This window comes from Streptomyces sp. (assembly GCF_019510245.1).
Lineage (GTDB): Bacteria > Actinomycetota > Actinomycetes > Streptomycetales > Streptomycetaceae > Streptomyces.
In genome coordinates this window covers 113443-201122 of the sequence record NZ_JAEKKT010000147.1, presented here as the reverse complement: position 1 = coordinate 201122, position 87680 = coordinate 113443, and the positions used below count along the sequence as shown (strand labels likewise).

The window sequence follows — 87680 nt, the reverse complement described above, 5'->3', positions numbered from 1 at the left end:
GCCGCGAACCGCCCCGGGGGCGGCGCCGTCTTCACCGTACGGCTCCCCCTGCCGGCCGACGAGCCGCTCCGGGAGGACCGGTGGTGACCCTCCGGCGCCTGGTCCGCCCCGCCCTCCTGGTCCCGGCGGCCATGTGCGTCCTGGCCTCGTGCGGCATCCCCACGACCGGTGTCGTGCAGGCGGGCGGTCCGGCCGTGGGCGTCGTGCCGGAAACGCGGCTGTACTTCGTGCGGGACGGCGCCCTGTTCGCCGTCCGTCGCCCGACGGACGCGCCGGGCGACGTCGAGTCGGCGGTGCTGGATCTGCTCCGGGGACCGACCGACGCGGAGCTGCGCAAGGGAGTGACCACACGGCTGCCCCTGCCCACGGGCCTGCCGACGGCGGTCCCGGCCGTCCCGGCGGACGGCGGTGCCACCGTCGTCCCCGAGGCACCGTCCCGGGCCGGCCTCGTGGAGGTGACGGCGGGCGACCACCGGATCTCCGTCCGGCTGTCGTCCGCGGCCGGCGATGCGGGCGATCCCGGCCTCGCGGCCGCACAGATCGCCTGCACGGCGGCCGCCGCCCAGCGCGTTGCCGACCCCGGCGCCGAACCCGCGCCGGTGACGGTCACGCTCCCGGGCGGCCGGCGCTTCGAGGGGGCCACGACGCGATGCCCCGGTGTCTGACACCCGGTCCGCGTCCGGCACCCGTCTCACTGCCCGGCCGGCGGCACGTCTCTCAACGGCCCCTGCGGTATCCGCCGGCCGGCTCCTGCGCGGTCCCGCCCGGCATCACGCACCGTGCGGAACCCGTGCCGCCGTCCGCAGCTCCGGGCCCTTGATGGACAGCCGGCCGCCGAACTGGGTGATCTGCGAGGCGGTCGCCGCGGCGAGCGTGATGGTCCGGGTGCGGGTGGCCGGGTGCGAGAGCCAGCGGGGTACGGCGTCGGGGGTGACGGAGACGGTACGGTCCGCCGGGAGCGGGCCGCCGCCGAGGCCCGTGACCCTGCCGGTCAGTCTGCGGACGTAGAGGGTCGCCACTCCGCCGGCGCCCGGCCCCCTGAGCGTGGAAATGGACGCCGGCCTCGCCCGCAGACGCATCGCCGCGCGGCCCCGGCCCGCGGTCAGGACGAGGCTGACGGCGTCGAGCGACCGTACGGTGAACTTCAGGGCCCGGGCCCGCCCGTTCCCGGTGCGCACCGACACCACCCCGCGGAACCTCGCGCCGCGGAGTACGAGCCGGTCGGCGCGGAGTACACAGGGGCCCTTCGCGGGGCGGACCGGGGCCGACGAACCGACCCGTGCGCCGGAAACGCCGCCGGGCAGGTGTGGCACGCCGAGGCGCAGGAGCCCGGCCACGGCGACCACGGCCAGCGCACCCGCGAGGGGCCGGGCCACACGACCGATCACGGCACCGGCCGTACGAGCGAGCGGGTCAGGCGCCACCGCACCCCTCCCCCGTCGCTGCCGTCGCGGACGGCTGGTCGTCCGGCGCCGTCGACGGCTCGTCGGCCGGGGGCGGCAGCCAGGCGCAGGCCAGGGAGCCGCCGACCAGGCCGAGGGCCACCCCGAGGAAGAGGCCGCCGAAGTTCGAGACGGGCAAGGAGACGATGGCGAGCAGGAGGGTGGCGATCCCGGCGAACACCCGGAGGTGGGGGCGGCAGCACAGTGCGATGCCCAGGGCCGGGAGCAGGATTCCGATCACCAGAGACCCGGCGCCGGAGGTGGTCGACAGGGCGAGCGGAATCCCGGCCAGGCTCAGGTGCGCGTAGGGCCAGTAGAGGATGGGCAGACCGGCGGCGAAGGTGAACAGCCCGGCCCAGAAGGGACGTTCACCGCGCCAGGTGCGGAACCTGCGACGGAACTCCGGCGCCCTGGCGAGCAGTTCGCGTCCTCCGGCGAAAGGGTTGGTGATCACGCGTCCTGTCCTGAGGGATGGGGTGCCGGCGCCGGGCGGAGGAGCCGGGTCCCGGGCGTACGGCCGCCGCGCATGGCGCTCGCCGGGGTCAGAAGCATGCGTGGTCGCCCTGTCGGAGCCGCACCCGCAGGCCCGGAATGCTGAACGTGCCGGCGGAGACCGCCACCGCGGTCACCCGCACGTCGTTCAGGGTGGTCGACGTCGCCTGCTGGCCGACGCCGTCGGGATCGAAGAACTGCGAGTTCCGGTCTCCGGACCTGACCGGGCCCTTGGTGAGGGCTCCCTGGGCGACGCCGATGTCGAGGCCGGTGAAGTTCGCCTCGGCGACCGACTCGGCCGTCGCGTCGATGAAGAAGTTCGAGGTCTCGACCGGACGGCCGGAACCGCCGGTGAGCCGCAGGGTGTGCGTGCCCAGCACCGGGACGTCGACGACGACGGACTGGCACAGCGTGCTGATCGTGGCATGCCGGAAACCGGAGACCACGACGGGGACGAGTTCGTGCTTCCTCGTCACGTCGACCATGCCGTAGAGGCTGAACCCACGGGCGGTCAGCGTCTCGGCGGAGAGCTGGAACGTCTGGCCGGAGATGAAGAACGAGGCGGCGAGCACTCCCTGTGCCATGGCGACGCCGACGGTCGCGCAGGCGGCGACACCGGGTACCAGGACGACCGCGAAGCATCTCCAGCGGGTTCTTCCGGCGCGGTGCGACATCCCGTCTCCTTCGGTCGTGAGGTGGACCCGACCATGCCGACAAGTCGGCAGATGCCACGTTTGCCCGGTGATGGATCCTAGGCTCCCGGCTGCGCCGACCGACTGCACGCCAGGCCCGCCGGACGAGTGACGCAACTTCTGCTGCTCCCTTCGGGCGACCGGGCCGGCACGGCCCTCAGGAGGCGAACGGCACCTGCGCCGACGGCGCTTCGTTCCTCCCGGCCGGGTGCCGCCACACGCCCTGCGCGGCCAGCCGGGGCAGTACGCCTTCCCCGAACCAGTACGCCTCCTCCAGGTGGGGGTACCCGGACAGCACGAACTCCTCGACGCCCAGCGCCGCGTACTCCCCGATCCGCTCGGCGACCTCGTCGTGGGAGCCCACCAGGGCGGTCCCGGCGCCGCCCCGCACCAGCCCGATGCCCGCCCACAGGTTGGGGTGGATCTCCAGCGCGTCCCGCCGGCCGCCGTGCAGCGCCAGCATGCGCTGCTGCCCCTCGGACTCGCTGCGGGCGAGCCCCGACTGCACCGACCGCACGGTCTCCGGGTCGAACCCGTCCAGCAACCGGCCGGCCTCGGCCCACGCCTGCCCGGACGTGTCCCGCGTGATGACGTGCAGCCGGATCCCGAACCGCAGGGTGCGCCCCTGTTCCGCCGCGAGCCCCCGGATCCAGGCGATCTTCTCGGCGACCTGGGCCGGCGGCTCTCCCCAGGTCAGGTACACGTCGACGTAGCGGGCCGCGACCTCGCCCGCGACCGGCGAGGACCCCCCGAAGTACACCTCGGGGACCGGCTCCGGCAGCCGGGCCAGCCTGGCGTCCTCGACCCGGAGGTGCTCCCCGTCCAGATCGACCGTCCCGCCCTCCCACAGCCCCCGGACGACCTCCAGGAACTCACCGGTACGGCGGTACCGCGCGTCCTTGTCGAGAAAGTCCCCGTAGGCCCGCTGCTCGTGGCTCTCGCCCCCGGTCACCACGTTGAGCAGCAGCCGTCCGCCGGTCTGCCGCTGGAAGGTGGACGCCATCTGCGCGGCGAGCGTGGGCGAGACGAACCCCGGCCGGAAGGCGACCAGGAACTTCAGCCGCTCGGTGTGCTGGCTGACCATCGCCGTGGTCAGCCACGCGTCCTCGCACCAGGCGCCGGTCGGGGTGAGCGCCCCCGCGAAACCGAGGTCCTCCGCGGCCCTGGCGATCTGGCTGAGATAGGCGACCGTCGGCGGCCGGTCACGTCCGGAGGCCGTCGCCGGGGTGCCGTGACCGCCGCCGACGACATGCCGGCTGTCCCCGTTGGTGGGCAGGAACCAGTGGATGGTGAGGGACACGGGGGTCTCCGATCGAAGGGGGCGGGAGGTCACAGCAGACCGTGGCGGGGCGGCCGGGTGCCGTTGAGGACGTACCGGCCGATGTGCTGGATCTTCCAGCGGGTCGGATCGTGCAGGGTGTGGGTCCGGGCGTCCCGCCAGTGCCGGTGCAGATTGAGGGAGTTGAGGGCGGAGCGGGTCCCGGACACCTCGAAGAGCGCCCCGGCGACGGTCACGGCCGCCTCGGCCGCCTGCACCTTCGCGGCGGCCACGGCGACGGACGCCTCGGCGGCCGACGCGTCGGTGAGGTCGGCGCCGGCCGCGTCGACCGCGCGGGCGGCCTCCCGCAGCAGGGCCTCGGACGCCCTTACCGTCACGGCGAGTTCACCGAACCGCTGGATCAGCAGCGGGTCCTCGGCGGCGGACTCCACCCCGCTCTCGAACCAGGGGCGGCTCCTGGTCCGTACGAACTCCGCGGCCTCGGCCAGCGCTCCTGCGGCGATCCCCACGTCGATGGCGGCGTGCAGCAACTGGGCGACCGCACCGTGGAGCTGCGGCCCCCGGAAGGTGAGGTGGTGGGGCAGCACACGGTCGGCGGGCACGGCCACGCCGTCCAGCCGGACGGTCCCGCCGGCGGTCGTGCGCTGCCCCATGCCGTCCCAGTCGTCGACGACGGTGAGGCCGGGCGCGTCCCGGGGGACGTAGGCCACGTGCAGGTTGTCGTCCTCGGCGCGGGCCAGGACCGGGATCCAGTCGGCGAAGAGGGCGCCGGTGGAGTAGTGCTTGACCCCCGTCAGCAGGAAGGTGGCGTCGCCCTGGCGTTCCAGGCGGGTGCGGATGTCCTGGACGTGTCTCGTCCCCGCCTCGGACTGGGCATTGCCGAAGCGGCTGCCGGCGAGCAGCTCGGCGAAGAAGAACTTCCGCTGGTCCTCGGTTCCCTGGCGACGGATCACGTTGACGTACACGAAGTGGCTCTGCGGGATCTGGGCGAGGCTGCCGTCGGCCGAGCCGAGGAGCCGGAAGATCTCGGCGAGGGTCAGGGCGTCGACGTCGGCGCCGCCGTACTCGGCGGGCACCGTGACACCCAGCAGGCCGGAGGCCGACAGGCGGTCCAGCTCGGCCCGGGGCAGCCTGCGTGCGGCGTCCCGTTCGGCGGCCCCGGCCCGGAAGGCGTCGGCCAGAACCCTCGCCACGGCGAGGGCCTCGGTGGCGTCGGCGATGACGTGGGCGGTCATCGGGTCAGCTCGCCGCGGCGAGGACGGGCGCACGGCCGAGCAGTGCGGCCGAGAACCGGTCGACGACCGGGACGAGCGCATCCGCGGCGGCCGGTGCGAGGGTGAGGGTGCCGTCCTCCCCCACGGTGATGTCCTTGTCGAGGGTGAACCAGCCCTGGACTATGTGCGCGGCACCCATGGAGTTGAGGACCGGTCGCAGCGCGTAGTCGATGGCGAGGACGTGCGCGACGGAGCCGCCGGTGGCCAGCGGCAGCACGGTCTTGCCGCCGAGCGCGTACTGCGGGAGCAGGTCGAGGAGCGCCTTGAGGACCCCCGAGTACGAGGCCTTGTAGACCGGGGTGCCGACCACCACCCCGTCGGCGCGGGCGAACAGTCCGGTCGCCTCGACGATCGCCGGGTGCCGGAAGTCGGCGCCGAGCAGGGCCTCGGCGGGGATGGTGCGGACGTCGAGCGGGACCACCTCGTGGCCCTGGGCGGCCAGCCGCTGGTCCAGGTGGCGCAGCAGACGGCCGGTGCGGGAGGAGGCGGAGGGGCTGCCGGAGACGGACAGGACGAGGGCCATGGAGCTGCCTCTTTCGTGGCTTCGCGGTGGAGGGAGGGTCAGGCGTGGGCCCGGGCGGCCTGGGGCTTGCCGTCGGGGAGCCGGGCCTCCGGTTCACGGACCAGGGGCAGCACGCGCCTGCCTCCGCTGACGTCGGGAACCCAGTAGGCGACTTTCACGGGCGCGGCGGGCATGCGGAACTCCTGTTGCGAGTTTTCGGGCACGCCAGAATTCACCGGGCCCGGCACGGTGCGGGCACGGCACGGTGAATTCAGGCGGGAAAAGGAGAGGAAAGGGGCGCGGCGGATCTCGGCGGGGTGATCAGGCCGCGGCGCAACAGGAGGCGCTGGAGACGCGTGCGAGGTCGACGTGGCGTCGCCGCGTGAGGTCCAGTCGCATCTTCATGCCGTCGATGGTCGCAGTCGGCGTCGACGGGCGTCAAGGAAAACCCGACCGTTCTCGCATCGCGGACCATTGAATTTCACGAACGTGTGACAGGGAAACCCTTGAACACGCTTTGAACGTCGGCGCATTCTGCCGGGGTGCGGACCGAACAGCTGGAATACATAGCGGCCGTGACCCGGCTCGGCTCGCTGCGCCGGGCGGCCGACGAACTGCGCCTTTCGCAGCCCGCGTTGAGCGAGACCGTGCGGAACCTGGAGCGCGAACTGGGCATCGATCTGCTGGAGCGCAAGCGCACCGGCGCGACGATGAGCGCGGCGGGGCGGGAGCTGCTGCCGCACATCGTCGAGGTGCTGGAGGCGGTGGACCGGCTGCGGTTCGCGGCGGGCGAGCAGCACCGGATCAGCCGGATGGTGCGGGTCGGCACGGTCAACACGGCGACCGTGCCGCTGCTCATCCCGGTACTGCGGGACTTCCGGGCCACGCATCCGGTCACCCAGGTCGAGGTGGTGGGGGCACAGCAGACGGAGATCCACCGGGGGCTCGCCGAGGGCGGCTTCGACCTGGGTCTGGTGAACCACCTCGTCGGCGACGACGTGCCCGCCGGTTTCGAGGCCACCGAACTGCTGCGCGGGCGGCCGGTGGTGTGCGTACGGGCGGACAGTCCGCTGGCCGGCCGGGCCGAGGTGTCGGCCGGCGACCTGCTCACCGTGCCGCTGATCGTCATGCGCACCGGGTATGTGATGCACCGTTATGTGCACCGGCTGCTGGCGGACCTCACCCCGGTCTTCTCGTACTCGACGGACGGGGCCGAGATGGGCAAGCTGATGGTCGCGGAGGGGCTGGGCGCGACGGTGCTCCCGGACTTCAGCGTGGTCGGGGACCCGCTGGAGCGGGGCGGGACGATCGTGTGCCGGCCGCTGTCCGGGGATGCCACCGAGGTGGTGCTGATGCTGCAGCGCCGGCGGGCCGAGTCGGTGCCGCAGGCCGCGCGGGACCTGCACGAGACGTTCGTGCGACGGGCGGCCGAACTGGGCGCGGACGCCCGCTGAGCGCTCCGCTGCCCGTGCCGCGACATGCCGTCGGCCGGCTGCGGCGCTGTCGTGGCGGGCCCGTTCGCCGAGGGGGCGCTGCCTGAACGCACGTGCGGCGAGAGCGGCCGGCACCCGTGGGCACCTCGTCCCGATCGCGCGGTGTGCGCATGTTTCATCCGCTTCGCCCCCGGCGTTTCGGTACGGTGGGACCCGCTGCGCGGACGGGGGCCCGGCCCGGTTCCCCGAACGCTGACAGGGCATCACGGACCGGGCAAGGAGACTGCATGCTCTCGGACTCGATCGTCTTCGGCGCCGGGGGCTTCATCGGCCGCTCCCTGGTGGCGGAACTCCTGCGCCGCGGCCACCGGGTGGCGGCCGCCGTGCGCGGTTCCGGTGACGGGCTGACGGCGTGGCTCGACGGGCAGGGCGTGGACCGCACCTCCCTGACGGTGGTCCGGGCCGACATCACCGCGCCCGGTCTGGGGCTGCCCGAGGACGGGCTGTCCGGGATCCGTGACGTCTACAACACCGCCGCGCGCTTCGCGTTCGGCATCACGGCGGCACAGGCGCGGGCGGTCAACGTGACGGGGGCCGTCCATGTGGTCGCCTGGGCGGCGGGCCTGCCGAAGCTGCGCCGGGTGGTGCACATCAGCGGCTACCGCATGGCCGCCGCGGACGGACGGGCCCCGGACTACCGCCGGCTGGGCGCGTACGAGGCGTCGAAGCAGGAGGGCGACGCCGCGGTGCGGGCCCGCGCCGGCGAGCTGGGGGTTCCGCTGAGCATCGCCAATCCCAGTACGGTGATCGGGCCGGGCCAGTACCTCGGCCTGGCCGAGGTGGTCTCCACGCTGTGGCAGGGCCGGCTGCGGGCCCTGCCCGGCGGTCCCGGCGTCTTCCTCCCGGTCGTGCCCCTGGACCACTTCGTCCGGTTCCTGGCCGTTCTTCCGCAGGACCCCGACAGCGTCGGCCGCACCTACTGGGTGCTGGACGACTCCACCCCCGAACTGCCCGCCCTGGTCGGCCTGCTGGCGGAGCACATGGGGGTGCGCTCCCCCGGCCGCTCGATCCCGGTGGGGCTGCTGCGCCGGCTGCCCCGTGCGATCACCCGGGCGGATCCCGAGACCCTGTCGTTCCTGTCGACCGACCGCTACGACACGGCCTCCGCCCGCGCCCTGTCCGCGGCGCACGGGCTGTCCATGGCGCCCGTGCGGGCGGCGCTGCGCGAGTGGGCCGACGACCTGGTCGCCACGCGCTTCGGCCGCTCCGGCCCGTCCCGCCGCCCCTACGGCTTCCAGCATGTGGCCGGCACCCGCACGTGGGTGACCGGGGAGCGGCGGCGCCCCGGATACGTGCTGCTGCACGGACTCCTGCTGAGCGCCGACGCCTGGGCGGGGACCGCGGACCGCCTGGACGCGCCCGCCCTCGCTCCCGACCTGCCCGGCTTCGGCAGGTCCGGAGCGGGCGCGGGAACTCTCGACGACTGGCTCGCCGGCCTGCTGCGCCCGGTGGAGACCCGGCCGGTGCTGGTGGCACACTCGCTCGCGTGCGGCCCCGCACTGCGCTATGCCGCGGCCCGGCCCGACCGGCTCGCGGCACTCGTGCTGGTCGCGCCGGCCTTCCTCCAGCGCCCGTCCGCCGCGGTGCTGCGCTCGCCCCTGGCCGTGCCGCTGCTGCGCACGGCTTCCACCCCCCGCCTGGTCCGTTCGCTCGGCCTCACCGAGGGCCCGGGGCTCGACGCGCTCGCGCTGGACCTGCGGCGCGCCGGGGCAGCGGGCCGGGCGGTCGCCGCGCTGCGCGACGCCCATCGCCGGCGCGCCGAACTCCGCCGTGTGCTGCGGGAGTTGCGGCTGCCCGTGGACATCGTCGTCGGGTCGGCGGATCCGCTCACCGAGCCCGTGGACACGCCGGTCACGGTGGTCGAGGCGGCGGGGCACTGCCCCCAGCTCACCCGCCCGGCGGCCGTCGCGGACCTGCTGATGTCCTGCCGGGACCGGGCCGCCGCCGCGGGGACTACCTCGTGAAGGCGAGGACCACGTTGTGTCCCCCGAACCCGAAGGACGTGGACAGGGCCGCCCGGACGGGTGCCCATCGGGGCCCGCCGGACACCAGGTCCAGCTCGATCCCGTCCGACGCCTTGTCCAGGTTGCGGACCGGCGGGACCAGGCCGTGCACGAGCGTGAGGACGGTGAAGACGGCCTCGACCGCGCCGGAGGCACCCAGCAGGTGGCCGGTGGCCGACTTGCAGGCGGTGACCGCCGGATACGCGCCCACGGCCTCCTGTACGGCCCTGGCCTCGGTGACGTCGCCCAGCGGCGTACCGGTGGCATGCGCGTTCACGTGGTCGATGTCGGTCCCGGTGAGACCGGCGTCCCGCAGCGCCGCCCCGATGGCCCGCACCTGGCCCTCCACGGCGGGGAGCGTCACGTCGTAGGCGTCCGAGGTGACCCCCGCACCCGACAGGGCGGCGTGCACCTGCGCGCCGCGCGCCCGCGCGAAGTCGGCACGCTCCAGTACGACCATGCCGGCACCCTCGGACATGACGAACCCGTCGCGTTCCCGGTCGAAGGGCCGGGACGCCAGGTCCGGGGTGTCGTTGCGCAGGGACAGGGCGCGCATCCGGGCGAACGCGCCGAGCGCCAGCGGGTGCAGGCAGGCGTCCGTGCCGCCCGCGACGACCACGTCCGCCCGGCCGGCCCGGATCAGCAGCGTGCCGACCGCCAGCGCCTCCGCGCCGGACGCACAGGCGCTGGTCGGGGCATGCGTGCCGGCCCGGGCCCCGAGCAGCAGGCCCACCGCCGCGGCGCTGCCGTTGGGCATCAGCATGGGCACCGTGTGCGGCGAGATGGCGCGTGGGCCCCGTTGCTCCAGGCGGTCGTCCTGTTCGAGGAGGGTGAGGCCGCCGCCGATGCCGGTCCCCACGACCACCGCGAGCCGCTCGGCCTCGACCTCCGGCGCGCCGGCGTCCGTCCACGCCTCGCCGGCCGCCACCACCGCGGCCGCCTGACTGCGGTCGAGCCGCCGCCGCCGGATCCGGTCCAGCCGGAAGGCGGGGTCCTCGTACATGCCCCCGGCGATGCGGACCGGCAACTGCTCGGCCCAGGGGGTGTCCAGCCGGGTCACACCGGACCGGCCGGACAGCAGCGCAGCCCAGCTGGACGGCACGTCACCGCCGAGCGGGGTGGTCGCTCCGAGTCCCGTCACCAGCACATCGGCACTCGGGGACGGACGCCGGCCGGCGCGGGGCCGGTTCGTCTCAGTGGTCGCGGGCAGCATGAGGGGTTCCTTCCGCGCGGTGTTCCGGTCTCTTTCCTCGCGTCGCCGGCGGGAGGTTCCCCGGCGTCTCCCGGGACGCCGGGGGGAGCCCGGCCGTCACCAGCGCCATGATGGCGATCAGCAATTCCCCGGAGGTGAGAATTTCCTCGGCCCTTTCCATGCCTTTCCCGGAGCCCTCCCATATCGGCCTTTTTCTTCGGCGCACCTGTCCGGAGAAATCTACTCGCCCGGAACGACCCGGCGCTTCACTCCTTTTCACGAGATCGGGGCAGGCCGGGGGACCACACAAAGGACCATTAGAACTATTAACAGCCCGCAACCTGTCCTATTTTATGCAGATAACCCGGCAGTGGCCCCTCTAATGCACTTGTTGCCGCGACGCTTGAACACCCTGCATAGTGAGGTAGTAAGGCCGCAGGGGGAACGGAACCAGCAGGACCTTGCATTATTCCACCCACCCGAAAGGAGAAGTCAATTCGTGCCTCAATACAGTGAGGGGCAGTTATTCTCGGCCACCCAGGACGTACGCGTCCTGCGCTGGCCGGTCGAGGTGCAGGAACTGGAACAGTTGCGGCGCCGCGGAATCCTCCGGCTCCTCGTGGTGGAGAACGGCGCGACGCCGCCGGTGCCGAGCGACTCGCGGGAGGACTGGATCCGGGCGCCGGTCAGCAGGGCCGACTTCGCCGCCCGGGTCGCGGCGCTCCGGGCCAGGGCCGGCACGCACCGGATCCCCGTCCTGGATCAGGACGGGCTGCTCCGGTACGGCACCCGGATGGTGCCCGTGTCACCGACCCAGATGAACCTTCTGCAACCACTGGTCGAGCGGTACGGCACCCTCGTGGCCCGGCACGAACTGATCGCCCTGCTCCGCGACCGGCGCGGCACGGCCAGCCAGAACGCCCTGGACCTCCACATCATGAGAATCCGGCGCAAGGTGGTCTGCCTCGGGCTGCGCGTCCGGACCGCCAACGGACGTGGATATCTCCTCGAATCAAGCGACTGATCTTCACAACGGCCAACAGAACGAGCCCTGTTGAGCGCCGTGCGCTCAACAGGGCTCACGCGGAGCACCGCGGGCTCACTGGAGCGTCCGCGGAGCGCGGGAGCCGGTCCACGGGGGGACGGGCTCCGGGCAGGGCGGCGCCATCAGGCCCGTCCGATAGGCGTGGATGACCGCGTGCACGCGGTTGCGCAGGTTCAGCTTTTCCAGCAGCCGTTGCACATGGGATTTCACGGTGTTCTCGCTCAGCACCAGCACCGCGGAGATCTCCGTATTGCTCAGTCCGTGGGCGAGCAGCCGGAACACCTCCCGCTCCCGCCGGGTCAGCGACTGGAATCCCGCCGGCCCCGCCGCCGGAAGACCGGGGAATTCCGCGGCCCCGGGAAACCGGACTCCGCCGTCCCCCGACGGACCCGGCTCCCCGAAGAAGATCCGGTAGCCGGCCGCCACGACGTGGATCGCGGAGAGCAACTGCTCCGGAGTGACGCGGTGGAGCACGACTCCGTGCGCTCCGGCCCGGAGGGCGAGCCGCGCGTCCGGACCGCTCTCGTGGGCCATCAGCAGAACACCGGGCCCCTCGTCGCCGCACCACGCGGACAGTTCGCCGACCAGTTCCGCGGGGCCGGCGGAGCCCGAAAGGACGCCGGCGAGCAGCAGCTGAGGCCGGAGTTCACGGGCCTTGCCCACCGCACTCGCGAGGTCGGACACCTCGCCGACCACCTCGATGCCGCCGTCCCCGTCGAGCACCGACCGGATCCCGGTGCGGGCTATGGACCGGTCGTCCGCCAGCAGGACCCTGATCGGTGAGCTCATCGCCGTCCTCTCCCCTCGCCTGCCGTCCCCTCCCGTCGCCACGCGTCCCCTCGCATCCCCTCCGGTCGGACATGCCGGAGGCGGGCATGCCGTCACACCGGGTCGCCCACACACCCCGGCACCGCCGGTCCGGGATCGGCGTGGCGGCCGTCGCGGGAGCGCCGCGGTACCAGCAGGACCGCCAGCGCTCCGCACGCGATCAGGGCGACGCCGGTCCACACCGCCGGAACCATGCCGTCCGTGAACCGGTCGGCGGTGCTGAGGTCCCCGTGCGCGGAGAACACCGAGGCGAGGACCGCGATGCCGAGCACGCCGCCGAGTTCGCGCAGCGCGCTGATCGACCCGGAGGCCATGCCGCGCTCTCCGGCGTCGACCGCGCTCATCACCATGTTCGCGGTGGGCGTGAAGTAGCAGGTCATGCCGAGGCCGCACAGGACCAGGGCGGGAATGAGCGACGGGTAGGGGACCCCGGGCGAGACCCGGGCGGCGATCCATCCCAGTCCGAGGGCCTGGAGGGCGAGGCCCAGCGCGACGATGGTCCGGCCGCCGACGCGGTCGGAGACCAGGCCCACCAGGGGCGCCACGAAAACGGGCACCGCGGTCCACGGCAGGATCCGCACGCCGGCCTCCAGGGGTGAGTAGCCGCGCGGTCCCTGGAGGAACTGGGTGAGCAGGAAGACCGAGCCGAACATGCCGGCGAACATCAGCAGCCCGGCGGCGTTCATGGCGCCGAAGGTCCGGTGGCGGAACAGCTTCATCGGGAACATGGGGTGTTCCGCCCACAGTTCCCAGCGGACGAAGGCGATCAGAACGGCCGCCCCGCCGCCCAGCGAGAGCAGGACGCGCGCGCTGGTCCAGTGGTCCGCGTGGCCGTTGATGACGCCGAAGACGATCCCGAAGAGCCCGGCACTGGCCAGGACCGTGCCCACCAGGTCCAGGCGTGGGCTGGGTCCGTGGCTCTCGGTGAGCTTCCACCGGGCGACGGGCAGCACCAGCGCGCCGATCGGCACGTTGATCCAGAAGATCCACTGCCAGCTCAGGTGCTCCACCACCGCGCCGCCGAGGAGCGGGCCCATGGCGATCGCGAGGCCCTCGACGGCACTCATCGCGCCCAGCAGGGCACCGCGCCGCCGCTCGGGCGCCGCCTCCGTGAGGATCGTCAGGTTCAGCGGCATCAACAGCGCGGCGCCCAGCCCCTGTACGGCGCGGGCGGCGATCAGGGCACCGATACCGGGGGCCAGCGCGGCCCCGGCCGACGCGACGACGAAGACGCCCAGCCCGATGCCGAACATCCGCCGCCGGCCGAACCGGTCCCCGAGGGCCGCGCCGGTCAGCATGAGCACCGAGTAGGTGAGGGTGTAGGCGTTGACGGTCCACTCCAGTTGCTGGATGCTCCCGCCGAGGTCCTCGCGGATCGACGGCAGGGCCGTGATGACGACGAGGTTGTCGAGCGACACCATGGCCACGCCCAGGCCACAGCAGAAGAACGTCCACAGCACGTTCCGTTGCCGAACAGTCATGTCCACCTCCGTGGTCGCGATGGCTGCGCGGGCGCCGGCGGCACGGCCTCGCCCGGCCCGTGTCATGAGGCCGCGCGTTCGGGTCCGGTTCGTCACCGGTTGAACGCGCGGCCCGGGTGCGGTGCTTCGGGAGGTCAGGAAACGTCGCGGTCCACCGTGGCCCGGGGTGCCCGGCCCGTGCCGGAACCCCGGGCCAGCCGCAGCAACTCCGGCAGCAGCGCCCCCAGTTCCACCGGCCACCGGGCCCGGCTGCGCCACCGCTCCCCGAGCGGCCTGGTCTTCTGGTGCACGTCGAGGCGTACCTCGGGCCGCACCCGCCGGCCGGCCAGCAGCCGCACCACCATGTGGGAGCTGATCACACCGAACGCCATGGCCGTGTAGGCGACCTGCGGGAAGCTGTACTCGGTCCGGGCATGGTTGGCCCGGATCTCGGCCAGCATGTCCGTCGGCACGTGCCGCAGCGGAACGGCCCGGCGCAGCAGGTCCCACATGTCGTAGCGGTCCGCGTCATGCGGGCCGACGGCCCCCGCGAACGGCTCGCGGACCTGCCGGTAGTCGTAGCAGCGGACGTACTGGGTGCCTGCCATGTCCCAGCCGGTGATCAGGGGCAGCCTCCGCTGTACGGCGTGACGGTGCAGCAGGATCTTAGCCCGCCAGCCCTCGGGGGTCGTGACGTCCACCCCGTCGATGATCACCTGGCAGGAGGCCGTCAGTCTCCCGACCGTCTGCCGGGTGACCCCTTCGGTGCAGACCTCGACCGAGGCGTGCGGGTTGATCGCCCGTACCCGGTCCCCGGCGAGCGAGGCCTTGTTCCGGTCGAGGTCGGCGACGGTGGCCGACTGCCGGTTGAGGTTGCTGAGTTCGTACGTCCCCGGGTCGGCGAGGACGAAGTTCTGCAGGCCGAGCCGGGCCAGTGGTTCGACGGCGGCACCGCCGATCGATCCGCAGCCGGCCACCAGGACGGTCGCCGCGCGCAGCGCCCACTGATCGGCCTCGGGCACCACGCCGGCGTTCCGGGCGGTCAGCTCGGTGTAGAACCGGGCCTGCGCCGTGGGCCCTCCGGCCGTCTCGGGCATTCCTTCCCCGTCGCCGTTCGTCACCGGCCGGCCCCTTCTCGTGCGAGATCGGGACGCTGTCCCGTACCCGCCCTGCGTGCGGCCAGGGTGGTGATCACGGCCTGCCACGAGGCCAGGTGGCTCGTCCCGTCGAGGTAGGAGCGGACCACGTCGCGGTACCAGGCGATGTCGGCGGGCACGGGGGCGGCGAACGGTTTGGCCACGACCGTCTGGCGGTAGATCGGCGCCATCGGATCCGAGGCGCACAGGTAGGGCGAGGTGTCCTCGACGACGTGCAGGTCGAAGCCGACCAGCCGCAGATGGCGCAGGGCGACGTGCTCCTTGGCGTCGCCCAGCACGACGCGCACGCCGTCGCCCAGCGCGAGCAGTGCCTCGCCGATGCCGAGCATGAGGTGCCAGGGGACGCGGCTGTGCTGCTCGTCCCGTGGCATCGTCTGGTCACGCAGGAACCGTTTGAACTCGAAGGCCTGGTGGCTGCCCAGGCCGGGCCGTGCGTACCTGCCGAGCAGGTCGACACGGTGCGCCGCCTCCGTCGGGAACGGCATACGGCACGGGGAGTCCAGGGGCAGGCTCTCGGGGTCCGCCGAGCAGGCCAGTCCCACGTAGCCGCGGATCTTCCCGGAGCGCGCGCACAGCGTGACCGTGTGGATGTTCTCCACGGGAGAGTGCGGCAGTGGTTCGTGGAAGGCCGCGGCACGGTGGACGGCGTCGGCGGAGATCCAGTTCAGCCGGAGGTACTGGGCGAGGCGGAACCCCAGCATCCCTTTGAGGTAGCGGGAGGGGAACTGGCTGTCGCGGCCCGTCACGGTGACCAGTGCGCCGTCGGGGTCCTCGACGAGGGAGAGCGGGTCGCCCCTCAGCTCCAGGGGCAGCAGGCGGTAGCTGAGCCGGTCGTGGAGCCGGATGATGTCCCGGGCGTAGCGCCGGGCGCGGGGGTCGCGGGTGGCGGCGGGCTCCGGGGCCCCGGCGCCGCGCAGGACGGGGCCGGCGGCGCGGCCGGGGGCGTTCACCACTCGTCCTTCTCGGCGTAGAGGCTCTCGGTGACGGCGAGTGCCAGGACCTCGGGGGTGCCCTCGTAGATCCGGGTGCCCAGCGCGTCCCGCATCGTCTTCTCCAGGCCGTAGGAGCGCAGGTAGCCGCGTGCGCCGAGCAGGGAGAGGGCGGCCTCCGCCACGTCGATCGCGGTCCGGTCCGCGAACAGCTTGGCCGCGGCCGGTTCGTAGACCGGCGGCGGCAGTTCGTTGTCGACCTTGTCCGCCGCCCGCAGGTACAGCATGCGGGCGGCGTCGACCCTGGCCGCCATGCCGGCCAGCTTCGCCGCCGTGAACTGCTGGTCCTTGAGCAGGCGCCCGCCCTGGATCCGCTCGCCGCACCACGCGATCGCCTGTTCCAGGGCGCTGCGGGCCACGCCCGTGGAGATGCCGGCCACCGCGGCGCGCGCCATGTTGCTCTGCGCCATGTTGATGGCCATGCCCTCGCCCTCCGCGCCGATCATGTACTCGGCGGGCACCCGGACGTCGTGGAACTCCAGCTCACTGCCGAGGCAGGCGCGGTATCCCATCTTGTCGGCCACGGGTCCGCGGACCACTCCGGGCAGGTCGAGGGGGACGATGAAGGAGGTGAGGCCGGTCGCCCCCCGGCTGCCCTCCATGGTGGCGAACACGGAGGCGAACGCGGCGACATCGGCGTTGGTGATGAACCGCTTGCGGCCGGTCAGCACGTAGTGGTCCCCGTCCCGGCGGGCGGTCGTCACGTTGCGCGCGTGTTCGGCCTGGGAGGGGATGATGAGGTCGCAGCCGGCGTCCTCCTCGGTGACCGCGTTGCAGGCGAGGACCGGTTCGTCGCCCGAGAACAGCGGCAGGAAGCGGGCCTGCAGCCGGGGATCGCCGGACAGCAGGATCGGTGCCTGGCCGAGCAGGGTGGCGCCGAAGATCAGTGCCGTGCCCGGGCAGACCGCGGCCACCTCCTCCAGGGCGGTGGCGACGCCCAGCATCCCCACCCCCAGTCCGCCGTACTCCTTCGGGACCGCCGCGCGGGTGAGGCCGATCCGGTGGCCGTCGCCGACGAGGTCCCAGTCGAAATACGCGGCGGGTTTCTGGTCCATTTCCTGGACGCGGGGTCCGACGACGTTCCGGGCGAATTCCTTTGCGGCCTCCCGGAACTGCTCGACGTCGTCCGGCAGCACGTCGAAATTCAGCGCGGCCGCGGACACGGATTCGGAGAGAGCGGTGTTCACGTGCGGTGTCACTCCTTGTGCGTCGGTTCGGTGTTCGGGACAGGTCGCTTCGCGACAGATCACGCGCCCAGGCCGGCGGCGGCAGCGATGCCGGGGTACCGGTCGAACGCGGGCCGCAGCATGGGCACCAGCTCCAGTACCTTGGCGACCCGGCCGCGGATCCGGAGCCGGCCCGTGGCGATGGCGACGGGCACCAGCAGCCGCCCCATCCACAGCGCGTGCGCCGTGTCGCAGGACATCCGGAGGGTGATCGCCGCCGGCCCCGCGTGCTCCGCGCCGACGCGGACGCCGTCCTGCGGTGACACGAAGAGCTCGCAGTCGGGTTTCGTGTGGACGAGCCGGACGGACAGCCCCTCCTGCCGGGCCCGCGCCAAGAAATCGTCGTCCTCCAGCAATACGGTGAACAGACTGCTGAAGACCTTCACGGCCATTTCACTGGACGGAAAGACGGACATGTTCCCCCTTCGCTCTGCGCTCGCTTCTCCTGCACGAAAGCGCCCGTGAAAGAACGTTAGGGGCGGTCCCGACCGGCCACCACCGTGTCAACATAAGGCCGAAGGGAAGCAGAAAGGACACGGAAAGAAGGCACGGAACCCGGGTGCCGGAAAAACAGACACCGGAAAGGAGAACGCTCAGGACCCGGGCTGTCTGATCCAGCCCAGTGACCGTTCGACGGCGCGCTGCCAGTTGTCGTACTCCGACGCCCGGCGGCCGGGGTCCATTCCCGGCAGCCACCGGGCGGCCGGGTGCCAGTTGCGGCGCAGGACCTCGAGGTCGGGCCAGTAGCCCGCGGCCAGCCCGGCGGCGTAGCCCGCCCCGAGGGAGACCGTCTCGGAGACCATGGGCCGTACGACGGGCACGTCGAGCACGTCGGCGACGAACTGCATGAGCAGGTTGTCCGCGGTCATGCCCCCGTCCACCTTCAGCTCCTTCAGGGCCACCGCGGAGTCGGCGTTCATGGCGTCGACGACCTCACGTGTCTGCCAGCCGGTGGCCTCCAGGACGGCCCGGGCCAGGTGCCCGCTGGTGATGTAGGAGGTGAGGCCGACGATGACGCCGCGCGCGTCGCTGCGCCAGCGGGGCGCGAAGAGGCCGGAGAAGGCGGGGACGATGTAGCAGCCGCCGTTGTCCTCGACGGTCCGCGCGAGTGTTTCGATCTCCGGCGCGCTGTTGATCAGTCCCAGCCGGTCACGGCACCACTGGACCAGCGCGCCGGTGACGGCTATCGACCCTTCCAGGGCGTAGACCGGCTGCCGGTCCCCGATCTTGTAGGCGACCGTCGTGAGCAGACCGTGCCGGGACCGTACGACGTCGGTACCGGTGTTGAGCAGCAGAAAGCTGCCCGTTCCGTACGTGCACTTGGCCTCGCCCGGGGAGAAGCAGGTCTGGCCGAAGAGCGCCGCCTGCTGGTCGCCGAGCGCGGCCGCGATGGGAACGCCGGGAAGCTGCGAGCGGGCCTCGCCGTAGGTCTCCGCGGAGGACCGGATCTCGGGCAGCATCGGACGGGGCACGCCGAAGAACGCCAGGAGCTCCTCGTCCCAGGTGAGCGTGCGGATGTTCATCAGCATGGTGCGGCTGGCGTTGGTGGGGTCGGTGATGTGCAGACCGCCGTCGGCACCGCCGGTCAGGTTCCAGATCAGCCAGCTTTCCATCGTGCCGAACAGCACCTCGCCGTCCTTCGCCCGCTGCTCCAGGCCTTTGACGTGGTCGAACAGCCACCGGATGCGCAACGCCGAGAAGTAGGTGGAGGGCGGCAGGCCGCACCGGTCGAGGAAGAACTCCTCTCCGGGCCGGACCCTGAGTTCCTCGACCAGCGGCGCCGTGCGCGTGTCCTGCCAGACCAGCGCCCGGCCCAGCGGGGTGCCGGTACGCCGGTCCCAGAGCACCGTCGTCTCCCGCTGGTTGGCCAGGCCGATGGCGGCGACCTGGCTCGCGTCGACGGCCGTACCACCGCCCGTGAGGACCTCGGACATCAGCCGCCGCAGGTTCTGCCAGATCTCGACGGCGTCGTGCTCGACCCAGCCGGGCCGGGGAAAGTGCTGCTGGTGCTCCCGCTGCGCGACCGACACCAGCCGCCCGCCCTGGTCGAACAGGATGCATCGCGTGGAATTGGTGCCCTGATCGATGGACATCACATAGCGTTCCACCATGATCGGGTCCGCCTTCCGATGGGTCGCGGAGTGGGCGAGGGGGCGAGGGGCGCTTACCAGCGGGCGGCTCCCAGGTCCCGGGAGATCGCTCTCGCGGCCTCCCGGATCAGGGTGATCAGGTTGGGCCGGGGGCGGCCCTGGCTGTCACAGATCCTCTCGACCGGACCGGACAGCCCGATGGCGCCCACGACGAGGCCGCCGTGCCCCCGGATCGGCACGGCGAGACCTGCCTCGCCCATGCTCATCTCCTGTACCTCGACGGCATAGCCCGCTTCCCGGACCTCGGCGAGCGCCCGGGTGAGCTGCTCCTCGGTGACCAGGGTGTGCCGGGTGTACGCGTCCAGCCCCGACTCCACGGCGGAGTCGAGGGTCGCGGTCCCGTAGGCCAGCAGCACCTTGCCCAGGGAGGAGGCGTGCAGGGGCAGCAGCGCGCCCACGTCCAGGGTCTGGAGGGTGTCGTCCGGCCGGAACACGTGGTGGACGACCAGGACCATGCCCTCCAGCGGGGTGCCGAGGCGCACCGCCTCACCACTGCGGGCGGCCAGGGCGTCGGCCCAGTTGATGGACCGGGACCGCAGCTCGTTGACGTCGAGATAACTCGTGCCGAGGTGCAGCAGGGCGGCTCCGAGCTGGTACTTGCCGGTAGTCGCGTCCTGCTCCACGAAGTCCACGTGCTGGAGCGTGCGCAGAATCCCGTGGGCGGTTCCCTTGGCCAGCCCGAGGGAGGCCGCCACCTCGCCGAGCCCGAGTCGGCGAGGCCCACCGGCGAGCAGGCGCAGGATCGCGGCCGCCCGTTCGATCGACTGGACCGGACCGGTCATGATGCGAGCTTATTACCGTCTCGGAAGGTCTGCCGTGCGTGCGGAGGGCCGCCGCGCCACCGGAGCGAGGGGGGCCGTTCGGTAATGCCGACCCACGTTCATTGACCCGACCCGCTATGTCTCTTTAGCGTGCTCTGAGGCCTGGCAACGTGCCGAGGTGCGTGACGCAGGGCCTGTGGCACTGACTCCTGGAGACACGAGATGGCGGTACAGCTCAACACGCGGGCGCGGGAAGCAAGCGAGTACGTCTTCCCGATGCCGCCCGTCGCCTGGTGCCGTTTCGGACGTACGTCGACGGGCCGGCGCGGTCCTGGCTGCCTGGAGGGTGTCCCCGGACGTCGTCGAGGACGCACTGCTGGTGGTGTCGGAACTGCTGACCAACGCGATCGTCCACGCACTGCCCCCGGCGGTGCTGCGGCTGGTCTGGACGCGCAACGCCGGGCTCGGCACCCTGCGCGTCGAGGTCACCGACGCGGGCCCCGCCGGCCAGCCGCCCGCGGGCATAGACCCGGACGAGCACGGCCGGGGCGAGGAGATCGTCCACGCGCTGGCGAGCCGGTACGGCATCGAGACCCGTCCGGGCGCGGTCATCCGGTGGGCCGATCTCGTCACGGTCTGAGTCGCTGCGCCCCCGCGGGGGCCCCTCCCGTCAGCGGCCGGGTCCCGCCGAGAACGCGGCGGCCGACCCGCTCAGCCGCTCCGCGTCGACAGCGGCGGACCATGTGCGCTGGACCGCAGGGACGGACTCGTGGCCGCCACGCCCTTCGGGTTCCGGAACGGACTCGTGGCCGCCACGCCCTTCGGGTTCCGGAACGGACTCGTGGCCGCCACGCCCTTCGGGTTCCGGAACGGCCGTTCCCCGCGTCTCCGGCAGGGCCGGGGCCGGTTCCGCCAGATTCTGCATGCGGAGCAGGAGCAGCGCCGCGTCGTCGTGGAGCCGGCCGCCCACATGCGCCAGCAGTTCGTCGTGGACCGCGGAGAGGATGTGCTCCGGCTCGCCGGACACGTGGCGGGCCACCCTCTCGGCCAGCGGGTAGAACTCACGGGCACGGTCGCGGGCCTCGATGACCCCGTCGGTGTAGAGCAGCAGTTGGTCGCCCTCGGCGAAGGGCAGGACCTCCAGGCAGGGGGGCTCGTCGACGAGGACGCGCAGGCCGAGCGGCGGAGCCGGGCGGGCGGCCTCGACCGCGGTCACGGCCCCCGACGCCGGTATCAGCAGCGGAGGCGCGTGCCCGCAGTTGACCACCTCGAGCTGCCCGGCACGCGCGTGTCCGACGACGACGGCGGTGACGAAGTCGTCGTGGCCGAGGTTGCGCGCCAGGCTCCGCTCGATCCTGCCGACGACGGCGAGGAGATCGGGCTCGTCGTAGGCGGCCTCGCGGAAGACGCCCAGGACGAGTGCCGCTATCTCCACGGCCGGCAGCCCCTTGCCGCGTACGTCGCCGACGATCAGCCTGACCCCGTGCGGGGTCGGCACCAGGGCGTAGAGGTCACCGCCGATCCGGGCCTCGGCCGCCGCCGCGCTGTAGCGGACCGCCACCCGGAACGGGCCGACGGTCTCCGGGATGGGCTTGAGAACGGCGTGCTGGGCGGCCTCGGCGACCGAGCGGACGGCGGCGAGCACACGTTCCCGGCGACCGCGCAGGGCGCTGGCCAGGGCGCTCGCCAGGGTGACGGCCAGGAGTGCCGAGAGCACGGCCACCAGCTCGTGCCCCGGACCCGTCTCCCGGGCCCCCAGGGCGGTGCCCAGCACCGCGGCGAGGAACCCGACGCACAGCACGCCCCGGGGGCCGTTGGTACTGGCGGCCAGCGCCGGCCCGGCCGCCAGCAGCGGCAGCAGGTACATCCCCGCCCCGCCGACGACGTCGACGAGCGCGATGCCGCAGACGATCAGAACCGGCACCACGGGCATTCCGGCGGCCAGCTGTGCGGCGGCCCGCCTGGGGACCGGTGCCCGGGCACCGGTCATCGGTTTCCTGAGCGGCCGCAACGGCCAGTGGTTGCCACCATGGTCTCGCGCCTGCCTCATGTCTGTGTCCGCAATCCTCACCCAGGCGGGCCTTAAGCCCGACTTATCCGTTTCATCCAGGAAAGAGGTTCGGTCTGCGAGCCACAAGGAGTGGGATTTCAGATAGTGAGCGAGAGGCCTCGGGTCACGCGGTCCGCGGTCGGGAGCAGCCGGGCACGGACCTCCGGGAGACGGGAGAGCCGTTCCGCCGGGAGGGAGACGCCGAGCGAGCCGAGGACGTCACCGCGGTAGATGGGCACGGCGACGCACACCGTGCCCAGTGCGTACTCCTCGAGGTCCGTGACGGCCGGTGCCAGCGGCGAGGCGTCGATGTTGCGGAGCAGCTCCGGGAGGGTGGTGATGGTCCGTGGCGTCAGGTCGGCGAGATCGTGCCGGGAGAGATAGTCACGGCGGGCGTCCTCGTCCAGTTCGCGCAGGACGGACTTGCCCAGCGCGGTGGCGTGCCCGGCGTCCTCGAACCCCACCCACAGGTCGACCCTGGGCGTGCGGGGGCCGTCGACGATCTCGGCGACACTGATCTCGCCGCCCTCGTAGAACGTGAGGTAGGTGGCGGTGCCGAGCTCGTCCCGGAGTGCGGCGAGCGCCGGCCTGACCCTGCTGAGCAGTGCCTGGCTCTGCCCCGTCGCGTGCAGCGTTCCCAGCTTGTCACCGAGGACGAAGCCGCCGTCGCCCAGCTTCCGCAGGTACCCGTCGTGGACCATCGTCCGCAGCAGGTGGTAGGCGGTGGCCAGCGGCAGACCCGTCTCCCGTGCCAGCTGCTTCGCGGGCGCGCCGTTCTCGTGCGCGCTCACCGCCTCCAGCAGACGGAAGGCGCGCTGCACGGACATGATGAGCGTGGGCTCATGAACGCTCATGCCTCCAGCGTGCCCCCGACCTGCGGCAGGGGCAAGACGCGAGATACGCGAGACCCCCGCGGTGCGCAGGCCGACGTCGGCGTGACGCGACGTGAGCCGATGCGTGCACGAGCCGGCCCCCTCCGCCGGCGGGGCCCGTTTCCGCGCCGCTGCGCCGATCACGGGCGTGGGCGCGCTGCCGGGGACCGCGCCACCGGGCCCGAGGTCTGCCCGCTCCGCCGGCGTCGGCGCTGGTCAGACAGTGTTGCCCGGCTGTTGATCGCTTCGACGCCGGGAGCGAGCCGCAGTAGGCTGATACTGCAGTCGAAGCGAGTGTGTGTGGCAGGCTCTGCGTGCCGTTGCCGCCGTGGCGTCAACGGGGGTCACGCAAGGAGGCCGCCCGCACCTGAGTCCTTCGCGGTTGCCGTTCCCAGAGCACCCGAAGCGGTCCCGAGTGGCCGCGCGCAAGTGGCTCGGCAGACCAGACAAGGGGGGTTCGCCCCGCGCGCCGGGGAGCACTCCGTGGGGCCCGGCCGAGGAGGCCAGCCATGGCACATCCCGAACTCCAGCCCGGTGGCGTCGAATCCGAGAGCCATCCGTGGCACATCCGCCTCGTCGAACATCCCAAGCGGTTCGAATCGGCGCACTTCCGTGCCGCCAAGGAAACGGCGCACAAGATCCTCCGCCAGATGAAGGACACCGATCTTCCCTACGGCCCGCGGCCCGTCGTTCCCGGATCCGGGCCGAAGAGCTCCGAGCGCTGGGAGATGCACCACGGCGGCAGCCTCTGGGTCAAGGGTGCCGACCGCTGGCTGATGTTCCGTGCCCGGGTCGGCATCGAGTGGAGCATGCAGTTCTGCGCCGACCCCGCGAAGGTCGACCGGCTCCGCCAGGAGGCCGCCGAGCTGATCGCCGCCTTCCCCGGCACCCTGCCCGCCCTGGCACAACTCGGCTACGAACAGGCCGAAGACCTGCTGCGCACGCCGATCGAGGACGCCGACGGGGTCGAGGCGTGGACCGACTCCCTGTTCAACTCCTGCGTGCCTCTCAGCCACGGGAACCACCAGGGCATCCTGCCCACGGTGCCCGGCGAACACCACTACCCCTGGCCGGTGAAGGGCGCGGACTTCGTCCGGTACGACGACTTCCAACTGTGGGTGACCCTGCCCGACGGCACCCACGGGGCCGTCGCCCCGGTGGACCGTCGCGGCTCGGGCGACGGGGCGGTCCGGCTGACCTTCGTACCCGAGGGCAGTGCGGCCGCTCCAGCGATCGCCGAAGCCCAGGAACACAGCCTGATGGCGGTACTGCCGGCCGACAGTGACGTGGCCATGCAGGCTTTCGCCCGGCAGATACCTCCCGGCCGGCACACCGCCGCAGGCCCACTCGCAACCGGTGCGGCACGGCGCGGCAACCGCGTCCCGGGCTAGGACGGAGCAGTGGCATGCCCCGCGCGATCGTCGTCTGCCTCGACGGCACGGGCTGCCAGGTGGGCGCGGACAACCCGACCAATGTGGTGCGCCTGATGGAGATGCTGGAAGCGGACGATCCGGCCCGGCAACTCGTCTACTACGACCCCGGCGTGGGGACCCTGTCGTCTCCCGCCGCCCGCGGCCCCGTCGGCCGTCGGCTCTCCCGCCTCTGGGGGCTCGCCTTCGGCAGCGGACTGCGGACCAACCTCACCGAGGCCTACACGTACCTCATGCGGCAGTGGCATCCCGGCGACCTGGTGTACGTCTTCGGCTTCAGCCGCGGCGCCTACACCGCCCGTGCGCTCGTCGGCATGCTGAACAAACCCGGCCTCATGCGTCCGGGCTCGGAGAACCTCGTGCCGTACGCAGTGGCGAAGTACGCCTTCAACCAGGACGTCGACAGGAGCGAACAGGAGGTCGCCAGGTTCTCGCACGCGTTCTGCCGGCGCACCGACGGCGAACCGCTGTGGGAGGAGGTCAAGGGGAACAACCGACGGCAGGTCTCACACCACGCCCTGCCCGTGGCCTACCTCGGCGTGTGGGACACCGTGAAGGCGGCCGGGCTCCTGCGCCTGGGCACTCTGCAGTGGCCGTACACCCACCAGTTGCCGAACGCGGCCCGCATCCGGCACGCCGTGTCGCTCGACGAGACCCGCCGCCCCTTCCGCGAGTTCCTGGTGACACGCCGCCCGGAGCGCCCGGACACCGCGGAGGAGGTGTGGTTCGCCGGAGTGCACGCCGATGTCGGCGGCACCTTCGACCACGCCGAGGGGGCGCCTCTGCTCTCCACGATCCCGCTGAAGTGGATCATCGACGGTGTCACCGGGAACCTGGTGTTCCGGGACAAGGCGTACGACACGACGTGCGCGGTCACCGAGGAGTTCGCGGGTGCTCCGGTGCACCACAACGGCACGCTGTGGATGCTCGTGGGCCGGCGCCCCCGCCCTCTGCCGGACGACGCCGTGCTGCACAGCAGCGTGCGACTCCGGCGCGAACGGGACCCCGGGTACCGCCCGGACCTGCCGGATCCGCAGCAGCCGGAACGGTGGGCCGACCCCGACTGGACCAAGCCCGTCCCGCCCCCGGCGCTTCCTGGCTGAAACGTGCGCCGCCGGGGCAACCTGCAAAGCCTTCCGCACCACTACACGGTATGCCGCCCGACAGCGCCCAGCGGATTCCCCAGGTCGTGCAGTGCCACGGCAAGATCGAGTGCATAGGCCGCGGGATCCTTCGTCGCCGGTCGGCGGCACAGGGAAGTGGACTCTTCAGGTGACGCGCGTGCCTCTTTGGGGAGTCCCGCGTTGTCCGAGCGGGCGACGAGCCTGCGCGAGGACACAAGTCGCTCGGCGACGCTGTCGGCTCGGCGCTGGGTCTGCTCTGCAGCAGCGAGCGCTGTGCGCGAGCGGATACCAGCGCGGTCCGGGATCGTCTCGTCAAGTGCCGGCGCTTCCTCGAAGGACAGCGGCGTTTCACTGACCACGGCTGCGAGTGCAGTGTCGACGGGACCTGCACCACGACGAGTCGCCGCAAGCGCAAGAGGCAGAGGTCGCCGCACTGGGCGTGGCGGCCGCCTTGATTCCCGAGTTCTCCTTCACCGACTACGCCGCCGTCCGCGCCGCCGAGCGGGTGGCTCTGAGTCAGGCACCGCCCCTCCGGGCGTCCGTCCCGCTGGATGTCCGCGATCTCACCGTTCCGGAGCGCCCGGTGCACCGGACGTCCAAGTGCGGGTGTACGCACCGTCCGATCGCGACGGCCTCCTGCCAGGGCTGCTGTACTTCCACGGCGGAGGGTTCGTCGAGAGCGCGCCGGCACCGGAATCGCGCAGGCCCGGCGGGGCCGGTCCTGCGCCGTGCCCAACCCGCGCGGGCTCAGGACGGGAACGCCGGCCTGCGCCGGACCTGAGCGTCCTGAGCCCGGTACCCAAGCCGAGCCAGTCGGGGTATGTCCGGCGCTGCCGGACTCCCGGTGCGGATCTCAACCCGTGGCGGGTGCGGGCTGCTCCGCGCCCTCCTTCGCTTCCGACGCGTCCTCCTCCGCCGTGCGTCCCCGCAGCGCGGTCATCACCAGCACCGCCGAGAGCAGGGCGGCCGAACCGCACACGACGAATCCGATCCCGTAGCCGTGTCCCAGGGCGTCGAGGGCGTAGGTTCGGGCCGCGCCCGGCGGGGAGGTGGCGGGGACGGAGTTGAGGGCGAGGGGGCCGCCCTCCTTCAGCACCTCGTGCGCCGCCGCCTTCGACCCGGCGTCCAACGACGACGAGGTGGCCAGCGAGGCGGTCACCCGGGACGCCGCCTGGCTCAGCGCAACCGCGCCGATGACCGCCGGTCCGAGGGTGAAGCCGAAGTCACGCAGCAGGTTGGTGGCCGCACTGGCCATGCCCGCGAGCGGGACCGGAACGGTGTTCACGGCGGTCGCGGTGATGGACGACACGGTGAAGCCGAAACCGATGCCCACCAGGCCGAGCGGCAGGATCAGCGAGGTGAGCGCCCGGTCGTTCACGTCGAGTCCCGCGGCCAGGAAGTCACCGGCGGCGATCAGCGCCAGGCCGACGGTGAGCAGCCACCGCGAGGACAGGCGGTGCAGCAGCCGCGAGGTCAGCGGCGTCAACAGCGGTGTGATGCCGTTGAGCAGAAGGAACGCGAACGCGGTGCGCATCGGACTCTGGTGCTGGATCGGGCCGAGTCGGATGCTCGACGCGTACGCGGTGCCCAGGAAGCTGAACATGCCCACGACCGCGACGACCGCAGCGACGGCGAAGGACCGGTTGCGGAACAGGTCCAGCCGCAGCAGGGGTGAGCGGGCGCGGCTCTCGGCGTAGACGAACAGGGCCACGAACACCACCGCGATCACGAATGCCGCGACCACGGGTGCCGAACCCCAGCCGTCCGTCGGTCCCTGGATGACGGCGTACAACAGGGCGAACAGACCGACACCGATGGTGACCTGGCCACCGAAGTCCAGCGAACGGCCTTCCGGTGCACGCGAGTTGGCCGCGAGCCACAGGCTCACCAGAGCACTGACCGCGGCGAGCACGGCGACCACCACGAACGCCGAGCGCCACGAGCCGTAGGTGCCGGTGAAGCCACCGAGCAACGGTGCCAGGAAGCCGCCCGCGGACAGGCTGGAGGCCCAGACGGCAATGGCCCGGGCGCGCTGCACACCGGTGTGCGTACCGGCCGCGATCATTGCGAGCGAGGTCGGGAAGAGGGCGGCGGCGCCAAGGCCGGCCAGTGCCATGCCCACCCACAGCTGGTGGACACCGGAGGCGCTGGCCGCGACGATCTCGCCCACGCACAGCACACCGGCGCCTCCGACGAGGAGCTGTTTGCGCCCGAAGAGGTCGCCCAGCACACCGAAGGAGAGTTCGAGGACGGCGACAGGCAGCAGGAACGCGTCGGATATCCAGGTCAGTTGGGAGCCGACGGGGTGAAGGTGTTCCTGGAACAGGCCGTTGAGGGTCGCCGGTATCGCGAGGCCGATCTGGGCGAGGCAGACGGCGAGACAGCCGGCGACGAGCGTGCCGATCGGGAGGGACGAGCGCGCGGAAGCGGACACGGAGGAGGACGGGGGTGCGTCGGACATGAGAGGTCCCAACATCAGGGGTGGGTGGGGTACGCAGGGCGGTCGCGGCCGACCGTCAGCTGGGCCGGGCGGTAGGTGACGTAGGCTGCCCCGTCGAGCCCGAGAGCGGTGGCGGAGCGCTGGAGCGCGTCCGGGGTCGCGGCGTCGCCCCAGTGTCCGGTGCTCACGCGGTGTTCGAGCGCATGCAGGGCGGCCACCGTCTCGGCGGTCGTGAACGTGCAGTGCCCCTGCCGTTCGACGAACGCCTGCCGCAGCAGCGCACCGTCGCCGGACGCCTTCACCCGGCCGGCAAAGCGGTTCTCCTGCTGTACGGGCACGAGGTTGTCGCCGGTGGTGTGGATGTCGAGCAGGGGCACCTCAAGTCCCTGACCGGCGGAGGATGTCCGCAGCGCGGTACGGACGGCGGCGGGATCGGCGGTGACGGTGGCCCCCGCGGTCAGCGTGCGCAGGTCGGCCCGCAGGTCGAGGCCCGCCGCCTTGTAGAGGGCACGGATCTGGGGTGCGTGTTCGGAGTCGGCGAGCAGGCCGGCGTAGTCCACCCCCCGGTTCCAGGAGTTGTTGCCGCCGACCGACTGCTCCATGGCGTACCGGCCGCCCTCGACGAACGACAGGATTCCCTGCGCGAACCAGTCGTACTGCTGCTCCTCCTGTCCTGCCCAGTCGGTCGCGGCGGGCCGGTCCTTTCCGGGCGACCAGGCGGGCAGGTTGAGGAAGGCCGCCGCCAGCGCGATCCGGGCCCGGCCCCGCGGGGTGGCCTGAGCGGCTGTGACGGCGTCGGTGAGCCGTCCGGCGACGGCGGCCGCGTCCGCGGAGGAACTGAAGTGGACGAGCTTCACCTCCTGCGCCGGCAGCAGCAACCGGGCGATGGTGTACTCGGCGTCGAGCTGGTAGTTGTCCAGATCGGTACCACCCGCGACCAGGCCGCACTGGCCAAGCGCACCGTCGATACGCCCACCGCCGTCCCGGGCGAGCTGCGCATTGACGAGCCCGCCCATGGACTGGCCGACGGCCAGCGTGCGCCGCGGTTTGCCGATCTTCGCGACGACGGCGTCGAGTGTGGCGAACTGGTCGCGTTCAGCGCTGTTCAGGGCCCACATCGAGCCATTGGGGTCGTAAGACGACCCTGCCATCGCATAGCCCTCGGCGAGCAACTCGGTGCGTACGGCGTCGGTGGGGGCGTCCCTGGCGACGGTCGGCCCGAAACCGTGGCTGAAGACCAACAGGGTGCCGTTCCAGTTCCCGGGAACGTCCGCGACCCAGGTAGCGCCGTCGGACAGGGTGCCGGTGAGGTGGTCGGCGGTCGCCGTGTCCGCCTGGGCGGTCGAGAACGAGAGCGCGGTCAGAGCCGCGGAGGTCAGCGTGGCCAGAGCAGCCAGGGCGATGCGCAGACGGGTGCGACGCGTGCGGGGACGGGTGCTGACAGGCATGGGGGAGCTCCCTGGGGAGGCGGCTGCGGAGCGGGGCACGGGCGGATACTCAGTGCACTGAACCAAGATGCCGAGGAATGTAGGGCTCATTTCTTGCGACAGTCAAGAGAGTGCACAACATGACTGAAGCCGACACGACGGCATGGACAGCGTGCTGCGGCTACGCCGGAACCGTCTCGATCAGTCGGCGCGCCGCCTCCCGGGCCGGCGCCTCCAGCCGGGCGTGAACCACACGGAACGTCTCCTCCGCCGTCCCCGCGGGCCAGGTCGCCGGCAGGTGAAGTACGGGCAGCCTGGGGTCGGTGCGGATGACCTGCAGCCACTCCGCGGTCAACCGGAGACGCAGCGCGAGGGCCTTCTCCGCGGCCAGGTCCGCACCGCCCGAGACGTACGGCTTCCAGGCCTCCTCGAAGGCCCGGTAGCGGTTGGCCAGTTCCTGCAGATCCCAGGCATCGTCGATCATCTCGGCGATGTCCATGCCGGCGTCTGCGCGGGCCCGGAACACCTTCACGTGCGCGGCCAGACCCAGTTCGGCGACGATCCCGGAGACGTCGACATCGCCCGGCGCGATCCACAGCCCGCCGAACAACGCGCCGAACCCCGCCCAGGTCAGCTGCGAACGCAGGTCGTGCCGCTGGCGTTGCCAGGACTCCGGAAGCGAGAAGCCCAGGAGCGTCCAGGTGCCGTCCCAGTCCCGGTTGACCGCGCCCGCCTTCCAGATGCGCCGCTCTCCGTCACGCAGGATCGCCTCCGAGCGGTCGGTGAGACCGACGTAGACCCGTCGCCCCTCGCGTCGGCGACGCAGCAGCCCCCGGTCGACCATGCGGGTGAGGGTGGACCGGGTGGCCTGTTCTCCGACCCCGGCATGCCGGAACACCTCGATGATGCTGCCCGTGTACACGCACTCACCGCGGCCCAACACCTCGTCACCGAGGAAGCTCAGCAGAAGGGCCTGAGGGCGGGGGGCGGGATCGGTCACGCGCATACATTACGACGCCGCGATCCATCGGGCCTACGGCGAAATGTCCCCCAGGACACCGCCGACGGGGTGACCACTCTCAGCCCGGTCACCTACCACGCGACGACTCTGAGCCGATCAACCCCAGATGTCCGAGTTGAACGGAGCGCAGTCAGCACCAAGTCAGCACGGGAGTCAGCACCGCACCGTCAAATCACCCCGAACCACGCGTCCCGGACGGCACTCGTTTCGACCACCTTCGAGTCCCTGAACCACCCTGTCGTGAGCCGGCATGGTGGCCGCACACGTAGCCGATCCCCGAACTATGTTACTCCGTCACATGTGAGTCTGACCTGCGTGTTTCTACCGTGTGCCGACACGTACCCGCCCCCACCGCACACGAGGAAGTGGCGCACATGGCCTCCGCAGCATCAGCTCCACCGACCACCGCCAAGCTCCCCAGGATCGTCGCCGCCGGCCTCATCGGCACCACCATCGAGTGGTACGACTTCTTCCTCTACGGTTCCGCGGCCGCCCTCGTCTTCAACAAGCTGTTCTTCCCGGACTCCGACCCGCTCGTCGGCACGTTGCTGTCGTTCCTGACGTACGCCGTCGGGTTCGCGGCACGGCCGCTCGGTGCCCTGGTGTTCGGGCACTACGGCGACCGGCTCGGGCGCAAGCGGCTGCTCGTGCTGAGTCTGCTGCTCATGGGAGGCGCGACGTTCGCGATCGGGCTGCTGCCCACCCATGCGACGGTCGGCGGTGCGGCGCCCGTACTGCTGACCCTGCTGCGGCTCGTCCAGGGGTTCGCGCTGGGCGGTGAGTGGGGCGGCGCCGTCCTGCTCGTCTCCGAGCACGGCGACGCACGCCGGCGCGGCTTCTGGGCCTCGTGGCCGCAGACCGGGGCCCCGGCAGGCCAGCTGCTGGCGACCGGTGTGCTGTCGCTGCTCACCGCCGTCCTGTCCGACGGCGCGTTCGCGAGCTGGGGCTGGCGGATCCCGTTCCTGCTCTCCGGTGTGCTGGTCGTCGTCGGTCTGTGGATCCGGCTCTCCGTCGACGAATCACCCGTGTTCCGCGCGGCGTTGGCACGCTCCGAGGCCCGGCGGAACGCCGGGAGGGCCGAACAGCCGCCGCTCGTCGCCGTGTTGCGGCACCACTGGCGTGACGTGCTCGTCGCGATGGGCGCGCGGATGGCGGAGAACATCAGCTACTACGTCATCACCGCCTTCGTCCTCGTCTACGCCACCACCTCCGCCGGTGTCTCCGAGCAGACCGCGCTGAACGCCGTACTCATCGGCTCCGCCGTGCACTTCGCCGTGATCCCGGCGTGGGGCGCGCTGTCAGACCGGGTCGGCCGGCGGCCCGTGTACCTGCTGGGCGCGGCCGGGATCGGGCTGTGGATGTTCCCGTTCTTCGCCCTCGCCGACACCGGGCGGTTCGGGTACCTGGTCCTGGCGGTGACCGTCGGCCTGGTGCTGCACGGCGCCATGTACGCGCCCCAGGCCGCGTTCTTCGCCGAGATGTTCGCGACCCGGATGCGCTACTCCGGGGCCTCCGTCGGCGCCCAGTTCGCCTCCGTCGCCGCGGGTGCGCCCGCCCCGCTCGTCGCCACCGCCCTGCTGGCCGACTACGACAGCCCGACGCCGATCGCCCTGTACGTGATCGCGGCGTCGGTGCTCACCCTGGTAGCGGTGGGCGTGGCCAAGGAGACCCGGCGGCGTGACCTGGCCGACGACGGCACCACGGCCGTCCCGGCACGCGGCGAGGACGTGGCCGCCCGCTGAGCCCGCGCCGCCGGTCCCCCGCCTCCGGGGATCAGCGGCGCTCCGGCGGCGCCCCCAGCCGGTGCAGGCGCAGCGCCAGTTGGATCTCCAGGGCGCGAGCGGGACTCTGCCAGTCGTCGCCGAGGAGGCGGGCCACCCGCTCCAGCCGCTGGGCCACCGTGTTCACGTGGACGTGGAGTTCGTCCTTCGTGCGGGCCGGACTCGCCCCGCAGGCGAAGTACGCGTCGAGGGTGCGCAGCAGTTCCGTGCCGCGCCGCCGGTCGTAGGCGGCCACCGGGCCGATGGTGCGGGTGACGAATGCGGCGACGTCCCGTTCCCCGGCGAGGAGCAGGCCGAGGAAGCCGAAGTCCTCGGCGGCGGCCCCGTCACCGCCCCGGCCGAGGACGTTCAGCGCGTCCAGGCAGCGGCGGCCCTCGGCGTAGCCGGCGGCCACGGCCTCGGGGCGGGTGGCGAGGCCGGCGACGGGTGCGGAGGCGCCGACGGTCACCGGCTGGTGGACGGCGGTACCGAGGTGCCGGGCGGTGCGCCGAGCCACGTCGGCGGCGGTGTCGCCGGGGTCGAGGGGCAGCAGCAGGACGGTGCCGCCGTCGCGGGCGGCGGCCAGGCCGTGCCGGGTGGTGGCGAGGTGGGAGGCGGCCGACCACAGCCGGCGGCGCGCTGCCGCCGCCTCCTCGGCGTCCGCCACCGGGCTCTCCAGCCGGGCGGCGAGCACGACGTGGGTGGCGTCGAGGTCGGCCTGCAACCGGGCGGCGCGCTCGCGCAGTTGGCGCGGTTCGCGGTCACGGGCGTCGAGGAGGTCGTCGAGCAGTTCGCCGCGCACCCGCTGTTCGGCCTCGGCGGCGGAGCGGCGGGCCAGCAGGAGCAGCGAGGTGACCATCGCGGCGCGTTCCAGGGTGCGCTGGTCGACGGGGTCGAGACCGGGGCGGCCGCGCAGCACCAGCGCGCCGAGGAGTTCGCCGCCGGCGGCGACCGCGGCGATCCAGTCGCCGCCGTGCCGCACCGCGTGCCCCTCCGTGCGCGACGTCTCCAGCGACCGCGGGTCGGCGGTGTCGGTGAACTCGACCGTGCCGCCGAGGACCTGGGAGACGGCGGCGGCCACGTCGTGGACCTGGCCGCCGCGCAGCACGAGCTCGGCGAGCCGGTCGTGGATGTCCGAGGCGCGTTCGATGACCGCGCTGTGCTCCTTGATGATCTCGTTGGCCCGCTCCAGTCCGGCCATGGCCGAACGGGTCTCGGTGAGCAGGTTCGCCGTGTCGATGGCGGCCGCGGCGAGCGCGGCGAAGGATCCGAGCAGGGCGATCTGCTCCCGTTCGAAGACGCGAGCCCGCCGGTCCGCCGCGAACAGCACCCCGATGACGTGCGGCCCGAGCATGAGCGGGACGCCGAGGATGGCGACCAGCCCCTCGTCGCGCACTCCGGCGTCGATGGTGAGCGTGTGCCGGAAGCGGTCGTCCTTGAAGTAGTCGTCGGTGACGTACGGCCGCGCGGTCTGCGCGACGAGTCCGCCGAGCCCCTCCCCCATGCCGAGCCGCAGCTGCTGGAAGCGGGCCGCGACCGAGCCCTCGGTCACCCGCATGTAGGTGTCGCCGCGCGCCGGGTCGTTGAGGCTCAGGTAGGCGACGTCGGTGCCGAGCAGGGAGCGGGCGCGCTGGACGATCGCCTGGAGCACGGCGTCCACGTCCCGCAGCCCTGCCAGGTCGTGCGCGGTCTCGAACAGGGCGGACAGCTCGGCCTCGCGTCGGCGTCTGCCCTCCAGCTCGGTGCGCACCCGCAGTGCGAGGAGCTTGGCCCGCTCCAGGGCGGCGATCCGCTCCGGCGGCCGGTTCTCGGCGCGGGCGAGCAGCACCGGTTGCTCGTACGCCTCCGCCGAGGCGCCCCTGGCCAGCAGTTCGAGGTACGCCTGCTCGGCGCCCCCGGGCGCTTCGGCGCCCAGCTCGAGGGCGCCGGCCGCCGGGGCCGGGGCCGGCCGCCTGGCGGACTGCACGTGATTGCGAGACATGGTCACAGGATTCCGCATCGCCGCTCCGGCCCGTCGGGCCTGTGGAAAACTCGCGGACCGGCGGGTGCCCGGTCCGTCAGTGGGCCGTCCAGCCGCCGTCGAGCACCAGCGAGGTGCCCGTGACGAAGGATGCCTGGGGGCCGCAGAGATAGGCCACGGCCTCGGCGACCTCGTCCGGTTCGACGAGCCGCTTGACGGCGCTGTCGGTCAGGAGGACCTCGGACAGCACCCGCTCCTCGGGGATGCCGTGCGCCCGTGCCTGGTCGGCGAGCTGCTTCTCGACGAGCGGGGTGCGGACGTAGCCCGGGTTCACGCAGTTGGAGGTCACCCCGTGGGGCGCGCCCTCCAGAGCGGCCGTCTTCGACAGTCCCTCCAGACCGTGTTTGGCGGCCACATAGGCGGACTTGTAGGCGGAGGCGCGCAGCCCGTGGACGGAGGAGATGTTCACGATCCGTCCCCAGCCCTGCCCGTACATGTGCGGCAGCGCACCCCTGATGAGCCGGAACGGCGCCTCCAGCATCACGGTCAGCACGGTGTGGAAGACGTCCGGCGGGAACTCCTCGATGGGGCGCACCAGCTGGAGGCCCGCGTTGTTGACGAGGACGTCGGTGCCGGCGGCGGCGTGTTCGGCCGCGTCCAGGTCGGTGAGGTCGAGGACGTACGGTTCGACGGCCCCGCCGCCCGCCGGGCCGAGCGTCCGCCCGGCCGCGTCCACGAGTTCGGCCAGTCCTGGCCCGTCCCGGTCGACGGCTCTGACCCTGGCGCCGGCGGCCGCGAGACGCAGGGCGCAGGCGCGGCCGATGCCTCCGGCGGCGCCGGTGACGAGGGCGGTGCGGCCGTTCAGGTCGAGGGCGGGGGCGGTGCGGGCGCTGGGCGGGCTCATGGATCGACCCTAGGTGGCGGCCCTCCGCTCCCACATAGCGTCAGCACACATACTTCAGCCGAAAGCCGTAGGGTCGAACCATGTGGGTGCATCCGACATGGCCTGCTTGATCCGGAACACCCCGAACTCGTTCAGGTCCGGCAGGGCGTCCACGTCGAACCAGGCCACCTCCAGCGACTCGTCGTCGTTCACCCGGGCCTCGCCGCCGACGGCCCGGCAGCGGAACGTGATGTCCATGTACTGGCAGACGTCCGCGTTCGGGTAGGTGACGGGCTCCAGCGCCTGGACGAGGACCACCCGCTCGGCGACACAGCGCACCGCGGTCTCCTCGAAGACCTCCCGCACGGCGCAGGCCGCAGGCTGCTCCCCCGGCTCCGGAATGCCGCCGATCACCGACCACTTGCGGGTGTCGGTGCGGCGGCCCAGCAGCACTCTGCCCTCGTCGTCGAAGACGATGGCGGTGATCCCGGGCAGCCAGAGGAGCTGGTGGCCCGCGGCGGCCCGGATCGTGCGGATGAAGTCAGGAGTAGCCATGAGGCGACCCTAACCGCCCGCTTCCCCGCACCCGGCCGAAGCCACGGGGCGTACAGCGGGTGTACGGCTACACGTCACCGGCGCGCCGGCCGCGCACTCCGGCCCCGATCGCCCAGCCGACCCCGCCCGCCGCGACCAGCAGCAATGCGATCTCCGGGAGGATGCCCAGCTTGGTCGCGGGCGTCTCGGAGGTGCGCAGCGGCACCTTCTGCACCAGGTAGGCGGGCACGAACATGCCGGTCTTCTGGGTGATCTTCCCGTCCGGCATGATGATCGCGCTGACGCCGCTGGTCACCGGCACGGTGACGGTACGGCTGTGCTCGACCGCGCGGATCCGGGACATGGCGAGCTGCTGATAGGTCATCTCGCTGCGGTCGAAGGTGGCGTTGTTGCTCGGCACGGAGATCATCTCGGCGCCGTGCGTGACGGTGTCCCGCACGTCCCAGTCGAAGGCGGCCTCGTAGCAGGTGGCGAGGCCGACCTTGGTGCCGTCGATGTCGAACACGCCGGGCTCGGTGCCCCGGCTGAAGTCCTGGCGGACCATGCTGGTCCAGTTCTTGTTGATCGCGCCGACCAGGCCGCGCAACGGGAGGTACTCGCCGAAGGGCTGGATCTGCCGCTTGTCGTACGTCGCGGTCGGGCCCTTGACCGGGTCCCACAGGATCTGCTCGTTGAGGAGCTTGCCGCCCCGCTCGACGACACCGCCGACCGAGATGGGCACGCCCACCGCCTTCGAGGCCTGGTCGATCACGGCGGCCGCGTCGGCGTCGGCGAACGGGTCGACGTCGGAGGAGTTCTCCGGCCACAGCACGAAGTCGGGCTTGGCGGCCTTGCCCGCCTTGACGTCGGCGGCCAGCTTGAGGGTCTCCTTCACGTGGTGGTCGAGCACGGCCTGGCGCTGCGACGCGAAGTCCAGGCCCGCCCGCGGCACGTTGCCCTGGATGACCGCGACGGTGACCGAACCGTCCTCGGCCTTGTCGCTCACCAGCCCCCGCGCCGCGACCGCACCCACCACGGGCACGGCCACGCTCAGCAGGGCCGCGGCCGCCGCCCCACGCCGGATCTCACGGGTACGCCGCCCCGCGACGGCCAGCCGGCCCACCTCGTACAGACCGAACCCGCACAGGACGACGGCGAAACCCAGCACCGGGGTACCGCCCACCGCGGCCAGCGGCAGGAAGACACCGTCCGCCTGGCCGAAGGCGATCTTGCCCCAGGGAAAGCCGCGGAAGGGCACACGCGCGCGTGCCGCCTCGCCCGCGATCCACAGGGCGGCCGCCCACACCGGCCAGGCCGGCAGCCGGGAGACGGCGGCCACGCCCACACCCACCAGCGCGATGAAGATCGCCTCTATGGCCACCAGCGCCAGCCACGGCCCGGGGCCGACCTCGACACCGGTCCACACCAGCAGGGGCAGCAGGAAACCGAGCCCGAAGACATAGCCGAGACCGAGGGCCGCCTTCCAGGAACGGCCGCGCAGCACCCACCCGAATCCGGCGAAGGCGGGCAGGGCCAGCCACCACAGGGTGCGCGGCGGGAAGCTGACGTACAGCAGCACTCCGCTGAGCGCGGAGGCGGCGGCCGGGACCAGGCGGCGGAGCAGCCGGAGGGCGCGGGCGCGGGGCGCGGGACGCGGCGTGAGCTGGTCCGACTGGTCCACGGAAGTTGCGGTGACGGTCACCCGGGGAGTGTACGGCGGTTGACCTTGCGGCCGACAGCGCGGTCTCGGCTCGCAGGAATCACACCGTTCCCGTCCAAGTCGTCCACAAAGCGGGCATCACCGGTTACGGTGTGCCGAGGCGGGCGGCGGGGCCCGCCGCAGGTCGGGGGACCGGGGCACGGGGGGCGACGGTGGGGTCGACCGGGATGGTGTCCGCTGCCGACAGGGGCGCGGACAACGACAGACGAAACGTTTCTGATGTGGTGGGCGTCGTGGTGCTCGGGGCGTGCGCCGCGTGGCCGCTCATCTCGGCGGCCGGCCACGACGGGCGGCCCGAGGGGGTGCTGCTGGCGGTGCTCGCGGTGGCCGCGGGCTATGCCGCCGGCCGGATGTCCGGGGCGCTCCTGCCGGTGGCCGCGCCGTGTGCGGGCGCGCTGGCCGGTCTGGCGTTCGCGGTGGCGATGCCCCGGCTGGCGCCGGGCCCCCAGTTCGGGACGCCGCTCGGCCATGCGGGGGCCGTCGCGGCGCTGCTGGTACTCGCGACGGGCGGCGCGTGCTGCGCCGCCTGGGCGACGCCGGTTCCGGCGCTGCGGTCCGGACTGCGGACGCTGGCCGCCGGCATCGCGGTGACCGGGGCGGCCGTGGGCTCGGTGGCCGGCTGCGCGGCCAGTGCCGTCGTCCTGCTGTGTTCCGTGGCCGCCGGCCGGATGCGGCGGCGGGGTCCGGCCGTCGCCGGACTGGCGCTGGCGGTCGCGCTGGTGACGGGGACGGTCTGGGCGGCCGCCGCGGACGTCCTGCCCGCCGGCCTCGCCGCCGCGCTGGAGGGTCCCCTCACCGAGCACCGCGTCCGGCTCTGGCGGGACGCGGTACGTCTCGCGCACCGGAACACCGCCGTGGGCGTCGGCCCCGGCCGCTTCGGCGAGCTGAGCGGCACCGCGTCCGGGACCCTCCCGCCCGACGGCAGGCCGCACTCCGCACCGCTCCAGCTGGCCGCCGAGCAGGGCCTGGTCGGCGTCCTGCTGCTGGCCACCGCGTTCTGCTGGGTCCTCTACGCCCTGTGGCGGTCCCCCCGCTCCACACCGGTCGCCCTCACCGCCGGTGCGGCGCTGGCCGCTCTGGCCGTGATCGCCGCGGTCGGCGACGCGCTGAGCTTCACGGCGGTGTCGGCGGGCGCGGGCCTGCTGGCGGGCCTGGCGACGGCCCGTCCCTGGGTGGCGGGGGCGCCGGGCGGTTGAGCCGTACGACTGGATGGACATGTGGTCCAGCCACACCCGTCCCCGCCACATGTGGTCCAGCCCCGTGTGGTCCAGCCCCTTGTGCGGCTCGCGTCAGTGGGCCGTGCCCGGGGTGATGGTCCGCAGGCGCTCCCGGATGACCCGCACCGCGGACTCGGCGTTGTCCACGGTGATCGTGAAGGTGTGGCCGTCCCACAGGCTCAGGACGATGCCCTCGCCCCGGCGGACGACGACGGCCGTGCCCTTCTCGGGGCGCCAGCGATAGCCCCAGCCGCCCCAGTGGCGTGGGGTGATCTGCGGGGAGAAGTCGGCGTCGACCACATGGGAGAGCGGAATACGACGGCGCGGTACTCCTATATGACCGCAGCGGACCTCGAGACACTCCCGGTCGAGTCTGAGGTCGACGTGGACGAAGGCGAGGGTGCCGAAGAGGACCAGCAGCCCGGCGGCGATACAGCCCACGACGGCCATCACCAGCGCGGTGACGCCCGAGGTCCAGGCGGAGTCCACGGCCAGTTCGATACCGAGCGCCATGCAGGCCGCGCCGACCAGCGCCAGCAGCCACTGGACCCGGTTCGTGGCGCGCCCGGTCCAGACATCCGGGTGCGAGGCGTCCTCGTCCGGGGTGTGGTCGCGGGGGTGCTCCCTCATGTCTACGAGATTACTCAGGTTTCACTGCGCGGCTACCGCGTTGCGGAGGGTGACTGCTCACATCGGGGGTATCCCCGGCCCCCGGACGGTTCACTGGGACGCGGCGGGGCTGGCTGTGCGGAGCAGGAGCAGCCGGGCCTCGGCGTAACCGAGCGCGGCCTCGGGCAGTTCGCCCTCCCGGCCGTTGAGCAGCACTGTCACCGTGCCGGTGGCCGGTGCGTCGGGGGCGGGCCGCGCGCCGATCCGGCGCAGCGCCTGGGCGGCCACGGCGCCGGCGGAGCCGTGCAGGGCGAGGGGGGCGGCGCCGGGGCGCTGGACGGCGGTGCGGATTCGTTCCGCCAGGAGTTCGTAATGGGTGCAGCCCAGGACGACGGTCGTCACATCGTCCGGCGTGAGCTCGGCCGCCGCGGTCACGGCGGCGTCGATGGCGGCCTGGTCGGCGTGCTCGACGGCCTCGGCCAGCCCCCAGCAGGGCACCTCGGTGACCGGTACGCCGTCGGCGAAGTCCTCGATGAGGCCCCGCTGGTACGCGCTGCCCGTGGTGGCGGGGGTCGCCCAGATGGCGACGTGACCGCCGCCGGCGGCGGCCGGCTTGATCGCCGGGACCGTGCCGATGACCGGGATGCCGGGCTCCAGGCGGGCCCGCAGCGCGGGCAGGGAGTGCACGGTGGCCGTGTTGCAGCCGATGATCAGCGCGTCGGGCCGGCGGGCGGCGGCGGCCTCGGCTACGGCGAGGGCGCGCTCGGTGACACCCTCGGGAGTGCGCGGGCCCCAGGGCATGCCCTCGGGGTCGAAGGAGAGGACGAGATCGGCGTCGGGGCGCAGCCGCCGTACCGCTGCGGTGGCCGCCAGCAGGCCGATTCCGGAGTCGATGAGCGCGATCTTCACCCGGCCACGATAGACGATGGGCCGTTCGGGGCGGCTCGGATGGGGCAGACTGCGCGCGTGAGCGCCATCGCGTGGACCGCCGCCGTATCCCTCGCCGCCTGGCTGTGGCTGCTGCTCTGCCAGGGCTTCTTCTGGCGCACCGACGTCCGGCTGCCGCCCCGGCGCGAGCCCGCCGGGTGGCCGCACGTGTGCGTGGTCGTTCCGGCCCGGGACGAGGCCGCCGTACTGCCCCTGAGTCTGCCGTCGTTGCTGGCGCAGGACTATCCGGGGCGGGCGGAGGTCTTCCTGGTCGACGACGGCAGTACGGACGGCACCGGGGAGCTGGCCCGGGAGCTGGCCGCGCGCCCGGGCGGGCTGCCGCTGACCGTGGCCTCGCCCGGCGAGCCGCCGGCGGGCTGGACGGGCAAGCTGTGGGCGGTACGGCACGGCATCGTCCTGGCACGCGCGCGCGGCCCCGAGTACCTGCTGCTCACGGACGCCGACATCGCACATGAACCGGACAGCCTGCGGCTGCTGGTGGCGGCCGCCCGCACCGGCGGCTTCGACGTGGTCTCGCAGATGGCCCGGCTGCGGGTGGCGAGTCTGTGGGAGCGTCTCGTGGTGCCCGCCTTCGTCTACTTCTTCGCCCAGCTCTACCCGTTCCGCCGGATCGGCCGGAAGGGCTCGCGCACGGCGGCAGCGGCGGGCGGCTGTGTCCTGCTGCGCGCGGACGCGGCGGAGCGGGCGCGCATCCCGGACGCCATCCGGCACGCCGTGATCGACGACGTGGCGCTCGCCCGCGCGGTCAAGGGCGCCGGAGGGCACATCTGGCTGGGGCTCGCCGACCGGGTGGACAGCGTGCGCCCCTATCCGCGCCTGCACGACCTGTGGCGGATGGTCTCCCGCAGCGCGTACGCACAGCTGCGGCACAACCCGCTGCTGCTCCTCGGTACGGTCGCCGGTCTCGCGCTGGTCTACCTGGTGCCGCCGGCGGCGGTACTGGCGGGCGCGGTCACCGGCAGCACGCCGGCGGTGCTCCTCGGCGCCGCCGCCTGGCTGGTGATGACCGCGACGTACCTGCCGATGCTCCGCTACTACCGGCAGCCGCTGTGGCTCGCTCCCCTGCTGCCGTTCACCGCGTTCCTCTACCTCCTCATGACGGTCGACTCGGCGGTGCAGCACTACCGGGGGCGCGGGGCGGCCTGGAAGGGCCGTACGTACGCGCGTCCCGGCGCCGTCACCGACGAGGGCTGACCACCCGCGTCGGTCACTTGCGGCCGGGCGTCCAGTTCATGCCCCAGCCGTAGGCGCGGTCGACGGTCCTCTGCGGGCTCACCCCGCGCTCCGGGACCAGGTAGCGGGCCTCGCGCTGGACGACGAGGTCGCCGCCGGTGCTGGTGAGGAGCGCGAGCGCGCACACGGTCGAGGGGACCGTGCACTCGTCCAGGGAGAAGTCGACCGGGGCGCCGTGCTGGGGCTGGAGGGTGACGGTGGCGTGCAGGTCGGCGAAGGACGTGGCGCCCTGATAGATCGTCACGAAGACCAGGATGCGCCGGAAGTCCTGCCGGTGATCGAGGTTGACGGTGAGGTTCTCGCCGCTCGACACGGCACCGGTGCGGTCGTCACCGTCGAGGTGGATGTACGGGGGCCGGTTCAGGGAGCCGAAGGCGTTGCCCAGCGCCTGGACGACGCCCTTGCGGCCGTCGGCGAGCTCGTACAGGGCGCACAGGTCGAGGTCGAGGTCGGCCGCCCCGCCGTGCCGGCCGCCCCAGCCCGGGAGCTGTTTGCGGACCTGCCAGTTGAGGTTGACCCGCAGCGCCCCCGAGGTGCCGCCCTGTTTGGCCAGCGACACGGAAGGGGCCGCCTTGGTGAGCGTCACCTTGGACAGCCGTACCGGTGCGGCCGGCGGGGGCGGCGGGGGCGGCGGGACGGGCAGGGCGCCCGAGGCCGGCGCCGGGTACTGCGGGGAGGGCGGGCCGGCGGGCCGCGGCGGGGCGCCCGGCCCGGGGACCGGCGGGGCGGCCGGAGCCGGGGCGGGGGGCGGGGTCGGCGGGGCTCCCTGCGGCATGGGCGGCCGCGCCGGGTGCTGCGGCTCGTCCACCGTGATCCCGAAGTCGGTGGCTAGTCCTTCGAGCCCGCTGCTGTACCCCTGCCCCACCGCACGGAACTTCCAGCCGCCCTGGCGGCGGTACAACTCACCGAGCACGAAAGCGGTTTCCACCGTGGCGCCCGCACTGTCGAACCGGGCGACCACCTGCCCGCCGGCCGCGTCGCGGACCTCGACGTAGAGGCCCGGGACCTGCCCAAACGTTCCGCCATCGACCGAGGCCGCCAGGACGATCCGCTCGATCGGGGTCTCCACGCGCGCGAGGTCGACGAAAAGGGTGTCGGTGACCAGGTCGCCGGAGCGCCGCTTGCCCTCGTGCCGGACCGCGCCCGAGGCGTGCACCGGCTGGTTGTAGAAGACGAAGTCCCTGTCGGAGCGCACTTTCCCGGCGACCAGCAGCAGCGCCGAGGCGTCCGCGTCGGGGGCGCCCGGGCCGGAGCGCCAACCCAATTCGACACGCAGTGCCGTGGTCGGCACCGGTGTATTCGATCCTTTCGGCATTGACATGTCCGCCCCCATCATGTGTCGGCACGCCGAGCGCGCCCTGGCCGCCCCGGGACATCCCTGCCCTCACAACCTATTCCCGGGGCCAGGGGTCTCCCATGAGCGGCACAGGAAGATCCCTGGCCAACTGCCGGTAACCGCCTCGGAACTCTGCCTTTACACGATCCAAACGCTGTTTGCCGTCCTTTTTTGACGAGTTCGCTCGGATTGGGGATCCACCGTCACTGCCGACACGGAAAACAACCCTCTTATCGGTCTCCCCAACCAGCACATCGTGGGCTTACCTTATGTGCCATGACCTCCCCCCGCTCCACCTATGGCGGCGGCTACTACTCCGCCTCCTTCCCGGACACTCCGATCTACGACTCGCTCGTGGCCGAACGGGGCACCCCTCAGATCGCCCCGATCCGGGTTCCTCCCGCCTACGACGCGCCGAGCAGCTTCAGCAACCTGCCCGCGCTGCCGTCGGCACTGCCCGCCCTCCCGGCGGGCCCCTCCCAGCCGGCCCCGGGCTACGGCTACCCGCAGCAGATGCAGCAGCCCGCGCCGCTGCAGCAGGCGCCCACGGCCTACATCCCGCAGCAGGCGACGGGACCGCGCGGCTACCCCGCCCAGCAGCCGCAGCCGCCGCGTCCGATGACGGGCGGCACGGGTTACGAGGCGATGCGCCCGGCGGCTCCCCGCCCCGCGCCGACGGCTCCCTACCAGGACCCGTACAACAACCAGCAACAGCAGCAGTACCGCGGCTACTGACCGGCGCTCCCCGATGTCCGTGCCGCCTGGCACGATGGCGTCATGGGGATGCCCGAACTGCAGTCGATCCACGTTCACCCGGTCAAGGCGCTCCGGGGCTTCTCGCCCCGCGAGGCCGTCGTGGAGCCCTGGGGGCTGGCCGGTGACCGACGCTGGGTGCTGATCGACGACGGGGGAAAGGTCGTCACCCAGCGGGTACAGCCGCGCCTCGCGCTCGCCGCTGCCGAGTTGCTGCCCGGCGGCGGCGTACGCCCGTCCGCGCCCGGGCGCACACCCCTGACGGTGCCGATCCCGGGGCCGGGCGTCACGGTGCCGGTGGACATCTTCGGCACGAAGGTGGAGGCGGTCCTCGCGGCGGAGCCGGCCCATGAGTGGTGTGCCGCGTATCTGGAGGCCGACGTCCGCCTCGCCCACATGGACGACCCCGCGCGCCGCCGCCCGATCGACCCGGACCACGCCCTGCCGGGCGAGACGGTGAGCTTCGCCGACGGCTATCCCCTGCTGGTCACCACCCAGTCCTCGCTGGACGCCCTCAACGTGCTGATCGCGCGGGGCGAGCACGCCGACGAGGGCCCCCTGCCCATGAACCGCTTCCGGCCGAACGTGGTCGTGCGGGGCACCCCGCCCTGGGCGGAGGACGACTGGAGACGGATCGCCATCGGCGAGGTCGAGTTCCGGGTCGCGAAGATGTGCGGGCGGTGCGTCGTGACCACCACCGACCAGGTCACCGCCGAGCGCGGCCGGGAGCCGCTGCGGACACTGGCGCGGCACCGCAGGTTCGGCAACCAGCTGGTCTTCGGCCAGAACCTGGTACCGCACTCCCCCGGCACCATCCGGGTGGGGGACCCGGTCCGGGTCCTCGGCTGAGCTTGCGGGGGCCGGGCGGTGCCGGTCACCACACGCCGGGCGATCACCGCCGCGCTCCGGGAACCCGAGCCCGCGGCCCGGTCGTTGGGGGTCGTGGGAAGTTCATGGAAGTCCCTGCCGGGGGTGATTTCGCTCTCTCTTCGGCCAGGGGCTCAGGTGAACGCGCCGGGCGGGGGTTATCACGGAGCGGGAAGGGGGTGGTGGTCGGTGCGAGCGATCCGCGGCCTGTGGCGCTGGCGGCGCAATCCGCTGCGCCGTGCGACCGACCTGGCCGAGGCCTGGGTGGCCCTGGCGGCACTGGTGCTGATCGTGGTGGCCGCGCCGTTGATCGGCTCGCTGGTCGGCGCAGCCGCCCAGGACAGCCTCCAGCGGTCGGTACGGCAGCAGCAGCACGACCGGCATCTGGTCCTCGCCACGGTGGTGCGCAGGCTGGGCGGCGCCCCGGTGGAGCCCGACCCCGACGCGACCAGCGTCCACGACACCCGCAGCCGTGTCCTCGCCGACTGGACGGCACCGGACGGCACCCGGCAGGAGGGCCCGGTCCTGACGACCCTCAAATCCCCGCACAAGGGCGACCACTTCGACGTCTGGACGGACCGGCAGGGGGTCGTCACGGCCCGCCCGCTGGACGCCGCGACGGCGACGACGCACGCCGTGCTGGCCGGGTTCGGCGCGGCCCTGCTGGCCGCGGGGGTGGTCGAGAGCGGCAGACGGACGATCGTCTGGCGTATGGTCCGTCGCAGGTACGCACGGTGGGACCAGGCCTGGGACCGGGCGGGCCCGGACTGGGGCAAGGCCGGGACGGGCAGCTGACGGCCTTTCCGTCTCTGGTCAACCCACCACCTCGGCGCACGCTACGGTGGAGCGGCCGAAGCGCATTCGGCATCGACCCGCGCGCGAGCGAACCACAGGGGCCGGGCACCGTCCGCGGTGCCGCCCGCGAGGCGAGCGAGCGATCTGTACGACGAGGTGGGGGCACGGCAACGCCATGGCACAGGGCACGGTCCAGGTGACGCACACCGGCACATCGAGGTGGCGGCGCCGCACGGGTGAGTACGCGTCGCTCGCCGCCGCCCTGGAGGCCGCCGCCGACGGCGACGTCCTCACGGTCGCGCCCGGCACCTACCGGGAGAACCTCGTCGTCCAGCGCGCGGTGACGCTGCGCGGGCCCGAGGGCTCGCCCGGCTCGGTGCGCATCGCCCCCGCGGACGGCGTCCCGCTGACCGTACGCGCCTCGGCGGTCGTACAGGACCTGCATGTCGAGGGTCAGGACGCGGCCGCGCCCGCGCTGCTGGTCGAGGAGGGCACCCCGGAGCTGCTGGACGTGCGGATCGTCACCCGGTCCGCCGCCGGCATCGAGGTGCGCGGCGGAGCCCGGCCGACGGTGCGGCGGTGCACCGTGGACAACCCGGCGGGCATCGGGATCGCCGTACTCGACGGCGGCGGCGGGGTGTTCGAGGAGTGCGAGGTCGTGGCGGCCGGCCAGGCCGGCGTGGCGGTGCGCGGCGGCGGCCGTCCGCGGTTCGATCGCTGCCGGGTGCACCACGCCTCGGGCACGGGCATGACGGCGACCGGGGAGAACTCCGCGCTGGAAGCGGTGGGTTGCGAGATCTACGAGGTGCGCGGCTCCGGTGTGCAGGTCACCGCGCAGGCCACGGCACACCTCACCGACTGCGATGTGCACCGCACCACCGCCGACGGGGTCACCCTCGACACCGACGCGGTGCTCACCCTCGCCGACTGCCGTATCCACGACATCCCGGAGAACGCGGTCGACCTGCGCTCGCGGTCGGTGCTGACGCTGACCCGGACGACCGTGCGTCAGTTCGGCCGCAACGGCCTGTCGGTGTGGGACCCGGGCACCCGGGTGGACGCGAACCAGTGCGAGATCTTCGACAGCACGGGCGACTATCCCGCGGTGTGGGTCAGCGACGGCGCCACCGTGGTCCTGGACTCCTGCCGGGTGCACGACGTACCGGACGCCCTGTTCGTGCTGGATCGCGGCTCCCGCGCGGACGTCGTCGACAGCGATCTCTCCCAGGTGCGCAACACCGCGGTCTCGGTGAGCGACGGCGCCACCGCGCAGCTCGACGACTGCCGCATCCGGGACGCGGCCACCGGCGCCTGGTTCCGCGACCACGGCAGCGGCGGCACCCTCAACAACTGCACGGTGGACGCCACCCAGACCGGAGTGATCGTCACCAAGGGCGCCGACCCCACCATCGAGCGCTGCACGGTCGACTCCCCGGCCGAGGCGGGTTTCTACGTGTCGGCGGGCGGCCGTGGCACCTTCCAGAACTGCCGGGTCACCGGCAGCGGCGGCTACGGCTTCCACGTGATCGACGGCTGCCGCACGACGCTGCGCAAGTGCCGCACGGAGCGGTGCGCGCGCGGGGGTTACGAGTTCGCGGACGGCGGTCCGGACGCGGGCTCCGGCACCGGCCCGGTGGTGGAGGACTGCACCAGCGACGAGAGCGGCAGCCTCCGGCCGCCCGCGGCGCGGGAGACGGTCGTACAGACCTCGCACCAGTCACCCGGCCTGCTGGGCGCGATCCCCGGCCAGCGCAGCACCGAGCAGGAACCGCTCCTGCCCCCGGCCGCGCCCCAGGAGCCGGCCCGGACCTCGAAGGCCGTGCTCGGTGAACTCGACGCGCTGGTGGGCCTGGACAGCGTCAAGCGCGAGGTCCGTGCGCTGACCGACATGATCGAGGTCGGCCGGCGCCGCCAGCAGGCCGGGCTGAAGGCCGCCTCGGTCAAGCGGCACCTGGTGTTCACGGGCTCCCCCGGCACCGGCAAGACGACGGTCGCCCGGCTCTACGGCGAGATCCTCGCCTCCCTCGGGGTGCTGGAGAAGGGCCATCTGGTCGAGGTGTCCCGGGTCGACCTGGTCGGCGAGCACATCGGCTCCACGGCGATCCGCACCCAGGAGGCCTTCCAGCGGGCGCACGGCGGTGTGCTGTTCATCGACGAGGCGTACGCGCTGTCGCCGGAGGACGCCGGGCGGGACTTCGGCAAGGAGGCCATCGACACGCTGGTGAAGCTGATGGAGGACCACCGGGACGCCGTGGTGGTGATCGTCGCGGGCTACACGGAGGAGATGGAGCGCTTCCTTTCGGTCAATCCCGGTGTGGCGTCGCGTTTCTCCCGGACCATCACCTTCAGCGACTACGGCCCTGACGAGCTGCTGCGGATCGTGGAGCAGCAGGCCGACGAGCACGAGTACCGGCTGGCGCCGGGCGCCTCCGACGCGCTGCTGAAGTACTTCACGGTGCTCCCGAAGGGCCCCGCGTTCGGCAACGGCCGTACCGCGCGGCAGACCTTCGAGGCGATGGTCGAGCGGCACGCGAGCCGGGTCGCCCAGCTGGCCGACCCGACCACCGACGACCTGACCCTCCTGTACCCGGAGGACCTCCCCGAACTCGCCTGATCAGCCGCCTCTTTGCGGCCGCTGCCCGGGCAGCTCCGGGCGCAGCCGGGCCAGCAGCCGCCGCCGTTCCTCGGCGAAGGCCGGGTCCGCCTGGTAGTCGGAGTGGCCCAGGATCGGCGCCGGGAGCGGGTGCCCGGGCGTGCGGCCGTAGGCGAGGGGGTCCTTCAGCGGCGCGTGGTCGACCTCGGGACCGTCGCCGTCGGGGATCCGCACGGGGCCGCCGATGGGGTCGGTGAGGCGGTAGAGGTTGCGCCAGCAGGCGACCTCGCGGTGCAGGGAGCCGAGTTCCGCGGGGCCGAAGTGGGCCGGGAACCACCGGCCGTACAGCCGCTCCAGCGGGGAGCCGTACGTCAGCAGGGCGACCCTGCTGCGCACCGACGGGGTCAGCTGCCAGACGGCCGCGGCGGCGAGGACGCTGCCCTGGGAGTGGCCGGAGATGACCAGCCGGCCGCCGGTGCGGCGGGTCCAGGTGGCCATCCGCCAGGTCAGGTCGGGGACCGCGCGCTCGGCGTAGCAGGGCGGGGCGAAGGGGTGGGCGGCGCGCGGCCAGAAGGTGCCGACGTCCCAGAGGATGCCGATGGTGCGCCGCGCGGCGGCGTCCTTGTAGGCGCGCCGGCCCCAGGTGACGAAGAGCAGGAAGCCCAGCCCGACCAGCCAGGAGCCGAGCGCCTGCGAGGTCTCGGCGGCGCCGTGCACCAGGACGTACGTCCGGTCGGCCGCCGCGTCCGGGGTCCGGCCGGTGGCCAGCGCGCCCACCAGTGCCCCGGCACCCAGCACCAGCGTGGCGGCGCACAGCACGGTGACGACGAACGGCGTCCGGTCGGTGAGGACCGCCATGGCCCGGACCCGGGCGATACGGCGGCTGCGGGCCGCGTCCTCCGGCTCCCCGGGGTGGCCGAGGCCGGCGGCGGCGCGTTCCACGCGGCCGAGCCGCGAGGTGCGCCAGGACAGCCAGGCGACCGCGCAGAGCAGCACCACGAGCACCGGCGGGATCGCCGACGCCTGCCAGGTCAGCAGGACCGGAGGGCCGGCGATGGAGGTGCCGGTGCCGTCCAGCCAGTCGGAGACCCGCTGGGCGAGCCCGCCCGAGATCACTCCGCCGAGCGCGCACGCGAGCAGCGCGACCGCGGGCCCGCCGAGGCCGCGCATCGCGGCACGCGCGTCGGGCAGCCGGCGGTGCAGGTCGTGGGCGGCGACCGCGAGGACGATCACCAGCACCCCCTGGGCCAGGACCAGACCGCCGAAGGCGGTGTCCCCGGTGAGCCGCCCGACGGAGTGCCATCCCGGGCGGGACCAGCCTGCGTACAGCACCACGAGCGCCAGCAGGGCGAGCGCGCCGAGCGGCAGGCGTCGTAAGAGGTGCCGGTCGAGTTCCTGGTCGAGGAGGTGCTCGCTGCGGCCCCGGCGGCAGACCACCCACACCACGGCGAGGGCCCCGGCGGTCAGGGCGCCGGTCAGCAGCCGTCCGGTCGTGTCCAGTACGGCGGGTCCGCCCGGCCGCCGGTCGAAGGCGGCCGCCGGCGCGAGGACCGCGGCGGCGACGGTGAGCAGGCCCGCCGCGGTGTGGGCGGCCCGCAGCCGGGCGACCAGCCGGCGCCCGTACCAGAAGCCGGGGCTGCCGAGGGAGGTGTGGCCGGGCTCGGGGTCGTTGGCCAGGGGGCGGGTGGACTCGTAGGCGCTCCAGGTGCGGTGCGAGAGATACCAGAGCAGGCCGGTCAGGGCGGTGGGGACCAGGGCGGCCAGAGCGAGGCGGCGTCCGGGCGCACTCCACCAGCCGCCGTGGGAGCCGGCGGGCGAGAGGAAACCGAGCCAGGTGTGGCGGCGGGCGCAGGCGGTGACGCCCGCGCACTGCCAGGCGGCGAGGTCCAGGGCGACCTCGCAGGCGGCGGCGACCAGCAGCACGGTCAGGGTGAGCCCGGCCAGCCGGACCAGCAGGCCGTAGAAGCGCACGGTACGGGGCCGGTCCTCGGCGGCGGGGCGCATCCAGTGGGCGAGGTTGACCACCATGAACGGCAGGAGCAGCAGCCACAGCGCGCGGGAGGCGTTGCCCGAGGTGAGGTTGCACCAGACGTACGCCTCGGGCACCGTCCGGTCGCGGTACTCGCCGGGCCGGGACTCGGCGTCGACGTCCTCGGCACGCCGGAAGACCGCGGCGGTGTCGTCGCCGGTGATCCGCACCGTGCGCGGGTCGTCGAGCATCTTCTCCGGCGTGCTGCCGCCGACCCCGTGGACCAGGAGCTCCAGGTCGATCTCCGGTGCGGCGGGCGGGTCCGCGGACGCGGTCTCCGACTCCGGATGCGTCTCCGCCAGCCCGTCGGCGGGGCCGGCGCCGGCGGTGCGTTCCCGTGCGCGTTCCACTCGTCCGCACTTCCCCCGTGCCGCGCCGATGGTCTGTGTCCGTGCGGCTACCAGGATCGCCGATTCCGGTGTGACGCACACCACTCGTCACGGAATCTCCCCGTTGTGTGTGACGCCCAGCGCAACACATGGTGACCAAATGGCATGTGCGCACCGCCACAGGGAGTAGCGCAACCTGTGTGGTCCCGTGAAAGGATGGGGCGCCCGCACGCCGGAGCCGGACGGAATGTCCTGGTCGGAGCCGGTACGCAGGGCGTGTCGGACGGCTGAGGCGAGAGGACCGGAGCGTACGTGAGCGAGAACCAGAACCTCCTCGCGGAGCAGCGCCGCGCCCTGATCCTGGACGAGGTCCGGCGCCGGGGCGGCGTGCGGGTCAACGAGCTGACCCGCAAGCTCGGTGTGTCGGACATGACCGTACGCCGGGACCTGGACGCGCTGGCCCGGCAGGGCGTGCTGGAGAAGGTGCACGGCGGTGCGGTGCCGGTGGTCGAGGCGAGCACCCACGAGCCGGGGTTCGAGGCCAAGTCGGGGCTGGAGCTGACCGCCAAGGAGGACATCGCGCGGGCCGCCGCCGAACTGGTCGTGCCGGGTACGGCGATCGCCCTGTCCGGGGGTACGACGACGTACGCGCTGGCCCATCATCTCCTGGAGGTCCCCGACCTGACCGTGGTGACGAACTCGGTGCGGGTCGCGGACGTCTTCCACGCGGCCCAGCGGGTCGCCGGGCAGCGGCAGGGGGCGGCGACGGTGGTCCTGACCGGCGGGGTGCGCACCCCGTCCGACTCCCTGGTGGGCCCGGTTGCCGACCAGGCGATCGCGGCGCTCCACTTCGACCTGCTCTTCCTCGGCGTGCACGGCATATCGACCGAGGCCGGCCTCTCCACACCCAACCTCGCCGAGGCGGAGACCAACCGCCGCCTGGTGCAGTCGGCCCGGCGGGTCGTGGTGGTCGCCGACCACACCAAGTGGGGCACGGTGGGCCTCAGTTCGTTCGCCAAGCTGGAGCAGGTCGACACGCTGGTCACGGACGCCGGGCTGCCCTCCGACGCGCGCGCGGAGATCGCGGAGCATCTGCGCCGGCTGGTGGTGGCGGGCGAGGCCGAGGCCTGATCGCGTAGGCGGTACAGACATCTGACGGGCCGCCAGTTATCGTGGCGGAGCCGGTCAACCGCCGTGCCGGCCAGGGGGGTTCTTGCCGATGGCACGCCGACTGCGCCCCGTGGGGCTCGACTTCGTCGAGACCGCGCCCGTACGCCTGGTCTTCGCGCAGCAGATGGCCGCACCGCCCGAGCGGGTCTTCCACGCGCTCAACGACGACGTACCCGGCTGGGCGCAGTGGTTCGCCGCGGTGACGCACGCCGAGTCGGTCGACGACGGTGCCGGCCGCGACATCCGGCTGAAGGGCGGCGGGCGTTTCCGGGAGACGGTCATCGCGGCCAAGGAGGCGGAGGTGTACGCCTACCGGGTGGACCTGACCAACGCGCCCGGTGCCCACGCCCTCGCGGAGGAGTGGCGGCTCGTCCCGTCCGGCGGCGGCACTCGCGTGCAGTGGACCTTCGCCGTGGACGGCAACGCACCGTTCCGTCTCGCGGTCAGGGCGGCACGCGCCGGGCTGGGCCGGGCCTTCAGGGGCGCGGTCACCGAACTGGACCGGCGCCTGGCGCGGTAGCGGCTCAGCCGGGCCAGATTCCCGTCTCCAGCCGGTAGCGGCTCAGCCGGGCCAGATTCCCGTCTCCAGCAGGGTCTCGATCGCCGCCGCACAGGGCGCGATGTCCAGGCCCTGTGCGGCGAGCCAGGTGTCCGAGTAGTACTTGTCGAGGTACCGGTCGCCCGGATCGCAGAGCAGGGTCACCACACTCCCCTGCCGTCCCTCGGCCACCATCTCGGCGACGATCTTCAGCGCACTCCACAGCCCGGTCCCGGTCGACCCCCCGGCCTTCCGCCCGATCCTCCGCTCCAGTGCCCGCACCGCGGCCACGCTCGCCGCGTCCGGCACCTTCATCATCCGGTCGACGGCACCCGGCACGAAGCTGGGCTCCATCCGCGGCCTGCCGATGCCCTCGATGCGGGACCCGCAGTCGCAGGTGACGTCCGGATCGCCGGTGGTCCAGCCCTCGAAGAAACAGGAGTTCTCGGGGTCGGCGACGCAGATCCGCGTATCGCGCTGGGTGTAGTGGACATAGCGCGCGAGCGTCGCGGACGTACCGCCCGTGCCGGCCGTGGCGACGATCCAGGCGGGCTCCGGGAACCGCTCCAACTCCAGCTGGCGGAAGATGGATTCGGCGATGTTGTTGTTGCCGCGCCAGTCCGTGGCCCGTTCGGCGTAGGTGAACTGGTCCATGTAGTGGCCGCCGGTCTCCACCGCGAGGCGCGCGGACTCCTCGTACATTTTCCGCGAGTCGTCCACGAAGTGGCACTGCCCGCCGTGGAATTCGATGAGCCGGCACTTCTCGGCGCTGGTGGTGCGCGGCATGACGGCGATGAACGGCACGCCGATGAGCTTGGCGAAGTACGCCTCGGAGACGGCCGTCGAGCCACTGGACGCCTCGATCACCGGTCGGCCCGGCCGGATCCAGCCGTTGCACAGGCCGTAGAGGAAGAGCGAGCGGGCCAGCCGGTGCTTGAGGCTCCCGGTCGGATGTGTCGACTCGTCCTTGAGGTAGAGGTCGATGCCCCAGGCCTCGGGCAGCGGGAAGCGGAGCAGGTGCGTGTCCGCCGAGCGGTTCGCGTCCGCCTGGACCTTGCGGACGGCCTCTTTGAGCCAGTCGCGGTAGGCGGTGTCACTGCGGTCGACGTCGAGGGTGGCGCCGGTCCGGATCTGCGGGGTGGTGCTCACGGCGGAACTCCTTACGCTGCGCGCCGACGGCGTCCGAACGCGGCCGACGCATCGATCATAAACACCTTCCGCACGCTTCTCACCTGCATAAACGCATCTTTGAGCGCCTCAAAGGCAGCCCTGGGGAACAGCGGCGACCCGTGGCGCGATCCCTTCGGGGGCGCACGGCGGCGAGTGCTCCGAGCGCCCCCCACCCGGCGGCCCGTGCGTACTGGTGCTCCGCGCCGAGGGCGGGCAGACTGCCACCGGACGGGACGAACGTCTCGAACGGGGGCGCACACTGGATCACGACACGAGCCGGAGCACGCCGGCCGGGGCCACAAGCTTCCCGACCGGCGACCGAGGTAGTCGAAAAGGGGCGGGGCAGGATGGCGGAGCCGGAGTTCACGGCGACGGGCGTGCGGATCGACAAGCGGCTGCGTTCGCTCACCCGGGCCGGCCAGGTCCGGATAGGGGACGGCAGGCTGCAGTTGCTCACGAGCTACGGCAGCGAGATCGACAGCGCGCCCGTGCAGGCGGTACGGGCCTCGAAGCCTTGGTTCGCATCGGAGGACCGGGCTCTGGCCGACCTCAACGGCCAGCGCTACTCACTCACGCTGGGTGACCATGATCCGGCGCCCGGCGAGCCCGGTCCGCCCGCGGCGCGCCGCTTCATCGAGGCGGTGCGGCGGGCCGCGGGGCGTGACCGCTGAACCGCACGGACCTGCGGGCGTGACCTCCTCGCCACGGCGAGTTGCGGGACCGTGCGCACTGGGTCACGCTTGTCTCACGTCACTCTGGGTTTACCGGCGATAACGCTGCGAACCAGCCCGCCGGCCACGACAGCAGGCGGCCCCATGGACGGCGGCGCCCTGCTGGATCCGTTCTCCGTGTTCTTCCGGACCTCACGTCGGGGAGTCGCAGCCGTGATCGAACACCCAAGCAGACACTGCTCGGTGGAGCTCCAAGCACTGCCCTCGCGGATCGGCCAGGTCCGCAGAATCGTATCTGCGCAATTGCGCTACTGGCATCTCGACCCGTTGATCGACCGGGCAGCGCTCGGTGTGACGGAGTTGCTCACCAACGTCCACCGGCACGCCCGGACCGACAAGAACTGCACGGTGGAGATCGAGCTCCAGCTCGACCGCCTCACGGTGTCGGTCCGTGACCACGATCCGCGCCTTCCGGTGGTCGAGGACGGCACGGAGATCGCGCCGATGGCCACCTGCGGGCGGGGGCTCGCGATGGTGGCCGCGGTCAGCGAGAGCTGGGGGGTCCGGCCGCACGACGACGGCAAGGTCGTGTGGTTCACCCTGCCGGCGCCGACGGCCACGCCGATGGCGGCCGCCCGTCCGCAGCGCCGGGCCGCCGAACCGGCGACCCGCCGGATCGTCCAGCCGGAACCCACGACCGCCGGTGCAGCCGCCGCCGCACCCGCGACCGCAGCCGCACCCGTCGGAGCCCCGGCCCCCGCACACGCGACCGCCGCCGTTCCCGGTGCCGCACACGCTCCCGCCCGCTCGGCTGTCGCCAGTTGAGCGGGCGGTGAGTCTCCTCGCCGAGTCTCTCCCCGGTATCACCGTCTCTTCTTCATACCGCGCCGCCCTTGCCGATGCGGCCGAACTGCTCCTCCAGGACGGACAGCCTGCGCCAGTACTCGTCCTCGTCGATCTCGCCCGCGGCGAAGCGGCGGCCGAGGACCGCGAGCGGCGAGTCGCCGGACGGACGGCCGGCGTCCATCGGGCGCCAGGGTCCGCCGCGGCCGCGCCACACGGTGCGGCGCAGGAACGTGCCGACGCCGATCACGACGGCCGCCCAGATCAGCGGGAAGAACAGGATCCACGGGCCGGGCCCGCCGTTCCAGTCCGCCAGGGTCTGCATATCGGTCAACTCCCCGAAGTCTCGGTGTGATGTACCGAGACTGACCGTCAGGAGGGGTCCGGGTCGTCGTGCGGACGACGGCACCCGCCGTACCTCCCGTGGAGTACGCGGCGGCCGGGGCCCTGCTCCCGGCAGAACTGGCGTTCTGTAACTACTGGTACTGGGCGAGCGTGACGTGCTGCGCGGCTGCCCGGTCGGCGGGCTGACCATGGACCCGGACATCATCGCGAGCGACGAACTGCGCGCCGGTCGACGAGAGGCTCGACCGGATCCGCGAGCTGATCGCCGGGATCGTCGAAGAGGGCAAGGAACAGGGCCGGTTCGGGCCCCTGGTCGACGGCGAGGAGATCGCCGCGACCGTGCTCGCGACCGTACAGGGCGGCTACGTGCTCGCCCGGGCGTCCGGTTCCCCCGCGGCGTTCGACGCCGGAGTACGCGGACTGCTGTCCCTGCTGAGGAGTTGACGTAGGTGCACATCCCCCGGGCACACCCGGACACCCGGCGGGGCTACCCGGCCTGAGGAGCGACCACCGCCATGCAGTACGAGTTCACCCTAGCTGCGTGTACACCCCGCAATAGAGCACCTGAGGCTCCTGACCTGCGGGCATGAAAAAGCCCCACCCTCCCTGGCTCGCACTCCAGGATGAGCGGGGCTCTCGTACTCGGGCGTACTCCTCCGGCAGGCTCTGGAAGAGGAGCGTCGGCACACCCGGGTACAGCGTCCGCCAGGCCAACAGCGGGGCCCCAGCCCCTGGGAGCGGACGCAGATTTGAGAACCCCGATCACCCGGACAGGTCAGAGTACGGGTGAGCGGGGCCCTTACCGCCCCGGGCAGTCCGCTGGGGGCGGACTCCTCACAACGGGCGGCGCCTCGTCCTCCTGGGGAGTCTGGGCGACAAAGGAGGACGAGAAGCTTCGGGTGCCTCCCCGCTCCCATCGGCGGGGACGGAGCGCGGAGGCCTTTCCGGACGTGACACGGCTGGAGGGAGATATGAGGAACCAGCCATGCCCCTCGTCCTCGACCGGTGGCACTTCAGCACGTCGAGGACGGGGCTCAGGGACGCTAGCGGGGGTCAGGCGGCTGCCAGCCTCACCCGGCACCCAACCCCCGCCGCGCCCTCCGCAGTCGACGCGCAGGCGCCGGCTGCGGGCTCAGGGGATGGGCCGGATGTCCGTCGGCCGGTGCGGGAGGATCTGGAAGTTCTTCGAGTGGATCAGGCGGAACCGGACGTGCGTCGGGTGCTGCCTCTGGTGCTCCTTGGCCCAAGCCACGTAGTCCGTGTCCCCGTCCCCCATGCCGATCGGCTCCTGTCGGAGCTCGACACAGCTCATGCACTCACCCCAGACGCGGGGCGGGAGATTCGTAAGTTCGTTCTGCGACCCGACGACCGGGAACGCGCTGGTGTTTATCAGCACGTCGTCCCCCTCCCCTTCTTATGCCGCGCCAGGGCAATACGAAGATCGATCGCCTTCGACGGGTCGTAAGTGTCTGCGTGCGGGTCACTGGCGGCGTCGATCTGACACTGAAGGGATTTGCACGTTTCGCACCCCGGCTCGGGGGCTGGGGGGCGATACTCCGTCGGATCTGCTAGCTGAATCGGGGTGCTTCTCAACACCGTTTCCATCGCCACGTCTGCACCTCCGTCACCGGACTTCGTTGGTTCGACGGTAGGCGGGGAAGGGGGCGCGATTCCATAGAGTTCTACAGAGTTCTATGCAACTTCAGTCGAGCGAGTCAATTGCGGCCGAGATGAGCCCGCGGGCGTCGGCCCCGTAGACCGCAAGCGCCGTCATCTCCTCGAAGGCGCGTACGTACATCGCGAATTCTCCGGGGGCTGTGACGGTGATTCCAGCCGTCAGGAGTTCGACCGACACGCGCTCTTCGTCGAAGAGCGTGAACGTCTCCAGCGTCCACATGGGCCGCTCGCGTCCCGCGGGAATGATGCCGATGGAGACGGCCGGCAACGCCATGACGGAGAGGAGATAACCCAACTGCCCCGCCATGACAACGGGGTCGCCGACGACGTGGCGGAGTACGGACTCCTCCAGCAAGAGCGCGAACCGCTTGCGTTCGTCGCGGATGATGTGGGACCGGTCGACCCGTGCGGCGGCAGCCTCGTCGACGTCCTCCGGCGTCCCGTGGACGCGCGCAATGTTCCCGAGGAGTGCGGCGGCGTACTCGTACGTCTGGACGAAGCCAGGGATGACGCTGGAGCTGTAGACGCGGAACGTGCGCGTCTGCTCGTACAGCGGGATCCGGGACTCCTGGAGCCTACGCAGGCCGCTTCGCTGCACGCGCCTCCACTCGACGTACATCGAGTCGGCCGTGCGGTTGGCCGCAAGGAGATCCGGGATCCTGTCTTCGGCTCCGCACGCAATGCACCAGGCGCGAATGTCGGCGTCCGACGGGGGCGTTGTGGCGCTCTGGAGGCGCGACACCTTCGAGGGCAGCCACCCTGTGCGGGCGGCGACCTCCCTACCCGTCAGGCCGGCGTCACGCCGGATCTCACGGAGCTTCTCCGCGATGGCACGGCGCGCCTCGTCGAGGGCAGCAGACGGGTAGGGAGATTGCATGGTCGGGCGGCGCTCAGATCCTGAAGTCCGCGTGAGGGATGGCACGCTCCCACACTGCTTCGAACGCTTCGGCATGGCGCTTGACGACGTCGGGCGCGTCCTCCAGGACGTGACCAACGAACGCGCCATCGCCGGCGAACAGGCCGTACCTGATTAGCCGTCCGTCGAAGATCCAGAGGTCGGCTCCGGGGAGGAGCAAGTCGCACGCCAGGCGTCGAGGGAGCCACCTGACGTCTTCGCCCGCCGCCAGGTTCTGCGGCGTGCATGAGTGCTCGTACCGGATGTACTCACTCACCGGCTCCGAGACGACACGCGCACGGCGCACGACAACCCCGCGCCCCACAGCGTCCGACACGACGTCATGGAAGGAGTTCCACCACGTCGACCGGTCGTCGAGGTCGTACCGGTGCCCCGCACGCCACGCCGCGAAATCCTCGTCCTCCTCGACGACCCCGTAGACGTCGCGAGTCTCCAGGTGGACGGCGGAGGCGCGGCACCCTGCGAGGAGCTCAGCGAACGGGGGAACGTTCTGCGGCATCGAGCGCCTCCCTGATCTGCTGCGCCATACGGAGAGGCAGCCTGACGACCGCCTCCGTCTCGGGAATCGGTCCCGTGGACAGGCATTCTGCCTGAAGTGCCTCGTCCGCCTTCCAGCCCTGAACGACGAGCTCTTGCTTGCCCTCGTCGAGCCACACCGTGGGGCAGTTGTCGCCGTTGGTCTCAGGGTCCTTACCGAAGAACCGTAGCGTCATGATGACCTCCGTTGTCACGCGGATTGCGCAATGTTCTACGACCATCACGCCCACGGGGAGGCAGCGTCAAGAGTGCCTCACACAGGGAACCCCAGAGCCCGCATACGCTGACGCCACTGAGCTCCAGCCGTCGGGGTGCAGTAGACGCGTGGACGGCCAGCACCGGGCGACTGTGGGACGTCGGATCCGCAGTGCGGGCACTGGACGGCCTGACGCTTGGCTGGCTCACCGAACATGGTTGCTCCTCATGAAGTCGTGAGCCCGGGAGCCGGCCCGGTGTGCGTGTGGTGTGCGTCAGAGGATCTTGCGGCCGTTGTTGAACATGGTGGCCAAGTGACCGTCGTGAACCTCGATCCGCTGATCAACGATTCCGCGGATCTCCTGGCCGTCGATGTACACCTTCGTCGGGGCGTTGACGGTGACGTTGGGGGTGCCGGACTTCGCCCGTCGGATGTCCTCCCACTGCGATCCGGTGAAGATTGGTTCTGGGGAACCGGTGCCGTTCGCAACAAGGGAGAGGCCCGTCGGGAGGTAGCCTCCGTCGTCGTACCACCTGGGCGACCGACTCAGCCACGTCGAGTACGCATGGGCTGGAGATCCGTACCGGTCGTGGACGTAGTCCATACCCCATCGGATCTGCGTTGCTGGGTTGGTACGCCAGTCAGGACCGGCCGACGCCATCTTCGACGCCGGCAAGCTCTGTGGGATCCCGTACGCGCCGGAGGAGGGGTTGAGCGCGTTCCACCTCCAGCCACTTTCCCCGTTCCACAGGGAGATGAGCGGCGGCATCTGCGTTGCCGGATCCCACCCAAACGCCGGGAGCATGGCGCGCGCGATCTTCTGCGCTTGCTTGGCGGAGGCGCCGTGCGCTCCGAGGTCGCCGAGTCCGCTGACGTCGGCCGAACCCCCACCGCTCACAGCGTCGAGGATTTTCTGTTCTAGGCCGTCGACCATGCGCACCGGGAGCTTCGCCAGAGCCTTGCCCATGGGGGCACTCCCGACGCCCTTGGCTACGGAGTCGAGGATCGGCCGGACCAGCTTCGCCCACACCTTGCTGGGGTGGGCGAGGAGGTCGGCCGCTGTGGACGCCCAGTTGACGCCCTTCGACACGGCGCCCTTGACCACGTCGAACGCGGAGCCGAGGATCCCGCCGTCCTCCAAGAGTTGAGTTCCTGCGGCAGCATGCAGCGCCAGTGCCCGGCTCCTGTACTTCGGATCCGTCGGGATGACGTATTCCGGGTACCGCGGGTTGCCTTCACCGACGATTGCTGTGGGCCTGTTCGTGACCATGGGACGTACCGCCCCCCACCCGTCACCAATGGTTCCGCCAGCCGCGAGGAGCTTAGGAGCCTTGGGGAGCGGGTCGAGGCCGACGAATTTTGCGATTCCGTCCCAGACGGCTTTGATGCCCCTCGTATACACCCACTTGATGATGAAGTTCACAGGCGTCTTCGAGTGGTCGACGACGGAATCCCATGCCACCTTGATTGACTTGCTCATGGACCGGAAGGAATCGGCCATGGCGTCCGTCAGGTCGCCGATTCGGCTTGCCACCGGCTTTAGCCCGTTGCTGTACAGCCACGACGCACCGTCGGCTATGTCGTGAACGACCGGTGCTACACCCTTGTCGTACAGCCACCCGAACTTGCTCCCGAGCCACCCAAGCGAGTTCCAGATGTTCTGAAGTGGTGGCTTCACGCCGTGGTCGTAAAGCCACTTGGCCGCTACGCCGATCGCACGGAACACCGGGGCGACGATGTGGTCATTCAGCCATACGACCTTTCCGCCGACCCACGCGAGGATGTGCCAGAGCTGCACGAACGACGGCTTCAGGTAGCCATTCCAGGCCCACAGCGTCACGGCCTTGATTCCGGCCCAAGCCTCCTCAACACCTGCCCGGAACCAACCCCACTTGTCCCAAGCGTAGATGATCACGCCGACGAGAGCGACGATGGCAAGGCCGATCAGCACGAGCGGATTCGCAGCCACCGCGAAGTTGAACGCGATCACCGCGAGCGTCCACAGCTTCCACCCGACGATAGCGGCGTAGACGAACTGGAGCAGCCACGGCGCGTTTCCGGCGATGACGCCTAGCGCGTCCGCCACGCCTCCCAGCGTCTTCAGAAGCGGGCCGGATATCGGGGTGAGGCTCTCGCCGACGTTGAGGAAGGCTGTTGCCACCTTGCCGAATACGTCGGCCAGGACTGCGCCCCGGTCACTGGAGAACTTCAGAAACTTCTCAAAGGAGGGGTTCGCATTGAGGCTGGTCCCCCACTCAGAAAAGCGCTCCGTCGTCTTGATGAGCCGATCAGAGATCGTCTGAGTGTGAGGCAAGAACCCGTCGAGGACGCCGGCAACTCCGCGGAACACATTCCCGAAGGCCGTGCCGAATCCGATGATGGCTGGCTTTACGGCACCGTCGAGATCGTGCTTGAAGGTGCCCCAGAAGGGCGTTCGCAGCTCTCGACTGGTCTTGCTCCACAGAACGCCCACGGCATCCGCAGCGCCGCGCACAAGCGGCGTCAGGCCGGGCAGTGCGCTCTTCGCGGCGTTCACGCCTCGGGTGAAGAGTGGCAATACCTGGGGCTGTAGCGACGTCGCCCAGTCGGTGAATGCGGCCTTCAACCCGTGAGACCCGGCAATCGAGTCGTATAGGTCGCGCTGTGCCGGCGTGAGCTTGGCAAGCGCGGCACGGTACGTATCCGCGGCCGTCGCAGTCTTCGCCGTCGTGTCGACCGACGAGAGCTGTGCGGCCTGGAGGGCACGCTCCGCGGAGGCGACTTGCTCCGCGCCCTGGATTTCGGCGTCGCGCACCTTCGCGCGAGCGTCGGCAAGGGCGCGCTCCTGGTCGGCGACTTTGGCGTTGGCCTCCGCCACACGCTCCTTCGCCTGCTTCACGACGTCACTACCTTCGACGCCGGCTTTGTTGGCGGCCACGACCTGCTTCTGAAGATCCGCGTTCGACTGCTTCGTCTTCTGCGCGTTGCGCTGTGCCTCGTCGTAGGCCAACTGCGCTTGCTGGCGTTGCAGATCCGTCGCGGTCGGGTCGCTGAGAACCTTGTTCAGGTCCTCTTGGGCCTGCTTGACGTCGAGGACGGCCTGACGTTCGGACAGCTTGCCGTCCAGCAACTGGTCATTGAGGCTGCGCAGCTGCTCGGCAGCGTCCTTGCGGGCCGTGGCGAGGTCTTCCTCAGCCTGCCGCACGGACTTCTTAGCCTCCGTCAGAGCGCGCTCGGAGTTCGCTACCTGTTCGTTGGCCTGCGCGATGGCCTGCGCTGCCTGACGGTGTGCGGACGTCAGGGAGGCTTGGGCTCCCGCTAGCTGCAATGCGTTCTGTGCGGCTCGCACGTTCGACGCTGCGCTGTTGTCCGTCGCCCGCGCGGCCTGCTGCGTTGCGGCCGTCTGTAGCTGCATCACGTTCGTCACGGACTTGATGGCGGGAACTGCGACGAGGGCGAGCGCGCCCACTCCCGCGCCGGCTGCTACTGCTGCGGCAGCAATGGAGCCGATCCCGGCAACTGCTACGGGAACTACGGGGAGCGCCGCAACGGCCGCAAGAGCGATGCTGAGAAACTTCAGTTCACTCATTGCGCCTGACGTATCGGCGCGCACCTTGATATTGACGTCGTCCCGGTCAACGTCGTTTATCTGGCGTTGCACCTCCGCCAACGCTGCGCGCGCGGCTGCGGTATCCGTTCTCACCTGAATGCTCGGGTGTTGCGCACCAAACGCTCCAGTCGCGCATTGATGTCGGTGATTTCCGCAAGCGCTGCGCCGGCGTCGATATCGAGCCCGATAGTCCGGCCGCTCAACGTCTGGATCCGGGCGCGCAAACGGTCGATGTCGGCGTTTATGCCGGTGTCGCCGAGTCTGACGTCAGCCCGCGGGAGGCTTCGGAATGCTTGTTCGAGCTTTGCTTTCACTGAGCGGCCGAATTCGCCGCCCACTCTGCCGCCCTCGCGAACCGCCACGGCCCGCGCTCGGGTCCCTCCGCTGGCCACAGCGTCGGGGATGGCGATTACGATACTCCTCGATATCGCCTCCCCCATACGTCGGCCGACGTCCTCCCCGACCCTATCCGCGGCAGGAAGTACCGCAGTCTTCAGCCTCGTATGGAAGTTCGGCACCACCGGGACGACGTCGACCCCAGCGGAGCCGACAATGTCAAGGTCGCTCATCGAACGCCCCCGTTTCCGGCGTTGGCGACGTCACAACGGGCGTTGTCGCGACGGAGAACGTGACATCGTCGGCGTTTTCGCGAAGGTCTAGCAGCCGCCCTACGTGATAGAGCCTTTCGGCTTGCCGCTCCACGTCGGGGGTTATCTCACAACGGGCGATTGCGGCCGACATCACGGCCCATTCGCGGCACGCATCGCTGCACCACGAGTCGATTTCGAGGCTGCCGGATAGCGTCAGTTTCAGTTTCGGTGCCATCCGGCAGCCGGGCCGGAAGCACCCGGCCGTTTCAGTGGTCATAGGAATTCCAGGTATGGCAAAGGCCGCTACGGACGCGTAGCGGCCTGAGGATCGGTTGATGGGGGCGGATCAGCGGGGAGCTACCACGCCAGGAACGAATTCCGTCGGAGACATCCGCGCGTCCAGTAGCCGGCTGAGACGGAGTAGTTCGGCTGCACCGTCGGTGTCTCCGTACTTCATGGCTCCTGCCGCCCGACGGCACCAGACATAACAGAGCACTCCGCAATGCCTCTTCAGTCGTTTCTTACCGGCAGCGTCCTTCATGTAGGAGCGCTCGAAGTAGCAACCGGGGCGCCTACAGCGCATCTGTTCGTCATAGGTCCACACGGGCCCCTCCTCCGGAAATAGGAAGAGCCCCGGGGAGCGGATCCTCCGGGGCTTTGTAACGCTTAACTGCGGATCTTGAATGTGCCGCTTGATCGCTCGTCGACCACGATCCGCCCCGTCGGCCGCGCGAACGGGGGCTCAAAACGGCGCTCAGAGGCGCCTCGGGGCCGCTCTGGGGGCTACTCGTAGACCATCTGCTCGTCAATCAGAGGGCGCGTCCCAGCACCTAACCGGTGCTCGTGGTGGCCCGGAGGGGGTTATGAGGTGGTGTCTTCCCAGGTCAGAGCGTTGCGCGACGTCGCACGTGCCACGGCTCGCCCACCTCGTCGCGCCACACCGGGCGACCGACGGGGCCGCAGAGTCGAGCGACGCGAGCACGGAGCCCGTGATCGTCGCCCGTCTGCTCACGGGCGTAGTCGTCGCGTGCGTCAACCCAGCGTCGGCGAGCACGGAGCATCGCCTCCGCCTCCGTCAGGGTGGCTAGCTCCTCCGGGGTGAGCCACTCCTCGATACCGGCCGGCGCGAGGAGGTGAGGCGGACACGGGTAGTCGGGCAGCTCACCCGTGCGCGTGTCCACGCCTCGCGCCTCGTCACGCTGTCGCTGTGCGCGCTGCTGACGTCGGTTCATCAGTCCGGCCGTACTGCGTTCGGGGGCTCACCGATGACCCACCTCAGCCGGTCCATGGCCGCAGGCGTCAGGCCTAGGTCGTTCATCAACGCCCTTTGTTCACCGATGAGTTGAGCGCTGACACGTCCCGATCCGAGGATCGTCGACGTCGCCACGACGAGGGCAGCGACGGCAGGGAACACACCGTCGTCCCACGCGTGCGCAGCAGGCGTGGACCACAGCTCCCGCCAGTGCGCCTCCTCTGCCTCCGACCACCCCCGTCCCGGGGGCATGGGGGGCGGTTCGTCTTCACAGCCGTCCGGGGGGAGGTACGTCACGGGCCGCTCGTCGGCACGGTGGCGCGAGAACCGCGCGCTGGGGTTGGGCTTGGGCCCTGGTCTTCCACGGGGCATGGGACCTCCTAACCCTGGCCGATACTCGACACGTGGTCCATGCGCACCGTGTGCACCTTCGTGGACACGGTGATCTGAAGGAAGTCGGGATACACGATGCCGTTCGCGTACGGCGTCGTGGCGTAGGCCAGCGTCCCCGTCAGGGTCTGGCCACCGATCAGGTTGACGGCGGCTGTCTGGCCGTTCAGCGTCACGGCGTGGGTGCGGATGGTGTTCTCGGTGTCGGGGGTCATCACTTCTCCATCTGGTAGTTCGTCGCCTGGAACGGCGTACGCGTCCCGTTGATCGGCTGGCCGTTGTCGTCGAGACCGTGCTTCCGGCGGTACGCCGCAGCACCGGCTTCGATGCTGCCGACGCTCCCGTTGACGTCGCTGCCGGATCCGGACGGCTGACGAGCGGTGGACGTTCCGAACGCCACGGCCAGAGTGCGGGCGTCTGCCTGGAGTTCGTCCGACGTCGAGCCGCGGAGGAACTTGCTCTGCTCTGCCGTCAGGCCGGCTGCGAGTCCGGCGCGCAGTCGGGCGAGTTCCTGGAGCGCGTTGTCGCGTTCTTGCTCCGGAGTGAGTTCCATAGGTGGCTCCTAGTTGAAGTAGTCAATGGTGGTCGGCTCGCCATCAGGGTGGGGAGCCGTGGGCTTGGGCGGGAGCGGCGCCGGCTGCGAGGCGTCCGGGTGCGGGGCGCGCGAGTGGGGGTACACGTCACCGGGCCGCCCCTTCAGCGCGGGGTACTCGCGCGGAGAGATGTCCTCCCAGTCCTCCATCCCCGCGGGGACGGTCAGGACGGCGACGTCGCCCTCCAACTCGTCGAGACTGGCGGGCACGTAGGCGTCGTCACAGGTGGCGAGCCAACGCACATACGCGAGGCTCACGCGGCCGGACATGTCCCGCAGTGCGGGGCGGACGTCGGCCGGGACGTCGTCGGGGTGCGTGTGCTGCACGTGCCCGAAGCCCTGGCGTCGCCACTTGGCCCCCGGCATTTCACCGCTCAGGGCCTCACCCGGTGCCCGTGGGCCGCGGATCGCCTCCCACTGAGCCGCACGGAGTTCCCCGACGCTCTGCACGATGCCGCGGAGCCGTGTCCAGGCCGCTACAGCGTCCTCTCCCGCGTCGATGGCAGCCTCCGCGGAGTTGGCGCCACGAAGGGCTGTGAACGCGCTACGAGCGTCGCTGAGGAGCTCCGAGAGCCGGTCGCCCAGACGGGCGAGTACGTCCTCCTTGTGGGCGTCCAGAGCCTCGTACTGAGCCCACTCCGCACGGCTCACGGCACGTCGACGCGCCTGGAGTTCCAGGCCGGCCGCCTCCGCCTCGTCGAAGGCCTTCGCGGCTCGCTTGCTGACGTCCTTGGGCCACGGCTTGTCGGCCATGAACGCGTCGGCAGCCTCGTCGAGGACGGCGTCACGCGCGGCATGCGGATCCTCCGCAGGTGGGGCGTCGGCGAGGAGCTGCTTTGCGGCCTGGAGTCGTTCCTCCGCGGCCTTGATCTCCGGGACGGCAGCACGGGCCGCCGTCAACTCTGGGTTGGTGGTCATGCGTTCACCTCTCTGGGGTGGTTCGTGGCGTTGGACGTCGCGCGTCCTATCGCCGACCGTGGCTCCGTCTGGGGCCACAGCAGTGCGCTCTTCATGAGCTCCGTTCGCGCGGCACGTCGGAGCCGCTCGCGCTCTCTGACGGGCTCTGGGTTGGCCCGGTACCGGGCACGTCGCTGCGCGTTGATGCAGTCGCGACACACGCTGCGCAGGAAGTCAGCGCAGGAGGGGTCGACGTGGAAGTTGGCTCGCGTCCGGGCGAGCATCCGCCCGCACTCGGGGCACGATCGTGAGCCGGCGGGCTGCACGTCGATGTGGGCCATGGGGTTGTCTCCGTGTTGTTGGTGTCGGTGGCGTCCTTGTCCCTGAGGCGGGCAAAAAGAGAAGCGCCGCCCGCAGGCAGCGCAAAACGTGTGATTGAGGTCCGGGCGACGGAGCGTCAAGGCGTGGAGCACGCGGAGGAGAGAAGGACGCGACTCAACACGGCGGGCTCGACGTCGCCCGGACCATGCGCCGCCGGAGGTGAGGAGCGGCGCAGTAAGCGGAGGGAACCGCAGCCAACAGCTCGCAAAGTGCCCTCGATACTGTTATGGGGGAGTTGTGACAGTGCAGTTCAAGGCCGACCTGGGCAAACGACCTGGAACGCCGATAGGTTGTTACCTAAAAGATATCGAATGACCACATAGTGAGACGCATGCGCGCGAAACTCGCGAACTAGCTCACACCGGGCGTACTTGGACGTCGACCGGCACGCCCGAACGCCACAGATTGACGCCTGGCGGCCTAACTCGGCTTGCGGTGACTCGTCGTGCCTGCTGGGGCGTTTGAGGGTGGCACAGGGGCACACAGGGCCTCCCGCACCCCGCCACGGCCCTCGTCCGCCCCACGCCTCCCCGTCGCCTTCCGTCACCCCTCCGTCGACGCAGCTTCCGACGGGCCCCGGGTCAAACTCGGGGTCAAAGTGTTGAACTAACCCCCTACTTTCATTTCTCTATAACGCGTAGGGAAGTAAAGCTAGAAGGGCAGTCAGTTCGACACTTTGGCCACCAGAATGACCCACCTGTCGACAGAGGGTGACGACATAAAGGGAATTCGTCACGCTTCGTATCCGACGGGTCGGTTGTACCCTGCACGCATCGCCGCCAGGAGGGGGCGGAGGCTGCCGACGAGTCGCCCGGAGCATGCGGAGAGCCCGCTCCAGCCGAAGCCGGGCGGGCTCTTCCGTCACTGATCGTTACTTGCTTGAGGTCTCCTCACGCAGCAGCGAGCAGGACGCCGGGGAAGCGGAGGCTCTCGTGAGCCTGCACGCACCCGGGGCACACCGACGTCGTCCACACCCCGCCGCGGAACACCGGGGCCGCCTCGGGATCGTTCTCGCCACAGTGGCCGCACACGGTGTTGATGGGGTGCTCGTAGACGTGGTGGGCCCACATGGTGCACATGTCGGTGGTCAGCGCCTCGCAGCCGAGAGCCGCGGACGGAAGCGCCTCCGACCATCCGTCGACCAGAACGACGCCTTCGTACTGCGACAGGTCGCAGTCCCGGCCCGTCGCGACGACGGCGGGGAAGCGGAGACGGTCGGCGACGTCGGAGGCGAAGGCCGTGACGTCGGCCAGGTTGTCAGCGGTGGTGAAGTTGCCGACGACGAGGATGGGGCGTGCCATGATGGAACCTCCAGTTATGGAGACAAGGGGCCCGCTGCGTCCGCCAAGATTCCGCGGGCCCTTCGTCTTGCTTGCGTCGGGGTGTGGCTACACCGTAGAGGGTGTGGCCACACCTCCGCAACCCTCTTGGTGTGGCTACACCTCTGCTACCGTTCTGCCATGCCCAATCAGCCAAAGACACCCGTGAGCCGATTCCGAATCGACGCAGAGCTATGGGGGGCGTTCGGGGACGCAGTGCCCGACGACACAGACCGCTCAGACATCCTCCGGCGCTTCGTCGCCTACTACTGTCGCCGGCCAGGCGCCGAGCTCCCGGAGCGGCCTCCTGCCGGTCCATGGAGCGAAGCCCCGAAGGCATGACGAAGCCCCGCCGGGTTGTCCTGGCGGGGCTCTGTTGTGTCTGCGCTACTCCTCGTCGGGAGTGGCCCACTTGATGGTGCAGCGTGCATTGCCGTCGAAGGGGGCTCCTCGACGTGCACCGCGCGTCACGCTGACTTCGTCGATGGCGAGACGAATCAAGTCTCGCCGCATGGTGTCGTCTGCTGCCTCCCACGCGGCAGTCAACATGTCCATGTCGTCAAAGATCGTCAGGTCCACCGATCCGCCGAACTCAGCAGCGCGATTCGTAGCGGCGGCTAGGTCGGCCTCCGCCTCCTCGACTAGTCGAGGGTAGAAGCGCGTACATGCAAGGGTGTCCCGACTGCCCTGCCCGCGGACTACGACATGGACATCATCCGTGCCCGCGTCGCGCGCGTCGGGCACCTGCTGGACGACTGGGACGGCCTCGGCGTCAAGACCCACCTCATGCGCGAGCGGGGACACCGCGGCTCGCCGGTGAACGTGTACGGGCCGTTCTACCTCTGGAACACCGTGCGGGGCGTGAACGGCTTCCTCTGGGGAGGTGCCTTCCAGGGGCCTGTCGACGACTTCGGGCGGCCGCGGGTACGGCAGTGGTCGGGCCTCGCCTTCGAGGAGGGCACGGCCGCCCGCTCCCCCGCCGCGCTCGCCGTGCGGCTGCGGCGACCGGTCCCGGACGGTGTGAAGTTGGCTGCCTTCATGGCAGGAGCGGCGGCGGAGACGGAGCGGCTTGCGGCCGAGGACGGCGCCGTGCCGGCGGCGTCCGCCGTGGACACGGACGCCTGGGAGCTGGTCCGTTTCTCACTCTGGGAGCACGACGCGCCCCAGGCCGAGGGTGACGTCTTCCGGGTACTGCATCTGTCCGAGCCGGGGCGCGGCATGCTGCCGCGCGGGCGGCAGTGGTGAGCGCTGTCCCGTACCGTCCGCGGGAACACCCGGCCCGCGGAGCTGGACCGTCACAGAAGTGCCCCGAGCGGGTCGTCCAGTACCGGCTGCCAGGCCAACTCGGCGGCGCCCACCAGGCTGTTGTGGCTCAGCGTGCACGGCAGGATCGGCACGCTGCCGCTCTGGCCCCACAGGCTGCGGTCGGCGACGACGGCACGCAACCGCTCCGGGTCGGCGTCCAGGAGGGTGCGGTGCAGGCCGCCGAGGATGATGCGGTCGGGGTTGAGGATGTTGACCAGTCCCGCCAGGCCCAGGCCGAGGCGGTCGATGAGGGCCTCGGTGGCCCTGCGGACGGTCGGGTCGCCGTAGTGGTCGCGGATCAGGTCCTCGGCCTGCCGGAGCAGCGACACCTCGGGGCCGGGATCACGGTCCGCCTCGATCAGCAGCGCCAGCGGATCGGCCTCCACGTCCAGGCAGCCCCGGCTGCCGCAGTGGCAGGGGCGGCCCTCGGGGTTCACGGCCAGGTGGCCGACCTCCAGGGCGAGGCCCGAACTCCCCGTGTGCAGGCGGCCGTCGAGGACCAGCGCGCCGCCGACGCCCCGGTGCCCGGTGGCGACGCACAGCAGGTCCCGGGCGCCCCGTCCCGCGCCGTGCCGGTGCTCGGCGAGCGCGGCCAGGTTCACGTCGTTGCCCGCGAACGCCGGGCCGGTGATCCCGGCCGCGCGCACGCACTCCGCGAAGATCCGGCGCACCGGCGCCCCCACCGGCCAGGCCAGGTGGAGGGGGTTGAGGGCCAGGCCCTCCGGTTCGGCGACGGCGGACGGCACGGCGAGACCGGCGCCGACACAGCGGCGGCCGGTGCTGCGCAGGAGGTCGGCGCCCGCCTCGACCACCGAGCCGAGCACCTTCGCCGGGTCGGCGTCGACGGCCTCGCAGCCGGGCGCGGTCGCGACGATCCGGCCGCCCAGACCGACCAGCGCCGCGCGGAAACCGTCGGCGTGGACCTGGGCGGCGAGGACGACGGGGCCGTTCTCGGCGACCTCGAGTCGGTGGGAGGGGCGGCCCTGCGAACCGGCGGCGGCACCGGGGTGGGCGTCGACCATGATCAGGCCGAGCGCCTCCAGTTCGGCGGCGACGGCGCCGGCCGTGGCCCGGGTGACGCCGAGCTCCGCGGTGAGCACCGCGCGGGTGGGGGCGCGGCCGGTGTGCACGAGTTCCAGGGCGGGGCCGAGTGCGCCGCGTCCTCGGTCGAGCCGGGGTTTCGAGGTTCCGTTCCCCGTCGGGCCGGGGGCCGCCTTTCCGCTCATGGGAGGGAGTCTGCCATGATCCGCAGAAACGGCCGCAGCGAAGGTGCGGCGCCGTTGGGGCTGGTCGCGCCCACGTGGCGGAGCCGCATGTCCATACCGCCCCGCGCCCCTTCGGGGCGCGCTTCAGCAGGGGCTTGTCACAAGCCGCTCACTCTCAACGTGACGTTGAGCCGGCCGGTCAGGCCCAGCTCCGCCGGTCCCGTGCCCGGGTGCACCCGCGGCACCCCGTGGTGGGCGAGCCGCGACTCTCCCCCGAACACGAAGAGGTCGCCCGACCGCAGTTCCACGTCCGTGTACGGCCTGCCCCTGCTCTCCGGGTTGCCGAAGCGGAACACGCACGTGTCCCCGAGGCTCAGCGACACCACCGGTGCGTCCGACTTCTCGTCGGCGTCGCGGTGCATGCCCATGCGGGCGTCGGCGTCGTAGAAGTTGATCAGCGCGATGTCGTACGACAATCCGCCGACCGTCTCCGGTCCCAGGGCGTCGGTCACCGCGCGGCGGCCCAGTTCGCCGAGCCAGGCGGGGAACGGCTTCACGGGGCTGCCGTCACCGTCGACGACCGTGCGGGCGTAGGCGTACGGGTGCCAGTGCCAGCCCAGGCAGACCTGGCGGGCGGTCATCGTGCCGCCGCCGGGCGTGCGGACCGTACGCAGGCCCGCCGGGGGCCGGGCCCAGTCGCGGCAGGCGGCGAGCAGCGCGCGCTGCCGGTCCGGGTCCAGCCAGTCGGGGACGTGCACGGCGCCCGGTGCGATGCGGGCGCGCGCCCTCGGGAACAGTTCATCCTCCATGCCCCCATCCTGCCCGACCGGGCCTGAGCTGCGGTTCCGCTAGCCTGGACGCACGATGAGCGACCGTATGACGACTGCGTGGGGCGCGTTCGAGCTGTCCCGCTTCCCGGAGGATCCGCGCGACCGGCTGCGTGCCTGGGACGCCTCCGACGCGTACCTGCTGCGGTATCTCGACCGGGAGCGGACCGGGCTGTCCGGCACGGTCGTGGTGCTCGGCGACCGCTGGGGCGCGCTGGTCACCGCGCTGGCGGAGCACCGGCCGGTGCAGATCACCGACTCGTACCTGAGTCAGGAGGCGACCCGCGCGAACCTGGCGCGCGCGGGTGTCGAGCCGGGCGCGGTGCGGTTGCTGACCACCCAGGATCCGCCGCCGGAGCGGGTGGACGTGCTGCTGGTGCGGGTGCCGAAGAGCCTGGCGCTGCTCGAGGACCAGTTGCTGCGGCTGGCGCCCGCCGTGCACGCGGGGACGGTCGTGATCGGCACCGGCATGGTCAAGGAGATCCACACGTCGACGCTGCGGTTGTTCGAGCGGATCCTCGGGCCGACCCGCACCTCGCTGGCCGAGCAGAAGGCCCGGCTGATCCACTGCACGCCGGATCCGTCGCGGGAGCGCCCGCAGAACCCGTGGCCGTACAGCTACGCGCTCCCCGCGGGCATCGGCGCGGTCTCCGGGCGTACGGTCGTCAACCACGCGGGCGTCTTCTGCGCCGACCGGCTCGACATCGGTACGCGGTTCTTCCTCGGGCATCTGCCTCGGGGGGGCCGCCGGATCGTGGACCTGGGCTGCGGGAACGGGGTCGTGGGTACGGCGATGGCGCTGGCCGACCCCACGGCCGAGGTGCTGTTCGTGGACGAGTCGTTCCAGGCGGTCGCCTCGGCGGAGGCCACCTACAAGGCCAACGGGGTGCCGGGGCACGCCGAGTTCCGGGTCGGGGACGGGCTGGCCGGGGTCGCGGCCGGCAGCGTGGACGTGGTGCTGAACAACCCGCCGTTCCACTCCCACCAGGCGACCACCGACGCGACGGCGTGGCGGATGTTCAGCGGGGCGAAGCGGGCGCTGCGGCCGGGCGGCGAGCTGTGGGTGGTCGGCAACCGGCACCTGGGCTACCACGTGACCCTGCGCCGCCTGTTCGGCAACAGCCAACTGGTCGCGAGCGACCCGAAGTTCGTGGTCCTGAAGGCGGTCAGACGCGGGTAGTGCCGCCGGCCAGCACCCCGATGATCCTGGCCACCTCCCGGGCCATCGCCGCACGTCCGGCACCGAGGTAGGTGCGGGAGTCGACGGCCTCGGGGTGGTCCGCGAGGAAACGGCGGACGGACGCGGTCATCGCCATGGTGAGTGCCGTGCCGACGTTGACCTCGGCGATGCCGCCGCCGACCGCGGCGACCAGTCCCTCGTCCGGGACGCCGGAGGAGCCGTGCAGGACGACGGTCCAGCCGCGTCCCAGGAAGGTGAACTGGGTGCACTCGGTCAGCCCCGGCGGCAGCGGGGTCGACAGTGCGGTGCGGGCGTCGGCGGCCGCGGCGTCGGTGTGCAGGCCGAGGTGGGCGCGGAGCAGGGTGAGCGCGCTGGTGGCGAACCGGGTCTGGACGACGGAGCGTTCGTCGGCGAAGTCCAGGACGACGAGGTCGTCGGCGGCGCCCGTCACGGGGGTCCCGGGGTCCGCGGTGATCGCGACGGTGCGTATCCGCCCCGTCAACTCGCCGAGCAGGTCCAGGACTTCGGTGGTGGTACCGGACCGGGTGAGGGCCAGTACCCGGTCGTACGACCGGCCGTGCGGGAACTCCGAGGCGGCGAAGGCGTCCGTCTCGCCGTGCCCCGCGGACTCCCGCAGGACGGCTGCGGCCTGGGCCATGAAGTACGAGGTGCCGCAGCCGACGATCGCGACCCGCTCGCCCGGTGCCGGGAGGGCGTGGGCCTGGCGGGCGGCTTCGGCGGCGGCTCGTGTCCAGCAGTCGGGCTGGCTGTTCAGCTCCTCGGTGATGTGTGACATACCACTGTCCCCCCTGGACGCGCATCGTGATTGTTCCTGCGTGATACAGCCATCTTTCAATCACAATCAAGCATCCCGTCGTAAACCAGGTGCGCTAAGGTCACCGGGAGATCGAGGAACGGAGGCGGCGGATGTCGCGCGACGCCCGCTGGAAGGCGCTGCTCGAGTTGCTGGTCGAGCGCGGCCGCCTCGAGGTCGAGGAGGCGGCCGCGGAGCTGGCGGTCTCGGCGGCCACCATCCGCCGCGACCTCGACCAGCTCGCCGAGCAGCAGATGCTGGTGCGCACCCGGGGCGGTGCGGTGGTCCACGGGGTGTCCTACGAGCTGCCGTTGCGCTACAAGACGGCCCGGCAGGCCTCGGAGAAGCAGCGGATCGCCAAGGCGGTGGCGGACCTGGTCGTGCCGGGCGAGGCGGTCGGGCTGACGGGCGGTACGACCACCACCGAGGTGGCCCGCGCCCTGGCCGTGCGCGGAGACCTCACCACCGGTACGCCGGCACTGACGGTCGTCACGAACGCGCTCAACATCGCGAACGAGCTCGCGGTGCGGCCCCAGTTCAAGATCGTGGTGACGGGCGGGGTGGCACGCCCGCAGTCGTACGAGCTCATCGGGCCGCTCGCGGACGGGGTGCTGGGGCAGATCACCCTCGATGTGGCGGTGCTCGGGGTGGTCGGCTTCGACGTCGTCCACGGAGCTGCGGCCCATGACGAGGCGGAGGCCGCGGTCAACCGGCTGCTGTGCGAGCGTGCGGCCCGCGTGGTCGTCGCCGCCGACTCCAGCAAGCTGGGCGGGCGGGCGTTCGCCCGGATCTGCGCGGCGGAACTGGTGGACACGCTGGTGACGGACACGGCGGCGACGCCGGAGACGGTACGCCGGTTCGAGGAGGCGGGGATCCGGGTCCTGGCCGTGTGAGTCCGGCGCGGTACGGCCCTGGGACTCGGCTCCCTGTCACATTCCGCTGGTGTCGGCGCTGACGAATCCCGCGCCCCGCTGGTCGTTGCAGCCGAACACCGGCCGGTCGGCCGGGTCGGGCCAGCTCTGCCGGGCCTGGAGGGCGACGCTCACCAGGGTCAGCAGCAGGTCGACGTCGCTCGCGGCGTCCAGTCGTATGGTCACCCACTGCGAGCCGGGGACGATCCGGATCGCCCCCGTGCTCTTGAGGTCCTTGGCGAAGTGCCGGATGGCGTGGGTGGTGAGACGCAGGTCCACATCGCGGTCGGAGTGGAAGTGCGCGATCTCGCCCTGCACCGAACTCACGGCCTGGCCCAGACCGCAGCTCGGTACGGCCTGGGTCAGGTCGGGCCAGGTCGCCAGTTGCGCCAGAGCGCGCGAGGCCAACGTCATGGGGCCATCATGGCCCGCTCACTCTCCGGTAACCAACTAGCGAGCAGTTATTAACCGAGCTGTTGCCGGGCCGGTGCGAACACAGGCGCCCGGGACGAGTGAATATCCGCAGGAATTCAGTGGTTCGAGGGACGGAAGGTATCTCCCGGGCGTCCGGGACGGCCGTGGCCGACGTCACGTTCTGTGCAGGTCTGACTCCTGCCTCACCCGCGCCTGACGCCCGTCGCCGCGAACGCGTCGGCGGCCGCGAGGTCGAAGTCCCCGTGATCGCTGCCGAGACCCTGGGCGACCAGGGCCGCCACGGCGTTGCCGAGGACGGCGGCGTCGTGCGGGGTGCGGCCCAGGCCGATCCCGTAGACGAATCCGGCCGAGAAGGCGTCGCCGCAGCCGGTGGTGTCCACGACGTCGATCTCGAAGGCGGGCACGGACTCGGCGCCGTCGGCGGTGACCAGCAGCGCGCCGTCGCCGCCCCGGGTGACCGCGACCAGCCCGGCGCCGGCACCGACCAGCTTCTTCGCGCCCGCCAGCAGGTCGTCCTCACCGGAGAAGCCCAGGACCTGGTCGTCGTTGGGGAGGAGGTGGTCGACGTACGGCAGCGCGGCCGCGAGCTGCTCGAAGCCGCCGAGCGCGCCGGGGGCGAGCAGGTCCACGGAGGTCGTCACGCCGTGTTCCTTGGCGAAGTGCAGGATGCGCGCGGCGGCGTCGACGCCGATCAACTCCGGTCCGCCGAGGTGAAGATGGTCGGCTTCGGCGAGGGCGTCCCAGGGCACGTCGTCGACGCCGTAGGTGATGTTGGCGCCGAGCAGGTGCAGGGAGGGCCGGTCGCCGTTGGGACGGATGGGCAGCACGCTCGCCGAGGTGGCGGTGTCGGTACGGCGGACGAGGAAGCCGGTGTCGATCCCGGCCCTGCCGAGCAGCTGGACCAGCATGTCGCCGGTCGCGTCGGCGCCGACGGCCCCGGCGCTCCACACGATGGCACCGAGCTTGGCGAGGCTCAGTGCGGTGCCGCCGGCGGTCCCGGCCGCGGTCATCCTGATGTCCTCGACCAGGGCGGCGCCCTGGCCCTCGGGTATCGCGTCCACCGGCCGGACCAGCACGTCCAGCACGTGCACGCCCATGGTGACGACTCTCATGGCTTGCCCTCCTGCAGGGATCGGGTGGTGCCGTAGTTCCGGGCGATCGCGGCCTCGATGACCGCGAGTTGCTGCCGCTCGTCCAGGACGCGGGGCGGTCCGAGGGCCGCCGCGTGCTGGTAGACACCGCAGGCCCATTCGAGCAGCAGGGCGTTCTCGACGGCCTTGTCGAGGGTCGGGCCGACGGTGACCGAGCCGTGGTTGGCCATCAGCGCGGCACTGCGGCCGTCGAGGGCGGTGAGGACCGACTCGGCGAGTTCCGGGGTGCCGAAGGTGGCGTACGGCGCCACCCGCACGGTGCCGCCGAGGGCCAGCAACTGGTAGTGGATACAGGGAAGTTCGTCGAGGACACAGGAGAGGGCGGTGGCCATCGGGGCGTGCGTGTGGACGACCGCGCCGGCGCCGTAACGCCGGTAGACCCCGAGGTGCAGGTCGAGTTCGGAGGTCGGCTGCAGGGTCCCGGCGACGGCCTTCCCGTCCAGGTCGACCACCGTCACCTGACCCGCGGTGAGTTGGGCGAGCACCGCGCCGGTCGCGGTGACCGCGACCCGGTCCCCCACCCGCACGCTGACGTTGCCCGCCGTACCGATCAGCAGGCCCGCCGCCCCCAGACGGCGGCAGACGTCCGCCACCGCGGCCCGCTCCTGCACCAGCGCGGAGCTTGAGTCCGTCATGGCCGCGACGGTAACGTAAACCTGAAACAAAGTCACGTTCAGATTCAGGGGTGGTCACGTGACCGGGCCGACCGCCGGGAAGACCGGGGCCGTACTGCGGCGTACTCCTCAACAGGCCCGCAGCAAGGCCCGGTTGGCGCGTGTACTCAAGGCGGCTGAGCGCGTTCTGATCGCCGAGGGCGTGCCGGCCCTGACCACCACCCGGGTCGCGGCGGAGGCCGGGGTCTCGGTCGGCTCGCTGTACCAGTACCTGCCCGACCGGGACGCGATCATCGACGCGCTGGCCGCGACGTACTTCGCCCAGCTCGAGGCGGTGATGGAGGAGTTCGTGCGCAGCGCGGCGACCGAGCGCTGGTCCGACCCGGTCGGCTTGCTGATCGACACCTACGCCGCGCTCTACCGCACCGAACAGGGCTTCAGGGCCCTGTGGTTCGGCAGCGGCCTGACCGACCGGACCCGCGCGGCGGACCGGGAGCACAAACGCCGGATGGCCGACGGGGTGCACCGGGTCCTGCTCGCGCTCGGCATCGCCGGCGACACGGAAGGGCTCGGCCACGCCTGCCACGCCGCCGTCCTCGCCGCCGACGCGCTCGCCCAGGAGGCCTTCCGCCGCGACGCCGAGGGCGACACCGCCCTCCTCGACGAGGCGAAGGTCATGCTGCGCGCCTACCTCACGGCCCTGGCCGGGCGGCAGGGCCGCCGATCCTGGGCTCCGCAGCCATGACCCTGCTGATCGCGGTGTGGGGAGCATCTCCCGGAGTGGGCAAGTCAACGCTGTGTACCGGTCTGTCCCGATGGCTTGCCGGCACGGGACTGCGGGTGGACCACTTCCGCGAAGAAGAGATCCTGGTCCGTCCCCAGTTCGCGGCGGTGGCCGAGGAGTTCAGGGCAACCGGCACGGTCGCGCCGGGGACACTGATCGCGGCGACCTCGAAGTTCGTCGACGCAGGTGTGGCGAGCGGCGATGACGTGGTGATCGCGGACGCGCTGATGCCGTTCGTGCCGACGTTGCTGGCCATGGGGCACGGCGAAGAGAGCATCGACGCCTTCATGGCCGACCTCACATCAGTTCTCGCGCGGGTCCGGCCGGTCATGGTCTTCCTCGACGGCAATGCCGAGACCGCACTGTCCCGGGCCGCGACGAGGGAAGGCGAGCAGTGGCTGGACCGGTACGTCGGGAAACTCGCCGACTGTCAGGTGAGTCCTCCGGTGGCCGACGTGGCTTCGGCGGTGCGGTACCTGCTGCGTGAGCGTGCAGTGACACTCGGCGCAGTCCGCCGCAGGGACTGGGGGCTCGTCGTGATCGAGCGAGCCGACGAGTTGTCCTCGGACGAAGTGCTGCGGGTCGCGCAACGGAGCCTGAGGCCGTGGCTCGAGACGGTCGGGCACCGGCGCGGACAGACCGGCCGGGCAACGGGACCCGGCCGACCGACCTCACCTCGGTGACGATCGTCCGGTCTCGCCGGACAGGGGCCGAGGGACCTCGTGCAACGCGGTGCGGCTCCGGCCGCTGCCGTGCTCGTTAAAAGAGATCACCGATTCTTGTCTCGCCGGTAGATGCCTGATACGACTGGGGCGCGTGGTCACCGTCACATGTTCGATTCTGCGGGGGTTCATGTGGTCGCCACGGCCTTCACGTCTTCGCCGCGGGCCCGGCAGCGGCTTCCCGTCGTCGCCAGGCGGGCCACGCAGCACGGGCTGGTGCTGACCGCCGTCACGGTGACCGTGCTGCTGTGTGCGACCGCACTGGCCGCGCTCGCGGCGCTGGCGGGGAGCTCGGTGCAGGACGGGGCCGTACGACGGCTGGCCGTCGATCCCGACGCGCAGGTGACGGTCAGCGCGTCCTTCCGGGCCGGCGGAATGGCCGCAGCCGACGGTGATGTGCGGGCCGCTGCCGAGCGGGCGTTCGCCGGGGTGCCGCAGCGGACCTATGTGGGGCTGCTGGGCATGTCGCCGGTGTCGGTGACCGGGGTCGACGGAGTGGCGGGGCCGCCGCGCGTTCCCGGGGTCAGCGGGCTGCATCCGGTCGCGGTGCAGAACGCGGGCATGTTCGGGCAGTTGGTCGCCGGGCGGTGGCCCGCCGGTACCGCCGACGCCCCGGCCGGCGCGTTCACCTCGCTCCCCGAGGTCCGGGTCGCCACCGGGTCCACCGCGCCGGTCGACGCGGCGGTGCCCGATGCGCTGGCCAGGCGCCTGGCCGTCCGGCCCGGTGCCGGGCTCCAGGTGCAGGACGCCTTCGGGCGGCCCCTGGACGTGCGGGTCACCGGCGTCTTCCGGGCGAGAGGTGCCGTCGGCTTCTGGCCCGCCATGGCCGGTGACCTGACCCAGGGGGAGACCGCCGACCAGGACCTGCTGGTGGTGTCGGCGTCGGCGCTCAACGGCAGCGCCGCCCTGAACGGGCAGCTGACGGCCCGCTGGAGCGTGCAGCCCGACTTCTCCCGTGTCGACGCGGGCAGCCTCGCCGGGTTGCACGACCGGCTGCGCGCTTTCTCCGGCAGCCAGAGCCGTGTGTCGGTGTTCCGCGGGCGGCAGCCGTCGCTGGACGACCTGACCGTGGTCTCCGGTCTGCCGGGCGCGATCGAGGACCTGACGGTGCCGATGGTGGCGGCCCGGTCCTCGCTGTACCTGCCGGGCGTGATGCTGGCGGCCCTCGCCCTGGCCGCCCTGGTGCTGGCCGCTCGTCAGTTGACGGTGCGTCGGCAGGAGGAGTTGGCCCTCCAACGGGCCAGAGGGGCCGGAACCTCGCGGTTGCTGCGCGGCGCGGCCGCCGAGTGGGCGCTCACCGGCGTCCCGGCCGCCGTCGCCGCGCCCTTCCTGGCCGGGCTGCTGCACCCCGGCGGCCGGGGCACCGCCGCGTGGGCGGCGGTGGGTCTCGCGCTGCTGGTGCACGCCGCGGCGGTGCTGCTGCCCGTGCTGCCGGCGGCGCGGTGGCGGCCGGCCCGCGGCGCACGGGCCGCGGCCGCGCAGCGGCTGGGCGCCGACCTGGCGCTGCTGGTCGTCGCGCTCCTGGGGTATCTGGAGCTGCGCCGGCACCATTCGCTGCTCGCCGGCCTGGGCACCGGCGGCGCGTCCGCGGACTGGGTGCTGGTCCTGGTGCCGACCCTGGTGGCGGGCGCCGCCGCGCTCCTGCTGTTACGGCTGCTGCCGCTGACCTCCCTCCTGCTGGACGCGTTCGGCCGGCGCAGCCGCGGCCTCGTCCTCCCGCTGGCCGGCTGGCAGGTGAGCCGCCGGGCCGCGCGCAACGCGGGGCCGGTGGTGCTGATGTGCCTGGCCGTGTCGGTGAGTGCCTTCGCCACCACCGCGCTGGCCTGCCTGGGCGGCCTGGCGTCCGAGGAGGCCGCGTTCACCGTCGGCGCGGATGTGCGGATCTCCCCGTCCGCGGCCGACAGCTACCCCTCCCCCGTACTCGACGCCGCCTATCGCGCGCTGCCGGCGGTGACCGCCGTGACACCGGTGACGCAGTCGACGGTGACCCTGCCCGGCGGCGCCACCGAGGAACTGTCCGGCACGATCGGCGGGCCCGCTCCGCACACCCCCTCGCCGGTCGTCTTCGGGATACGGCTGCCCGGACGTCCGGGCGCGCTGCTGTTGGACGAGCGGCTGAGCAGCGACGGCGGCCGGGCGGCGCCGAGCCTGGCGCTGACCTTGCAGGACGCGTCCGGCCTCGTCAGCACGGTGACGACCCGCCTGCCCGCCGCCGACGGAGCCAGGCACGCCGTCGAGGTCCCTCTCGACGTGGCGCTGAGCGGCGGCCACCCGCGGGAGTATCCGCTGACGGTGACCGCCGTCAGCGTCCTGCCGCAGCCGAACGTGCCTCCCGCGCGGCTGGAACTGGACCTGTTCCGGGTGGGCGCGCGCGGTACCGCCGACACCTGGGTCACCCGGCTGCCCGGCGGGCAGGCCTGGGCCGACGGAACGGACCACGCCGCCGACTCCACCGCGGGGGCGTGCGACGGACGTCTGGTCAACACGTACGAGCCCGGCACCCCCGGGGTGTGCTCGGTCGGTTCCGGCGGCTCGGAGGTGCTGCGGACCACCGTCAGCACCGGCATCCCGGCCTCCCAGGCCACCGACGACGCCATCGGCGGCCTGGGCCCCGGTGACTACGACACCCGGCCCGGCAAGAAGGTGCGGCTCGTGGCGGGCCCGGCCGGACGGCCGGTGCCGCTGCCGGTGCGCGCCGACGCCTCGGCACTGCACGACGCGCGCCTCGTCGTGGGCAGCACCACCACGCTGGACCTGGACGGCGCCCGGGTCACCGCCAGGATCGTGGGCCGGGTCGACTCGTTGCCCGGACTGGGCCGCGGGCAGGGGCACCTGATCGCCGACCAGCGCCAACTCGCCACCGCCATGACGCTGGCCGGTGCCGACCAGCAGGCTCCAGCGTTCTGGTGGCTCAGCAGTACCGACAGCGCGCGCACGGCCGCCGCCGCCGAGGCACAGCCCGCGCTGGGCGGCGTCACCACCACGCCGCGCACCGCCGCGGCCCTGCGGGCCGACCCGTTCCGCAGCGGGCTGCGCCGGGTGCTGGAACTCGTCAGGTATCTGGCCCCCGGTTTCGCGGTCATCGCCTTCACCGTGCACGCGGTGGTCTCCACCCGGCAGCGCCGCAAGGAGTTCGCCCTGCTGCGGGCGATCGGCATCCGCGCCGGAAGCCTGTCCGCGCTGCTGGGCGCCGAGCAACTGGGAGTGGCGCTGTTCGCGGTGGTCCCGGGCGCGTTGCTGGGCATGGGCCTGGCATCGGCGGTGCTGCCCCTGGTCACCGTCGACGACAGTGGACAGACCCCCTATCCGCCGCTGCCGCAGGTCCTCCCCTGGGCCACCGTGGCACTCACCACGGTGGCGACCGCCGTGGCCGTCAGCGCGGTGGTGCTGGCCCTGGCCCGGCTGCTGGCCCGGGTGGACCTGGTACGTGTGCTGCGAGCGGGGGAGGACCGTTGAGCCGGGCGGGCGGAGGCGACCGGGAAGGCCGGAAAGGGTGCACGGTGACACGACCGGTGGGCACGGGCGCGGCGGTGACGCGGCGCCTGATACGCAAGGAGACCCGCGGCGACCTGCCGCTGCTGGCCTGCCTGGCGGTGATGGTCCTGGTGCTGACGGCGCTCTGCGCCTGGGCCCCCGCCTTCGCGGGCGGCCAGGAGGACCGGGCACTGCGGCAGCGTGTCGACGCCGCGCAGGCCCAGGCGCCCCTGATCAGCGTGAGCACCACACCCGAGGTCTTCGACACCGTGCCGCCCGCCCTGCACACGGCCGCCCTGCTCGACGGCGGCCGCACGCTCACCGAGCAGCTCAGCGGCCCCGCCGCGCGGCATGTGACCATCACCGGCGGCAGTTACGACTACGACCAGGCGGCCCTGATCACGCCGCGGCCGCCGGGGCCGGCCGGCCTCAGCGCCGAGCTGACGGTCAGCTACCTGCCGTCCGCGCGGGCCCACCTGCACTACGTCAGCGGCCACGCGCCGGCCGACCGCACACCGCTGGGCACCGCGCCCCAGATCGGGTTGTCGCAGGCCACCGCCCAGGCGCTCGGCGTCCGGGCCGGCAGCCGGCTGACCCTCGAGTTCGCCAAGACGCTCGGGGTGCAGACCGCCCCGCCCCGCGCGGGGCTGCTGGTGAGCGGTGTCTACCGCGCCAGTGCCGCGGACGACGACTTCTGGACCGGACGGGAGACGCTGGACCAGCCGTCGCGCTACCCGGCCGAGCATTCCGCCGGCACGGTGCTCGCCGTCCGCGGCCTCGTCGGCCTCGACGCCGCCGACCTGCTGGCCGGCGCCGGGGTGGGCGGCCCACGGGTGACCTGGCAGCTGCGCGCCGACCTGTCCGGGGCGGCGCTCGACCGGGCCCGCGCGCTGCGCGGACCGCTGTCCCACTACAGCGCGGACCTCAGCGCCGCCCTGTGCCCGGGGGCCGACCCGATCACCGGCGACACCAGCTGCAACGTCGGCGGTCAGACCACCGGGTCCCTGCTGGTGACCGACTCCCTGACTCCGCTGCTCGCCGCCTTCACCGCTCAGGACCGGCAGGCCAGGGACCTTGCGACGTTCGCCGTCGACGCACCGGCCGCGGTCGCGCTGGCCACCGTCACCGTCGCGGTAAGGCTGCTGCTGCGGCGGAGACGGGCGCACCTGCGGTTGCAGCGCGCGCGGGGCGCGTCCACCGCGCGGCTGGTGCTGCTGCGCTGCGCCGTGGCCTGGCCGGTGGTACTGGTCGCCGCACTGCTCGGCTGGACGGCCGGAGGCGCCCTCGCTCCCGCCGGCACATCTCGATCGCCGCAGCCGATGACCGCCGCCCTCGCCGCCGCGGTGGTGGCGCTGACAGTGCCGCTGTTGACCTGGCTCGCGGTCCGCGAGCCGCGCAGACCCGGCCGGCTGCGGCGCTCACGCCGGAACATCACCGTCGGCCGACGCGTGGTCCTGGAGCTGACGGTGCTGGTCACGACGGCGGCGGGGGTGCTGGCGCTGCGCTCCCAGGGCCCCGACGGGATTCTGGGCGCGGTGCCGGTACTGGTGGCGCTCACCGTCGTGCTCGTCCTGCTGCGGGTCTACCCGCCGGCGCTGCGCCCGGTGCTGCGGCAGGCCCGGCGCGGACGGGGTGCGGTGGCCTTCGTCGGGGCGGCCCGGGCCGGGCACGACGCCCCGGCGACCGGGCTGGCCCTGTTCGTCCTGGTCCTGACCCTGGGGACGGCCGTGTTCGGCGGCCTCGTGCACCGTACGATCGACGACGGCCTGGCCACGGGTGCGGCCTGGACCGCCGGCGCCGACGCGAGCGCGACCGTGGACGGGACCGTGGACCTGACACCGGGGGCCGGCACCACCGGCACCCGGACCGCCCTCCAGCATCTGTACCTCCTCGACCTGACAGGGCAGGCCGACGGCGCGGTGATCTCACCGGTCGCCGTGATCACCGTGGATCCGCGGCAACTGGCCGCCGTCGCCCCGAAGTCCCCACTGGCCGAGGCCCTGCTGTCCGGGCCGGCGGGGACCCGGGCCGGCGCGCACGCCCCGCTGCCCTCCCTCCTCTCTCCCGTCCTGCGGGCGCGCGAGCGCACCGGCGGTTTCACCTCCACGGTCGTACCGGACGGACAGCCCCCCGTGGACCTGACCTTCGAACCGGTCGGCACCCTCACCGCCGCGGAGCTGCGCGACCCTCTCCTCGGGCCGGTCACGGCGCAGATCCCCGCCGGGACGCCGATGCTGATCACCATCGCCGGAGCCGAGCGGCTGATGCCCCACCAGTCCGCGGGAAGCACCGTCCTGCTCCTCAAGGGCGACGGTGCCGCCGCAGCCGCACCCGCGGCACTGCGGTCGGCGGCCGCCCGGGCGCTCGGGCCGACGGCCCGGATCCACGTCCGCTCCCAGACGCTGAGCGCCCTGCGCACGGACGGGCTGACGCGCGGACTCGGCACGATCTACACCACCAGTTCCGTCCTGGCCGCCCTGTCGGGCCTGCTCGCGCTCGTCCTGGAACTGACCCTCACCTCCCACGAGCGCAGCCGCACCACCTCGTTCCTGCGCACCCTCGGACTCGGCGCCGGGCAGGCCGGGGCGCTGCACTTCCTGCAACTGCTGCCGCTGGCGGTCGCCTCAGCGGTGGGTGGCACGCTGCTCGGGCTGCTCGAACCGCGGCTCATGGTGCGGGCACTGGACCTGCGGCAGTTCACCGGTGGCCCCGCCCAACCGGCCCTGCACACCGACTACTCGCTGACCGTCGCCCTCGTCGCCGGCGTGACCGCGCTGGTGCTGGCCGCCGCGGTCACCGAGACCGTCCTGGCCCGCCGGCGCGGACTGGGAGCCGTACTGCGCCTCGCGTGACGGCTCGGTACGCGCGGACCGCCGGGGCAGCCACCGGGCGCCCCGCACGGCTCGCTCCCGGCGCTCTCAGCGTCCGGGGCCGCCGCTCGCCGCGTCCGGCGCGTCGGACCCCGCCCGGCGCGCGGCCTTGTCGGGCCACACGCCGACGTGGTCGCTCTCCAGGACCAGCCGCACCCGCTTGCGCAGGTGCAGGCGCTCGGTGAACTCGCCCGGCAGCTGCAGCCGGCCGCTGCCGTCCAGTACCGCGTACTCCTCGGCGGTGAGCACCTCCACACCGTCCTCACCGGTGGCGACCCGGCGCAGCACCTCGGTCGAGGTACGGCCGTTGCGGATCCGTACGGTGCGCTGCACCTGTTCGGAGACCAGCGCGTCGTGGGTGACCACGATCACGGTGACACCCAGGTCCTCGTTGGCCCGGCGCAGCGCCGCGAAGACCTCGTCGCTGGTGGCGGTGTCGAGTTCGCCGGTGGGTTCGTCGGCGAACAGCACCCGCGGCTCGTTGGCGTTGGCGACGGCGATGGCGACGCGCTGCTGCTCGCCGCCGGAGAGCGTGTCGGGGGTGCGGTCCCGGCAGTGGCCGACGGACAGCAGGTCGAGCAGTTCCTCCGCCCGGGCCCGGCGCCGGGAGCGCTTGATCCCGGTGTACGTCATCGGAAGCATCACGTTCTCGGCCGCCGAGAGGTAAGGCAGCAGGTTGCGGGAGGTCTGCTGCCAGACGAAGCCCACGGTGCGGCGGCGGTAGCCGAGCCGCTCGCGGCGCTTCATCGCCAGCAGGTCGTGTCCGGCGACCTCGGCGGCACCCGCGGTGGGCACGTCCTGGCCGGAGAGTATGCCCAGCAGGGTGGACTTGCCGGAGCCGGAGGCCCCGACCACCGCGATCATCTCGCCCTCGGCCACGGTCAGGTCGAGGCCCTGGAGGGCCTGCACTTCGACGCCCTCCGTCTGGTAGATCCGCACCAGGTTCTCGCAGACGACCATCCCCGCCTCACGTTGCGGGACGCCGGCCACGGCCCGTCGGCGCAGCTCGTCCAAGTCCGGTGCACCGATCGGCTGTTCGTGAACTGCCACACGCTCCCCCGCGGTGGTGAGGTCTGCGGACAACGCTGTCAGACAGCCGCCAGGATAGTCCGGAAGTCTGTACGAGGGGCGCGATCCGCCGGCTCGGCGGCGGCACGCCGATCAGCGTGGCTCGCCGCAAAGGGCCGCCCGGCCCCTGCTCCCGCCGTCGGTCCGCGGGCGGTGCCGTCAGACGTCCTCGACGATGCGGCCGTCGCGGAGTTCGAGCACGCGGTCGGCCAGCGCGAGGAGTTGTGTGTCGTGGGTGGCGACGAGGGCGGTGACGGATTCGCTGCGGACGACGGCACGCAGCAGGTTCATCACGGTGAGACCGGTGTCGGCGTCGAGCTGGCCGGTGGGTTCGTCGGCGATGATCAGCGCCGGTTCGTTGGCGAGCGCCCGGGCGATCGCGACCCGCTGCTGCTGGCCGCCGGACAGCTCGCCGGGACGCTGGTCGGCGTGGTCGGAGAGGCCGACGAGGGAGAGCAGAAGGCCGACGCGGGCTTCGCGGTCGCGGGCCGGGACCTTCCGCAGGCGCAACGGAACCCCGATGTTCTCCGCAGCGGTCAGGACGGGGATGAGGCCGAAGGACTGGAAGACGAAGCCGACACGGTCACGGCGCAGCGCCAGCAGTTCGTCGGCGCCGAGGCCGGCCAGGTCGGTGCCGTCCAGGGTGATCCGGCCGCCGTCCGGAGTGTCGAGGCCGCCGACCAGGTTGAGCACGGTCGTCTTGCCGGAGCCGGAACGGCCTCTGAGGGCTACGAGTTCGCCGCGCGACACCTGGAAGGAGACACCGCGCAGGGCGTGGACCGCGGTGTCGCCGCGGCCGTAGGTGCGGCGCAGGTCCTCGACCACCACCATCGCGCCCGTCGGCGTCCCGACGCCCGCCACGGCGCCGTGACCGCTGGGCTGCTCGCGCATGTCCCCTCCCCCGCCCGGCCCCGGCTCGGCCGGGGTGGTCCTGCATCCGCACCGTACGGTACGCCTGCCCCCCGCCGGAAGATCTCGGCGGGCCACCCCGAGGCCAGCGGCATCCCGGCCCCCGCGCAACCACTGCACCCTTCGTCGAGCCGTGGCGGACGGGCGGCTCCCACTGCGAAGACCCAGCGACTTCCGCCCTTGCCCCGCTCAGCGGCCCTCACCTAGCCTGAGTTTGTGCCGCTAATAAACAAAGCCCGTCCGCACAACGCCGTGCCGGGCAGCCGGTCCGACCTCACCCGCCTGCGCATCGCCCTCACCGTCTTCTTCGCCCTCGACGGCTTCGTCTTCGCCGGATGGGTCGTCCGCATCCCCGCGATCAAAGAGCAGACGCACGCCTCCACCGGCGCCCTGGGCCTCGCCCTCCTCGGCATCTCCGCCGGCGCGGTCATCACCATGACGGTCACGGGACGCCTGTGCCGGCGCTACGGCAGCCACCCGGTGACCGTCGTCTGCGCCGTCCTGCTCTCCCTCAGCGTCGCGCTGCCCCCGCTCACCCACTCCGCACTCGCCCTCGGCGCCGTGCTCTTCGTGTTCGGCATGGCGTACGGCGGCATCAACGTCGCGTTCAACAGCGCCGCGGTCGACCTGGTGCGAGCCCTCCGGCGCCCGATCATGCCCAGCTTCCACGCCGCTTTCAGCCTGGGCGGCATGCTCGGCTCCGGTCTGGGCTCACTGATCGCCGGCCTGCTCACCCCCACGCAGCACCTGCTCTGCCTCACCGCCGTCGGCCTTGTGGTCACCCTTCTCGCAGGCCGCACGCTGCTGCGCACTCCCCCGCCGGCCACCCCCGAGGACGACGCGCCCCGGACGACGGCCGCACCGCACCGCCCGGCACGCCGCACCCGGCTGCTCGTCGTCACGTTCGGGCTGATCGCGCTCTGCACGGCCTACGGCGAGGGGGCCATGGCCGACTGGAGCGCCCTGCACCTGCAGCAGGACCTGGACGCCGCACCCGGCACGGCCGCCATCGGCTTCTCCTGCTTCGCGCTCGCCATGACCGTCGGCCGGCTCAGCGGGACCAGACTGCTGGAGGCCCTGGGCCAGACGCGCACCCTGGTGTTCGGCGGCGCGACCGCCGCGGCCGGCATGCTGCTCGGCGCACTCGCCCCGGCCCTGTGGGCGGCCCTCCTCGGATTCGCGGTGACCGGGCTCGGCCTCGCCAACCTCTTCCCCGTCGCCGTCGAGCGCGCCGGCAGTCTGGCCGGCCCCGACGGCGTCGCCGTCGCCTCCACCTTCGGCTACGGCGGCATGCTCCTCGGACCGCCCGCCATCGGCTTCATGGCGGACTGGCTCTCCCTGCCCACCGCCCTCACCACCGTCGCGGCCCTCGCCGCCACCGCCGCGGCCATCGCGCTGCTGACCCGGCGCACGGCAGGGCACACGCGCTCGTCGGCAGGGTTCCGTACCGGTGGCCGAAGCCGTCCGGCACGCTGTCGGCGCCGGCCAGGTCGCAGGCCACCTGCCAGAACGTCAGCAGCGGATACCACTGCATCGCGGGCGAGACGTCCCGGGCACGTGGCCGGTCGAGCCAGTCCGGCCGGTGGAAGGCGAGGGCGGGCGACCACCAGACGACCGGGTCGGAGCCGTTCTGGAGGTAGACCGCGCGGGGCTCACCCCAGGGCGCGGCCGGGATGCCGTAGTCCGCCGGTACCTGCGCGAAGCGCACGTGTGCGCCGTCGTCGACCACCGGCCGCCACTCGGGGCTGCCCGGCCGCCGCTGCGCGGTGACCGACTTCCACAGCGGGTTGTCGTAGGTCGGCCCGACGAACAGCGCGCCGCCGGTCTCCGCGACGAGCGTGGGCAGGGAGCCGTTCAGGGCGGACTCCACGGAGAAGGAGCCGAGGCTCTCGCCGTAGACGAGCAGCCGGGGGCGGGAACCTGCGGGGAGGGTCCGCCACTTGGCGTAGACGGCGTCGAAGAGGGCCCGTCCGGTGCCGGCGGCCTCGTCCTCGGTGAGCGCGGAGACCCAGCTGGGGAGGTAGGAGTACTGCATGGCGACCATGGCGGTGTCGCCGCCCCACATGTACTCCAGGGGTTTGCTGCCCTGGTCGTTGATCCAGCCGGTGCCGGTGGTGCCCATGACGGCGAGGATCCTGCGGGAGAAACCTCCGGTGCGTTCGAGTTCGCGTACGGCGAGGGCGGCGCGTTCGCCGAGGGTGTCGGCGGAGCGCAGGCCGACGTAGACCCGTACCGGATCCTCGGCCGGGCGGCCGGTGAAGGCGGCGATGTCGGCGCGGGTCGTGGCGGTACCGACGAAGTTACGGCCCTGGGCGCCCAGCGTGTCCCAGTGGGCGGCGGACTCCGGGCTGCCGGAGAGGGTGCGCGGGCCGGGCTGGTGGACGCCCTCGGCGGTGCCCTGGTCGGCGAGGGAGGCGGTGCTC

Annotated in this window: 78 protein-coding genes and 3 pseudogenes (1 of these 81 running past the window's edge); 27 read left to right on the top strand and 54 right to left on the bottom strand. The window is 72.1% G+C overall.

Annotated features, from left to right (window positions below; all coding sequences use genetic code 11):
* Positions 1-83 precede the first annotated feature (83 nt).
* Positions 84-665, top strand: coding sequence for a hypothetical protein (locus tag JF597_RS26370; RefSeq protein WP_293999553.1), 582 nt, complete (start codon positions 84-86; stop codon positions 663-665).
* A 105-nt stretch (positions 666-770) separates the two neighbouring features.
* On the opposite strand, the gene JF597_RS26365 is transcribed toward JF597_RS26370, so the two are convergent.
* The 8 genes from JF597_RS26365 to JF597_RS55675 all read right to left on the bottom strand — a co-directional run bounded on the left by JF597_RS26365 (position 771) and on the right by JF597_RS55675 (position 6080).
* Positions 771-1388, bottom strand: a complete 618-nt coding sequence (locus tag JF597_RS26365) for a hypothetical protein (RefSeq protein WP_293999550.1) — start codon at positions 1386-1388, stop codon at positions 771-773.
* 25 nt (positions 1389-1413) lie between these two features.
* The gene (locus tag JF597_RS26360) at positions 1414-1896 is read right to left on the bottom strand and encodes a DUF6114 domain-containing protein (protein ID WP_293999547.1); all 483 of its coding nucleotides are present in this window, start codon (positions 1894-1896) and stop codon (positions 1414-1416) included.
* An 88-nt stretch (positions 1897-1984) separates the two neighbouring features.
* Positions 1985-2608: a DUF6230 family protein gene (locus JF597_RS26355; protein WP_293999545.1), complete on the bottom strand. Its 624-nt coding sequence runs from the start codon at positions 2606-2608 to the stop codon at positions 1985-1987.
* 175 nt (positions 2609-2783) lie between these two features.
* Entirely contained in the window at positions 2784-3926 is a 1143-nt protein-coding gene (locus tag JF597_RS26350) for an LLM class flavin-dependent oxidoreductase (RefSeq protein WP_293999543.1), read from the bottom strand.
* A 29-nt stretch (positions 3927-3955) separates the two neighbouring features.
* Positions 3956-5140, bottom strand: coding sequence for an SfnB family sulfur acquisition oxidoreductase (locus JF597_RS26345; RefSeq protein ID WP_293999540.1), 1185 nt, complete (start codon positions 5138-5140; stop codon positions 3956-3958).
* Positions 5141-5144: 4 nt separating this feature from the next.
* Positions 5145-5702, bottom strand: a complete 558-nt coding sequence (ssuE, locus tag JF597_RS26340) for an NADPH-dependent FMN reductase (protein WP_293999538.1) — start codon at positions 5700-5702, stop codon at positions 5145-5147.
* A 38-nt stretch (positions 5703-5740) separates the two neighbouring features.
* Positions 5741-5875 (bottom strand): hypothetical protein, encoded by a 135-nt coding sequence (locus JF597_RS26335; protein WP_293999535.1) that lies wholly within the window; start codon positions 5873-5875, stop codon positions 5741-5743.
* 127 nt (positions 5876-6002) lie between these two features.
* Entirely contained in the window at positions 6003-6080 is a 78-nt protein-coding gene (locus JF597_RS55675) for a putative leader peptide (RefSeq protein WP_350786652.1), read from the bottom strand.
* A gap of 143 nt (positions 6081-6223) precedes the next feature.
* On the opposite strand from JF597_RS55675, the gene JF597_RS26330 reads away from it, so the two are divergent.
* Together JF597_RS26330 and JF597_RS26325 are read left to right on the top strand one after the other, a co-directional pair.
* Complete coding sequence (locus tag JF597_RS26330) at positions 6224-7135, top strand: LysR family transcriptional regulator (RefSeq protein WP_293999532.1); 912 nt, start codon at positions 6224-6226, stop codon at positions 7133-7135.
* 266 nt (positions 7136-7401) lie between these two features.
* Complete coding sequence (locus JF597_RS26325) at positions 7402-9138, top strand: alpha/beta fold hydrolase (protein WP_293999529.1); 1737 nt, start codon at positions 7402-7404, stop codon at positions 9136-9138.
* Here JF597_RS26325 and JF597_RS26320 read toward each other — a convergent pair.
* A complete protein-coding gene (locus JF597_RS26320) occupies positions 9128-10318 on the bottom strand; it encodes a beta-ketoacyl-[acyl-carrier-protein] synthase family protein (RefSeq protein ID WP_293999527.1) in 1191 nt (396 codons plus the stop codon). The genes JF597_RS26325 and JF597_RS26320 overlap by 11 nt on opposite strands.
* 550 nt (positions 10319-10868) lie before the next feature.
* Between JF597_RS26320 and JF597_RS26315 the strand changes: the two genes are divergently transcribed.
* Positions 10869-11393 (top strand): helix-turn-helix domain-containing protein, encoded by a 525-nt coding sequence (locus tag JF597_RS26315; protein ID WP_293999524.1) that lies wholly within the window; start codon positions 10869-10871, stop codon positions 11391-11393.
* Positions 11394-11468: 75 nt separating this feature from the next.
* Here the strand turns inward: JF597_RS26315 and JF597_RS26310 are convergent, their stop codons facing one another.
* The 8 genes from JF597_RS26310 to JF597_RS26275 form a co-directional block, all read right to left on the bottom strand.
* Complete coding sequence (locus JF597_RS26310; protein WP_293999521.1) at positions 11469-12203, bottom strand: response regulator transcription factor; 735 nt, start codon at positions 12201-12203, stop codon at positions 11469-11471.
* Positions 12204-12295: 92 nt separating this feature from the next.
* Positions 12296-13723 (bottom strand): MFS transporter, encoded by a 1428-nt coding sequence (locus tag JF597_RS26305; RefSeq protein ID WP_293999518.1) that lies wholly within the window; start codon positions 13721-13723, stop codon positions 12296-12298.
* A 134-nt stretch (positions 13724-13857) separates the two neighbouring features.
* On the bottom strand, positions 13858-14823 hold the full coding sequence (locus tag JF597_RS26300; protein ID WP_293999515.1) for a ThiF family adenylyltransferase: 966 nt from the start codon (positions 14821-14823) through the stop codon (positions 13858-13860).
* Complete coding sequence (locus JF597_RS26295; RefSeq protein WP_293999512.1) at positions 14820-15809, bottom strand: hypothetical protein; 990 nt, start codon at positions 15807-15809, stop codon at positions 14820-14822. Before JF597_RS26295 ends, JF597_RS26300 begins: the two co-directional genes overlap by 4 nt.
* Positions 15806-17035, bottom strand: a complete 1230-nt coding sequence (locus tag JF597_RS26290; RefSeq protein ID WP_293999509.1) for an acyl-CoA dehydrogenase family protein — start codon at positions 17033-17035, stop codon at positions 15806-15808. The genes JF597_RS26295 and JF597_RS26290 overlap by 4 nt, the downstream gene beginning before the upstream one ends.
* A 59-nt stretch (positions 17036-17094) precedes the next feature.
* Positions 17095-17490: an SCP2 sterol-binding domain-containing protein gene (locus JF597_RS26285; protein WP_293999506.1), complete on the bottom strand. Its 396-nt coding sequence runs from the start codon at positions 17488-17490 to the stop codon at positions 17095-17097.
* Positions 17491-17667: 177 nt separating this feature from the next.
* A complete protein-coding gene (gene glpK / locus JF597_RS26280) occupies positions 17668-19185 on the bottom strand; it encodes a glycerol kinase GlpK (protein WP_293999503.1) in 1518 nt (505 codons plus the stop codon).
* 53 nt (positions 19186-19238) lie between these two features.
* Positions 19239-20006, bottom strand: a complete 768-nt coding sequence (locus JF597_RS26275) for an IclR family transcriptional regulator (RefSeq protein ID WP_293999500.1) — start codon at positions 20004-20006, stop codon at positions 19239-19241.
* Between the two features lie 157 nt (positions 20007-20163).
* On the opposite strand from JF597_RS26275, the gene JF597_RS26270 reads away from it, so the two are divergent.
* Positions 20164-20625 (top strand): ATP-binding protein, encoded by a 462-nt coding sequence (locus tag JF597_RS26270; protein ID WP_366916447.1) that lies wholly within the window; start codon positions 20164-20166, stop codon positions 20623-20625.
* A 30-nt stretch (positions 20626-20655) separates the two neighbouring features.
* Here the strand turns inward: JF597_RS26270 and JF597_RS26265 are convergent, their stop codons facing one another.
* Both JF597_RS26265 and JF597_RS26260 read right to left on the bottom strand, forming a co-directional pair.
* On the bottom strand, positions 20656-21975 hold the full coding sequence (locus JF597_RS26265) for a SpoIIE family protein phosphatase (RefSeq protein WP_293999497.1): 1320 nt from the start codon (positions 21973-21975) through the stop codon (positions 20656-20658).
* Between the two features lie 158 nt (positions 21976-22133).
* On the bottom strand, positions 22134-22889 hold the full coding sequence (locus JF597_RS26260; RefSeq protein ID WP_293999495.1) for an IclR family transcriptional regulator: 756 nt from the start codon (positions 22887-22889) through the stop codon (positions 22134-22136).
* A gap of 512 nt (positions 22890-23401) precedes the next feature.
* Here JF597_RS26260 and JF597_RS26255 point away from each other — a divergent pair.
* Both JF597_RS26255 and JF597_RS26250 read left to right on the top strand, forming a co-directional pair.
* Positions 23402-24298 (top strand): annotated as a pseudogene (locus tag JF597_RS26255) (DUF6424 family protein); the annotation flags it as partial.
* Positions 24299-24312: 14 nt separating this feature from the next.
* Positions 24313-25440 carry a DUF2235 domain-containing protein gene (locus JF597_RS26250; protein WP_293999490.1) on the top strand — a complete coding sequence of 376 codons (1128 nt, stop codon included), beginning with the start codon at positions 24313-24315 and terminating at the stop codon, positions 25438-25440.
* A gap of 41 nt (positions 25441-25481) precedes the next feature.
* Here JF597_RS26250 and JF597_RS26245 read toward each other — a convergent pair whose 3' ends face one another.
* The 4 genes from JF597_RS26245 to JF597_RS26230 form a co-directional block, all read right to left on the bottom strand.
* Positions 25482-25820, bottom strand: a complete 339-nt coding sequence (locus JF597_RS26245) for a hypothetical protein (RefSeq protein WP_293999487.1) — start codon at positions 25818-25820, stop codon at positions 25482-25484.
* A 494-nt stretch (positions 25821-26314) separates the two neighbouring features.
* The gene (locus JF597_RS26240; protein ID WP_293999485.1) at positions 26315-27922 is read right to left on the bottom strand and encodes an MFS transporter; all 1608 of its coding nucleotides are present in this window, start codon (positions 27920-27922) and stop codon (positions 26315-26317) included.
* A 14-nt stretch (positions 27923-27936) separates the two neighbouring features.
* Positions 27937-29349, bottom strand: a complete 1413-nt coding sequence (locus tag JF597_RS26235; RefSeq protein WP_293999483.1) for an alpha/beta hydrolase — start codon at positions 29347-29349, stop codon at positions 27937-27939.
* Positions 29350-29509: 160 nt separating this feature from the next.
* A complete protein-coding gene (locus JF597_RS26230) occupies positions 29510-30334 on the bottom strand; it encodes a PaaX family transcriptional regulator C-terminal domain-containing protein (RefSeq protein WP_293999481.1) in 825 nt (274 codons plus the stop codon).
* A gap of 389 nt (positions 30335-30723) precedes the next feature.
* Here JF597_RS26230 and JF597_RS26225 point away from each other — a divergent pair, with 389 nt between their 5' ends.
* A complete protein-coding gene (locus JF597_RS26225; protein ID WP_293999479.1) occupies positions 30724-32091 on the top strand; it encodes an MFS transporter in 1368 nt (455 codons plus the stop codon).
* Positions 32092-32122: 31 nt separating this feature from the next.
* Here JF597_RS26225 and JF597_RS26220 read toward each other — a convergent pair whose 3' ends face one another.
* The 4 genes from JF597_RS26220 to lnt all read right to left on the bottom strand — a co-directional run bounded on the left by JF597_RS26220 (position 32123) and on the right by lnt (position 37188).
* Positions 32123-34090 (bottom strand): GAF domain-containing protein, encoded by a 1968-nt coding sequence (locus JF597_RS26220; protein ID WP_293999476.1) that lies wholly within the window; start codon positions 34088-34090, stop codon positions 32123-32125.
* A 76-nt stretch (positions 34091-34166) separates the two neighbouring features.
* On the bottom strand, positions 34167-34973 hold the full coding sequence (locus JF597_RS26215) for a 3-hydroxybutyrate dehydrogenase (protein ID WP_293999474.1): 807 nt from the start codon (positions 34971-34973) through the stop codon (positions 34167-34169).
* Positions 34974-35027: 54 nt separating this feature from the next.
* Positions 35028-35507, bottom strand: a complete 480-nt coding sequence (locus JF597_RS26210; protein WP_293999473.1) for an NUDIX domain-containing protein — start codon at positions 35505-35507, stop codon at positions 35028-35030.
* Positions 35508-35574: 67 nt separating this feature from the next.
* The gene (gene lnt, locus JF597_RS26205; RefSeq protein ID WP_293999471.1) at positions 35575-37188 is read right to left on the bottom strand and encodes an apolipoprotein N-acyltransferase; all 1614 of its coding nucleotides are present in this window, start codon (positions 37186-37188) and stop codon (positions 35575-35577) included.
* Positions 37189-37373: 185 nt separating this feature from the next.
* On the opposite strand from lnt, the gene JF597_RS26200 reads away from it, so the two are divergent.
* Positions 37374-38402, top strand: a complete 1029-nt coding sequence (locus tag JF597_RS26200; protein ID WP_293999470.1) for an O-antigen ligase family protein — start codon at positions 37374-37376, stop codon at positions 38400-38402.
* 93 nt (positions 38403-38495) lie between these two features.
* Here JF597_RS26200 and JF597_RS26195 read toward each other — a convergent pair whose 3' ends face one another.
* A complete protein-coding gene (locus JF597_RS26195; RefSeq protein WP_293999467.1) occupies positions 38496-39053 on the bottom strand; it encodes a hypothetical protein in 558 nt (185 codons plus the stop codon).
* Between the two features lie 90 nt (positions 39054-39143).
* On the bottom strand, positions 39144-39941 hold the full coding sequence (locus tag JF597_RS26190) for an aspartate/glutamate racemase family protein (protein ID WP_293999464.1): 798 nt from the start codon (positions 39939-39941) through the stop codon (positions 39144-39146).
* 39 nt (positions 39942-39980) lie between these two features.
* Between JF597_RS26190 and JF597_RS26185 the strand changes: the two genes are divergently transcribed.
* Complete coding sequence (locus JF597_RS26185) at positions 39981-41174, top strand: glycosyltransferase (protein WP_293999462.1); 1194 nt, start codon at positions 39981-39983, stop codon at positions 41172-41174.
* A 13-nt stretch (positions 41175-41187) separates the two neighbouring features.
* Here JF597_RS26185 and JF597_RS26180 read toward each other — a convergent pair whose 3' ends face one another.
* Entirely contained in the window at positions 41188-42546 is a 1359-nt protein-coding gene (locus JF597_RS26180; RefSeq protein ID WP_293999578.1) for a TerD family protein, read from the bottom strand.
* A 279-nt stretch (positions 42547-42825) separates the two neighbouring features.
* Between JF597_RS26180 and JF597_RS26175 the strand changes: the two genes are divergently transcribed.
* From JF597_RS26175 to JF597_RS26160, 4 genes are all read left to right on the top strand, one after another.
* Positions 42826-43284: a DUF6643 family protein gene (locus tag JF597_RS26175; RefSeq protein ID WP_293999460.1), complete on the top strand. Its 459-nt coding sequence runs from the start codon at positions 42826-42828 to the stop codon at positions 43282-43284.
* Positions 43285-43326: 42 nt separating this feature from the next.
* Positions 43327-44151, top strand: coding sequence for an MOSC N-terminal beta barrel domain-containing protein (locus tag JF597_RS26170; RefSeq protein ID WP_293999458.1), 825 nt, complete (start codon positions 43327-43329; stop codon positions 44149-44151).
* 207 nt (positions 44152-44358) lie between these two features.
* Positions 44359-44964, top strand: a complete 606-nt coding sequence (locus JF597_RS26165; protein ID WP_293999455.1) for a hypothetical protein — start codon at positions 44359-44361, stop codon at positions 44962-44964.
* 175 nt (positions 44965-45139) lie between these two features.
* Complete coding sequence (locus tag JF597_RS26160) at positions 45140-47578, top strand: right-handed parallel beta-helix repeat-containing protein (RefSeq protein ID WP_293999453.1); 2439 nt, start codon at positions 45140-45142, stop codon at positions 47576-47578.
* Here the strand turns inward: JF597_RS26160 and JF597_RS26155 are convergent, their stop codons facing one another.
* Entirely contained in the window at positions 47579-49828 is a 2250-nt protein-coding gene (locus JF597_RS26155; RefSeq protein ID WP_293999575.1) for a hypothetical protein, read from the bottom strand.
* 399 nt (positions 49829-50227) lie between these two features.
* Between JF597_RS26155 and JF597_RS26150 the strand changes: the two genes are divergently transcribed.
* Complete coding sequence (locus JF597_RS26150) at positions 50228-51046, top strand: DeoR/GlpR family DNA-binding transcription regulator (protein ID WP_293999450.1); 819 nt, start codon at positions 50228-50230, stop codon at positions 51044-51046.
* A gap of 88 nt (positions 51047-51134) precedes the next feature.
* Positions 51135-51605: an SRPBCC family protein gene (locus JF597_RS26145; RefSeq protein WP_293999447.1), complete on the top strand. Its 471-nt coding sequence runs from the start codon at positions 51135-51137 to the stop codon at positions 51603-51605.
* A gap of 42 nt (positions 51606-51647) precedes the next feature.
* Here JF597_RS26145 and JF597_RS26140 read toward each other — a convergent pair whose 3' ends face one another.
* Positions 51648-52772 (bottom strand): PLP-dependent cysteine synthase family protein, encoded by a 1125-nt coding sequence (locus tag JF597_RS26140; protein WP_293999444.1) that lies wholly within the window; start codon positions 52770-52772, stop codon positions 51648-51650.
* A 368-nt stretch (positions 52773-53140) separates the two neighbouring features.
* Here JF597_RS26140 and JF597_RS26135 point away from each other — a divergent pair, with 368 nt between their 5' ends.
* Positions 53141-53464 carry a hypothetical protein gene (locus JF597_RS26135; RefSeq protein WP_293999440.1) on the top strand — a complete coding sequence of 108 codons (324 nt, stop codon included), beginning with the start codon at positions 53141-53143 and terminating at the stop codon, positions 53462-53464.
* A gap of 213 nt (positions 53465-53677) precedes the next feature.
* Positions 53678-54289 (top strand): ATP-binding protein, encoded by a 612-nt coding sequence (locus JF597_RS26130; RefSeq protein WP_293999438.1) that lies wholly within the window; start codon positions 53678-53680, stop codon positions 54287-54289.
* Positions 54290-54341: 52 nt separating this feature from the next.
* Here JF597_RS26130 and JF597_RS26125 read toward each other — a convergent pair whose 3' ends face one another.
* Positions 54342-54632: an SHOCT domain-containing protein gene (locus JF597_RS26125; protein ID WP_293999435.1), complete on the bottom strand. Its 291-nt coding sequence runs from the start codon at positions 54630-54632 to the stop codon at positions 54342-54344.
* 166 nt (positions 54633-54798) lie between these two features.
* Between JF597_RS26125 and JF597_RS26120 the strand changes: the two are divergent.
* A pseudogene (locus JF597_RS26120) lies at positions 54799-55096 on the top strand (TetR/AcrR family transcriptional regulator); the annotation flags it as partial.
* Between the two features lie 688 nt (positions 55097-55784).
* Here the strand turns inward: JF597_RS26120 and JF597_RS26115 are convergent.
* The 12 genes from JF597_RS26115 to JF597_RS26060 form a co-directional block, all read right to left on the bottom strand.
* Complete coding sequence (locus JF597_RS26115; protein ID WP_293999432.1) at positions 55785-55928, bottom strand: hypothetical protein; 144 nt, start codon at positions 55926-55928, stop codon at positions 55785-55787.
* A 426-nt stretch (positions 55929-56354) separates the two neighbouring features.
* Entirely contained in the window at positions 56355-57206 is an 852-nt protein-coding gene (locus JF597_RS26110) for a helix-turn-helix transcriptional regulator (protein WP_293999429.1), read from the bottom strand.
* Positions 57207-57219: 13 nt separating this feature from the next.
* Positions 57220-57744: a DUF6879 family protein gene (locus JF597_RS26105; protein ID WP_293999426.1), complete on the bottom strand. Its 525-nt coding sequence runs from the start codon at positions 57742-57744 to the stop codon at positions 57220-57222.
* Complete coding sequence (locus JF597_RS26100; RefSeq protein ID WP_293999573.1) at positions 57716-57958, bottom strand: hypothetical protein; 243 nt, start codon at positions 57956-57958, stop codon at positions 57716-57718. The genes JF597_RS26105 and JF597_RS26100 overlap by 29 nt, the downstream gene beginning before the upstream one ends.
* Positions 57959-58252: 294 nt before the next feature.
* The gene (locus tag JF597_RS26095; protein ID WP_293999423.1) at positions 58253-61618 is read right to left on the bottom strand and encodes a hypothetical protein; all 3366 of its coding nucleotides are present in this window, start codon (positions 61616-61618) and stop codon (positions 58253-58255) included.
* Between the two features lie 38 nt (positions 61619-61656).
* Complete coding sequence (locus tag JF597_RS26090) at positions 61657-62136, bottom strand: hypothetical protein (protein ID WP_293999420.1); 480 nt, start codon at positions 62134-62136, stop codon at positions 61657-61659.
* Positions 62123-62434 carry a hypothetical protein gene (locus JF597_RS26085; protein WP_293999417.1) on the bottom strand — a complete coding sequence of 104 codons (312 nt, stop codon included), beginning with the start codon at positions 62432-62434 and terminating at the stop codon, positions 62123-62125. Before JF597_RS26085 ends, JF597_RS26090 begins: the two co-directional genes overlap by 14 nt.
* A gap of 1355 nt (positions 62435-63789) precedes the next feature.
* A complete protein-coding gene (locus JF597_RS26080; protein WP_293999414.1) occupies positions 63790-64014 on the bottom strand; it encodes a hypothetical protein in 225 nt (74 codons plus the stop codon).
* Positions 64014-64352 carry a hypothetical protein gene (locus JF597_RS26075; protein WP_293999413.1) on the bottom strand — a complete coding sequence of 113 codons (339 nt, stop codon included), beginning with the start codon at positions 64350-64352 and terminating at the stop codon, positions 64014-64016. The genes JF597_RS26080 and JF597_RS26075 overlap by 1 nt, the downstream gene beginning before the upstream one ends.
* Positions 64353-64361: 9 nt before the next feature.
* A complete protein-coding gene (locus JF597_RS26070) occupies positions 64362-65309 on the bottom strand; it encodes a hypothetical protein (protein WP_293999411.1) in 948 nt (315 codons plus the stop codon).
* 1250 nt (positions 65310-66559) lie between these two features.
* Positions 66560-66970: a hypothetical protein gene (locus JF597_RS26065; protein WP_293999409.1), complete on the bottom strand. Its 411-nt coding sequence runs from the start codon at positions 66968-66970 to the stop codon at positions 66560-66562.
* Between the two features lie 405 nt (positions 66971-67375).
* Entirely contained in the window at positions 67376-67567 is a 192-nt protein-coding gene (locus JF597_RS26060; RefSeq protein ID WP_293999406.1) for a hypothetical protein, read from the bottom strand.
* 108 nt (positions 67568-67675) lie between these two features.
* On the opposite strand from JF597_RS26060, the gene JF597_RS26055 reads away from it, so the two are divergent.
* Positions 67676-68233 (top strand): DUF4865 family protein, encoded by a 558-nt coding sequence (locus JF597_RS26055; protein WP_293999570.1) that lies wholly within the window; start codon positions 67676-67678, stop codon positions 68231-68233.
* Positions 68234-68283: 50 nt separating this feature from the next.
* Here the strand turns inward: JF597_RS26055 and JF597_RS26050 are convergent, their stop codons facing one another.
* Entirely contained in the window at positions 68284-69519 is a 1236-nt protein-coding gene (locus JF597_RS26050) for an ROK family protein (protein WP_293999403.1), read from the bottom strand.
* 137 nt (positions 69520-69656) lie between these two features.
* On the bottom strand, positions 69657-70307 hold the full coding sequence (locus JF597_RS26045) for an alpha-ketoglutarate-dependent dioxygenase AlkB (protein WP_293999400.1): 651 nt from the start codon (positions 70305-70307) through the stop codon (positions 69657-69659).
* 67 nt (positions 70308-70374) lie between these two features.
* Here JF597_RS26045 and JF597_RS26040 point away from each other — a divergent pair, with 67 nt between their 5' ends.
* Entirely contained in the window at positions 70375-71505 is a 1131-nt protein-coding gene (locus tag JF597_RS26040; protein WP_293999396.1) for a methyltransferase, read from the top strand.
* Here JF597_RS26040 and JF597_RS26035 read toward each other — a convergent pair.
* Entirely contained in the window at positions 71492-72301 is an 810-nt protein-coding gene (locus JF597_RS26035; protein WP_293999393.1) for a class II fructose-bisphosphate aldolase, read from the bottom strand. The two genes, JF597_RS26040 and JF597_RS26035, sit on opposite strands and share 14 nt — an antisense overlap.
* A gap of 131 nt (positions 72302-72432) precedes the next feature.
* Here JF597_RS26035 and JF597_RS26030 point away from each other — a divergent pair, with 131 nt between their 5' ends.
* Positions 72433-73212 carry a DeoR/GlpR family DNA-binding transcription regulator gene (locus JF597_RS26030; protein WP_293999390.1) on the top strand — a complete coding sequence of 260 codons (780 nt, stop codon included), beginning with the start codon at positions 72433-72435 and terminating at the stop codon, positions 73210-73212.
* Positions 73213-73248: 36 nt separating this feature from the next.
* On the opposite strand, the gene JF597_RS26025 is transcribed toward JF597_RS26030, so the two are convergent.
* The 3 genes from JF597_RS26025 to JF597_RS26015 form a co-directional block, all read right to left on the bottom strand.
* Complete coding sequence (locus tag JF597_RS26025) at positions 73249-73644, bottom strand: luciferase family protein (protein ID WP_293999387.1); 396 nt, start codon at positions 73642-73644, stop codon at positions 73249-73251.
* 203 nt (positions 73645-73847) lie between these two features.
* Positions 73848-74777: a carbohydrate kinase family protein gene (locus tag JF597_RS26020; protein ID WP_293999384.1), complete on the bottom strand. Its 930-nt coding sequence runs from the start codon at positions 74775-74777 to the stop codon at positions 73848-73850.
* Positions 74774-75451, bottom strand: coding sequence for a class II aldolase/adducin family protein (locus JF597_RS26015; protein WP_293999381.1), 678 nt, complete (start codon positions 75449-75451; stop codon positions 74774-74776). Before JF597_RS26015 ends, JF597_RS26020 begins: the two co-directional genes overlap by 4 nt.
* Positions 75452-75509: 58 nt before the next feature.
* Between JF597_RS26015 and JF597_RS26010 the strand changes: the two genes are divergently transcribed.
* From JF597_RS26010 to JF597_RS25995, 4 genes are all read left to right on the top strand, one after another.
* Positions 75510-76175 carry a TetR/AcrR family transcriptional regulator gene (locus tag JF597_RS26010; RefSeq protein ID WP_293999378.1) on the top strand — a complete coding sequence of 222 codons (666 nt, stop codon included), beginning with the start codon at positions 75510-75512 and terminating at the stop codon, positions 76173-76175.
* Between the two features lie 146 nt (positions 76176-76321).
* A complete protein-coding gene (locus JF597_RS26005) occupies positions 76322-76897 on the top strand; it encodes a hypothetical protein (RefSeq protein WP_293999376.1) in 576 nt (191 codons plus the stop codon).
* A 147-nt stretch (positions 76898-77044) separates the two neighbouring features.
* Positions 77045-80392 carry an ABC transporter permease gene (locus JF597_RS26000; RefSeq protein ID WP_293999373.1) on the top strand — a complete coding sequence of 1116 codons (3348 nt, stop codon included), beginning with the start codon at positions 77045-77047 and terminating at the stop codon, positions 80390-80392.
* A 44-nt stretch (positions 80393-80436) separates the two neighbouring features.
* The gene (locus JF597_RS25995) at positions 80437-83262 is read left to right on the top strand and encodes a hypothetical protein (RefSeq protein WP_293999370.1); all 2826 of its coding nucleotides are present in this window, start codon (positions 80437-80439) and stop codon (positions 83260-83262) included.
* A 66-nt stretch (positions 83263-83328) separates the two neighbouring features.
* Here JF597_RS25995 and JF597_RS25990 read toward each other — a convergent pair whose 3' ends face one another.
* Together JF597_RS25990 and JF597_RS25985 are read right to left on the bottom strand one after the other, a co-directional pair.
* Positions 83329-84240, bottom strand: a complete 912-nt coding sequence (locus JF597_RS25990) for an ABC transporter ATP-binding protein (RefSeq protein WP_293999567.1) — start codon at positions 84238-84240, stop codon at positions 83329-83331.
* Positions 84241-84507: 267 nt separating this feature from the next.
* The gene (locus tag JF597_RS25985) at positions 84508-85239 is read right to left on the bottom strand and encodes an ABC transporter ATP-binding protein (protein ID WP_293999367.1); all 732 of its coding nucleotides are present in this window, start codon (positions 85237-85239) and stop codon (positions 84508-84510) included.
* A 270-nt stretch (positions 85240-85509) separates the two neighbouring features.
* Here JF597_RS25985 and JF597_RS25980 point away from each other — a divergent pair.
* Positions 85510-86673: pseudogene (locus tag JF597_RS25980) on the top strand (MFS transporter); the annotation flags it as partial.
* Here the strand turns inward: JF597_RS25980 and JF597_RS25975 are convergent.
* Positions 86609-87680, bottom strand: the 3' portion of a protein-coding gene (locus tag JF597_RS25975; protein WP_293999565.1) for an alpha/beta-hydrolase family protein. It continues 521 nt past the right edge of the window; the window shows 1072 of its 1593 coding nt (coding positions 522-1593); its start codon lies off the right edge, out of view — the gene reads right to left on this strand; the stop codon is at positions 86609-86611. The pseudogene JF597_RS25980 and the gene JF597_RS25975 sit on opposite strands and share 65 nt — an antisense overlap.

Excerpts from the sequence above, each read along its gene's own strand:
- JF597_RS26355 (WP_293999545.1), bottom strand. The coding sequence starts at position 2,608 with ATGTCGCACCGCGCCGGAAGAACCCGCTGGAGATGCTTCGCGGTCGTC.
- JF597_RS26345 (WP_293999540.1), bottom strand. The coding sequence starts at position 5,140 with ATGACCGCCCACGTCATCGCCGACGCCACCGAGGCCCTCGCCGTGGCG.
- ssuE (WP_293999538.1), bottom strand. The coding sequence starts at position 5,702 with ATGGCCCTCGTCCTGTCCGTCTCCGGCAGCCCCTCCGCCTCCTCCCGC.
- JF597_RS26335 (WP_293999535.1), bottom strand. The coding sequence starts at position 5,875 with ATGCCCGCCGCGCCCGTGAAAGTCGCCTACTGGGTTCCCGACGTCAGC.
- JF597_RS55675 (WP_350786652.1), bottom strand. The coding sequence starts at position 6,080 with ATGCGACTGGACCTCACGCGGCGACGCCACGTCGACCTCGCACGCGTC.
- JF597_RS26325 (WP_293999529.1), top strand. The coding sequence starts at position 7,402 with ATGCTCTCGGACTCGATCGTCTTCGGCGCCGGGGGCTTCATCGGCCGC.
- JF597_RS26310 (WP_293999521.1), bottom strand. The coding sequence starts at position 12,203 with ATGAGCTCACCGATCAGGGTCCTGCTGGCGGACGACCGGTCCATAGCC.
- JF597_RS26305 (WP_293999518.1), bottom strand. The coding sequence starts at position 13,723 with ATGACTGTTCGGCAACGGAACGTGCTGTGGACGTTCTTCTGCTGTGGC.
- JF597_RS26285 (WP_293999506.1), bottom strand. The coding sequence starts at position 17,490 with ATGTCCGTCTTTCCGTCCAGTGAAATGGCCGTGAAGGTCTTCAGCAGT.
- glpK (WP_293999503.1), bottom strand. The coding sequence starts at position 19,185 with ATGGTGGAACGCTATGTGATGTCCATCGATCAGGGCACCAATTCCACG.
- JF597_RS26275 (WP_293999500.1), bottom strand. The coding sequence starts at position 20,006 with ATGACCGGTCCGGTCCAGTCGATCGAACGGGCGGCCGCGATCCTGCGC.
- JF597_RS26265 (WP_293999497.1), bottom strand. The coding sequence starts at position 21,975 with ATGACCGGTGCCCGGGCACCGGTCCCCAGGCGGGCCGCCGCACAGCTG.
- JF597_RS26260 (WP_293999495.1), bottom strand. The coding sequence starts at position 22,889 with ATGAGCGTTCATGAGCCCACGCTCATCATGTCCGTGCAGCGCGCCTTC.
- JF597_RS26250 (WP_293999490.1), top strand. The coding sequence starts at position 24,313 with ATGCCCCGCGCGATCGTCGTCTGCCTCGACGGCACGGGCTGCCAGGTG.
- JF597_RS26240 (WP_293999485.1), bottom strand. The coding sequence starts at position 27,922 with ATGTCCGACGCACCCCCGTCCTCCTCCGTGTCCGCTTCCGCGCGCTCG.
- JF597_RS26235 (WP_293999483.1), bottom strand. The coding sequence starts at position 29,349 with ATGCCTGTCAGCACCCGTCCCCGCACGCGTCGCACCCGTCTGCGCATC.
- JF597_RS26230 (WP_293999481.1), bottom strand. The coding sequence starts at position 30,334 with ATGCGCGTGACCGATCCCGCCCCCCGCCCTCAGGCCCTTCTGCTGAGC.
- JF597_RS26225 (WP_293999479.1), top strand. The coding sequence starts at position 30,724 with ATGGCCTCCGCAGCATCAGCTCCACCGACCACCGCCAAGCTCCCCAGG.
- JF597_RS26220 (WP_293999476.1), bottom strand. The coding sequence starts at position 34,090 with ATGTCTCGCAATCACGTGCAGTCCGCCAGGCGGCCGGCCCCGGCCCCG.
- JF597_RS26215 (WP_293999474.1), bottom strand. The coding sequence starts at position 34,973 with ATGAGCCCGCCCAGCGCCCGCACCGCCCCCGCCCTCGACCTGAACGGC.
- JF597_RS26210 (WP_293999473.1), bottom strand. The coding sequence starts at position 35,507 with ATGGCTACTCCTGACTTCATCCGCACGATCCGGGCCGCCGCGGGCCAC.
- JF597_RS26200 (WP_293999470.1), top strand. The coding sequence starts at position 37,374 with ATGGTGTCCGCTGCCGACAGGGGCGCGGACAACGACAGACGAAACGTT.
- JF597_RS26195 (WP_293999467.1), bottom strand. The coding sequence starts at position 39,053 with ATGAGGGAGCACCCCCGCGACCACACCCCGGACGAGGACGCCTCGCAC.
- JF597_RS26185 (WP_293999462.1), top strand. The coding sequence starts at position 39,981 with ATGGGGCAGACTGCGCGCGTGAGCGCCATCGCGTGGACCGCCGCCGTA.
- JF597_RS26180 (WP_293999578.1), bottom strand. The coding sequence starts at position 42,546 with ATGGGGGCGGACATGTCAATGCCGAAAGGATCGAATACACCGGTGCCG.
- JF597_RS26175 (WP_293999460.1), top strand. The coding sequence starts at position 42,826 with ATGACCTCCCCCCGCTCCACCTATGGCGGCGGCTACTACTCCGCCTCC.
- JF597_RS26170 (WP_293999458.1), top strand. The coding sequence starts at position 43,327 with ATGGGGATGCCCGAACTGCAGTCGATCCACGTTCACCCGGTCAAGGCG.
- JF597_RS26160 (WP_293999453.1), top strand. The coding sequence starts at position 45,140 with ATGGCACAGGGCACGGTCCAGGTGACGCACACCGGCACATCGAGGTGG.
- JF597_RS26145 (WP_293999447.1), top strand. The coding sequence starts at position 51,135 with ATGGCACGCCGACTGCGCCCCGTGGGGCTCGACTTCGTCGAGACCGCG.
- JF597_RS26135 (WP_293999440.1), top strand. The coding sequence starts at position 53,141 with ATGGCGGAGCCGGAGTTCACGGCGACGGGCGTGCGGATCGACAAGCGG.
- JF597_RS26125 (WP_293999435.1), bottom strand. The coding sequence starts at position 54,632 with ATGCAGACCCTGGCGGACTGGAACGGCGGGCCCGGCCCGTGGATCCTG.
- JF597_RS26115 (WP_293999432.1), bottom strand. The coding sequence starts at position 55,928 with ATGGGGGACGGGGACACGGACTACGTGGCTTGGGCCAAGGAGCACCAG.
- JF597_RS26110 (WP_293999429.1), bottom strand. The coding sequence starts at position 57,206 with ATGCAATCTCCCTACCCGTCTGCTGCCCTCGACGAGGCGCGCCGTGCC.
- JF597_RS26105 (WP_293999426.1), bottom strand. The coding sequence starts at position 57,744 with ATGCCGCAGAACGTTCCCCCGTTCGCTGAGCTCCTCGCAGGGTGCCGC.
- JF597_RS26100 (WP_293999573.1), bottom strand. The coding sequence starts at position 57,958 with ATGACGCTACGGTTCTTCGGTAAGGACCCTGAGACCAACGGCGACAAC.
- JF597_RS26090 (WP_293999420.1), bottom strand. The coding sequence starts at position 62,136 with ATGAGCGACCTTGACATTGTCGGCTCCGCTGGGGTCGACGTCGTCCCG.
- JF597_RS26085 (WP_293999417.1), bottom strand. The coding sequence starts at position 62,434 with ATGACCACTGAAACGGCCGGGTGCTTCCGGCCCGGCTGCCGGATGGCA.
- JF597_RS26080 (WP_293999414.1), bottom strand. The coding sequence starts at position 64,014 with ATGACCCCCGACACCGAGAACACCATCCGCACCCACGCCGTGACGCTG.
- JF597_RS26075 (WP_293999413.1), bottom strand. The coding sequence starts at position 64,352 with ATGGAACTCACTCCGGAGCAAGAACGCGACAACGCGCTCCAGGAACTC.
- JF597_RS26070 (WP_293999411.1), bottom strand. The coding sequence starts at position 65,309 with ATGACCACCAACCCAGAGTTGACGGCGGCCCGTGCTGCCGTCCCGGAG.
- JF597_RS26065 (WP_293999409.1), bottom strand. The coding sequence starts at position 66,970 with ATGGCACGCCCCATCCTCGTCGTCGGCAACTTCACCACCGCTGACAAC.
- JF597_RS26050 (WP_293999403.1), bottom strand. The coding sequence starts at position 69,519 with ATGAGCGGAAAGGCGGCCCCCGGCCCGACGGGGAACGGAACCTCGAAA.
- JF597_RS26045 (WP_293999400.1), bottom strand. The coding sequence starts at position 70,307 with ATGGAGGATGAACTGTTCCCGAGGGCGCGCGCCCGCATCGCACCGGGC.
- JF597_RS26040 (WP_293999396.1), top strand. The coding sequence starts at position 70,375 with ATGACGACTGCGTGGGGCGCGTTCGAGCTGTCCCGCTTCCCGGAGGAT.
- JF597_RS26035 (WP_293999393.1), bottom strand. The coding sequence starts at position 72,301 with ATGTCACACATCACCGAGGAGCTGAACAGCCAGCCCGACTGCTGGACA.
- JF597_RS26030 (WP_293999390.1), top strand. The coding sequence starts at position 72,433 with ATGTCGCGCGACGCCCGCTGGAAGGCGCTGCTCGAGTTGCTGGTCGAG.
- JF597_RS26025 (WP_293999387.1), bottom strand. The coding sequence starts at position 73,644 with ATGACGTTGGCCTCGCGCGCTCTGGCGCAACTGGCGACCTGGCCCGAC.
- JF597_RS26020 (WP_293999384.1), bottom strand. The coding sequence starts at position 74,777 with ATGAGAGTCGTCACCATGGGCGTGCACGTGCTGGACGTGCTGGTCCGG.
- JF597_RS26015 (WP_293999381.1), bottom strand. The coding sequence starts at position 75,451 with ATGACGGACTCAAGCTCCGCGCTGGTGCAGGAGCGGGCCGCGGTGGCG.
- JF597_RS26000 (WP_293999373.1), top strand. The coding sequence starts at position 77,045 with ATGTTCGATTCTGCGGGGGTTCATGTGGTCGCCACGGCCTTCACGTCT.
- JF597_RS25990 (WP_293999567.1), bottom strand. The coding sequence starts at position 84,240 with ATGGTCGTCTGCGAGAACCTGGTGCGGATCTACCAGACGGAGGGCGTC.
- JF597_RS25985 (WP_293999367.1), bottom strand. The coding sequence starts at position 85,239 with ATGCGCGAGCAGCCCAGCGGTCACGGCGCCGTGGCGGGCGTCGGGACG.